The sequence below is a fragment of the Janthinobacterium sp. 35 genome (genome assembly GCF_002754575.1).
Taxonomy (GTDB): Bacteria; Pseudomonadota; Gammaproteobacteria; order Burkholderiales; family Burkholderiaceae_D; genus Janthinobacterium; species Janthinobacterium tructae.
Map to the genome: position 1 here is coordinate 3,953,513 of NZ_PEFN01000001.1, position 112,061 is coordinate 4,065,573.

A 112,061-nucleotide genomic window follows, 5' to 3' on the forward strand; every position below is an offset into this window, starting at 1 on the left:
TGATCAGCGCGCCGCCGGCAGCGCTGCCGGCGCAGGCGGCGCCGGGCGCAGGGGATTCGACGGCGCGGGCGGCGGTGGCCGGTCGCGCGTGGCGAAGCCGCGCGGCAGCAAACGCGCCGTTTCTATGCCGCGCAGGAACATATTCTGGAAGGGCGTGGCCAGGTAGGGCAGGACCATGCTGATCACCAGCAAGCCCACGCCCAGGGTCACGGGAAAACCGATACCGAAAATGTTCAGCTGCGGCGCGGCCCGCGTCAAAATGCCCAGCGCCACGTTGGTCAGCAGCAGGGCGGCGATGATGGGCAGCGAAATCTGCAGGCCGGAGCGGAAGATTTCCCCGCCCCAGGCCGCCAATTGCTGGAAACCGCCGCCGCTGATGGGACTCGATGAAATGGGCAGGCTGACAAAGCTTTCCGCCAGCGCCGCCAGCAAGACCAGGTGGCCGTTGACTGTCAAGAACATCAAGGTGGCCAGCATGACGAGGAACTGGCTGATGGCGGAAGACCTGCCCTTGGTTTGCGGGTCGAAGAACGAGGCGAAGCCCAGGCCCATGGTGAGACTGCTGAGCTCGCCGGCCATTTCGACGGCGGAAAACACGATGCGGATGGAGAAGCCCATGGCCAGGCCCACCAGCATCTCTTGCGTCAGGATCAGCAAACCGGGCAAGGACATCGGGTTGACGGCCGGCAAGGCCGGCACGGTGGGAGCGATGATCATGGCCAGCAGCGCGCCCAGGGTCACCTTGACGCTGGCCGGCACGGCCGCATTGCCGAACAGGGGCGCGGCCGCGATCAGGCCGAGGATGCGGCTAAGCGGCCACAGCAGTGCTGCGATCCACGTGTTCAGTTCGATGCTCGACAGGGTCAGCATGGCAATGGTGGCTGCACTAACCCACCAGGTTCGGAATGCCGGTAAATACCTGGCGCATGTAGTCGAGCATGACGGACAGCATCCACGGACCGGCCACGACGAGGGCGACAAAGATGCCGACCAGCTTGGGGATGAAAGACAGGGTCGATTCGTTGATCTGCGTGGCCGCCTGGAAAATACTCACGATCAAGCCGATGATGAGGGCGACGAGCAGCATGGGCGCGGCCACCATCAGGGTGATTTCCATCGCATGGCGGCCCAGGGTCATGACGCTTTCGGGTGTCATCGTACTTCCCCTAGTAAAAACTCTGAGACAAGGAGCCCAGCAGCAATTGCCAGCCATCGACCAGCACGAACAGCATCAGCTTGAACGGCAGCGAGATCGTCGCCGGCGACATCATCATCATCCCCATCGACATCAGCACGCTGGCGACCACCATGTCGATGATCAAAAACGGGATGAAGATGGCAAAGCCGATCTGGAATGCCGTTTTCAGTTCGCTGGTGACGAAGGCGGGCACGAGGATGCGCAGCGGCACGTCTTCCGGGCCTTGCAGGGCCGGCGAGCGCGACATCTTGGCAAACAGGGCCAGGTCGGCCTGGCGCGTCTGCTTGAGCATGAAGGTTTTCAGGGGATCGACGCCCTTGTCCATCGCCTGCTGCATGCTGATCTTGTTTTCCTGGTAAGGAAGATAGGCATCCGTATAAATCTTGTCGAACACGGGGCCCATGACGAACAGGGTCAGGAACAGGGCCAGTCCCACCAGCACCTGGTTCGGCGGCGCCGATTGCGTGCCAATGGCCTGGCGCAGCAGGGACAGAACGATGATGATGCGCGTAAAGCAGGTCATCATCAAGAGGGCCGCCGGCAGGAAGGTGAGCGACGTCATCAGGATGAGCGTCTGCACCGGCAGCGAGTAATTCTGTCCGCCGCCCGGCGCCGGCGTACTGTTGAAGGCCGGGATACCCGGCTGGGCCATGGCCCACAGCGGCAAGGCCAGGGCGGCGGCCGCCAGCAGCCAGATCAGGGGAGTCTTTACGTGGGACCACGCCATCTGCTGCTTATTTCCCATTGCGTTTTTCGATGGTCTGTTTCAGCCACTCGGAAAAATTGGCGGCCGCGGGGCCGTTTTGCGTCGTTGCCAGTTGCGGCAACTCGCCTTCCTGGCGCGGCATGGTGGCCAGCGCGTTGATACGGCCGGGCGAGGCGCCGACGACGATCCACTGGTCGGCCACTTCGACGAGGACGATGCGTTCGCGTCCGCCCAGATTGAGCGAGCTGACGACGCGCATCTTGTTGTTGCCGCCCATGACTTTGGGGCCATAGCGCTTCATGAACCAGGCCAGGCCGATCAGCAGGGCCAGCACGAACACCAGCGCCAGGATGGTTTGCAGCAAGCTGCCGGCCGAGCTCGTCGGCGCCATCGTCATGGGCGCGCCCGCCGGCATGGCGGGCAGGGCAGGTGCGGGTGCCGCTGCAGCGGCGGGTTTTTCAGATGCCACTTCGGCAGCTGCGCTGGGCGCCGCCGTTTCGGCCGGGACCGAAGCTAGTACGGGCGCCGAAGCGGGCGCCGCCAGCGCAATGCTGCATGCCGCCATGAGCGGCAGCACGGTGGAAATCAACAGGCCAGGCTTCATTTATTCAATTTTCGGATGCGTTCGGAAGGCGTGATGATGTCGGTCAGGCGGATACCAAACTTGTCATTCACCACCACCACTTCGCCCTGGGCGATCAGGCAGCCGTTCACCAGCACGTCCATCGGTTCGCCCGCCAGGCCGTCGAGTTCGACCACGGAACCCTGTGCCAGTTGCAGCAGGTTCTTGATGGCGATCTTGGTACGGCCCAGTTCGACCGTCAGTTGCACGGGGATATCGAGGATGAAATCGATATCGTTGTGCGTTTCCGACTTCGACGCCTGCTTGGAAAAGTCCTTGAACACGGCCGCGCTGGCCGCGCTGGCCGTATTGGCGGCCTGATTTTGCAGCGCTTCGGCTTCCGCCTTGGCCTGCTCGGCAATGGCCGCGCCCCAATCGTCTTCCGCGCTTTGGTCGTCTTGGTTGTCAGACATGTGTTTCTCCTGTTGTACAGATACGGACCGCAACGCGGCCCGGGTAGGTATTTAGTGATTATTCATGTTATCGGAATTTGCCAATAACTTTTCAACCTTCAGCGCATATTGTCCGTTCAACACGCCATATGTGCAATCCATCACGGGCACGCCGTCGACGGTGGCGGCGATCAGTTCGGGAATATTGAGCGGAATGATGTCGCCCACCTTCATGTTCAAAATCTCGTCGAACGAGACGCGCGCCGTGCCCAGCGACGCCACCAGTTCGACTTCGGCGATCTGGATCTGCTGTGTCATCAGGCGGATCCAGCGCTTGTCCACTTCCAGCGCTTCGCCTTGCAGGCTCGAGGTCAGCGAATCGCGGATCGGTTCGATCATCGAATACGGCATGCAGAAGTGGATTTGTCCGGAAACGGAGCCCAGTTCCACCGTAAACGTCGAGGCGACGACGACCTCGTTCGGCGTGGCGATGTTGGCGAACTGCGTGTTCATTTCCGAGCGGATATATTCGAACTCGACGGGGAAGACCGGTTCCCACGACTTGGTATAGGCTTCAAAGACGATGTCGAGGATGCGCAAGATGATGCGCTGCTCCGTCTGCGTAAAGTCGCGTCCTTCGACACGCGTATGAAAACGTCCGTCGCCGCCAAACAGATTGTCGACCAGCAGGAACACCAGGCCCGGATCGAAGACCATCAGGGCCGTGCCGCGCAGCGGCTTCATGTGCACCAGGTTCAGATTGGTCGGCACCACCAGGTTGCGGATGAACTCGCTGTACTTCGAGACGCGCACGGAACCCACCGACACTTCGGCACTGCGGCGCAGGAAGTTGAACAGGCCCACGCGCAGCAGGCGGGCGAAACGCTCGTTGATAATTTCCAACGTTGGCATCCGGCCGCGCACGATGCGCTCCTGGGTTGCCAGGTTGTAGGTACGAACTCCCGTGACATCTTCCGGCGCCTGCGCGTCGTCCTGGTCTCCGTTGACGCCCTTCAGAAGGGCATCGACTTCTTCCTGGGAGAGGAAATTATCGGCCATGGCTGCTTATTGAATGATGAATGCGGTAAATAATACGTCCGTCACGTCCTGCTCCGGCCCTTTGTCCTCGAACGGCTGGTTCACCTGATTGATGATTTCGGCCGCCAGTTGCTGCTTGCCTTCCACGGTATTGAGTTCGGATGCCTTCTTGCCGGACAGCAGCAGCAGCAAGCGGCTGCGCACTTTCGGCATGTTGACCTTGATCAAGTCCATTTCTTCCGCGCTGCTCGCCTGCAAGGTGAAGGCGATCTGCAGGTATTGCTCGCCATTTTCCGGCTGCAAGTTGACGGTGAAGGAGTCGATGGGCACGAAGACGGGAGGGCCTGCCTTGGAAGCGGCATGTTTTTTCTTGCTGGGCGCCGCTTCTTCTTTATCGGCCTTGCCATGCAGGAAGTACCAGGCTGCACCACCACCGATGCCGCCAGCCACCAGCACCGAGGCCAGTACGATGATCAGAAGCTTCTTTTTCGAGGCGCCGGGGGGGGCCAGGCCTGCATCTGCTTTCGGATCTGCTTTCATTTTTGGATTTGCTTTCAATGGTACTCGAGTGCATGGAAGTGGATCACGACGCCATTATGTCATTATCGGCAAATTCTGCGCAGAAGGATGCAGTGAAAAGAGGGCGGAAGCGCCCTCAACTCGCTGTTTTTAGACGAAAAGTTACTCTCTGGGAGGCGCCTGAGGCCTGCGGCCGACGAATTGGCCTCAGGCAAAGGTATCCACTGCACTCAGGCTGGGGCGGCTGCGTCCGCCTGCAGCCGGCGCGATGGCGATCTCGCCACCGGAGACGCCGCCGCCCTGGCCATTGCCGCGGCGTTCGCCCGAGGCGGCACGCTCGCCATTGTGTTGCTGTTCCGGCGTGCCGGCCGAGACGGTGGCGCTGCCGAAGGCGATGCCCGCTTCGCTCATCATCTCGCGTAGGCGCGGCATGGCCGCTTCCAGCGCCTGGCGTACTTCGGGCTGGGCCGACATGAAGGCGGCATCGGCCTGGTCATTGGTGACCGTCAGGACCACTTGCACAGGTCCCAGGTCGGGTGGATTCAGGGTCAGGGTGGCGCTCTGGTCGCCACCGGCCGCCATCCACACGACTTTCTGTCCCAGCTGCTGGTCCCAGGCCGGCGTGCCGACCCGGCCCGTCAGCTTGTCTGCCGGCACGGCCACAGCGGCGGCGGCCTGCTGCAGCGCGCCTGGCTGCAACTGGGCCGCCAGGCGGCTCAGGTCGGCAGGTGCTTCCTTGATGCTCGCGTCGCTCACGGCGCTGCCAGCCTTGGCCGTGGCCGCCAGCTGCGCATCGATGGCCAGCTTGCCCGGCTCGGCCTTGCCGCTCGGCACGCTGGTGCCTGGCGTGGCGCTTGTCTTGCCTTGGGCCAGGCCCAGGCTGTCGGCAAAGTCGCCGCTGTCGGCTTGCGCGATGACTGTGGCGGCGGCCTTGCCGCTGCCCTGGCCGGCTGCCAGCAAGGCCCCTGTTGCCAGGTTCTTGCCCTCGGTCTTGACGCTGGAGCGCACGGGCAGTTCCGGCGCGGCCTTGGCCGCTGGCGGCTGGATTGCCAGCTGGATGCTGCCCACCAGGGCCAGCATCTCGGCGGCCGGATCGGCAGGCGGCGGGACTGTCGCGGCGGGCACGCTGGCCTCGGCCTCGGCCGTGGCGCTGTCGCTGGTAGCGGGCGCGGATGGCTGTTCCTTGTTGGTGGCCGGTTCGGTGGTGTCCGCGTGCGCCGGCGTCGTGTCCTTGGCCGGCGCCTGCATGGCAGCATGGCTGGCGGGGCGGGCTGCCGCCGACGCTTGTACTTGCGCTTGCTCCATATTGCGGCTGGCCTGGCGTTGCTCGATCTGGCGGTTCAGGGTGCGCTGGAAGTCGCCCGCCGTGCTGCTGGTGGGCGCCTGGCTGCGGTTGGCGGTGCCCGGCGTGGCGTTTGGCGAGATAATCTGGGAAATCGGTGTTGGCTGGGTTTGCATGATGCTGCCTCAGTGTTGCTTAGCGTTTGTAATAGGCTTGTCGCGCCGCGTGCTCATCCATTGCTTTCTGGTCGCGCTTGTTTTCCAGCTTCAGCGCCTGTTCCTGCGCCCGATTGTTCAGGGTGGTGTACGACATGCGCTTGCGTTCGGCCAGTTGCCAGCGCATCTTTTCATTCTCGCTGCGTGCTTGCGCATGTTCGACCACCTGCTGCTGGCCCTGGATGGCGCTGTCGAGCTTGACCATGAAGGCCTGGAAATTGCGGTAAGCCATGGGCGTGATGCCGTTGCTCATGCTCGCCTCGAAGCGCTGGGCATAGTCGTCGCGGTAGCCGGACAGCATGTCGAGCTTCTGGCGGCAATCGTCGAGCGCTTTCAGGGCCGCGCCCAGGCGCTTGGCGCAATCGTCCGTTTCGCGCTGGGCAAGGTCGATCAGGGTTGCAAGTTGGGAAGGAGAAGCCATGCCTGATTATATTCCCGCCATGCAAGCCCTAATCAGTCGAATAGAGCGGTAAGTTGCCCCAAGCTCTCGTCCATGCTGACCCGCTCGGTGATTTGCTGTTGCAAAAACGCCTCGATCTTTTCATGCAGGGCGATGGCCTGGTCCAGTACGGGGTCGGTGCCGGCGCTGTAGGCGCCCACGCTGATCAGGTCGCGGCTGCGTTCATAGCGCGAATACAGCTGTTTCAGCTTGCGCGCCTGCTGCTGGTGTTCATGCGTGGTGATCGAGTGGGCGGCGCGCGAAATCGATTGCTCGATGTCAATGGCGGGATAATGGCCCGCCTCGGCCAGGCGCCGGTTCAGCACGATGTGGCCATCGAGAATCGCGCGCGCCGAGTCGGCGATCGGGTCTTGCTGGTCATCGCCCTCGGTCAGCACGGTGTAGAAGGCGGTGATCGAGCCGCCGCCTTCCTCGCCATTGCCGGCCCGCTCCACCAGCACGGGCAGCTTGGCGAAGACGGACGGCGGATACCCCTTGGTAGCGGGCGGTTCGCCGATGGCCAGGGCGATTTCGCGCTGCGCCATGGCGTAGCGGGTCAGCGAATCCATGATCAACAGCACGTTTTGCCCCTGGTCGCGGAAATACTCGGCAATGGCCGTCGCATACGCGGCGCCCTGCAGGCGCATCAGCGGCGGCGTGTCGGCCGGCGCCGCCACGACGACGGAGCGGGCCAGGCCTTCCGCACCGAGGATTTGCTCGATGAATTCCTTGACTTCGCGTCCCCGTTCGCCGATCAGGCCGACGACGATCACGTCCGCCTCCGTGTAGCGGGCCATCATGCCCAGCAGCACGCTCTTGCCCACGCCGGAACCGGCGAACAGGCCCATGCGCTGGCCCCGGCCCACGGTCAGCATGGCATTGATCGAGCGCACGCCCACGTCCAGCGTGGTCACGATGGGCGCGCGGCCCAGCGGATTGGCGGGGCGAACGTTGATGGGGGCGCTGTCCGTCGTGAGCAGGGGGCCGAGCTGGTCGAGCGGACGGCCCGCGCCGTCGAGCACGCGGCCCAGCAGTTGCGGTCCCACGGGCAGGTGGCGCGCGCGGTCGCTGGGGCGGCGGCGCGGATGCGCCACGCTGCCGGGACGGGGGATGGCCGGTTCGACGGAAAACACGCGCGTGCCGGGCACGATGCCTTCGACATCGCTTTGCGGCATCAAAAACAGGCGCTCGCCTTCAAAGCCCACGACTTCCGCCTCGACCCTGCCGCCATTGGGCAGCGGCACGGTGCAGGCGGCGCCGACGGCCAGGCGCAGGCCCACCGCTTCCATCACCAGGCCGGCCACGCGCGTGACCCGGCCCGATATTTGCATTGGTTCCACAAAGCCGACCACGGCCGAACAGTCGCTCAGGTAGGCGCGCCAGCGCGCCGCATGGGCAGTTGGGCCTTTGACGGGCTCGCTCACGGCGCCAGCCAGTCCAGGTCCTTGCCCAGCGCATGCGTCAGGCGCTGCCAGCGGGTGGAGCTTTGCGCATCGATCTGGTTGCTGGCCGTGTCGATCTTGCAGCCGCCGCGTTCCACGGACGGGTCTTCGATGACCCTCCAGCCACCCTTGTCGAGTTCATCGCCGATGCCGTCGCGCACCACTTGCGCATCTTCCGGATTGAGCATCAGCAAGGCCGGTTGTTGCAGCACAGGCAAATACTCGATGGCTTCGCGCACCAGCGGCAGCATCAGCTCGGGGCGCACGGGCAAGGCCGTCTTCAGCATGGCCTTGGCCAGTTGCAAGGCCAGTTCCATGACGTCGTTGGCGATCAGTTCATCGGCCTGGTGCACGGCCGTGCCGAAGTCGACGGCGATGCTTTGCAGATGCGCCAACTCGATGGCGGAAGCGGCCTTGCCTTGCGCATATGACTCGGCATGGCCATCGGCATGCCCGGCCGCGTGGCCTTCCGCATAGCCGGCGGCGCGGCCCTCATCGAAGGCGGTGGCGCGCGCTTCCTCGCGGATGGCGTCGAGTTCTTCCTGCGTCGGGTATTCCAGCGGCGCGGCCGGCTCTGCTTCCGACAGCTCGCCGTATGGATCCATTTCCGGGTCGAATTCGGGTTCAGGATCGGGTTCGAGCAGCTTGCGCGCCGCCACCACGCTGGGACGCTCGTCGCCAAACGAGGTCATTTCCCAGCGCTGGTAAGCGGTTTGCTGCTCTTTGGGTATTAAATTAGACAAACGAATCCTCGCCTTTTCCACCCAGGACTATCTGCCCTTCGTCCGCCAGGCGGCGCACGATTTGCAGGATCTGTTTCTGCTGCGACTCCACTTCCGACAGGCGCACGGGGCCTTTCGACTCCAGGTCTTCGCGCATCATCTCGCCGGCACGCTGCGACATGTTCTTGAAGATCTTGTCGCGCAGCTCTTGCGAGGCACCTTTCAGGGCGATGATCAGCATTTCCGACTGTACTTCGCGCAGCAGCAACTGGATGCCGCGGTCGTCGATGTCGATCACGTTGTCGAACACGAACATTTCGTCCATGATCTTTTGCGCCATGTCGTTGTCGTAGTTCTTGATATTGTCCATGACGGAGCCTTCTTGCTCGCCGCTCATGAAGTTAAGGATCTCGGCCGCCGCGCGCACACCGCCCAGCGACGATTTCTTGATGTTTTCGTTACCCGACAGCAGTTTCGTCAGCACATCGTTGAGTTCGCGCAAGGCGGCCGGCTGCACGCCGTCCAGGGTGGCGATGCGCAGCACCACGTCGTTGCGCAGGCGGTCCGTGAAATGGCCGAGGATTTCGCACGCCTGGTCGCGTTCCAGGTGGACCAGGATGGTGGCGATGATCTGCGGGTGTTCGTTGCGGATCAGTTCGGACACGGATTGCGAATCCATCCATTTCAGCGATTCGATGCCGGACGCATCCTTGCCGCCCAGGATGCGCGACAGCAGCACCGACGCCTTGTCGTCGCCCAGCGCCTTGGTCAGCACTTGCCGGATGTATTCGTCCGAATCGAGGCCGACGGTGGAATTGAGTTCCGTCTGCGCGCGGAAGTCGTCGAGCACCTCGACCACCTGTTCGTGCGCAATGCCCTTCATGGTGGCCATGGCGGCGCCCAGTTTCAGCACTTCGCGCGGGCCGAGGAATTTCATGACCTCGGCCGCTTCGCTCTCGCCCAGTGCCAGCATCAGGATCGATGCTTTTTGCAGTCCCGTTGTCTCACTCATTATTGCCTATCCATGCTTTGATTACGTTGGCCACCACGCGTGGGTCGTCCTGTGCCAGTTTCCTCGCCATCGCCAGGTTTTCGCGATAACCGCGGGCCGTATCTTCTTCCAGTTCTTCCAGCTCCGCTTCGCTGAGCAGGACTTCGTTTTCTGCGCCGTCCTTGGCCAGTTCCGGCTCGATGACGGGTGGTGGCGCGCCGAAATCGTCGATCTTGCGCATCACGGGGCGCAGCATCGGGCGCACGATCTTGATGAAGATATACAACAGGATCAGGGCCGTGATGAGGAATTTCGCCAGTTCCTTGGCCAGCGGCAGGTTGGCCGGGTCGCGCCACCACTCCAGCTTGCCTTCCGGCGCGCGGTCGATGCCGTCGAACGGCGAGTTGGCCACGCTGAAGCTGTCGCCCCGCTCCTTGTTGTAGCCCATCGCTTCCTTGACCAGGTTATTGATCTGCACCATTTCGGCAGGCGAAATCGGCTTGACCGTGACCTTGCCATCCTTGTCGAAGCTGCGGCGGTAGTTGACGACGACGGCCACCGACAGGCGGCGCAGGCCGCCCATGGATTTCTGCTCGTAGCGCACGGTCTTGTCAACTTCGTAATTTGTCGTCGATTCCTTCTGGCTCGGTGCCGTCGCTGCACCGGCCGGTGCGCCTGGCGCTTCCGCCGTCAACGGCGCCGTGGCCACGCCCGGCGGCTGGTTCGACAGCGCACCCGGCACGCCGGACGGGTTGGCATTGCCGGCGCCCGTCGATTCGCTCGTTTGCTGGCTGCGGATGGTGGATGCTTCCGGCGGCGAGTTCGGCTTGTAGGTTTCGGCCGCCTGCTCGCTTTGCGAGAAATCCACGTCGGCCGTCGCTTCGGCGCGCACATTGCCTTCGCCGACGATGGGCAGCAAGATCGATTCGACTTGCTTGATCACGCTTTGCTGCAATTGCTGCACGTACTTTAACTGGTTCGGGTCCAGGCTCTTGATGCCGTTGGCGCGGTCCTTGTCCTTTTCCTGGTTCGACAGCAAGCTGCCGGCCTGGTCGACCACGGTGACATTGACTGGAAGCAATTCCGGCACGCTGGACGCCACCAGGTGCACGATGGCGCTGACCTGTAACTGGTCCAGGCCGCGGCCCGGATGCAGGTTCAGCAGCACGGAAGCCGTCGGTTTTTGCTGTTCGCGCACGAAGACGGACGGTTTGGGCAGGGCCAGGTGGACTCTTGCCGTGTCGACGGCGGACACCGATTCGATCGATTTCGCCAGTTCGCCTTCGAGGGCGCGCTGGAAATTGACCTGTTCCAGGAATTGCGAGACGCCCAGCTTCTGGTTTTCCATCAGCTCGAAACCCACGTTGCCGCCCTTCGGCAAGCCTTGCGCCGCCAGTTTCAGGCGCGCATCGTGGACTTGCTCGGTGGGCACGAGAATGGCGCCGCCGCCTTCGGAAAACTTGTGCTTGATGCCCAGCTGGTCCAGCGATGCGGTGATGGCACCGCCGTCGCGGTCCGTATAGTTGGAGAACAGGACCTTGTATTCGGGGGGCTGGTTCCACATGTACAGGGCCACGCCGATGGCGATCAGTGCCGCCACACCCAGGCCGCGCAAGAAATTCTTGCCCATCGGCGTCTTGGCGAACGCTTGCACGGACTCCACGGGCGAGCGGGCAGGCGCCGGTTCCGGCGGTATGCGGTTCACATCGATTTCTTCGGCTACAGCCATGATTGCCTTCCAGGGCGTGTGGTTTGACGGGTGTTGGGTGGTGCGTGGGGGCCGCTTCCTCGGGAGGAGGGGCGATATGCAGAATTATCCGCCACTGTCACGCGCTTCAATCGTCCAAACAGAAGGCGCTTTTGCCGCCTGCTCGGCCGAGCGGCTGGCGTTGGCGCTGGTATTGTGGAACCCTGGCAACATGTGACGGAAGTTATTGTACCCGTCGTTGCCTTGCAAGCCAGGGTTTTGTTCTCTGGGTGCAACAGGCATGGAACAGATATGAAGCAGACCAGAATCGGGAGGCAAAGTGAAAACAGGCGGTATCGATAGCAGCAGGATCGAGGCGATGATCGCGCAACTGAAGTCGGCGGCCACGCGGCCGGAGGCGAAAATACCGGCGATCCAGACTGAAATGCCGGCAGCGAAGGTGAATTTTGCCGATGCCTTCAAGAGCGCGCTCGATTCCGTGAGCGGCGCGCAAAAGGCGTCGTCGGCGATGGGCCAGCGCTTTACCATGGGTGACGAAAAGGTCAGCCTGTCGGATGTGATGGTGTCGATGCAAAAATCGAGCATCGAATTCCAGGCGACGGTGCAGGTGAGAAACAAGCTCGTATCGGCGTATCACGAGATCATGAATATGCAGGTTTGATACAGGCAAGTGTATTGCTATGTCACGAACGCCTTACAAACCGTAGCGAGCGGAAGCCAGTTGTGGCCGAGAAGCGGAACTGTACTCTAGTACAGTGAGCATCGCAGGCCGCAAATGGCGACGCGCAGTAGGTTTGTAAGGTGTTAACCTAACCCCGCCATGCGCGCATTCCTCTCACGCTCCAGCCGCGTGATATAGCGCTGCACGTGCGCCAGCATGCTGCGCGGCAGGTCGACGAACTGGCAGCCCAGGCGGCGGTTCAGCTTGTTGTTCAGCAGGGTCATGTCCAGCGAATTGCGAATTTGCAAGGTGGCGGTGACGATGCCGACGTCAGGCAAGTCGATGCGGCAACCGGGATAGTCCCTGCCGATGGTCTCGCCCAGTATCAGTTTATTGTCCAGGATGGCGATGCCGCCGCAGCTGATGTCGGCCAGCGGAAACAGGGTGTCGGTGCCGCCCAGCGAGGGTGGCAGGGGAATCGAGACGCGCACGGGATTGCTCACGGGCGTGGTCATGCGGTAATACTCGCGCCGCTGCAGGCGGATCAATGTTTCTGGAATGGCAATTTTCAAGGCGGGTGTGCCGCCGTAATTGCACTCTTGCACCTGGGCACTGGCAAACAGGATGCGGATCTTGTCTAGCGACGTTTCAAACGAGATGCCCTTGGCGGCCAGCATGCGCCGGTTCTGGTCGTTGTTCACGGAACGGTCGAGGATGACGGTATTGTGGTCGGCATCGACTTCCAGGATGGAGGTGACGCACACATCGGATTCACCATGGATCAGCATGCGGATTAGCTGGTTCTTTTCGCTGATGCTGCGCAGCAAGGCGACGATTTCCCGCCGCGATTCCACTTCAAAGTCATGCCAGTTTTCGAGGCCGGAATCCATAATATGTGCTTGCATTGATGCCTGTCTATGTATCGGTGAGGTGGACGCTGGTGTCGGGCGGCGGCGGGATCGGTCCGCCATTCGCAGATTCAATATGATATAACCAGGCCAGCAGTTCCGCAATCGCCCGATACAGGCCGGGTGGAATCTGGCGGTCCAGGTCGACATCCATCAACAGCGCCACCAATTCCTTCGATTCATGCACGAAGACGCCGTGTTCGCGCGCCGTGCTGATGATCTGGTCCGCGATCAGGCCGCTGCCCTTGGCCACCACCTTGGGCGCCGGCGTGCCGCTCTGGTAGGCCAGGGCGACGGCCGTCTGCGGCACCTTGCGCTTGGTGTCGTCAAGCATCATCTGCTTCCGCTGGCCCGGCCGCCTCCGGCGTGCCGGCGATCGTCAATGACGACAGCGGCCAGCCGGCGGCGTCCAGCGACGCTTCCAGGCGCGCCGCATGCTGGCGCAAGGTATCGGCGCTGGCGTCGCTGCCGGCCTGCAGCTGGATGGCCACCCGGCCGCCCTGCAAGACCACGTGCGCGGCCAGGTCGCCCAGCAGGGGGAACTGGAAGCGCACATTGCTGCGCCAGGCCGTCGCTTCCTCGTCGTCCTGCGTGCCAGCGTGCTGCTGTCCTTCCGGCGTATCCTGGCTGATATCCCACTGCATCTTCTGGCCGGGCCAGGCTTCGCCCTGCCACTGCACGCGCGCCTGTTCGTGCGTATGCAGCTGTAAATTGATCAGTTGCGCCGAGGCCAGGTCGGTGCCCGTCCTGGGCGTCTCGCCCGGCGCGGCCTTTTGCATTTGCGGTTCCAGCAGCAGCGAGGCCAGCGGGCGCTTGCCTTCGGCCCATTCGGCCACGTGCGATTCATAGAACAGGCCGCTGCTGCCGACCGTGTCGCGCAGCTTTTGTGCCACCTGGGCGGGATCGGCTCCCGGCGCGGCCATCAACGGCGTCTTGCCGACCAGCGCCAGGGGCGCGCCGGGCACGCTTTCAGCCTGGCTGAGTACGCTGCTGATGGCGCGCGCGGTGGTGCTCAGTTCCGGCGCCGGCGTATCGCCTGCCAGGGCGGGCAGCAAGTTGGCCGGCGTCAGGGGCGCGCGGCTGAGCAGGGTGGCGGCCGTGCTGCTGGCGCGCGTGCCCGCCTGGGCGGCGCCGGTGTGGGGACCGCGCGCTTCAAGGGCGTCGGGTTCGGCCTCCGCGTCGGCATACGTCAGCAGGGCGCTGGCGGGCTGGTCGCGGTGAGTGCCGATTTGAAACGAGGGGCGGGGATTGATGCCGATCAGGGTCAGGGGAATTTCGGTGCCCGGCTGGGCGCCGGCGGGCAGCTGCATGCGGGCCGGCGTGCCGGCCACCCGCACCAGGTAGCTGCCATCGCCCATGCGCGCCAGCACCTGGCCCTGCATGGATTTGCCGATCAGTCCCTGCAGCGAGCGCTGGAACTCGGCCTGGCGCGGGTCGGCGACGGCGTCGGCCGGGCGCGCGCCCTTGACCGGTGTCAGGGGCGGCATGCCGATGGCATCCATCTTCGGCAACATGGCGCCCCCGCTTGCGTTTAGACGCCGTAGGCGTTGGCCAGGCGCCGTTCGGTGCCCGTGCTGTTGATCAGCTTGGACAAATGCGCCATCCACGGCATGGTCAGGTCGCGGATCTTGCGGTCGTCTTCCAGTATCTGCTTGATCAGGGCGACCTTGCGCTGGCGGCCGGCGCTTTCCAGCACGACTTTTGCTTCATTCGCTTTCAGCGCTTCTACATGCGCGCTCACTTGCTGCTCCAGCGCTTCGAACGCGTCCCAGTCGGCGTTGCTGGCGGCCGTCACCATCCGGCCCGTCAGGGTCTGCATGGTTTCATACGTGGTCAGGACTTCTTGATTGGTCATCATGGTTCAGGCGCTCGCATAGTTGGAGATGCTGGTAACAGATGCATCGCTAGCGGCAATATTCATGCCGGAAGGCGTGCCTATGGCGTTCCAGGTGTCGCGCAGGTCGGTCAGAAGGCGCTGTATCTCTTCGAGGATGCTCAGGTCATTTTTCAGGTTGGCCGTCAGCAATCGCGCGCCCATGTATTCATACAGCGCATCGAGGTTTTCGGCGATCTGGCCGCCCGCATTCTTGTCCAGGCTGGCGCGCAGTCCCTGGTCGATCAGTTGCATGGCGCGTGAAATGGACTTGCCCTTTTCCGGGATATTGCCAGCTTTCATGTGCATCTGCGCGCTCAGCACGGCTACCAGGGCGCCGTCGTACAGCATGGCGATCAGCTTGTGCGGGGAAGCGGCGCCTATGCCCGTTTCCAGGCCAACCTTGGCGTAGGATTGCGCGCCTTTGTTTGATGATCCAAACATTCGTTTTCCTCTAGTAGATATGCGTTAACTCTAAGACAGCTTCGCCAGTTGCTGAGTCAAATAATTGGTGGTGCTGTTCATCGAACTGAGCTTCACGTCGAGCGAACTGTATTGTTTGCGCAGCCTCGCCTCGGTCAGGGTCAGGCGGCTATTGAGCGCATCGCGCTGCTTGGTGATATCGGCAATGCTCTTGTTCAAGCCGTCATTCTTGTTTTGAATCAGGCCGGCCGTGCCCAGGTAGCTGTCGGTCGTGCTGGCAAACAGCGCGCTGACGCCTTTCGAAATATTTACCGTGCCCCGGCCGCCCAACTGGCCGCCGTTGATCAGCACCGCAATGCCGGCGCTGCCCGAGCCGGGCGCACCGGTCAGGGTCTGACCGCTGCCAACGGCCACGGCGCCGTCGATGGTGCCCGCTACGTCCACGCCGGTGGTCATGGTCGGGCTGCCAAACAGCCCATCGGCGCCGTTGCCGGTAATTTCCAGCTTCGACGCGGAACCATATTTGTTCGAGGTAATACTGATGATGCCGTTTTCCTGCTTGACCGTCACGCCGACAGTTTTGTCGGTGCTGCCGGAGGCGCCATTGATCAGCGACTGCAGATGGCTGACCAGGCTGTCCGCCGTGTAGTTGCCCGGCACCAGCGTGGCCTTGCTGCTGACGCCATTGATCGTCATCGAGAGGTTGTCGTTGACGCCAGCGATGATGTTCAGAGCCGCTGGCGCGCTGCCCGCCAGGGTGCCTTGCGTGGCCAGCTTGGAAATCGAGATGGCCTTGGTGCCGACCGTCGAGTTACTGGTCGAGCTGACGAAGCTGACCAGGCTGTCGCTGGTCGAACCGGAGGTGGCCAGCAGCTTGATCACGTCGTCCGGACTCTTGTCGATGGCCGTTTGCAGCTTGCCCGTATCGAGCTTGAGCGTGCCATCCTTTTGGAAGGCGACGCCCAGCTGGCTCAGGCTCGTCACGCTGCCTGACAAGCCAGGCACGTTGCTGGAAAACATCTTGCGCAAGCTCGCCTGCAGGCTCAGCGTGGTCGAGTCGCCCACCAGCGGGCCGCCCGTGCGCGCCGCACCCTTTTTCAGGTCGGGCGTGACGGCCGTCAGACCGTTGACGGTGGTATTGAGATCATTGTAGGCCTTGACGAAGTTGCTCAGGGCCGTCTTGATGCCGGAGGTATCCATGCTGACGCCGACATTGCTGGTGCCGATCTTCAGTACCGACATCGTCACGCCAGGCACGGCGTTGTCGACGTTATTGGTCGGGCTGGTGATGGCCACGCCATTGACGGTCAGTTTGGCATTTTGGCCAGCATTGCTTTGCTTCATGTTCTGCGTGCCGTTTGGCGCGTAGGACAATAAATCGCTCAAGTCCTGGTCGCCAGCGACGGAAACGCGCATGCTCGACGTTTCGCCGCTCTTGTCCGAGGTCAGCACCAGGCGGTTCGGCGTGCTGCTACCGTCGGAAATAATGCTGGCGGTCACGCCGACGCCAGCCTTGTTGATGGCGTCGCGGATGCCTTGCAGCGAGTTGTTGCTGCTGTCGATGGTGACGGTGCGGGCCGTGCGCGTCGCATCGAGATCGAAAGTGGCCCCCGTATACTTGCCGTCGGCCAGGGTGCCGCCCGTGACGCTGCCGAAGTCAAAAGTGAGCACGGTGCTGGCGCCAGAACCGATCAGCGCGCTGGTGCTGACCTGTCCGGCGGCGCTGATGGTTTGCGCCTGCGCCAGTTGGCCCACGTTGACACTGTAGTTACCCTTGACGGTGTCCTTGCCGGCGGTGGCAGTCAGGACCTTGTCGTCCGAGGTGGTGGCGTTGGCCACCTTGTATTTCGAGGCATCGGCCAGCGCGGTGACGGTGGTCTGGAATGCGCCGACGGCGCCGCTCAGGGTGCCATAGGCGGATAATTGGGTGGTGATGGCCTTCTCTTTGTTCTGCATGGCGACAAAGGGGCGGCTTTCCACGGTCATCAGTTGACTGACCAGGCTATTTACGTCGAGGACGCCACCAGTACTGAGGGATGAGACAGCCACAATGACCTCCTAGAGAATGCATGAATATAACTGGTTAACGGCATATTTCATCCATACTTTAGAGGGGTATTTGGTCGCCTGTTTATCCTATGCCCAAGGCGGTGACACGGGGGCGGCTTACGCCGTTTGCCGGATCAGCAAGCCTTGCACTTTTTCCAGTGCCTTGCCGATTTCCAGCGCTTCCTTGGTGGGCATCTGGCGGATGACTTCGCGCGTTTGCTGGTCGATCACCTTGACGACGGTGCGCTCGCTGTCGGTGTCGACCGAAAACTCCAGTTCGCGCGACATGAACTGCATGGCCTTGTTGATGTCGCTGACGGCCTGCTTGACCTCTCTCAGCTCGGACTGCGCGTCTTCCTTGCTGGCGGCCTTGTCGGTGGGCTTGCTGTCCGTGGCCGCCGGCGCCGCAGGCTTGGCGGTAGTGGTGGTGCCTGACGTGACCGCGGTACGCTGCTGCAGTGCGGCTGGGACGCCGCCTGTTGCCTGGATATCCATGATGTTGTCCTCTAAAGAAAAATCCCCGGCAGATCAAGATGCGTCATCTGACCGGCCGGGGAGGGCTAAGCTACGGTACTGCCTGGCGGTGATTAACCGCGCAGCAGCGACAGCACGCCGTTAGGCAGCGAGTTGGCCTGGGCCAGCATCGCGGTACCAGCTTGTTGCAGGATCTGGCCGCGCGTCAGCTTGGCTGTTTCCGATGCGAAGTCGGTATCCTGGATGCGGCTACGGGAAGCCGACAGGTTTTCCGAGGTCGATTCCAGGTTGCTGACAGCCGTTTCAAAACGCGACTGCAAGGCACCGAAGGAAGCGCGCTGGCTGTTGACCTTCGACAGGGCTGCGTCAAGAATCTTCAACGCATCGGTCGATCCCTTGACGGTCGATACGTCGATGTCAGCGACCGCTTTCAGACTGGCGGCGCCTGCTGAAATGCCGTTGTTGGCCGTTACCGTGCCACCGATCGAGAAGCCCTTGTCGGAGTTCATCGAAATATAGCCCATCGTGACGGCCGAACCACCACTGGCGGCGATCGATGCGGTCGTGCCAACGGTGCCAGCTTCATTGATCGATGCTGCAGTGATCAGCGAGGTAGCATCGGTGCTGTTGTTTGTCAGCGTAATGTTGTTGCCTGAAGCATTGGTCAAAACCAGACCGTCGTTGTTGGAGTTCAGCTTGGCAGTCACGCCGGTGGTCGATGATACATCGTTAAACGCGCTGACAGCCGAAGCCAGGCCAGATGCGTTCAGTGCTGCGCCCACGGTGAAGGTCACGTTGGCTGCCGTGGTGGCATTGTCGGATTTGACGGCCAGCGAGTAGACCTTGCCAGCAACAAACGCTGCTGACTCGTTGGTGGTGGCAGATGCCGTGACACCAGTTGCGTCAGTCGAACCATTGATGGTTGCGGCCAGCGATTGTGCCGTGTCCGTTACTTTGACGTTGACGGTCTTGGACTGCAAGCCTTGAATGTCGAACGTGCCTGCTGAGTACGCCGTACCAGTTGTTATCGTGGCGGGGGCCGTGGTTGATACCTGATTGTTGCCGTAGTTACTCGTGCGGAAGTTGGCGGTCGTGGCCTGGATGGTCTGCCCAGCATTGGCGCCCACCTGGAACGATGCCGTGCCGAACGAGCCGTCGAGCAGTTTCAGGCCGTTGAATTCCGACGTTTGCGAGATGCGGTCAGCTTCCGACAGCAGCTGGCCTACCTCGGCCTGGATGGCCTTGCGGTCGCCAGCCGAGTTGGTGGCGTTTGACGACTGTACCGACAATTCGCGTACGCGTTGCAGAATGTCGCCCGTCGAAGCCAGCGAGCCCTCGGCCGTTTGCAGCAGCGACACGCCATCGTTGGCGTTGCGCTTGGCTTGATCGAGACCGCGGATTTGCGAGGTGAAGCGCTCGGAAATCGCCAGGCCAGCAGCATCGTCTTTTGCGCTATTGATGCGCAAACCCGAAGACAGGCGTTGCAATGACGTGGACAGGGCCGACTGCGATGTGCTCAGGTTGCGTTGCGCATTCAGTGACGCGGTATTGGTATTGATGACTGAGGCCATTTTGAAGCTCCTTGCTATATGTTTTGGCTATGTGCCTTGTACCTTGGTCTGCCCCTGCCTTCCGGGACACTCACACCGCAGTTATATTCATTAACGGAGTGGGCCTTGGAAAGTTTAGGGAAATACAGCGAGTATATTTTTTGTTTTGCCCCTCAAGTTGCCATAGGCGAGGACGCATATACGGCACGCTTTGAAGAAACTTTAGGGTTGTAAATAATTAAATATGAGAAATAATATTCAGTATCTTCAGATTGCCACAGGGGGCGCATGTCGGCCGCTGCAGCGCCGCCGTACGCCCGTGCCGGGCGCAGGCCAAAAAAAACCCACCGTAAGGTGGGCATGATGTGCGACAGCCTGCAAGTTGCCGTTCAGTCGGCCACCACCACGCGATTCTTGCCTGTCTGCTTGGCCTGGTACATGGCACGGTCGGCGCGCTTGACCAGCTCGGCCTGGTCTTCGTTGGGCAGGCGCAGGGCCACGCCGGCGGAAAAGGTGATCAAGACTTTCTCGTTGTCGTGCAGGAAGAAATGCCGGGTCAGCTCGCGCTGCAAGCGCGTCATCGTCGACGAAGCGGCTTCGACCGTGGTTTCCGGCAGCAGGATGAGGAACTCCTCGCCGCCGAAGCGGGCGATGACGTCCATCGAGCGCAGGGTTTCCTTGACGATTTTCACCAGGTGTTTCAAGGCGGCATCGCCGGCCAGGTGGCCATAGGTGTCGTTCAGGCGCTTGAAATCGTCCAGGTCCAGCATGGCGATGCACAGCGGCGTGCCGCGGCGGTCGGAGCGGGCCGTCTCGCGCTCGAACACATCGTCCAGGCCACGGCGGTTCAGGCTGCCCGTCAGCTGGTCTTCCCGCACCAGTTCGCTCATATGCTGGAGCTTCGCTTCCAGGGTGTGGATGCGCTGTTCCGCATCCTGTACTTCCTGGCGCGCCAGCACCATCTTGTCGCGTGCGCGCAGGGCTTCGTTCTGCACCATGCGCGTTTCGCGCAAGACTTCGTCGAGAACACTGTTCAATTCGCTGATATTTTCTGCCTGGCTGATCTTTTCCGAATAGCCGCCGATCTTTTCATGGAAGTCGCCCGTGCTGGCCGCCACTTGCCCCAGGCGGTCGATGAAGGTCATCATCATGTTCTTCACCGTCAGTTTGACGTCGGACAGGCTGTGCTTGAGCTGGCTTTGCTTGTAGATGACTTCCTTCAGGCTGCGCGTGGCGTCTTCCAGCGCGCGCTGGTCGAGCGGGCCGGCGATCAGGTTTTGCACGGCATCGACCTGGCCGCGCAGCCAGCTGTCGTCGTCGAGCAATTGGCTGACGTTGTCCAGCAGCAACTTGAACAGGCGCAGCAGCAATTCCTGCTGCTCGGCCGTATCGCCGCTTTTGAGTTCGATCTGGTAGCACAGCTGCTTCAGGCGCAGCGCCGCTTCGTTCAGTGCCTCTTCCGTGTGCGCCAGCTTGATGGCCGCGCCCAGCGATTCGGCTTCTTCCACCAGCGCGGGCGTGCCCGTCAGCAAGGTGGCGACGGCAAAGCCCAGGGTGCGGCTGAGCAATTCACGCAGGGTGCGCGTCTGTTCGCCGTCCGGCAGGGGCGGCAATTCGATGCCGCCGCCCTTCTTGACTTGTTTTTCCGCCAGCTGCGCCAGGGTGCGCGCATAGCTGTCCCAGTCGCGCGCCTTCAGTGCCCGCTGGAAACGGCGGCCAAAGTCGCCCAGTTCGCCCGCCGATTCGCTCATCTTGGCGGCAAACTGTGTCAGGACGTTTTCCGCGCCGCTCTCCGTGGGAGCGCTGGCGGCCAGCACGGCTGCCGGGGCGGCAGGCGTATCGGCCGGTTCGCTGATGCCGGCGATTTCATTGTAGATATCGCGGTAGGCGCTGGGCGTGGGGGCGATGCGGCGCGTGGCCAGGCGGCGAAACGCTTCGCGGGCGATATCGGCCGGATTCATCGCCGCGGCGGCGGCGGTGTGCGTGGCGCCAGCGGGAGCGCTTGCTGGTGAAGATGGCAATTTACTGGACATGTAGACACAGCCTTTTCAGATATTTCTCATTATCCCCATGATAGGCGAGTTGGCAAAGAACTTATTGTGCGAGAAGCAAGGAGAAGTCCTGTCAATTCGCCCGATGCCAGCGGGCATGCCGCTTTGGCGTCAATCCACCAACTGGTTGCGGATGGCGTAATGCGTCAGTTCGGCGCTGTTCTTGAGTTTCATCTTGACCAGCAAGCGCGCGCGGTATTCGCTGACGGTTTTCACGGACAATTTGAGTTCTTCGGCAATGGCACCCACCGCCTTGCCTGAGGCGATCATGACCAGGGTCTGGTATTCGCGGTCCGACAGGGTGTCGTGCAAGGCTGTCTCGTGGTCTTCGCCCACCGTGTTGGCGAGTTCCTGCGCCAGCGAGGCACTGATGTATTTCAAGCCTTGCGCCACCTGGCGGATGGCCGTGACCAGTTCGCGCGGCGCACTCTGTTTCGTCAGGTAGCCGGCCGCGCCCGCCTTGAGCGAACGGATGGCGTACTGGTCCTCGCGGTGCATGGAGAGCATCAGCACGGCCAGTTCCGGCTTTTCCTTCTTGATTTGCTTGAGCACTTCTATGCCGCTGCGGTCGGGCAGGGAGATGTCGAGCAGCAACACCTGGCATTTCGAGCCGCGGAACAGTTTGATGGCGTCGTGGCCATTTTCAGCCTCGCCGGCCACGATGATGTCCTTCGTGTCGGCGAGGATTTGCTTCAAGCCCTCGCGCACGATCGCATGATCGTCGGCGATGAATACCCGGATGGTGGCTTTTTCTTTCATGACTGCGTTGTTTCCTATCTAATTCACCCACTAGGCCGCTTCTGGCGGCGGCCCGCTGTGCGCGGGCGCACTGGCTGCAGCCGCTATTATCGCCTCTCGCGGCGTGGTCAGCCGGATTTTTATGCTCAGGAGAGTGCCGCCATCGGGCCCATCGACCAGGCTCAGGGTGCCGCCCAGCGCGCTGGCGCGTTCGGCCATGCCGCGGATGCCGAACGACTGCGGCTTGGCGCGGTCGGACAGGCGCATGCCGACGCCATTGTCGGCGATCGACAGGCTCAGATGCTGGCGCTGCCGGGCTAGGCGCACGCTGACCTTGCTGGCCTGCGCATGCTTGGCGATATTCGTCAGCGCTTCCTGGGCGATGCGGAACAGGCTGGTCGCCTGGTCCAGTTCCAGTTCAATATGCTGGCGGTTGGAAATGAATTCGCATTCGATGCCGGCCTGGCGCGCGAATTCCTTCACCTGCCAGTCCAGCGCGGCAACCAGGCCCAGGTCCAGCATGGAGGGGCGCAAGTCCAGCGAAATGCGGTGCACGGCGTCGATGCTGCGGTCGACCAGGGCATCGACATAGTCGGCCTTTTCCTGCAGCAGCGGGTCGTCCGGCGGCAGGCGGCGCGCCAGCATGGCCAGCGCCATCTTGATCGCCGTCAAATTGCCGCCCAGGTCATCGTGCAGTTCGCGCGCCAGGCGCGTGCGTTCGTGTTCCTTGACCTTGTCGATATGCGCAGTCAGCTCGGCCAGGCGGGCGCGCGATTGGCGCACTTCGATCTGTTCCAGCCGGCTTTCCGTGATATTCGTCATGATGCCTTCCCACTGCACCGTGCCGTCGGCCAGCGCGCGCGGCGTGGAGCGCAAGTTGATCCATTTGACATCCTTCCAGGCATCGATCCAGATGCGGCCTTCCCAGTTCCAGCTCCACAAGGCGTTTTTTGAGGCCTGCATCGACTCCAGATACGAGGCGCGGTCGTCGGCCAGGATCAGCTGGTAGAACAGTTCCGGGCGCGCGTGCAGCTGTGCCGGCTCCAGGCCCAGCAAGGCCTGGCAGCCATCGCTCAGGTAAGGGAAGGCGGCGCGCCCATCGGCGTGCAGGCAGAACTGGTACACCAGGCCCGGCGTATTCGAGACGATGGCGTTGAAGCGCGACTGGACCTGCGCCAGGGCGGCGGCCGTCGCCTGCGGCGTGCGCAAGTCTTCGCCCTCGGCCAGCAGCAAGGCGCGGCCCTGGCGGCTGGCGCGCGACAGGTGCAGGCTGAGCGAATACAGGCTGCCATCGCGGCGGCGCTGCTGCACATGCAGCAAGGCTTGCGCGCCGATGCTGTCGTCCAGCGCGGCCAGCACGGCGGCCAGTTGCTGCGCGTCGAGCTGCGGCGCCAGGGTGAAGGGCGTCATCGCCAGTAACTCCTTGCGTACATACTGCAAGTTGTCGCAGGCGGCATCGTTAGCGTCCAGCAATTGCAAGCTGGCCGCGTCGTACAGGTAGATTTCCCGCGCCGCCGCGCGCAGGGCGGGGGCGAGCCGGGCAGTATCGTGCATGGGGTGGCCTTTCTTCATCAGCGGCGGGCGCGCCACAAGGCGGCGAAGCGGCGCAGCACTCTGGCCGGGCGGGAATGATGACGGCCTGGCGTGCCCTTGCGCAAGCGCTGCCACCAGGCGCGGCGGGCACGGCCCAGCGCGGCCGACAGGCGGCTGACCCGGCGCCATGGACGCGTGGCGCGCAGGCGGGCGATCCAGCGGTCCTTGGTTTCCATGAAGCGGCCATGCCAATGGGCAAACCACGGCAAACTGAGCAGGGTAGGGCGCGTCAGCTTGTACAGGCGCGCCACGGCGGCCGCGCCGCCCAGCTTGGCGATGACGATCACGCCGATGCCGGAAAACGCATGGCCGCGCGCGATCGCCAGCAGGGCCAGCAGCTTGACGGGAAACAGCAGCACGGCCGGCAGCACGAAGATGGCCAGCGCCCAGTACGGCGGCAGGCGCTTGATCCACGCTTCGAGCGCATGCAGGGGCGGAAATTGCGCCACCACCTGCATGATGCGCGCGCCCGTCGCCCACAGCCATTCCTCGATCAGCAGGCAGATGGCGGCCAGGTAGACCAGCGGCGCGAACAGCCAGCGCCTGACTCTGTAGAATTTTTTCATCCGTCTCCGTGTGCGGCGCGGGTTTGCCGCGATTGCCACGATGATACGTCAAAAAAGCCCGGCTGCCCCCGCATCCGGTGTGCCCGTGGCTCCCTGGCGGGGCTACAATAGGCGGATGAATAAAGCCTTTGTAAAAGAATCCGACAACGACGACGATGAAGAAGCGGCCGCGCTGGCGCTGGCCATTCCCGCCGGCGCCAAGAACTACATCACGCCGGCCGGCTACCAGCGCATCAAGGAAGAGCTGCTGCAGCTGATCGACGTCGACCGTCCGGAAGTGGTGCGCATCGTGCATTGGGCGGCGTCGAATGGCGACCGTTCGGAAAATGGCGACTATATCTATGGTAAACGCCGGCTGCGCGAAATCGACCGCCGCATCCGCTTCCTGACCAAGCGCATGGACCTGGCCGCCATCGTCGACCCCAGCGTGCACCATGGCAACGACCAGGTATTTTTCGGCGCCACGGTAACGTATCGCACCAGCGACGGCGAAACGCATACCATCACCATCGTCGGCATCGATGAATTCGACCCCCTGAACGGCAAGATCAGCTGGGTCTCGCCGATGGCGCGCACCATCACCAAGGCGCGCGAAGGCGACCTCATCACCCTCAACACGCCGCAGGGCGAGCAAGAGCTGGAGTTGCTGGAAGTGACGTATCCGGCGCCGGGGGAGGGGTAGTTTGCGGTGACGCAGGGTTAGTCTTGATAAGTCTGTCACGCTGGGACTATTCTTTACTGGAGAGCGACCATGGCACGCTTCCAGCGTTTGTTTATGCCTGGCATGCCCTTGCATGTGGTGCAGCGTGGGGCGGACAGGCAAATCTGTTTTTTTGAACCGGCTGATTTTCTTTGGTATTTGCAGCAACTGCAGCGGCACTCCAGTGCCCGGGGTTGCTTGCTGCATGCCTATGTATTGATGACCAATCATGTGCATTTGCTGCTGTTTGCGGCGAAAGTCGAGGCCGTTTCTCAGTTGATGAAGTCGTTGGGACAGGAATATGCGCATTACATCAACTGGCGCCGCCATCGTTCCGGCCCCTTGTGGGATGGGCGCTACAAATCCTGTGTGGTACAGGATGCGACTTATCTGCTGGTTTGCCAGCGTTATATAGAGCTCAATCCGGTTCGCGCCGGCATGGTGCAGTATCCGGGCAATTACAAGTGGTCCAGCTACCGTTGCAATGCTGAAGGGCGAATCGATCCGTTGATTGAGCCGCATCCGCTTTATCTTGATCTTGGCAACAGTCCGGGTGACAGACAGCAGGCGTATGCTGCTTTGTTCCAGGTAGAAGATTCGCTTGCGTTCCAAGCATTGCGTGACGCTAGTCGTGGCAATGCTGTTGTCGGAAGTAGCGCCTTCGTGCAAGAAAATCAAACCCGCAAAGCGTAAAGGCCGGGGTCGGACCCTGAGGGTCCGACCCCAGTCTCTGCTCTTGGGTTAGCTCTTAATTCCGCTCGCGCAGGATGCGATTCACGCCGGCGACGCGACGCACATTGCGCAGCAGGGCGGCCAGGTGGACGCGGTCCTTGACTTGTACGGTGAAGCGCAGCTGGTCGAGGACGTTGTCCTTGTCTTCGTCCATGCCCACATAGATGATGTTGGCGTCGGACTCGCCGATTTCGGCGGCGACTCTGGCCAGGATGCCCCGTTCGCTGTTGATCAGCACCTTGATGCGGCAGTCGAAGCGGCGGTTCAGTTCGGTTCCCCAGCGCACCGCGATCCAGCGGTCCGGTTCCTTGGCGCGCTGGCGCTTCGCTTGCGAGCAGTCGCTCGTGTGCACGAGCAGCCCCTGGTCGCGCCGCAGCTGGCCGATGATCTGGTCGCCCGGGATCGGCAAACAGCACGGCGCCAGCTGCACCGAGACGCCTTCGCTGCCGCAGATGGTGACCGGGTCGAGTTCGCTGCCGCTATTGTGTTCCACCGGCATGCTGGCCGCTTCGCCGCCGATCAAGCCAAAGATGTGGCGCGCCACCAGGGTGGCCATGCGCTTGCCGATGCCGATGTCCGCGTACAGCTCGTCCATGGAATTGGCGCTCGATTCGTTGAGCAGGCGTTCGACCAGCGGCGCCGGCAGGTCGGCGTCGATGTTCAGGGCGTGCAGCGCCTGCGACAGCAGTTGCTGGCCCAGGGCGATCGATTCGGGCAGGTTGATCGTGCGCAAATGGTGGCGGATGGCCGAACGGGCCTTGCCGGTGCGCACGAACGACAGCCAGGTGGGGCTGGGGCGCGACGAGGAATCGGTGATGATTTCGACGATGTCGCCATTGTGCAGTTCGGTGCGCAGCGGCGAGGTTTCGTTGTTGATCTTGACGGCCACGGTCTGGTCGCCGATACCCGTATGGATCGAATAGGCAAAGTCGATGGCCGTGGCGCCGCGCGGCAGGGCGATGATCTTCGACTTCGGCGTAAACACGTAGACGGAATCGGGGAACAGGTCGACCTTGACGTGTTCGAGGAATTCGGCCGAGTCGCCCGTCTGCTGCTGGATGTCGAGCAGCGATTGCAGCCACGCATGGGTGCGCTGCTGCAGGTCGGACGGGTTCGATTCGCCGCTCTTGTAGAGCCAGTGCGCCGCCACGCCAGACTCGGCCGTGCGGTGCATTTCCTGCGTGCGGATCTGGAATTCGACGGGTGTGCCGTACGGGCCGATGACGGTCGTGTGCAGCGACTGATAGCCGTTCAGCTTGCGAATCGCGATGTAATCCTTGAACTTGCCCGGCATGGGCTTGTACAGGCTGTGCAGGGTGCCCAGGGTCACGTAGCAGTCGGCAAAGCTGCCCACCACCACGCGGAAGCCGTACACGTCGAGCACTTGCGAGAACGACAAATGCTTGCTGCGCATCTTTTTATAGATGTCGTACAGGGTCTTTTCGCGGCCCGTGACGTCGGCTTCGAGTTCGGCCATGGACAAGGTGCTTTTCACCGCTTCCATGATCTTGTTGACCACTTCGCGCCGGTTGCCGCGCGCTGCCTTGACGGCTTTCGCCAGGGTGCGGTAGCGCATCGGATACAGGTGCGAGAACGACAGATCCTGCAGCTCGTGGTAAATATTGTTCAGGCCGAGGCGGTGCGCGATCGGCACATACACTTCCATGGTCTCGCTGGCGATGCGGCGTTTTTTTGCCGCCGTCATGAAGTCCAGGGTGCGCATATTGTGCAGACGGTCGGCCAGTTTGATCAGGATCACGCGCACGTCGGACGCCATGGCCAGCAGCATCTTGCGGAAGTTTTCCGCCTGCGCTTCGATCTGGCTCTGGAATTCGATCTTTTCCAGCTTCGACAGGCCGTCGACCAGGTGCGCCACGGGCGCGCCGAAGCGTTCGATCAATTCTTCCTTCTTGACGTCCTGGTCTTCCATGACGTCATGCAGCAGGGCGGCCATGATGGCTTGCGCGTCGAGTTTCCAGTCGGCGCAGATTTCGGCGACGGCGATCGGATGCGAGATATACGGCTCGCCCGAGCGGCGCATCTGACCCAGGTGCATTTCGTCGGAGAAGCGGTAGGCTTCCTTGACTTTTTTCAGGTCGGCGGGGGACAGGTATTCGGCCAGCTTGTCGGCCAGGTGGCTGACGGAGGCCACGCCTAGGGCGGGCGCTGGCGGTGTCGTGGAGGCGGTCCCGGCGGACGTGCCAGCACCGGACGCGGAAGCGCCCTGTGATTTTGCCGCCTGGCGCGGGGCCAGGGGCGGCAGTGCTGCAGAAGTCGTGTCGGCTGGAGTCAGACTCATAAAACGTCGCGTTGCTTTACAGTGTGAATAAACGATACGGTAGAACCAGGGGTCAGCACTGTTCCGGCACGCGGCTTCCCAATTACATCGGGACTTTTTTCAGCATTTCGATGCCAACTTTACCGGCAGCGATTTCACGCAGTGCGACAACGGTAGGTTTGTCCTTGGCTTCCACCTTTGGGGTGTGACCTTGCAACAACTGACGTGCGCGGTACGTTGCAGCCAGGGTCAGCTGGAAACGGTTAGGGATCTGCTTCAGGCAATCTTCGATTGTGATACGGGCCATAGTAACTCCTAAATTTTATGCGTGGTGCGTGGCGCTGTGTGAACTGGCGTGCAGACGAATTACTCTGCGTGCAGGCCCAGTTGGGCGAATAGCGATGCGTTGCGGGCCGCTTGTTGCGCAAACCGGCAACGGGCCGCTCTCACGATCGCGCTCAGTTCGGACAAAGCGACCGTAAACTCTTCATTGATAATAACATACTCGAACTCGGGAGCGTGTGCGATTTCGCCGCCGGCCGCCAGCAGGCGGCGCGTGATCACGTGCTGCTCGTCCTGGCCGCGCTTGTTCAGGCGCTCTTCGAGCGCATCGATCGATGGCGGCAGGATGAAAATACCGGCCGCGCGGGGGAATTGCTTGCGCACCTGGCGCGCGCCCTGCCAGTCGATTTCCAGCAGGATGTCGGTGCCGGCCAGCATTTGCTGTTCCACCATGATGCGCGAGGTGCCATAGTAATTGCCATGCACTTCCGCCCATTCCAGGAACTCGCCCTGGTCGGCGCGCGCGACAAAGTCTTCCGCTGTCGTGAAGTAGTATTCGCGGCCGTGCTGCTCGCCCGGACGGGGCGCGCGCGTGGTGGTCGAAATCGACAGTTTGATGCCGGGCTCTTGCGCCAGCAATGCATTGACCAGTGTCGATTTGCCGGCGCCCGAAGGTGCGGCGACCACGAACAGGCTGCCGGAGAAGGCGGTAGGGTGGCTCATGCGGATCTTTCCATATGCGTGTGATGGCGGCGTGTGCGCTTGCGTGCGCACCGCCCAATTCAGTATTTTACCAAGAGGCAAGGCGACCAGCCAGTCCCCCGATGCGCCTTGCCGCCGCGTTTACACATATTTTGCTTGTTATCTTGAGGGAATAGTTATTTAATTTGGAATGGTTTTTTCTTGATAACTATTCCAGCGACAGGATGCAAGCATGAAAAATTTCCCGTTTCTCAGTGTTGCCCAGGCCATGTTGCTGCTGCGCGTGGCCATCGCCGTGATGTTCATGGCCCACGCCATCGTGCGCATCGCCAATGGCACCATTCCACGCTTTGCCGGTTTCCTGGAAGACAAGGGATTCATCTACGGCCTGGCCGTGGTGTGGGCGATTACCGTGGTCGAGATCGTTTGCGGCAGTTTGCTCATCGTCGGCAAATACACGCGCTGGGCGGCGGCCGGGCTGATGGTGATCTGCGTCGGCGGCATCGCCATCGTGCATGCGGCCAAGGGCTGGTTCGTGGGCGAACATGGCGCCGGCGGCGTGGAATACAGCATCGTGCTGTTTGTCGCCTGCGTCGTCATCGCCGCCAGCGACAGGGGGCGCGCCGCAACGCGCCTGGCCTGAAGGTCTATTCCAGGTTCTGCACCTGTTCGCGCATCTGCTCGATCAGCAGCTTCAAGTCCATCGAGGCGTCGGCCAGTTCCTTGACGGACGCCTTGGCGCCCAGCGTGTTGGCTTCGCGATTGAGTTCCTGCATCATGAAGTCGAGGCGCTTGCCCACTTGCCCGCCCTTGGTGAGGATGTGGCGCGTTTCGCCCAGGTGGGCCGACAGGCGCGCCAGTTCTTCCGACACATCGATGCGTATGCCGTACAAAATGACTTCCTGGCGGATGCGCTCCATGGCGTCCTGGCGCGACAGGGCTGAATTCGAGCCCTGGCTGGCCAGGCCCAGCGCATCCTGCATGCGCTCGATGGCTTTTTGCTGGAAGGCCGCCACTACCTGCGGAATCAAGGGCGTGATGCGCTTGACGATGGCTTCCATCGCTTCGATGCGCGACACCAGCACCGCTTCGAGCGCCGCGCCTTCGCGCTTGCGGCTGTCGACGAAGGCCGCCACGGTGCGTTTGGTCAGCGCGCCCACGTCCGCCTGCAAGGACTCTTGCCCCACTTGCGCTTCTTCGATGATGCCCGGCCAGCGCAGCAGTTCGGCCACCGTCATGACGGGGGCGGAGACAAAATGCTGGCCCACTTCGTTTTGCAGACGCGCCAGTTCGGCCAGCAGGGGCAGGTTCAGCGCCTGCGTGCCGGCGGTCGCGGCCTTGCGGCCAAAGCTCAGGCGTACCTCGACTTTGCCGCGCGTGATGGCGGACATGACGGCGGCGCGCAGGTCAGGCTCCAGCGCCCGCAGATCGTCGTTGATGCGAAATTGCAGGTCGAGAAAGCGCGAGTTGACGCTCTTGATTTCAATTGTCAGTGTGCCTGCAGCACCTTCGCTGGTGGCAACCGCGTAGCCTGTCATGCTTGAAATGCTCAAAGGATTCCCCGATTTGGTCTTGTATACAGTCACTTATACACTTAATCAGCCAGCGCAGGCAATACCGCCCGCGCCGCAAAACAGGACTGACGTGCGCGATGGCCTGAAAATTGCTGAATAGTGTGCGTTTTACGGCATTGTAAAGAAAATTGTGTTTGGCGGGGCAGGATTGTAGGGATCTTGTGCGCGGGCCGCCCTGCGCCGTGGCATGGCGCCGCGGTGGTAAAATCGCCGCCGCAACCCCAATCACACAGGACACCCCATGACATTTGAATCCCGCCCGAGCGGCCGCGCCGTCGACGCGCTGCGCGCCATCCGCATCACCCGCCAGTACACCAAGCATGCCGAAGGCTCGGTGCTGATCGAGTGCGGCGACACCAAGGTCATCTGCACCGCCAGCATCGAAGACAAGGTGCCGGGTTTCCTGAAGGGCAAGGGTCAGGGCTGGTTGACGGCCGAGTACGGCATGCTGCCGCGCTCGACGCACACGCGCATGGACCGCGAAGCGGCGCGCGGCAAGCAGTCCGGCCGCACGCAGGAAATCCAGCGCCTGATCGGCCGCTCGCTGCGCGCCGCCTTCGATCTGCAGGCGTTCGGCGAACGCACCTTGCATCTCGATTGCGACGTCATCCAGGCCGATGGCGGCACGCGCACGGCCTCGATCACGGGTGCCATGGTGGCTGCGTATGACGCGTTTTCCCAGCTGCAGGCACGCGGCGCGATCACCTCCATCCCCGTGAAAAGCTTTGTCGCCGCCATCTCGGTGGGCGTCTACCAGGGCATGCCGGTGCTGGACCTGGACTATGTGGAAGACTCGGGCTGCGACACGGACATGAACGTCGTGATGACGGAAGCGGGCCACTTCATCGAAGTGCAGGGCACGGCCGAAGGCGCCGCCTTCGACCGCGCCGGCATGAACCGCTTGCTGGACCTGGCGCAGGGCGGCATCGCCGACCTGATCGCCATGCAGAAGCAAGCCCTCGGCATGTAATCTTTACATAGATTTACATCCGCTGGCCCGCCGCGCCGGGTAAAAAGCCCACACTCGCCGCCGTTGAGCGCGGCGGCCGGGCGAGGTGAGGGGAGCGCAAAAGGTTTACAATGTCGGCACTTCAACCGGACTACTGACATGACCCAACGCCTCATTCTCGCCTCCAACAACGCCGGCAAGCTCAAGGAATTCAACGAGCTGCTCTCGAGCATCGGTTTTTCCGTTCACGCCCAGGGCGAGTACGCCGTGCCGGAAAGCGACGAACCATTCCACACCTTCGTTGAAAACGCGCTGCAAAAGGCGCGCCACGCGTCCCGCCTGACGGGCTTGCCCGCGCTGGCCGACGATTCGGGCGTGTGCGTCAATGCGCTCGGCGGCGCACCGGGCGTGTATTCGGCCCGCTATGCGGGCGAGCCGAAATCGGATGCCGCCAACAGCGCCAAACTGATCGCCGACCTGGAGGCGCATGCCGACAAGTCCGCGTATTACTACTGCGTGCTGGTGTACGTGCGCCATGCGGACGACCCGCAGCCGGTGATCGCCGACGGCCGCTGGCATGGCGAAATGATCGCCACGCCGCGCGGTGCGGGCGGCTTCGGCTATGACCCGCATTTCTACCTTCCCGCGCTGGGCAAGTGCGCGGCCGAACTGACGGCCGATGAAAAGAACGCGCTGTCGCACCGTGGCCAGGCCCTGCGCGCGCTGGTGGAAAAGCTGCGATGATCCCGATCAAACTGGTGGGCGCTGTCGCCAAGCCCGCGTCCCGGCCTGGCGCGGCTCCGGCGCCGCAGGAAGGCATTTCCGGCGCGGCCGGGGCGGCCCTGAAATACCTGCAGCCGGGCGCGCTGAACCTGACGGCCTTGCCGCCGCTGTCGCTGTACATCCATTTCCCGTGGTGCGTGAAAAAATGCCCGTATTGCGATTTCAATTCGCACGAGGTGCGCGGTGACTTGCCGGAAGCGGAATACCTGGCAGCCCTGCGGCTGGACCTGGAAATGGCGCTGCCGCTGATCTGGGGCCGCAAGATCCACACCATTTTCATCGGTGGCGGCACGCCCAGCCTGATGTCGGCGGCGGGGCTGGACCGGCTGATGTCGGACGTGCGCACCCTGCTGCCACTGGAGCCCGATTGCGAAATCACCATGGAAGCCAATCCGGGTACCTTTGAAGCGGAAAAATTCAAATCCTACCGGGCCAGCGGCATCAACCGCCTGTCGATCGGCATCCAGAGCTTCAATGGCCGTCACCTGCAGGCGCTGGGGCGCATCCACGACGACAACGAAGCGCGCCGCGCGGTGGACATCGCGCACGCCAATTTCGACAATTTCAATCTCGACCTGATGTACGCGCTGCCCACGCAAACCCTGGCCGAGGCGCAGCAGGACCTGGAAACGGCGCTGTCGTTCGCGCCGCCGCATTTGTCGCTGTATCACCTGACGCTGGAACCGAACACCCTGTTCGCCAAGTATCCGCCCGCGCTGCCGGACGACGACGCAAGTGCCGACATCGCCGACATGGTGGCTGAGCGCGCGGCGCAGGCCGGTTACGGCCGCTACGAAGTGTCGGCCTATGCGCAGCCGGGCCGCCAGGCCAGGCACAACCGCAATTACTGGGAATTCGGCGACTACCTGGGCATCGGCGCGGGCGCGCACAGTAAAATCTCGTTCCCGCACCGCGTCTTGCGTCAGGCCCGCTACAAGCAGCCGCGCGCCTACATGGACGCGGTACTGGCCGGCGTGCCGGTGCAGGAAGAGCGCGAGCTGGCGCGCGAGGAGATGGGGTTTGAATTCATGCTCAATACCCTGCGCCTGACGCAGGGTTTCTCGCCGAACCTGTTCGCCGAGCGCACGGGTCTGGCCATCAACGCCATCGAGCAGCCGCTGAATGCGGCCGAAGCGAAAGGCTTGCTGTACCGCGACCACCAGCTCATCCGCCCGACGGAACGGGGATTGTGCTTCCTGAATGACCTGCAGCAGATGTTCCTGGAAGACTGACGCGACCTAATGGGCGGTGGCGGCGCGCAGCCGTTGCAGCTTGGCCGCGTACAGCCCATGTTCGCCGCGCGTGGTGCTGTTGTCCATCGCCAGTTCCAGCTGCCGGTCCGCCAGCGAGAGTTGTCCCATGCGCGCATACGCCTGCGCCAGCCAGAAGTGGAATTCATGGTAATACGGGTCGCGCGCGATCTCGCGCTTGAACAGGCGTGCCGCTTCCTGGTAGTCGGCCGTTTCCATGGCGCGCTGGCCCAGGTTGAAAAAGTGGAAGGGCGGCTCCGGCTGCAGGGCCAGCAATTTGCGCCGCAGCAGTTGCGCTTCGTCCGTACGTCCCAGTCCGTCGAGTGCCTGCGCCATATTGGACAGCAGCACGGTGTTCGATGGCGAGCGTTCCAGTGCGTAAGCGAGCGTGCGCCGCGCCGGCTCGATGTCGCCGTGGCGCAGCTGGATGATGCCCAGGGTATTGAAGGCGCCTGAAAACGTGGGGTCTTGCAGGATGGCGGCGCGGGCATACCAGTAGGCTTGATCGAGCTCGCCGCTGGCCATGGTTTCGGCGGCGCGATTGTTGAGGTACATTGCCAGGATGGTCGCCTCGCCGATTTGCAGCGTGCGCTGGCCGGCGAGGTCTTCGCCAGGCAGGAAGTCGATGAGCAGGATGGCGTCGGAATCGTAGCCGACCCCATTGCTGAGGGGGCGGCGTTCCAGCGCGAGATTGACGTGGCCGGCGACGAAATACATGCCACCACTGCGGCTCCAGCTTTCCTCTCCCAAGACCAGCTGGTAGTGCACATCGAGTCCCATGTCCTTGGCCAGCGCGGCCGTCATCAGCACCAGCGACAGGCAATTGCCACTGCGCGCATCGAATGTCTGTGCCGCCGTGCGCGTCATGGCGGCATCATATTCCAGTTGCAGCCCAGCCCGGTTGCGCAGGGCATCGGCCAGCGCGCGGCGGGGATTCTTGCCGCGTGCCTCGCGCGCGATATCGACACGTACGTAAAGCCGCATGGCCTCGCTCATGGCAAACGCCTGCTGCGGGTCGACCGGTACGGCCGGCGCGGCAAAGCTGGCATCGTTGAACAGCTCAGGTGGAGGTGGTGTGGCGGGCGCCGTTGCGCAGCCGGCAAGGGCTGCGCACAGCAGCAAGGAGGACAGGAAGCCCAGGCGCAGCTGTTCGCTGATGCCGCGGATACATTTCATGTTCGTGCTCCCGCAGAACGATGTCAGGCGCAACACGTATTGCTGCCGGTGGTGCGCCCTGCCACCTGAAACAAGTATCCTCGCGCGTCAGGGCGCTGTCAAACCCTTTTGACGGCCCCTGTTGCCCTCCTTAAAACTCTTCCCAATCTTGCTCGCCAGCCACCTGCGCCTGGGGCTTGCGCGCAGCAGACGCGCTCCTTGCCGCGATGCCTGGCTGCCTGGCGGTGGTGCTTTTTGCCGCCGGCTTGGCCAGCCGGGTGGCAGCCGGCCGCGCGGGGCGTACCGGCGCCACTGCTGGCGTCACGTGTTCGAGCTGGAAGCCGGCTGCCACTTGCGCCAGGCGGGCCGCCTGGTCCTGCATGCTTTCGGCCGCCGCCGCTGCTTCCTCCACCAGGGCAGCATTTTGCTGCGTTACCTGGTCCATTTGCGCGATGGCCTGGTTGACCTGGTCGATGCCCATGCTTTGCTCGGCGCTGGCGGCGGTGATCTCGGCCATGATGTCGGTGACGTGGCGCACGCTGTCGACCACTTCGCTCATGGTGCTGCCGGCCTGTTGCACCAGCCGTGTGCCGTTGTTGACCTGTTCCACCGAGTCGCCAATCAGGGTCTTGATTTCGCGCGCCGCTGCCGCCGAGCGCTGCGCCAGGCTGCGCACTTCCGTGGCCACGACGGCAAAGCCGCGCCCCTGTTCGCCGGCGCGCGCCGCTTCGACGGCCGCGTTCAAGGCCAGGATATTCGTCTGGAAGGCGATGCCGTCGATGACGCCGATGATGTCGACGATTTTCGTCGACGCCGTGTCGATGGCACCCATGGTGTTCACCACCTGGCTGACGATGTCGCCGCCCCGTTCGGCCACGCTGGACGCGGCGACCGCCATCTGGTTGGCCTGGCGCGCATTGTCCGCATTCTGCTTCACGGTACTGGTCAATTCTTCCATCGACGACGCCGTCTCTTCCAGCGAACTGGCCTGCTGCTCCGTGCGCGCCGACAGATCCTGGTTGCCGGCGGCGATTTCGCCCGATGCCGTGGCTATCGCGTTGGTACCCGTCTGCACTTCCGACACCACCTTGCGCAGTGCTTCGTTCATGCCGTGCAGCGCGCGCATCAGGTCGCCGATTTCATCGCTGGCCGGCGTGCCGAAATGCGTGCGCAAGTCGCCCGCAGCGACCGTCTCGGCCACCTTCACGGCCGCCTGCAGGGGCGCGGTGATCGAGCGCGTGATCAGCCAGGCGCAGATGCTGCCCAGGGCCACCACCAGCGCGCACAGCAGCAGCAACAGGGTGAAGCTGCGCCCGTTGGCAGCCTCGATCGCGCGCGCCGTGGCGTCGATGGCCTGGCGCTGCTGCGCCAGCAGGGCCTTGACGTTGTTCTGGTATTTGGTGGCGGCGGGCGCGAAGCTGTCGCGGTAAGTACTTTCCGCCAGGGCCGCGTTGCCGTCCTTGCGCGCGTTCATCACCAGGTTTTTGGCATCCTGGTATTTGACGCGTTCCGCGATGGAGGCCTTGAAGATGGCCTTTTCTTCCTCGCTGACGAGCAGCGTTTCGATTTTCTTCAGCAGCTCGCTGCCTTGTTTGGTGCTGTCGGCGATGGTCTCGGCAAACACGCCCGACAGGGTTTCATCCGTGCTTTTGGCGATCATCGAGGTGCGCGCGATGGCCGAGTAAATCAGCACATACCAGTCCGATACCAGACGTTCCTTGGCCAGCGGTTTTTCCATCATTTGCCGCGTCGCTTCGGCATTCACGTGGGCGCTGTACAGCGCGTATGAGGTGGAGATCACGGACAGCAGCAGTACCAGCGCGAAGCCTGTGGCCAGGCGGGTGCCGATACGAAGGTGGGAGAGGGCATGCATGGTTAGACTCCTGTCGCAGAGGGATTAAAGTTGCCTGTGCGACATAGTATGCACTGATAAGTGACCAAGAGGTAAACGAAAAAATGGTCTGTTTTTGCTCACTGTTGCAGCCACGCCCGTGCTGCAGATCGCCCGCCTGGCGTTCGCTTTCACGAAGGCGGGTGAGGGCGAGACGAAAAAAAAGCGGCGCCGTGCAGTGCACGCACGCCGCTTTTTGCGGAGGCATAGGCGATTAACGCAGCGCCGCAATCATCTGTTTCAGCTTGCCGGAATCGACGCAGAAGGCGCGGATGCCTTCGGCCAGCTTCTCCGTCGCCATCGCGTCTTCATTCATCATGAAACGGAAGGCTTCTTCGTTGAGCGACATGTGCACGATGTTGGTCGATGGCGCCGCTTCGGCGCTCAGCTTGCGCTCCACGGGGGCATCGCTGTCGGCCAGCTTTTGCAGCAGGTCGGGGCTGATGGTGAGCAGGTCGCAGCCGGCCAGTTCGAGGATTTGCGAGGTGTTGCGGAAGCTCGCGCCCATCACCTCGGTCTTGTAGCCGAACTTGCGGTAGTAGTTGTAGATGCGCCGGACCGACTGCACGCCCGGGTCTTCCGCGCCCATGTAATCGATGCCCGTCGATTTCTTGTACCAGTCGTAGATGCGGCCGACGAAGGGCGAAATGAGCTGCGCGCCCGCTTCGGCGCAGGCGATGGCCTGCGCCAGCGAGAACAGCAGGGTCATGTTGCAGCGGATGCCTTCCTTTTCCAGGATGGCGGCGGCGCGGATGCCTTCCCAGGTGGAGGCGATCTTGATCAGCACGCGCTCGCGGGCAATGCCGGCGTTCGAATACAGGGCGATCAGGTCGCGGCCCTTGGCCACCGTGCCATCCGTGTCGAACGACAGGCGCGCATCGACTTCGGTCGAGACGCGGCCGGGGATGATTTGCAGGATTTCCTCGCCAAACGCGATCAGCAGGCGGTCGATGATTTCGGCGTTGGAGGCATTCGGATGATCGCGCACGGCCTTTTCCAGCAGCGGCTTGTACTCATCCTTCTGCACGGCCTTCAGGATCAGCGACGGATTCGTCGTCGCGTCGCGCGGCGTGTAGGCCTGGATCGATTGGAAGTCGCCGGTGTCGGCCACCACGGTAGTAAATTGCTTCAGTTGTTCGAGTTGGTTCATGGCTGCACGGGAAAGAGTGAATGGGCTTGCCGGACTATTGTACCGAATGCGGGACGGTGGCGGCGCTTTTAACCCAAGGGCTAAAGTGCCGGGGTCGGACCCTCAGGGTCCGACCCCAGTTGTGGCTTTTGGGGTAAAGCAGGCGGTATCCGTGGCGGGAGGGAATGCTTGTCTTGAACCCCAAAATTGAGAGCCGGGGAATGACCCCGGATTTCTGCTGCCTAGCCAATAAAAGAATCGAACTGCATGTCGAATTCCTGCAAGGCTTTCTGTGCATTCTGCATCTTCTTGCGGAATTCAGGCCCGCGCTGCAGGGCCAGGCCCACGGCCAGCACGTCGATCACCACCAGGTAGGCCAGGCGCGCTGAAATCGGGGTGTAGGGGTCGGTGTTGAAGACCAGGTCGATCGGGATCAGCACGGTGGCCAGGTCGGCCAGCGGCGTGCCCGATGGGGCCAGCACGACGACGTCGGCGCCGCCGCGACGCGCCAGTTTCACGGAGCGCACCAGGGCGGGACTGTTGCCGCGCTGCGAGATGGCCACCAGGCAGTCGCCGCCGCGCAGCAGGGCCGCCGCGATGCTGTGGATGTTCGGATCGCTGTAGGCGACCGTCGGCACGCCCGAGCGGAAGAACTTGTGCTGCGCATCGGCCGCCACGATACCGGAGGTGCCCTGGCCATAGAATTCGATCTTGCTGGCGCGCGACAGGATGTCGAGCGCGCGCTGGATCGCTTCCGGGTTCAGGTTGTTGCGCAGGTCGAGCAGGGTGTTGATCGAGCGGCTGCAAATCTTGTTGACCAGGTCGGCCGCCAGGTCGTCCTGCGCCGGCTGCTCGTTCGCGCCCGGCATGGCCAGGGCCAGGCCCTGCGCCAGTTTCAGCTTGAATTCATGCCAGCCGTCATAGCCCAGCGTGCGGCAAAAGCGCACCACGGTCGGTTCCGACACCTGCGCGCTTTTCGCCAGCGCCGTGATGTTCTGGCTGACCGTCTGGTTCGGCTGGTCAAGCACGGCCAGCGCGACCTTCTTCTCCGACTTGGAGAGCGAATCGAGCTGGGTGCGGATGGAATCGAGTAGCATTGATTAATCTTCTGGCAGTAATGCCGTAAGTTAGCGTCCTTGTCACCCCAAAAGCAAAGTCCCGGGGTCGGACCCTCAGGGTCCGACCCCAGTACTTCGCCGTTCAGGGTTAAGCCAAATCTTAACGGCTTCAGCCGTCGGGCAAAGGTGAAGCAGGGAATTCGCGGAGCAAAGCTCTGCGCCTGCGTAACGGCCTGCCCATGCATGGGCAGGCTCCTTGCGTTGCCAAACTAGTCTTCTGGCAGGGGTGGAGCAGGGGTTTCGTGGAGCACCGCTCCACGCCTGCGTAACGGTCTGGCCTTGCAAGGCCAGACTCCTTGCGCTTCCAAACTAGTCTTCAGGAAGCGCTTCTTCACGCCACTGCAAGCCATCGCGGCCGATCAGGGCGCTGGCCGCGGCCGGGCCCCAGGTGCCGGCCGTATACGGAATCGGCGCGCTGTCGTTCTGTTCCCAGTTGTCGAGAATCGGCTCGACCCATTCCCAGGCCGCTTCCAGTTCGTCGCCGCGCATGAACAGGGTCAGCTGGCCGCGCAAGACGTCAAGCAGCAGGCGCTCGTAGGCGTCCATGCGCGGCGTCTTGAACGATTCGCGGAAATCGAGTTCCAGTTCCGCCGGTTTCAAGCGCATGCCGTCGCCGGGGGTTTTCGCCATCAGGTTCATGCGCAAGCCTTCGTCCGGCTGCAAACGGATCACCAGGCAATTCGGCTGGAAGCTCGACGTGGGCTGGTTGAAGATCGAGTGCGGGATCTGCTTGAAGCGCACGACGATTTCGGCCAGGCTGTCGGCCATGCGCTTGCCTGTGCGCAGGTAGAATGGCACGCCGGCCCAGCGCCAGGTGTCGATTTCCGCTTTCAGCGCAACGAAGGTTTCGGTGCGCGAATGTTCCGGGGCGTCCGGCTCGTCGCGGTAGCTCGGCACGGTGGCGCCATCGACGTGGCCGGCGCGATACTGGCCGCGCACGATGTTTTGCGCCAGGGTGGTGGGCGTGAATTTTTTCAGCGAGCGCAGCACTTGCAGCTTTTCATCGCGCACGGCGTCCGGCGCGATCGAGGTCGGCGGTTCCATGGCGACGATGCACAGCAGTTGCAGCAAGTGGTTCTGCAGCATGTCGCGCAGCGCGCCCGAGGTGTCGTAGTAACCCATGCGGTTGCCCACGCCCAGCTTTTCCGCGATGGTGATCTGCACGTCAGAAATCCATTCGCGGCGCCACAGCGGTTCGAACAGGATATTGCCGAAGCGCAGGGCCAGCAAGTTCTGCACGGTTTCCTTGCCCAGGTAATGGTCGATACGGTAGATCTGCGATTCCTGGAAGACCTTGCCCACTTCGGCATTGATCTGCTTGGCGCTGGCCAGGTCGCGGCCCAGCGGCTTTTCCAGCACCACGCGCGAATTCGGCGTGACCAGGCCATTGTCTTCCAGGTTGTCGCAGATCAAGGCAAACAAGTGCGGCGGCGTGGCCAGGTAGTACACGCGGGTCAGCTCGGCATCGCCGCGCAGCGCTTCGACCAGCGGCCCGTACGTGGCCGCATCGCTGGCGTTGAGCGACACATACACGATGCGCGCGCAGAATTTGCTCCAGGTGGCGGCATTCAGGGTGCTGGCCTTGATGTGGGGACGCGAGTTGGTCTCTACCATCTTCAGGAAGGCATCCTGGCCGCTGTCCTGGCGGCCCACACAGATGATGCGCGCCGTCGGCGGCAAATCGTTCGCGACGTCGCGCGCATACATTGCAGGCAGCAACTTGCGCATTGCTAAATCGCCGCTGCCGCCAAACAGGACCAGGTCAAAATCGGTAAGTGCCATAAGTGAGTGTCGTCGCAAAAGTAAAAGAGCCGGAGCGGGGAGGAGGCCGACCGGAAGTGCCAGTCTGTCGTTACTATATTCCGTGGTGTAAATTTACTACGTAGAACAGGCAATTGCAAGAAATTTTACTACATTCCATGCATTGGCGTCGCCATTTTGCCCGGTATGCTGGCAGGCGGCGCTGGCAGGGCCATTATATGCCGTTCGCTGGCGCAGGTGCGCCGTCACGCCTGGCGCAGGGCTTTTCAAAGCAACCATGGTTGCCAGGGAAATTTTCGGTTCTCTCCGTCATCATTTGCGCTGTAGCAACAAGCTAATCAAGAAATGCTGTCAGGATCGCCGATAGCAGCGTAAAGTAGCTTTAAGGAAAGTAAAAAAACGTATAATTCCAGCTGAAATCGATAGCAACTATTGGTTGTACTGCACTGCACCGTTAGCGCCGGCCATGCCCCGAACCCGCCATCCGACGTCTGTGCGACGTGCAGTCCGCACTGTTCGCAGCATCACGGGTAGGCAGACTTAACTTTACAAGACGGCTTAAGGGGACACAATGAATTCAATGCAGCAAGATGTCGATGAACGCACCAGCCTGACAGGCAATAACAAATTCGAACTGTTCCTGTTCAAGCTGGGCACCAGCGATCACTCGACCAGCCGCGAACTGTTCGGCATCAATGTGTTCAAGGTACGTGAAATCATGGAAATGCCGGTCATTACGGCGGTGGCCGGGTCGCACCCGCACATGCTGGGCGTGGTCAATATCCGTGGCCAGATCGTGCCCGTGATCGACTTGCCGATGGCCGTCGGTTGCAAGAGCAGCGGCTTGAAGATCCTGATGGTGACCGAATTTGCCCGCTCGACACAGGCGTTTGCCGTGGAAGAGGTCGATGAGATCGTGCGCCTGGAATGGAATCAGGTGCTGTCGGCCGAATCGAGCGTCGGTGGCGGCCTCGTCACCAGCATCGCGCGCCTCGATGGCGACACGGACAAGACGCGCCTGGCGCAAGTGCTCGACGTGGAGCAAATCCTGCGCGACGTGCTGCCGTCGGGCGACCCGGACGTGGACAAGAACAGTATCGGCCCGCAAGTGCGCTTGCCTGCCGGCGCCGTGATCCTCGCGGCCGACGATTCCTCGCTGGCCCGTTCGCTGATCGAGAAGGGCCTCGAAGCGATGGGCGTGCCCTTCATCATGACCAAGACGGGCAAGGAAGCGTGGGAACGCCTGCAGGCGATCTCCACCCAGGCGGCGACCGAAGGCAAGACGGCGAAAGACAAGGTCGCGCTGGTGCTGACCGACCTGGAAATGCCGGAAATGGATGGCTTTACCTTGACGCGCAACATCAAGAACGATGGCCGCTTCGCCAACATCCCCGTGGTGATCCACTCGTCGCTGACGGGCTCGACCAACGAAGACCACGTCAAGGGCGTGGGCGCCGATGGTTATGTGGCCAAGTTTGTGGCAGCGGAACTGGCTGACACCATTCGCAAAGTGCTGGCCCGTTAAAGCGCGCTGACACCGCCGCACGCCGCCTGGCGTGCGGCTCCTGGTGAATTTTAAGTATTCCCTCGCGGCAATGTATTGCCACAATTCACGTATAATGCGCTCCCTGGATCCGTGGGGCCGCACGCTCGTACTTTGCTGTGCCACCCTTCGTCCTCCTGCGCAGGCCGTCTTTCACGTCGCCTGGCGCACCACTGGCTTGCGGGCCGCCCCTGTCGTTGCGGCCCAGCACCTGCCGCTTGTCCTGATAAATCCTGTTCGTACCGGAATGGCGCCTGCCTGGCGCTTTTTACGCGTGGACAGATATTAATGAAGAGTTAATTATGTATCTATCTCCCTTGCGGGCCGTCGCCGTGCGCGCGGACCGCGCCATGCTGGTCGTCCTATGGCTGCTGGCCCTGGTGTCGGCTGGCATGGCGAACTGGTACGGCACCTGGCATCTCGTTGCCAAGGTGGCTTTGCCGGTCGCCTTGCTGCCGACCCTGCTTTTTCTCGCCCGGCCCGGCAGCCTGGCCACGCGCTGCGTCAATGCCGTCGCCATCATGCTGATGGCCGCCTTGCATATCGAACAAGGTGCAGGCTTGACAGAGTTGCATTTCGGCATTTTCGTCTATCTGGCGCTGCTGGTGCTGTATCGCGACTGGCGCCCCGTGATCGTGGCCGCAGCGACGATCGCCGCGCACCACTTGCTGTTTTTTTATTTGCAGCAAGCAAGTTATGGCGTGATGTGTTTTAGTACGCCTGGCCTGGCCATCGTTTTCCTGCACGCCATGTTCGTCGTGGTCGAGTCGGCGGCGTTGTGTTATGTGGCCGTGACCTTGCGCGCCAGCACACGCCAGGGGCAGGAACTGGAACAAATGGTGTTGGCCCTGGGCGCACATGTGGGGCAGATGGATTTGCGGCCACCGCAGCGGGCACCCCGTAATGCGCTGGGGCAATCGCTGGCGGCCATGCTGGCGACCATGCGCGGCACGCTTGCCGGCGTGCGCGATGGCACCGATAGCATCGCGGCAGCGAGCGCCGGGATCGCCATGCATAACGCTGCGCTGGCGCGCCGTACGGAGCGCCAGGCCAGCGATGTCGAGCGTACGGTGCGCGCGATGCAGGCGCTGACGGACGCGGTGCGGCGCGGTGCAGGCCATGTGGGACAGGCCGATGCGCTGGCGTCACGCATGTCGGCCGAGGCGGGGCAGGGCGGTGGTGCCATGCGCGAGGTGCAGGCCAGCATGGGCCGCATCGAGGCGTCGTCGAAGAAAATAGTCGATATCATCGGCGTGATCGATGCGATTGCCTTCCAGACGAATATCCTGGCCTTGAACGCGGCAGTGGAAGCTGCGCGTGCAGGCGAACAGGGGCGAGGCTTCGCCGTCGTCGCAGCCGAGGTGCGCGGGCTGGCGCAGCGCTCGGCCGGCGCTGCGCGTGAAATCAAGGCATTGATCGGCAATACGGTGGAGACGGTGGAGCTGGGCAGCGGCCTGGTGGAGCGTGCTGGCGCCACCATTTTGCAAGTGGTCGATAGCGTACAACATGTGACGGCCATCATGGGCCAGCTGCGCACGGCATCGGATGAACAAGCGCGTGACATTCACGCCATCAATGAAGTGGTGGCCGCGTTTGATGCCAGCACGCAAGAAAATGCCCAGTTGGTGCAGGAAAACGCGGCCGCGTCGGCCGCCATGCAGCGTCAGGCGCAGCAGCTTGCCGCGCTGGTGCTGGCCTTCCGATTGTAAATGCTCAAGCCTGGTACGGCGTTTCCGGCTGGCCCGCCACGTCCACGCGCACGGACAGCACGTGGCCACTCAACGGGTGGTCGGCGAGTTCGGCGGCGGAACGGTTGTGGCTGGCGCTGGTGATGTACAGGGTGCGCAGGTCGGGGCCGCCAAACGTCAGCATGGTGGGGCAGCGCACGGGCACGGTAATTTCACCGAGCAGATGGCCATCGGGGGCGAAGCGTAAAATCTTGCCGCCTTCAAACATGGCCGACCAGTAATTGCCTTCGCTGTCGACGGCCGCGCCATCCGGGCGTCCGCCGTAATCAAACGCTTTCTTGTCCGTGGAAAAACGCTGGAATGGTTGCGGCGCGGAAATGGTTCCCGTGGCCGCGTCGAAGTCGAAGCGGTCGATGCGGTGCGTGGTGGTATCTGCGTGGTACATGGTGCGCTTGTCGGGGGAAAAGCCCAGGCCGTTCGACACCGTCATGCCACCCGACCAGACCTTGCGGACATTGCCCTTTTCCAGCACGAACATTTCCGCCGCATCGGCGTTGCGCGGCTCGAAAATCGTGCCGACCCAGAAGCGGCCTGCCGGGTCGACCTTGCCATCGTTGAAGCGCGTGGTGGCCATGTCGAACGGTGCTGGGGCGATTTCCGCCAGGCTGCCCGTCTTCGTGTCGAGGTGGGCAAAGCCGCTGCGCAAGGCCACGATCAGGCCGCCGCCCGCATTGATGGCCAGCGCCGACGGTTCCGTCGGCATGCTCCATTGGTCATGCTTGCCGCTGGCCGGGTGCAAACGGTGCACGGCGCGGCCATCGATGTCGACCCAGTACAGGGCCGCTTCCTTGCCATGCCATAGCGGGCATTCGCCCACTTGCATGGGCTTGTCGCTGACTACTTTGATTTCGTAAATATTCATCTATCTCTTTTTTAATATGCGGCTTTTGCTGCTTTCGCCATGGCAATCAAGCCATTGGTCGAGCTGTCGTGGTGGTCGGGACGGGCTTCGCCCGTCAGTTCAGCCTGGATTTTCTTCGCCAGCACCTTGCCCAGTTCCACGCCCCACTGATCAAAACTGTTGACGTTCCACAAGACGCCCTGCACGAAGGTCTTGTGTTCGTACAGCGCGATCAGGGCGCCCAGGGTGGTCGGGGTCAGCTGGTCCATCAAAATGGTGTTGCTGGGGCGGTTGCCGGGGAAGGTCTTGTGCGGTACCAGCGCTTCGATCTCGCTTTCCGGCAAGCCTTGCGCCTGCAAATCAAGGCGCACTTCCTCGCCCGTCTTGCCCGTCATGAAGGCTTCCGACTGGGCAAAGCAGTTCGCCAGCAGGGCGTCGTGGTGGCCCGGCAAATCGTGCGTGGCGCGCAGGGCGGCGATGAAGTCGATGGGAGTAATATCGCTACCCTGGTGCAGCAGCTGGAAATACGCATGCTGCGCATTCGTGCCGCAATCGCCCCAGATGACGGGGCCGGTCGGCACGTCGACGGGCGCGCCGTCCTTGGTGACGCGCTTGCCGTTGCTTTCCATGTCCAGCTGTTGCAAGTAGGCGGCAAAGCGGCTCAAGTCCTGGTGGTATGGCGCGATGGAAACGGAGCCGCAGTCGAGGAACTGGCGGTTCCAGAAGCCGACCATGGCCAGCACCACGGGCATGTTCTGTTCCAGCGGGGCCTGGCGGAAATGCTGGTCCATCGCATGCGCGCCGGCGAGGAAATCGCTGAAGTATTCAAAACCCACGGACAGGGCCACGGCCAGGCCGATCGACGACCAGACGGAATAGCGGCCGCCGACCCAGTCCCAGAATGGGAACATATTGTCCGGCGAAATGCCGAAGTCGACGATGGCTTGCGTGTTGGTCGAGACGGCCACGAAGTGCTGCGCCAGGTCCTTTTCTTCGCCTTCCAGTAAAAACCAGGCGCGCGCCGTATTGGCGTTGAGCATGGTTTCGGCCGTAACAAAAGTTTTCGAGGCTACGATGAACAGGGTCGTTTCCGGATCGACCCTGGACAGGGTCGCTTCCATGTCGTGCCCGTCGACGTTGGACACAAAATGCATTTCCAGGCCCGGGTTGGCATACGAGCGCAGCGCCAGGCACGCCATCTTCGGGCCCAGGTCCGAGCCGCCGATGCCGATGTTGACGATGTCGCAGATCGGCTTGCCCGTGTGGCCGAGCCAGTTGCCATTGCGTACCTTGTCCGTAAACGCCTTGACGCGTTGTAGCACATCTTGCACGTCGGCATCGATATCCTGGCCATCGACCACCAGCTTCGTGCCGCGAGGCGCGCGCAAGGCGGTATGCAGAACGGCCCGATGTTCGGTAAGATTGATTTTCTCGCCAGTGAACATGGCTTCGCGCTGCGCTTCCACGCCGCGTTCGCGTGCCAGGTCCATCAGCAGCGTCATGGCGGTGGCGTCGACACGGTTCTTCGAGTAATCGAGCAGCAAGCCGGCCGCATCGACCGTCATCGTCGAGAAACGTGCGGGGTCAAGAGCGAACAGCTGGCGCAGATGCACTTCGCGCAGGCTGGCGCTGTGCGCTTGCAGGGACTGGAAACTGGCGGTGGCGGTGATGGCAGGAGTAGGTGCTGGCTGGCGCATGGCGGTCGGCTTGGGTGCTTGTCTCGGTTGAAGGGAGCGCGGTGCGTTCGGCGTGGCGAACAGCGGATCCGGCGTTGGTATGAGAATAATACATCACAAAAACGTAATTTCACTACAGTTTGTGACGTGAAGCCGATTTTGTTGTGTTTTTTTTAGCGATTGCAGCAGCCACATATAAGGGATCTGTTGGCAGCTGCGGATACGCGATATTGGCTGGCTTGGCTTTGACATGCCGCAATTTGTCGCTTATTTCTGTTGTTGGCCCATGCAAGAGTGCTTCTTCTTCACCATTTTGTAGTAAAATTTCACGAAATACTCATTTTTAAGGAAATCCATATGGCGCTGCATCCAGTAGTCGAATCCGTAACAGCGCGCATCATCGCGCGCAGCCGGCCATCGCGCGGCGCCTACCTGGCGCATCTGGATGCGGCCCGCATCCAGGGCGTGCAGCGCGGCGCCCTGTCGTGCACCAACCTGGCGCACGGCTTTGCCGCCTTTCCCGTCAACGACAAGCTGTCGCTGAAAGAATACAAGAAGCCGTCCGTGGCCATCGTTTCCTCGTACAACGACATGCTGTCGGCGCACCAGCCGTTTGAAGGCTTCCCGCAGATCATCAAGCAAGCCGTGCGCGAAGTGGGTGCCGTCGCCCAGTTCGCCGGCGGCGTGCCTGCCATGTGTGATGGCGTGACGCAAGGCCAGCCAGGTATGGAATTGTCGCTGTTCTCGCGCGACACCATCGCCATGTCGACGGCCGTGGCGCTGTCGCACAATATGTTCGATGCGGCCCTGTATCTGGGCGTGTGCGACAAGATCGTGCCGGGCCTGTTGATCGGCGCGCTGCACTTCGGCCACTTGCCCGCCGTCTTCGTGCCGGCCGGTCCGATGACGTCGGGCCTGTCGAACCAGGACAAAGCCAAGGTGCGCCAGCTGTATGCACAAGGCAAGGCCACGCGCGAAGACTTGCTCGAAGGCGAGTCGAAAGCCTACCATGGTGCCGGCACCTGTACCTTCTACGGTACCGCGAACAGCAACCAGATGCTGATGGAAGTGATGGGCCTGCACTTGCCGGGCGCCGCCTTCATCACGCCGAACACCCCGCTGCGCGATGCACTGACAAAAGCTGCCGCCCAGCGCGCTGCCGGCATCACGGCGCAAAGCGCCAATTACTTGCCAGTCGGCCATATCGTCGACGAGAAATGTATCGTCAACGCCGTCGTGGGCTTGCTGGCCACGGGCGGTTCGACCAACCACACCTTGCACCTGGTGGCGATCGCCAAGGCGGCCGGCATCGTCATCGACTGGAACGATTTCAATGAACTGTCGGCCATCGTGCCGATGCTCACGCGCATCTACCCGAACGGCGACGCCGACGTGAACCATTTTCACGCGGCCGGCGGCACCGGTTACCTGATCCGCGAACTGCTCGATGCGGGCTTGCTGCACGAGGACGTCAACACCATCCTGGGCCACGGCTTGCGCGCGCACTGCATGGAACCGTTCCTCGGCGAAGACGGCAAGGTCTTCTGGAAAGATGCACCGGCCGCCAGCGCTGACGAAAACGTGCTGCGCCCGGCGTCGAACCCGTTCGCGCCGGACGGCGGCATGGTCCTCGTCGCAGGCAACCTGGGCCGCGCCGTGATGAAGGTCTCGGCCGTCAAGCCGCAGCACCGCACGGTCGAAGCACCGGCCCTGGTGTTCAATTCGCAGGAAGCGTTCATGGCCGCCTACAAGGCTGGCACCCTGGACCGCGACTTCGTCGCCGTGCTGCGCTTCCAGGGCCCGCGCGCCAACGGCATGCCGGAACTGCATGCGCTGACGCCCGCGCTGGCCAACTTGCAGGATGCGGGCCGCCACGTGGCGCTGGTCACCGATGGCCGCATGTCGGGCGCGTCGGGCAAGGTGCCGGCTGCCATCCACGTCTCGCCTGAAATCCTCGCCGGCGGCCCGCTGGGCCTGGTGCGCGACGGCGACATCATCCGTCTCGACGCGTTTACCGGCGTCCTGGAGGCGCTGGTGCCGGCCGACGTCTGGCATGCGCGTGCGCTGGTCACGGCCGACCTGTCGCCGAACCACGTCGGCATGGGCCGCGAGCTGTTTTCCATGTTCCGTTCCACCGTCAGCGCGGCGGAAGAGGGTGCCACCACCTTCGGCCTGCCGTCGCCGATTCCCACCACCGTCGCCTTGCACGACGCCGACAATGTCGGTGATACCGTACCGGGTTCCGATGAAGACTTTTTGGCTAGGAAATAAGAGATGACCATGACACTACTGGAAATTATGCGTACTTCGAGCGTGATCCCCGTGATTGCGATCGACGATCCTGAACATGCCGTACCGCTGGCGCGCGCGCTGGTGGCGGGCGGCATCCGCGTGCTGGAAGTAACCCTGCGCACCAAACACGGCCTCGAAGCGATTCGCGCCATGTCGGAAGTGCCGGGCGCCATCGTCGGCGTCGGCACGCTCACCCGTCCCGAGGAATTCGCCCAGGCGCGCGATGCGGGCGCCGTGTTTGGCGTCTCGCCAGGCTTGACGTCGGCCCTGGTGGCGGCGGCGAAAAGCAGCGGCTTGCCCTTGCTGCCGGGCGTGATGACGCCAGGCGAAGTGATGGCGGCGCGTGAAAACGGCTTCCAGCAGCTGAAACTGTTCCCGGCCGTACCGGCCGGCGGCATCGGCATGCTCAACGCGATTTACGGCCCGCTGCCGGACATCACCTTCTGCCCGACGGGCGGCATCTCGCAAGAGACGGCGTCGCAGTTCCTGGCGCTGAAAAACGTCGCCTGCGTGGGCGGCTCGTGGCTGACGCCGAAAGACGCGATCGCGGCCGGCAACTGGGACCGCATCACGGAAATCGCGAAAGCAGCCAGCGGCCTGCGTTCGGCGTAAGCAGCACCGGCGCGGCAGGCTTTTATGCCTGCCGCGCTTTCTTCTCTTCTTCTTATGCGAGTCTTGCGCCGCCCCCTCACCATCGGCGAAACCGCCATGGCCCGCAGCGTCTTCCAGGGCGCCATCGACTACGCGCGCGTGCGCGTCGTGCGCGGCTCCTTTCTACCGTTCGGCTTGCAGGACCAGAACACGGCGATGACGCCGCGCGGTAGCCTGTACTTCATGCCGGCCCAGTACCGCGACGATTTTTCCCGCGAAGGCAATGGCGGCAAGCTGTTCTTCATCCATGAAATGGTGCACGTGTGGCAGTACCAGCTCGGCTACAGCGTGCTGCTGCATGGCGTGCTGCTGGCACTGTGCGGCGGCTACATCGGGCAGCGCGCCTACCGCTACGATGCGCAGGCCGGCGGTATCCTGTCCGACTTCAACATGGAGCAGCAGGGCGACCTCATCGCCCACTACTTCGGCGCGCGCCAGCTGGGCATTCCCGCCTACGTGGCGCAACTGCCGCAACTGCAGGAGATCCTGCAAGGCTTCCTGCTCGACCCTGCCGACCGCCGCCTGCTGCCGCGCTAATTTTATTTCCCCTGCTCATTTCGAGCGCACCTGATTTACCCGCATTCAGACCTTGACTTTCGTCTTGGTATTACCTAAATTAAATTATACAAAGAACAATTTATTTGACTTTATTGCAACTTCGGCGCGAGACCGAGAGCAACCTGTCCAAGCGAGTAAATCATGCAGACTAAAAACAGCTGTAGGGGAAAGTTGTGCCTGAAAAAAATGCCGCGCGGCGCGGCCTTGGTGGAGTTTGCCATGATCGCCCCTGTCCTCTTTTTTCTCATCGCCATGATCATGGAACTGGGGGTCATGTTCTGGGTCAACCTGACAATGCAATACGCGGTGCGCGAAGGGGCGCGCTATTCCATCACGGGACAAAACAACCTCGACCCCGCCACGGCGAACAAGCAGCGTTACGAAGCGGTATTGCAAAGAATCAAGGATAGTTCGCTGGGACTGTATGGCATGGTCAGTCCCGTCATCGTCGTCAATGGCGTGTCGCAAACGCCATCGGCGTACAACAACAATATGTTTGGCGCCGCCGGCGACATCGTCGTCTTGCAGGTGAACTGCACCTGGCCTGTCGTCACGCCCGCCTGGCGCTTGATGGCGCTGCTCAACCCCAGCCACCAGACCAGTGCCGGCTCGCGCAGCCAATACACATTCAGCGTGGCTGCCACCATGCGTAACGAGGCCTTCTGATGAACGCGCGCAAACTGCCAATCCGGCGCCAGAAGGGTGTGGCGGCCGTGGAATTCGCTCTCGTACTGCCACTCTTGCTGATGCTGGCCGTTCCCGTGTTCGACCTGGCGCGCATCGTGCAAGGCGACATGATCCTGACCAATCTGAGCCGCGAAGGCGCCAACCTGGCGTCGCGCTCCTCGCAAGACCCCCAGACCATCATGACGGCCCTGGCCATGACGACGCCGCCGCTGGACATGGCCACCAATGGCAGCATGTACATCAGCAAGATCATGGGCAATGGCCCTGGCAAGTCGAACGTCATACTGGAACACTACCGCTGGACGAAGGGGGCGCAGCAGCCGAGCCGGGTATGGACTTGCAACAGCTGGGCCACGGATGGCAGCGGCAAGTGCAGCAACATCCCCAGCGCCGGCTCGGCCATCAATGACGCCATGAGCAACCAGCTCGCTGATGGCGAAGTGATTTATGTCGTGGAAGGGCTGTACCGCTCGACCATTCTGTTTGCAGGCATGAACCTGGGCTTCGGCGCCAAAACGCCGCAGCTCAGCGGCAACCTGTACGCCAAAACCATCTTCTGACATCCGGACGCCATCATCCGCTACCTGGAGGGCATCATGAAAAGACGTAATACGCCTGGAAAACAGGCCAAGGGACAGGTTCTGATTGTCGTGGCATTGTCGCTTGTCGTGCTGATAGGCACCGTGGGCCTGGCCATCGATTCGGGCCTGGGTTTCATTGTCCGCTCCAAGCTCAACTCTGCCGTCGATGCGGCCAGCATCGCCGCTGCCCGTTCCGTCACACAGGGCGTGGGCGAGGCTGCGCAACGGGCCAGCGCGCAGGCTGCCGCGCGCAAATTCTTTGCCGCAAATTTCCCCGCCGGCTATCTGGGTGCCACGCCCAGCTTTCCCGATCCGACCATCACGTTTGACGCGGGCAAGGTCACAGTCGACGCGTCGGCCACGGCATCGGTCCCGGTGACCCTGATGCGGGTGTTGGGCTTCAATTTTCTCAATGTCAGCGCAGCGGCGCAAACCATCCGCAAGGACCTGGACCTGGCGTTTGTGATGGATACCTCGGGTTCGATGGCGTCCGTGGGTCCGACCGTGATCAGCAGTGCGAAATTGTTCCTGACCAAATTTAACAAGGACCTCGATCGAATGGCCCTGATTCATTTTTCGTATGGCGCGGTAGTCGACAATACAATACGTACCAGCTCACGCGGCTTCGCCCTGAACGATACGGATGCGCCGACCGGCTCGGCGGACGGCAAGGGCATGAATACCCACATCGGCAAATACGTTTTTGACGGCTTGACCAATTCCGCCGAAGGCATGTGGAATGGGCGCAACCAGCTCAACAGCATTCCCCTGGCCCAGCGTTCCAGCCTGCGCGTCATCGTGTTTTTTTCCGACGGCACGCCGAATACCTTTTCTTCCGTTTTTACCTTCAAAAAACCTGCTGATTGCACCACGCCCGGCTCGCTGATCACGAATGATGCTGCCACCGGCACGCCGGCTGGCTTGTGGCTGATCAACATGCAGAGTTCGACGGCGGCGGGGAAGTGCTACCAGGGAAGCAATATCGTCAAAAACCTCGATGCTGCCGCCTTGCCAAAATGGTACAACGCACACAATCTGGCCGACCAGGAGTTCGCCATTTATCCTGGCACCACGCTGCGGCCCGTGACCAACGATACCAGTACCAATGCCAAGACCTGGGTCAATGTCAACAATGCTTCGCGCAACCTGCTCGAAGCGATGGCCGCCAAGGCACGCTCGGAAGGCATGTATGTATTTACGCTGGGCCTGGGAACGCAGTTGACCACCGTCAATGGCCCCGTCGCTGGCGACACGGGCGAGAGTATCCTCAAGTGCATGGCCAACACGACCGATGCGCCATCGCGTTGCGCCACGCCGACGCAGCCGGTGGGCATCTATTGCCACGCGGCCAATGCCACCGAGCTCAAACCGTGCTTCGAGAAGCTCGCTTCGGCCATCTTGCGCATCAGCATGTAGGTGCTCGCCAGGCAGGTAACAGGGCCGGACACGCAGTCCGGCCTTTTTTTGGTTCATCGCACTTTGCCGGGGCCGGCAGGCGCCTTCACCGCATCAAGCACGCGCCTGCGAAGCAAGTGCGCGTAGTTGGCGCCATACGGCCAAGCCGGACATGCTGTTTGGGCTCGCCAGCGCAGCACTGGCCAGGCATGCGGTGCTGCGGCAGGGCAGGCTGCGAGAACGGGTAGGGAGGGACGCGATGCTGGCGGGGAAGGTATTGCTCCCGGCGGTGTCTGCTGCCGGGAGTCGCAGGGAATGCTCGTCTTAATTGCCGCCAGCCATGCCTGGCAGCAGGATGCGGTAGATTTGCAGGAACGCTGGCCCCATTAGTACCACCAGCAGCGAGGGGAAAATGAAGAAGATCAGGGGAAACAGCAGTTTCAGGGCGATTTTCGCGGCTTGCTCTTCGGCCAGCTGGCGCCGTTTGGTGCGCAGCTGATCGGACTGCACGCGCAGCGAGGCGGCGATGCTGGTGCCGAAGCGTTCGGCCTGGATCAGCATGGACACCAGGGCTTCGACATCCTCGACGCCCGTGCGCAGGCCCAGGTTGCGCAAGGCGCGCTCCTTGGAATTGCCAGCGCGCAGTTCGAGTGTCAGCAAATGCAGTTCCTCGGCCAGCACCACGCATTTCAGGCTGATCTCGGCCGCTACCCGCGCCAGTGCCGCATCCATGGCCAGGCCCGCCTCCACGCAGACGGTCATCAGGTCGAGTGCGTCGGGAAAGGTTTCAAAGATCTCGCGCTGGCGCAGGCGGATGCGCCGGTTCAGCCAGAGATTGGGCAGGTAGTAGCCGAGGCCGGCCGCCAACAGCAGCCACAGCAGCAAATTGATGCCGTCGTCATGTACCCCGGCCAGGCTCAGCCCGAGGAACAGCAGCACGGGCAGGGCGATGGCCAGGCCCGTTTTGGCGCCGAAGTACAGCAGGGGCGCCGACGGATGGCGCAGGCCCGCATGCATGAAGCGCAGGCGTATCCTGGACGTTTCCCAGCCGTCTTCCGGCAAGGACAGGCGGGCCAGCGGTCCGCTGAACTTGACGAAGTGCGCCAGCCATTGGCGCGCACTGCCTGGTTCGCTGGTACCCACACTGTCGAGGCGCTGGCGTAGCGGGTCGGGTATGGCCAATAGCAGCACGAACATGGCGCCGGCGAAGACGGCGATGAAGAGCAAGCCCAGAAATCCTATTTGCACGGTAGTCATGATGTTTTCTCCCTCGACACTACACCCGGATGTGGATGATCTTGCGCATGATGAGGATGCCGACCAGCATCAGCATCGCAGCACAGGCCAGCATTTTTTGTCCACCGGGATCGTCGTACAGCACGGCCAGGAAAGTCGGATTGCTCAGGTGGATCACGGCCGCCGCAGCGAATGGCAGCAGCGACAGTATCCAGGCCGACAGGCGCGCCTCGGCCGACAGCACGCGCACCTGGCCCAGCAGTTTCATGCGGTCGCGGATAATGTGGCTGATGCTCTCAAGCAGCTCTGCCAGGTTGCCGCCCGTCTCGCGCTGTATCAGTACGGCAATGACAAAATAACGCATGTCGGTGCTGGGCACTCGGGTGGCCAGGTTCATCAGGGCATCCGGCATGGCGATGCCGAAATTGACTTCGTCGAAGGCGATGCGAAATTCCTCGGCCAGCGGCGCGGTCATTTCATCGCCGACCATTTTCAGTGCCGTGGGAAAGGCATGGCCGGCGCGCAGTGCGCGGCTCATCAGGTCGAGCGCGTCGGGCAGCTGCATGCCGATGCGCAGCAAACGGCGCGCCTTGGCCCGCTCGATGTAGTACAGGGGCAGCAGGGCGCAGGCGGCCGCCACCAGCAGGCGCAGCAGCCAGTGCAGGTTGATGAAGCTGATGGCCACCAGGGCGACGAGGAAGGTCAGCAGCACCAGCATGGCCCACTGGGCCACGCTCCATTTCAGGCCCGACTGCTCCAGCAGGCGGTCCAGGGCATGCACGCGCGGCACCTCCAGCAGCAATTTCTGCAGCGCCGGCGTTTCACTGAGGAGGCGCTGCTTGATCATGGTGGTGTTTTGCTCGCCCGCGTGGGCGCCGGCCGACAGCACCCGCAGCCGATGCGCCACCCGCTCCGATTCGGGGCCGCGCGCATTGTTCCAGCTGTGATACAGGCCCGTAATGAACAGCACCACGGCGAGGAAGATCAGCGCGCCGAAGACGTAATAGCTATAGTCCATGGCCCTTCTCCTTAGTGGTATTGGCGGCTGGGATCGAACAGGCTTTCCGGCACGACGACACCGAAGGCGCGCAGGCGGTCGAGGAACTGCGGCCGTACGCCGCTGGCCTGGAAGTGTCCGCTGACGGTGCCGTCCTGGGCAATGCCGGTCTGGCGAAAGGTGAAAATTTCCTGCATGGTGATGATTTCGCCTTCCATGCCGGTGATCTCCTGGATCGACACCACCTTGCGCTTGCCATCGGTCAGGCGCGCCACCTGCACCACCACGCCGATGGCGGCGCTGATCTGCTGGCGCATGGCCTTGCCCGGCAACATCGAGGCAGCCATGCTGATCATGTTTTCCAGCCGCGTCAGCGCGTCGCGCGGGGTATTGGCGTGAATGGTGGCCATCGAGCCTTCGTGGCCCGTGTTCATCGCCTGCAGCATGTCGAGCGCTTCGGCGCCGCGCACCTCGCCCAGGATGATGCGGTCGGGCCGCATGCGCAGCGCATTGCGCACCAGCGCGCGCTGCGTCACCTCGCCCTTGCCCTCGATATTGGCCGGCCGCGTTTCCAGGCGCACCACGTGCGGTTGCTGCATCTGCAGTTCGGCCGCATCTTCGATGGTGACGATGCGCTCGCTCGTGCTGATGAAGCCGGAAATCGCGTTGAGCATGGTGGTCTTGCCGCTGCCAGTACCGCCCGAGATCAGAATATTGACCTTGGCCTTGCCCAGGCCTTGCAGTATCTGCGCCATTTCCGTCGTCAGGCTGTGCCGTTCCACCAGGTCGGCCATGCGCAGCGGCTGGGCCGAGAAGCGCCGTATCGACATCACCGGGCCATCGATGGCCAGCGGCGGGATGATGGCGTTGACGCGCGAGCCATCGGGCAGGCGCGCATCGACCATGGGGCTCGATTCGTCGATGCGCCGGCCCACGCGCGAGACGATCTTGTCGATGATTTTCAGCAGGTGGGCATCGTCGGTGAAGCGAATATGGCTCAGTTCCAACTGGCCATGCCGCTCGACATACACCTGGCGGTAGGTATTGACGAGTATGTCGGAAATTTCCGGATCGGCCAGCAGCGGTTCGAGCGGGCCGAAGCCCAGCACTTCATCCTGGATGTCGCGCACCAGCGTGCGCCGCTCGATGTCGTTGACGACGACATTGTCTTCATCGAGCAGGCGTCCGACGAGGGTTTTCAGGTCCTCGCGTATCTGCTCCTGCGACAGGCGCTGCATGCCCTCCAGGTCGATCCTGTCGAGCAGGGCCTGGTGCACATGCTGCTTGAGTTCGTGGTAGGCGGGATTGTCGGCGCTGCCAGCGCGGGTGGCGCCGAACGGCGCGTAGCCATTCGGCGCGGCGGCGCTGCCGAGGCGTTCACGCAGGCTGGGATGGCCGCCATGGATATCGGTACTCATGCTGTTTCCCCTCGAAGGTGAATGGGCCGGCTACGCTGGAACAGGCGCGAAAACAGGCCCGCCGGGGCGGGCGCGCGCCTGCCCGACAGCTTGCTGGCACACTCCTGCAGCGACTTCGACAGCGGGCTGCCCGGCGCCAGCTTCAACACCGGCACGCCCTGGTTGACCGAAGCGGCCGCTGCCGCGTAGTGATTCGCGATGGTATGGAAGATGCGCTGGCCATACGCCGCCTCCAGGTCGCGCAGGCGGATTTCATCGTCGCCTGCGTAGCGGTTCAGGATCAGGTGAATCTTGCTTGCCGGATACTCCAGTGACTGGAACGCCTGCAGCAGGCGCTTGCCATCGCGGATGTAGGGCAGCGTTGCCTGCATGACGGGACAGATCATGTCGGCATGGTCCAGCGCGCGCACGCTGATGGCATCGAGGCCGCGGCCCAGATCGAGCACGATGAAATCGTACTCGCTGCGCGCCAGGTGCAGCAGTTGGTCGATGTGTTCCGGCTTCACGTCGCTGGAATGGGCCGGATCTTCGGGCGCGGCCAGGATGCTGAAATTGGGCGTCACCTGCACCATGCTGGCTGCCAGGAAGGACGCGTCGAGGCGGTGGATTTGCTGCGCCACGTGCGACAGGGTCGCCGTCGGCTTCTGGTCAGAGACAAACAGCGCCGCATCGCCGAACTGCAGGTTCAGGTCGAACAGTGCCACGCGCTGATTGTCCAGCGAGAGGGCATAGGCCAGGTTGGCGGCGATGAAAGTGGCGCCGCTGCCGCCCTTGCACGAGGCAAAGGCGATCACCTTGCCATTGCGCTGCACGTGCCGCGCGCTCTTGTCCTCGAGACGCTGCAGCGCCGCATTCAGGGCCGCGCCGCTGTCGGCTTGTGGCAGCACTTCGCGCACGCCGGCGCGCATGGCCTTCAGCAGGAAGTCGCTGCCCTGGTGCTGGCATTGCAGGATGATGGCCATGCCTTGCTGGCGGCTGGCCAGGCGCTCGATGCGCGCCAGGTCGGCATCGTCGATGACGGGTTGCGCCAGCAGCAGCACGTCGGGCGCCGCCATTTCGGCCGTGCCGGCAAGCCGCTCCAGGCTGCCGACGGCGCTGTCGATATCGTCGCCGGCATGGCGCTCGCGCAGCAGCGCCGCCATCCCGGCCAGTTGTTGTTCGTTACTGGAGATAATGAAGATTTTCACGGCGGGCTCCGGCTGTGGATGGGATCAAAGGGCGGGGCGGCAGTGTCAGCGTTTGCTGACGCCGATCGTCAGTACGTCGGGCAGCGGTTCGGGCGCGCTGAACGACTTCTGATACAGCTTGTAGCCGCTGATGGCGCTCCTGCCATCGAGACCGAGCACGGGATTGGTATTGCTGGCCGCATCGGGATACAGGATCTGCTGTTGCTTGAGCAGGGTCACCGCCTCGCCGAAATGGCTGTCGAGTACGGGAGTGGTCGTGGCGGCACAGCCAGCCAGCGAGCCTATTGCGGCTGCGCACAACAGGCAGCGGGGCAGGGTGCGTGTGAAGGGAAAGGTTTTCATGGGGCGCTCCTATTTGAGATCATCGATGATGTTTGCCGATGGCGTGGCCGCATCGGCCTTGGGCACGGCGCGGTATTGCGGCAGGTCGTCGTTGCTCAGCGCCGGCGTGGCAACCGGCATGGCCACGGGCATGTCGGGCGGCACGGGGGCCGGCATGGCTGCCTGCGGTGGCATGGAAGCAGGCGCTGGCAGCGGCGCTGGCACGGGCATCGGCTGCGGCTGCGGTGCTGGCGCCCGGCCTTCCATTTTTCCCTGCAGGAAGACGTCGCCGCGCGTCGGCTGTATGTACTCGTCGGTGGGCAGTTTGTAGTCGGCCGGCAATGGCTTGACCAGATGCGGCGTGATGATGAAGACCAGTTCCGAGCGGTCGGTCTGGAAATCCGTGCTGCGGAACAGTGCGCCCAGTACGGGCACTTCACCCAGGCCTGGCAAGGCCTTGATATTGCTGGTGACATTGTTCTTGATCAAGCCGCCGATGGCGAAGCTCTGGCCGTCGAACAGTTGTACCGTGGTGGTGGCGCGCCGCGTGGTAAACGAGGGCAGAATGGCTGTCGTCGAGATGCCCGTAGCGGTGATGCCGATGCCTTCCTTGTTCAGGTCGGACACTTCCGGCGACACTTTCAGGTTGATGCGCCCCCCTTCGAGCACGGTGGGGGTAAATTTGACGGCCACGCCAAACTCTTTTTCTTCCAGCGTGATCGTGGGCGTGCCGCCGTTATTGGTCTGGCTGACGGGAATGAAAATCTTGCCGCCAGCCAGGAAACTGGCTTCCTGGCCGCTGATGGCCATGATGTTCGGCTCGGCCAGCACCTTGATCAGGCCATCGCGTTTTTGCGCGTCAAGATTGAAAAAGTTGTTCTTGCTGGCGCCGCTCAAGCCGCTGGGATTATTGCTCAACAGGCTGGACAGCAGCGAATACGACCAGCTGCCGATGGTCTTGTTGATGCCCAGGCTGGCGCCCAGCTGGTCGACCAGGGTTTTCGATACCTCCGCCACTTTGACTTCCAGCATCACTTGCTGCGGCGCGGCGATGGACATCAGGTTGATCACGCGCGGCGAGGGAGCTGGTCCGCCCGAGGGGTCGGCGGCGCCTCCAGCGGCGGGCGCTGGCGCTGCGCCGGCGCCCGCCGCTGCGGCCGTGCCGGTGGCAGGACGCGAACCGCGCTGGGCATAGGCGTTCGCCAGCGACATCGCCTGGTCAGCCTTGACGGTATCGCTGACCATGCCCGACAGGATCAGCGTGTCGCCAGCGACCGTCACATGCAAGTCTTTCTCGTTCGGCAGCAATGCGCTCAGGCGCGCCTGCAGCAGGCTGCTGTCGATGCTGACGGACAGGTCGATGATGCTGGCCTCGTTGCTGCGGTTCCAGATGATCAGGTTGGTGGTGCCGACGGATTTGCCCAGCAGATAGACATCGGTGGTATTGAGCAGGATCACATCGGCGATGCGCGGATCTCCCACCGAGACGCGGGCGACGGGAAACGGCAGGTGCATCAGGGTCGATTTGCCTTCGGCCAGGGCCATGTTCCGGCTGACGTCGCTGTGGCTGCCGGCCGAGTCCGGCTTGGCTTGCGGCGCGATGGCCCTGGCGCGTGGTGCGCGGTGCAGCACTTTTGGCGGCGGCGAGATGGCCGCCGCAGTGGCTGTGGCAGAGGGGCCAGCCATCTGCGGCTTGGCGCCCGGCGGCGTCGGCGACAGGCCGGGCGAAGCCGCTGGTGGCGCCGGGGCGGCCACTTCGCCATAGGCGGCCGGAATCAGGGCGCCGATGGCGGCGATGGCGAGGGCCATGCGCAGGATGCGGCTCCCGTTTGCTGTGCTCAGTTTGCTCATGGTGCTCATGGCATGCTCCTCGTGGTGCGGATCGGGCAGGAATCCGCGTTGTTCAGAATTGTTGGGAACTGCGTTCCAGCCCCTTGATGACATCGACTTGTGGCCCGACCGGTCCTTGCACCACGCGGTGGCGTACGACAGGGCGTGGTGCTGGCGCCGGTACCTGGGCGGCGACCTTGGTGTCGAGCAGGCTGGTCTTGGTGGCGCCTTCAGTGTTGACGGGCTTGTCTTCGATCTGGTTGCGCAGCACCAGCGAGAGCGTGCCTACGCTGCGTGCCAGGTCGAGCTTTTCTGCCTGGTCCGGCGTCAATTCCAGGGTCACGGCATTGACCACCTTGGGCTTGGTGTCGTCGCGGCTCGATTCCTGTGCGATCGCCAGCACGAGGATGCGCTCGAGGACGATCTTCGAAATGCTGGGATCGCGTCCGCTGGCATTCTTGGCCAGCTCGTCCTGGGTGTTGACGAGAATGTCGACATAGTTGCCGGGCAGGGCAAAGCCGGCCACGCCTACCACGTCATTGACGCGCACGGTCATGGCGCGCTTGCCTTCGCCGACCACGGCCGACAGGCCGCCCTGGGTGCCGGGGGGCGCCAGCTTGCTCTCCATGATCGGTTCGCCGTGCTGGATGCTGGTGCGCGTGACGCGCGCGTCGAGCAGTTTCGGATCGTTGAAGGCGCCCGGCGGCAGCGCGTTGGCGGGCCAGTCGACCATGCGCACCATTTCAGGCGCGATGCGCGCGCCCAGGCTGATGTCGAGTAGCGCAACGGCTACCTTGTTGGTATTGCCCGAAGCCTGGGCATTGATCCAGCGCGCGGCCACGATGACCGCCACGAACGCCAGGATGACCGCAAAGGCCATCATCGTCAGAGCGCGTGCGTTTCTCATTTTGATACTCCTTTATGCAGGACCGAAGCCGATCCGTTCTGTATGCCGGCGGAGCCGTCGGCGGCGCCGAAATAGTTGTTCCAGGCCCAGTGCAGCGCATCGGCTTCCAGGCGTGCCGGACGGCCCTCGTAGCACGCCACGTCGCACAGCTGGGACAGGATGTCGCGTGGATAGCAGGCCAGCAGCGGCCGCGCATGCTGGCCATGCAGTTGCAGCAGGTAGTGGTAGCTGGCGTGGTTGAAGAGCATGCCGAATTGTTCGCAGGTGTGGCGGAATACGGTTTCGTAGTGGTAGCCGCTCAGTTCGCCGATATGGATCTTGTAGCCGATGCGGCGCAGGAAGGAGTCGTCGGCCAGCTGCTGCGGCGCCAGGTTCGAGGAAAACACCACGATGACGTCGAAGGGCACGGGAAACTTGTAGCCCGTGTGCAGCGACAGGTAATCGACGCGGCGCGACATCGGCACGATCCAGCGGTTCATCAGTTCCACGGGCGAGCAGCGCTGGCGGCCCAGGTCGTCGATGATGAAGATGCCGTTGTTGGCTTTCAGGTGCAGCGGCGCCTGGTACAGGCGGGCGCCCTGGTCGAATTGCAGGTCCAGCATGTCGAGCGTCAGTTCGCCGCCGGTCAGCACGGTGGGGCGCAGGGCACGCACCCAGCGCGGGTCGGCTGGCGGCGCGGCGTCGCTGGCCAGCGTGTGCAGCATGGGGTCAAGGAAGGGCAGCACTTCGCCATCGACCATGACCGCATGCGGCAGGGCGATGGTGCCGCTGAGCAAGCCATGCAGGCGCTCGGCCAGGTAGGTCTTGCCGCTGCCGGCGGGACCGTGCAGCAGCAGCGCCCGGCCCGAGTTCATGGCCGCGCCCAGCTGGTCGAGTACGGCAGCGCTGGCCACCACGGTGTGAAACTGCTGCAGCACGGTTTCGCGCGTGACTTGCATGCGGGCCACGCTTTGCGCCAGCACCTGCGCGCTGTAGTCGGCCAGCGTGACCGGTGCGGGGCCGCTGTAGGCATTGCGCCGCAAATAGTCGGCGGCGCGCTGGCGTCCCTGGTCGCCCAGGTGATACTGCTGGTCGGCGTCGGTGCCGCTGTAGCCGGTGCGCTGTACCTCGCACAGTTTTTCGGCGCGCATGAAAGTCAGCAGCGGTTCGAGCACGCCGGCGCCCAGCTTCACGTGCGCCGACAGGGCCGGCAAGCTGATCTGGCCGCGCAGGAACATGACTTTCACCAGCAGTTCCACCAGGAATAAAAAGGGCAGGCCGGTCTCGGCCACATTGCGCGGCGCGCGCATCGCTGCCGGCGTGATGCTGCCGTTGGCGGGTTCTTCTGGATAGGTATCGGGCATGACGGCTCCTTGTTGCGGGTCGATCTGGGCTGGCGATCAGAAAATGAAAGGCAGCAAGCGGTATTTCACCTGGCGCATGTAGGCGCGGTAGCGCACGTCGGCAGCCAGGAAGCGCTCTTCGCGCAGCAGGCGCGCCAGCAGCAGCGACAGCGTCGCGACGTAGACGAGAAGATTCGCTGTCGAGGTATTGGCCAGCACGTAGCCGCTCATGGAAATCAGGTAGCTGGCGTACAGCGGGTGGCGTATCACGCGGTAGACGCCGCGGGTCTTGATGGTGCGCTGGGCAGCCACCAGGCCGAAGCTGCGGTTCAGTGACAGCAGGCCCGTGAGCAGCAAGGCGCTGCCCGGCAGCAGCAGGTAGCGTGCGTCGGCCCAGAGCGCCATGTCGGAAGGACTGAAGAAGAAAGGCGCAAAGGTGGCGCTGATGGCCAGCAGCCAGTCGCGCATGTCGGTCGAGACGCTGTCCGGTGCCGTGCGGATCAGGAAAAACAGGGCCGAGACGGTTTCCGTCATGCAGAACAGCAAATAGCTCCAGTCACGGGTGTGAAGGTAAGCGAGCACGTGGGCATAGGCAAATACGGCCCAGATGCCCGCCATGAAGGCGTTGCCGAGCAGGCTGGCGTGCCGCGAGTGGCGCAGGGTGCTGATGGCGTTCATGATGGCGTCCCGTTCTGGTTGCGGTCATGGATATGCGCTGTTCAGCGCAAGTTCCACAGGTGGTTGTACGTCAGGAAAATTTGCAGGCCCGTGCCGCTGGCGATGGCAAAGGCGTAGGCCAGCTTGCCGGTGGCGGCGGGCGGCTCGGCCACGGTAGCTGGACCGCCTGCGAGGCTTTGCAGCAGCGTGCCGAGCAGCATGTAGTAGGCGTTTTTCAGCACCTGGCGCAAACGGCGTCCCAGCAGGGCGGCAGTGATGGCCAGCACGCCGCCAGCGAGCAAGGTCAGCAGCACCGCTTCGAGCACGGCAAGCGGCCCCAGGAAGGCGCCGCACATGGCCATCAGCTTGACGTCGCCGGCACCCAGGGCGCGCAGCAGATACATGGGCAGCAGCAGGGCCAGCCCGGCAGCGGCGCCGGCCAGCGACTGCAGCAGGCCCAGGCCGCCAAACGGTGGCTGGAACAGGCCGGCGCCGGCCGGCAGCATGCTGTTCAGGAGCACGCCGCCCACCGTGCCCCACAGCACCAGGCGATTCGGGATGCGCCGCGTGCGCAGGTCATGCCACAGGGCAGCACCCAACAGGCCGGCCAGCAAGGCCAGGCTCAGCAGCGAGGTCAGGGCGGAACTCATGACAGCAGCCCTCCCTTGCTCATGCATGGCGCCGCAGCGCCCGCTGTGCTGAGGGAGACGCTGCCGGTGCGCAGCATGCGGCCCACCGCATGCCAGACCAGTCCCGCGCCGGCCGCGCCGGCATAGCCGTCGAGCGCGTAGTGCCAGCCCAGGTGCACGGAACCGAGCATGATCAGCATGGCGAAAACGCTGAAGGCGAGGCCGGCGGTGCGGCTGACGCGCCAGCCCAGCAGGGCCATCAGCACGGCGGTGGCGACATGCATGCTGGGCATGGCCGAGATGCCCAGTTCGCTCGAAGCACCCCTGCTCTGGTAGTCTTGCCACAGCATGTCTTGCACCGACAAGGCCCAGATGGGGAAGTGATGGTTGGCTTCGTGCAGATAGGCCATCAGTGGGGCGTACGGGTCGCTGTCGTGCAAGTGGCCGTAGTAGCAGGGGCCGACGGAGGAAAACAGCATGGCCGCGATGCTGCCCAGGATGATCCAGGAGAGGACAAAACTGAGCAGGAACTGCATGCGCAGCAGCGGGTGGCGCGTGTCTTGCGCCAGCCAGTAGAGCGTGGCATAGAACAGGAAGAACCACAGGTGGTAGCTGACGTTCAGCAGGCCCGTCATCCATGGATTGCCCAGCAGCGGTTGCAGCCATGCCCATGGCGCGGTGCCGCCATGCAGGGCGATATCCCAGGCGGACAGGCGGCTGTCCCAGGTGTAGGGATGCAAGCGGGGAATGGCCGCCTTGAAGGCGGTGAAGCTGGCGGCAAAGATGGGAATGAGCAGCAACACGGGCAGCGCCTGCAGCAGGCGTTCCCTGCTCAGGTAGCGGCGCAGCACGTGATACAGGTAATGGCACAGGCGATCTGGGCGCAGCGCGAGCATCACATACAGGCTGTAGCCACATAGCGCAAACACGGCGCACAGCAGCGAAATGAGGAGAAAGCCCGAAAGTATCGGCACGCTGTCGCGCAGCATGGAGAGGCTGCCAAGGAGCAATGTGACCGCGGCGGCATAGCCAAGCACGATCAGGCATAGGAGGCGATGGCTGTGCAGGGCGTTCATGATAGCGCCAGGATGATCTGGTCCCTGATATGGCCGTACATGAGCAGCACCTGGTCGCCGACCAGGCTGATGCTGGCCACCACGGCCACTGCCAGCAGGCTGGCCAGCAGCGCGTATTCGATCGCGGTGACGGCTGAATCTTCATGCAGGCAGGAGAACAGGCGGTTCATGGCATACCTCGGAAACGGGACAATGACCAATCGCCGGGCCGCACAGGGCCAGCCCGGCTTGTGGTCTGTTACGCGGCGGGAACCAGGGCAGTAGCGACCTTGTTGAAGATGATGTTCAGGTTCGTGCCGATGAGCTTGACGGCAACAATGATCACGACAGCGATCAAGGCGGCGATCAGGCCATATTCAATGGCGGTCACGCCATCTTCTTCGCGGATAAAGTTTTTGATGAGGTTCATGACAACTCCTGGTGGTTGAGGAACTACGGTGAGTGAAACGGCATTGCTGTCTTGCAGGGGTATTTCCGCGAAACGCTGCCTTACGGGCTTACTCCCAGTGCCAGCAGCCCGATGATGCAGATCACGGCCAGCAGTGCGGCGACCAGGGCATAGCGGTAGAAGGCGGCCTTTTCCTTGCCCTGCAAATAGGCGGATAGTGATGCAGGAAGAAACTTGGCTAGGCGCATGCCGTGCTCCGTATCGTGGTGGACCGTGGCGTGTGATATGCACTCCGGTAACACCAATATAGAAGTGGGCAGCTTGATCTACATCAGAAGAACCTCCCTTTCCGGCAGGGAGGATATGCTCGATTTTTTCGGGACAATTGTCATGGCTGGGCTTGGCACGCGCAGGCCGAACGCATGCCTGGCGCTACGCTGGCAAAGCGGGCGCCCTGTGAGGGGATGCGGCTGCGGGAACGGGAATCAGCTGGCGGGCGGCAATTCGCCCAGTTGATGCTTGGTGGCGTAGGCGTACAGTTCCAGGCGGTTGTACACGCCCAGCTTGCGGTAGATCGACGTCAGGTGGTTGCGCAAGGTGTGTTCCGAGATGAACAGCTGGTCCGCCAGCAGCTTGGCTGGCGTGCCGCTGCCGTGCACCAGCGCGGCGATGATCTTTCTTTCCTTCAATGTCAGGCTGGCCACGGCGATGGCGTGCGCCGATGCGCCGCCCGGCTGCGTCAGCTGGGTCATCATGCGCCCCAGCATGGCTTGCTCCAGCCACAGTTCGCCGTGGTAGACCTTTTCGATGGCCTTGAGCACCATCTCGGCCGGCGCATCCTTGCTGATGATCCCGCGCGCGCCTTTGAGGATGGCCTGGTCCAGCGTGGCCTGGTCGTGGCTGGCCGTCAGCACCAGCACGCGCGTGCTGCCGCACTGCGCCAGCGCGGGCAGGATGGCCAGCGAACTGACGCCGCCCAGGTCCAGGTCCAGCACGATGACATCGGGTTCCAGCGCCAGCGCCTGTGCCAGCGCTGCTGCGCTGTCGGACGCCGTGGCGACCACGCGCATGCCCGAGTGTTCGCCGCCGATAAGCCGTTCCAGGCCCCACAGCATGGTCTTGTGGTCGTCGACCAGCATGACGCGGATGCTGCTGTGGGGGTGGACGTCGGGCAGGTGCAGGCGTTCATTCATGTCGGTCATATCGGGATCTCGATCTGCACGGAAGTGTGGCCCAGGCGGCTGTGGGTGACGCGGGCGCTGCCACCGAGGGCAGCGGCGCGCTCGGCCAGCGAGTCGGGCAGGAAATCGGGCACGTGCGCGGCCGCGCATTCATTGTCGATGCTGATGTGCAGCGCGCCCTGTACACAGGTCAGCTTGACGGCGCCGTGGCGTGCCGAGGTATGCTTGCGGATATTGCTCATGCCCTCGTTGACGATCTGGAACACCTCGGCCGCCAGGCGGTCGTTGATATGCAGGTCGCCCTCGATATGCAGGGTGATGTCGATGCCATAGAATTCGTGAATCTGTGCCGCCTGACGCCGTAGCGCGACCAGCAGTTCCGGCTCGCTTTGCACCTGGCCGTTCTTGAAGGTGCGCGCATAGCTGCGCAGGTCGGCGATCACCTGGCCCGACATGAGGATCAGTTTTTCCAGTTCGGGCAGCAGCGGATTGCCCGGCATGGCTTCATTGCGCAGGGCGGCCAGGCCGTGGCGCAAGCCGATATACGGCTGCACGGCCGTGTCATGCAGGTCGCGCGCGATCTTTTCGCGCTCGCGCGAGGCTGCCTGCGATGCCAGGCGGTCGAGCAGATCGATGTTTTCAATGACGGGAAACGCCTGCGCGCCGATATGGCTGAGGAAAAGGGCGTCGGTCTTGCTCATGCTGGTGGCGCAGACGATAAAGATGCGCCCCTTGCCATTGCGCAAGGGCAGCGGCGCGCTGATGAAGGCGTGCGCTTCGAGCAGTTCGGCCAGGCGGGCGGCTGCCGCGTCGTCATGCCGCAGCCAGCGCCCGCTGTGGGGATCGAGCATGCGCGCGCCGCCTGTCCACGGCAGCCAGGCGCTGACGGGCTGGTTGTACAGCGCGATCTTATCGTGCGCGAAAGCGAGCAGGGGACTGGCCGCATCGTCGCTGAGGAGCGAGCTGGTGTGCACGATGCCCGTTGCCGTATGCAGTACGCTGCGCAGCGACCAGACGCGTGTGCCCTTGTCCTGCATGACCAGCAGGCAACTGCGGCCGTTGAAATAACTGCGGGTTTTTTCCAGCACCGAGCCAATGGTCTGGTCGACGCCGAAGCGCGGATTGGACAGCTGGCTGACATCGCGCAGCAGCGCCAGGTGGCTGCGCTGCGTGATGGCCGAGCCGCCCCAGTAGGCGATCATGTAGCCGAGCGCCAGCAGGAAAGTGGCGCGCAGCAGCAGGCGCGACAGTTCCGCATCCGTTTCGCCAAACAGGGCGGTGGCGGCGAACAGGCCGGCCGAAGCGAGGGTGATGCGCGCGCCTTCTTCGAAGCCGCGCTGGAATGACGAGGTCAGGATGGCAAAGAAGAAAAACAGGAAAAACAGGTTGTTGTGGTTGCTGCTGGAGAATACGATCAGTGCATACCAGGCCACGTCCAGCCAGTAGAGCAGAATATCTTCCGGCAAACTCAGGCCCAGGACGGCCAGCACATATAGCAGCAGGCTGTGCAGGGTATACGCGGAAAAGATCAGCCAGGTGATCTTGCTCAGCCTGCCGGCGCTTTCGGGGTCGATGAACAGGGTCAGCAAGGTAGCGCTCGACAGCAGCAGGCGCATGCCATTCACCATGGTCGTATCCATGCCAGCACCCGGCAAGCCGGATTTGAAGGGAGGATCGAGATTCACAAGCGCTCCTGGCCGTGTCCCGCATGGGCTGGCCATGCGCATGGATAGATACCAAAGATAAATTTTTGTTGTTGTTGCTGCAATCAATTACGAGTCTACGCACACGCCGTAAAGATGTCTACTGGAATCCTTTGCCGGGTGTTGTATTTCCTACAATGGCTGTACCATCACACGGTTGCGCCCGGCGCCCTTGGCCAGGTACAGGGCCCGGTCGGCGGCGCCGATCAGAGCGGAGATGGCCACTTGCTGCTGCGGGTGCTGCGTGGCGATGCCGATGCTGACCGTGATGTGCTTGACCGCATTGTCCGTCTTGGCATGCGCAATGCGCAGTTCGGCCACCCGTTCGCGGATCGCCTCGGCCATGCGCAGCGCCTGCGCGGCGTCCGTGTCGGGCAAGATGGCGGCAAATTCCTCGCCGCCATAGCGTGCCAGCAGGTCGGTAGGGCGCTGCAGCATGGCGGCCAGTTCGGCTGCCACGCGGATCAGGCAATCGTCGCCCTGCTGGTGCCCGTAATGGTCGTTGTAATCCTTGAAATGGTCAATATCGATCATCAGCAGCGACAGGGGGCTGCCCGTGCGCATGGCGCGCCGCATTTCCTTCTCGATCGCCACGTCAAAGTGGCGGCGGTTGGCAATGCCCGTCAAGCCGTCGGAAAACGTTTGCGAGCGCAAGACCATGGTCTGTTCGCGCAGCAGCTTTTCGCGGCCCACGGCGATGCTGACATCATTGATCTGGATCAGGCAGTGGCGCGGCGAAGCGGGTAAATTGATCGGCGTGACGGCGATCGCTTGCTGCATGCGTTCCTGGCCTTCCGTCGTGCCAGCGGCCACGCCATGCGTGTACAGGGCAAATGGCGCCTTGTGCAGCGTTTGCGACAATAGCGACTGGAAATTGTCGCGCAGGGCCTGGGTGATGGCTGAATCGATGCGCTTGTGCCGCAGTTCCGGATAGACGGCGAAGAAGTCCTGCCCCAGCACGGCGTCGGCCCGGCACGCCGAGTGGCGCGCCATCCAGTGGTTCCACAGCACGATGCGGTGCTGCTCGTCGAGCACGATGGCGCCCAGGTTGACGGCGCCGAGTATGCTTTCGAGCAGGGCGAGTCGGTGTAAGGCATCCGGCATGATCGTCACGCCTGTCCCAGAACCTTGGCCAGATAGTGGCTGACCTGCTGTTTCAGGTCGTGCAAGGCGGACAGGTCGAGCACGAAGGCGACATAGCCGTGGATCTGGTGCTTGGACAGCACGAAGTCGATATGCAGCATCAGCACGACGGCTTCGTCATCGCGGCCGCCGAACGAGGACAGGATTTCCGCGCTGGTGCCCACGTGGTACAGGGGCAGCGAGCCATGCAGTTCGCTGTCGAACAGGTTGGCCAGCGTGCCCACGCAGGAGTTCAGGATGATGTTGCCGATTTCGCTCATCGCCTCCTGTTCCATCTCCGTCAGTTCCTGCAGCGGCATGGCATCGCCCACCATCAGGCGCACGATTTCCAGGCTCTTGTCTTCCGGGAACATCAGGATGGCTTCGGTGGCGAAGGCGCCATCGTAATGCTGGCTGACGCCGCAGATGCGTTCGCCATCCTTCTTGCTGCCCAGCAGGGCGGCCGCGTCGGCACGGTTCAGGAACGTGATCGACGGCACCGACATGGTCACTTCTTCATTGACGATCTCGCTCATCGAGGCGGCCGCATGGCCCACCCCGATGTTGAATATCTCTACCAGGGCGTCGTTTTCGAGTTCGGAGAGATTGATCATGCTCACAGTCCCAGTGATTCGATCAGCTGATGGATGCGCGTTTCCGTGATCGGTTTTTCCATGAAGCCGACGCCGAGCTCGCTGGCGCGGTTGCGGATGGCGTTTTGCACATTCGCCGTGACGAGAATGATGTGTGTTTGCGGACACAGTGTGCGCAATTGTTCCGCCGCCGCCACGCCGCCCATGCCGGGCATGTTGACATCCAGTAATATCAGCACAGGGCTGATTGTCTTGACTTTTTCCAGGGCTTCTTCACCCGTCGCCGCCTCAATCACTTGCCAGTCGGCATGTTTGCTGAGGATGAACTGATGTGACATCAAACGTGAAACCCGGCTGTCATCGACAACAAGTACCTGTTTACTGTGATTCATGTGCTATTCCTGAAACGTCATATCGGTCGATCATTCCATTTTCGCATATTTTAAAGGCCATAGAGAGTAATTGAGTGGGGAATTGCTCTATGGCAAGGTTTTCCCGTTTAGCTGTTGTATCGCGTCGCAGCGTCAGTCATCACGGCCGGCAAGCCGGGCTGGCAATCCGTTAAAATAGCGCTATTCCCCACTTTAGCCTGAATGTCATGACCCAAGACGAATTGAAGCAAGCCGTAGCCCGCGCCGCCATTGATTATGTGGTTGACGGTGAAATTATCGGTGTCGGCACCGGTTCTACCGCCAATTTTTTCATCGATGAACTGGCCAAGATCAAGCACCGCATCAAAGGCACGGTCGCGTCGTCCGAAGCGACGGCCGCGCGCCTGGCAGGCCATGGCATTGCCGTCTTCGACCTCAACGACGTCGAGTCGATCGCCGTCTACATCGACGGCGCCGATGAAATCACGGCCAGCGGCGCCATGATCAAGGGCGGCGGCGCGGCATTGACGCGTGAAAAGATCGTCGCCTCGGTCTCGAAGCAGTTTGTCTGTATCGCCGATGGCTCCAAGCTGGTCGATACCCTGGGCGCCTTCCCGCTGCCGGTGGAAGTGGTGCCGATGGCGCGCGCCGCCGTTTCGCGCCAACTGGCCGCGCTGGGCGGCACGCCCCGCTTGCGCCTGAAAGCGGGCAGCACGGAAGCCTTCATTACCGACAACGGTGGCGAAATCATCGACGTGCTGGGCTTGCAGATCGCCGATCCGGTGGCGCTGGAACAGCAGATTAACCAGATCGTCGGCGTCATCGCCGTCGGCCTGTTCGCCGTGCGCGGCGCGAATGTTTGCCTGCTGGGCATGCCGGAAGGCGTGCGGACGCTGGCCTACTAAGGTGATAGCCGGCGTTGCCGGCGTTGTACCTGTCTTATACGGCGGCCCCTTGCGGGCCGCTTGTCATGTGCGCCTGGCGGTACACGCTCACGGTGCGCAGCAAGCCACCCAAAAAGATGCCGCTGAAGCCACCGTAGGCGAGGCAGACGGGCACGCTGAAACCGCTCGCATGAACGTAGGCGGGCGCGATGGACAGGGTCACGGCGACCGCATATTTCATGCAAAAAATACTCATCATCAGGATCAACGGCAGCCAGCTGCCGGGGCGCTGCACGCTGCCCCGCTGGGGAATGGCCACTATCTTGCGCGTATCGGCCAGCGTCCAGGCCAGCGCCGCACCGGCCAGGGCGCCGGCGGCCCAGGCGAACGGCGCGCTGCCGGCCAAGCCGAAGCTGCCGTACACGCCGCTCAGCGACAGGGCCAGCATGACCAGGGGAATGATGCACAGCTTGCGCAAAGTCACTTCGCGTGCGCGGCTGGCCAGCACGCCCCGGTACACGAGAAAGCCCAGGATGGCCCAGACGTAGAGGGGGGTGTGGCTGAAGATGTGCTGCAACATGGTGTCCGCCTAGGTGTGAGGTTGTCGATGGACGTACTGTGCCTGCAAGCGGCGCGAGCGGCGAGCAGTGTGCGACGAAACGGGGAAGAGGTGCCGTGAAACGGCGGGGCAGGGCGTGAAACGCAGGTGAAACTGCCCGTGACGCGGCGGCCACGGGCGGGAATGCTTGAAACTTACTCGGTAGGGGGCACGTAACCCATGGCGGCATCGGCGCCATCGCCGAAGAAATGCTTTTCCATCTGCGTGGCCAGGTATTTGCGGGCGCGCGCGTCGGCCAGGTTCAAACGGTTTTCATTGACCAGCATGGTCTGGTGCTTGAGCCAGGCGGCCCATGCTTCTTTCGACACCGATTCGTAAATCTTCTTGCCCAGTTCGCCCGGGTACGGTGGGAAATCGAGTCCTTCGGCTTCCTTGTTGAGTTTGATGCAGTGGATCGTGCGGGCCATCTGTGCTCCTGAATCAGTGTAGAGATAAAGCGTGATTATAAGGCACTTTGCGCCTGCCCTCGCGGGGCCGTCGCGGCCCGGCCACGCGCCGTTTGCCACGCCCTTGCGCTGGATCAAATTTGATCTGCGCCGTCCTAGCTAGTAAGATGCCTTATCGCGCCAGCCGCTGGCTGCGCCTCGTCCAAGCAAGTAGTAGCAATTAACCAATATGGAATCCGTATGACCTCAGTGAAAGTCCATGGCATCGACGTCAGCAATACCGGCAGCTTCGTGCTGTTTGGCGGCATCAACGTGCTCGAATCGCGCGATCTCGCCATGCGCGCCTGCGAAGAATATGTGCGCGTGACGCAAAAACTGGGCATTCCCTATGTGTTCAAGGCCAGCTTCGACAAGGCCAACCGTTCATCGATCCATTCCTATCGCGGCCCGGGCCTGGAAGAAGGCATGCGCATCTTCCAGGATGTGAAGGCGGCGTTCGGCGTGCCCGTGATTACCGACGTGCATGAGCCATGGCAGGCGCAGCAGGTGGCCGAAGTGGTCGACGTGCTGCAGCTGCCCGCCTTCCTGGCGCGCCAGACGGACCTCGTCGTGGCCCTGGCAAAAACCGGTAAAGTCATCAACATCAAGAAGCCGCAATTTTTGAGCCCTGGCCAGATGGCCAATATCGTCGAAAAATTCAAGGAAGCGGGCAACGATCAATTGATCCTGTGCGACCGTGGCACGTGCCTCGGCTACGACAACCTGGTGGTCGACATGCTGGGTTTTGGCGTGATGAAGAAAACCTGCGACGACTTGCCGATCATCTTCGACGTCACGCACGCGCTGCAGCAGCGCGACCCCGGTGGCGCCGCGTCGGGCGGCCGCCGCCAGCAAGTGGCGGACCTGGCCCGCGCCGGCCTGGCCGTCGGCATCGCCGGCCTGTTCCTGGAAGCCCATCCTGACCCGGACAACGCCCGTTGCGACGGCCCCAGCGCCTTGCCGCTGGACCAGCTGGAGCCATTCCTGGCGCAATTGAAGGCGCTCGATGACCTGGTCAAATCGTTTGCGCCGCTGAATATCAAGTAATGATGTGTAGTAAAGAAAAAGCCCGGCATGCCGGGCTTTTTCAGTTTTAGAGTGTCTTGATGAGCACTTGGGATTTGCGCTGCCAGTTATACATATGCTGGCGGTCTTTCGGCAAATCGTCGACGGTGGCCGGCACGAAGCCGCGTTTCTTGAACCAGTGCGAGGTGCGCGTGGTCAGCACGAACAGTTTGTTCAGGCCGGCGGCACGGGCGCGGTTTTCCATGTGTTTCAGGATGCGCTCGCCATCGCCCTGGGCTTGTACTTCCGGGTTGACTGTCAGGCATGCCATTTCCGCCATCTTTTGCGCGGGGAACGGGTACAGGGCGGCGCAGCCGAAGATCACGCCATCATGCTCGATGACGGAGAAATAATCGATCTCGCGTTCGATCAGTTCGCGGCCCCGCTTCACCAAAGTGCCGTCCGCTTCCAGCGGTTCGATCAGTTTGATGATGCCGCCCACGTCTTCGATGGTGGCCTGGCGCAGGCTTTCCAGGTTTTCATGGCTGATCATGGTGCCCACGCCATCATGGGTGAACAATTCCAGCAGGGCCGAGCCATCCATCGAGAACGGCACGATGTGCGAGCGCTCGACGCCGTTGTGGCAAGCCTTGACGCAATGTTTCAGATAAAACGCCGTGGCGTCGGGCAAGAATCCAGCCATCAGCACGGCTTCGGCCTGGTGCGACGACAGTTCGCGGATTTCCACGCCCGTGGCGTCTTCCATCATCGGTGTTTCCGTGATGAAAATCAGTTTGTCCGCATGCAGGGCGATGGCGGCGCTGCAAGCCACGTCTTCCATGGTCAGATTGAACGCTTCGCCCGTGGGCGAGAAGCCCAGCGGCGACAGCAGCACCAGGCCGTCCGAACCGAGGATGGAATGGATGGTTTCGGCGTCGACCTTGCGCGTGATGCCCGTCAGTTCCAGGTCCACGCCATCGATCACGCCCAGCGGGCGCGCCGTGATGAAGTTGCCGGAAATGATGCGGATGGCCGCATGCGACATGGGCGTGTTCGGCAAGCCCTGGCTGAACGCGGCCTCGATATCGAGGCGCAGCTCGCCGGCAGCTTCCTTCGCGCATTCCAGCGCGGCGATATCCGTGATGCGTACGCCGTTGTGGAAGCGGCCTTCGACGTTGCGCAAGGCCAGTTGTTCCGCCACCTGCGGCCGCGAGCCGTAGACGACGGTGACATTGATGTCCAGCGCATGCAGCAGGGACAAATCATGGGCCAGCACCTGCAGCGCCCCGGCGCTGACGAGTTCACCGGGGAAGGCGACCACGAAGGTCTTGCCGCGAAAGGCGTGGATGTAGGGCGCGACGGAGCGCAGCCATTGGACGAATTGGGTAGGGTTTTCCATTAAGCGCATTATAATTCGCTGCGCGATGTGCGCGCTTAAAATACCTGTAAAAAAACAATGTCTTCAGCCAGCAATAAGTCTTCCCCTTCTTCCAACGTTGCAAATGTGCCCGCCAGTGCGGATATTGCCACGCCTGCCGCCACGCCTGCGCAGGGCCGCCAGCGCCCGCCCGTGAGCCAGCAAAGGCCGCAGCCGCCGCGCACGGAACAACAGAAACAGCAACAGCAGCAGCGCGCGCCGCGTCCGCCGCGCGAGGGGCAGGAAAGCCGCGAAAGCCGTGATGCAGCGCGCGCCGCGCGCGAGGCGGAAAAGGCTTTCCGCAATCCGCTGCCACCGATTACGTATCCGGAAGACTTGCCCGTCTCGGGCCGGCGCGCCGAAATCGCCAAGGCCCTGATGGAAAACCAGGTGATCATCGTCTCGGGCGAGACGGGTTCCGGCAAGACGACGCAGTTGCCGAAGATTTGCCTGGAACTGGGACGTGGCCAGAAGGGCATGATCGGCCACACGCAGCCGCGGCGTATCGCCGCTTCCTCGACGGCCAAGCGCATCGCGCAGGAACTCGGTACGCCGCTGGGCGAAACGGTGGGCTTCAAGGTGCGCTTTACCGACACCCTGAGCCGTGGCGCCTCCGTCAAGCTGATGACGGACGGTATCCTGCTGGCCGAGACGCAGACCGACCCGCTGTTGAAAAATTACGACACCATCATCATCGATGAAGCGCACGAACGCAGCCTGAACATCGATTTCCTGCTCGGTTATCTGAAACAGCTGCTGCCGCGCCGGCCCGATTTGAAAATCATCATCACCTCGGCCACCATCGATGCGGAACGCTTCTCGCGCCATTTCGGCACACCGGGAAAACCCGCGCCCGTGATTGAAGTGTCGGGCCGTCTGTACCAGGTGGAAGTGCGCTACCGTCCCGTGGAGCGCGAACAGGTGGCCATGCCGGGTGCCGCCAACCCTGACAAACCTGGCCAGCGGACGGCCGCCGCGCGCGAAAAGCGCGACCTGATGGATGCCGTCGTCGATGGCGTGGAAGAGCTGTGCCGCATCGGCTCGGGCGACGTGCTGGTGTTCTTGCCGGGCGAGCGCGAAATCCGCGACTGCGCCGAAGCGCTGCGCAAGCACCATCCGCCGCACGTGGAAATCTTGCCGCTGTTCGCCCGTTTGTCGGCCGAGGAGCAGGAGCGGGTCTTCAAGACCAGCAATGCGCGCCGCATCGTGCTGGCCACCAACGTGGCGGAAACCTCGCTGACCGTGCCCGGCATCCGCTACGTGGTCGACGCTGGCCTGGCGCGCGTGAAACGCTACAGTTATCGCAACAAGGTGGAGCAGCTGCAGGTCGAGCCGATCGCCCAGTCGGCCGCCAACCAGCGCGCCGGGCGTTGCGGCCGCGTGGCCGATGGCGTCTGCATCCGCCTGTACGAAGAGCAGGATTATTTGCTGCGGCCCAAATTCACGGAGCCGGAAATCCTGCGCTCCTCGCTGGCGGCCGTCATCCTGCGCATGAAATCCCTGCACCTGACGGACGTGGAAACCTTCCCCTTCATCGAGCCGCCGCTGGCGCGCGCGGTGGCCGACGGTTATCAATTGCTGCAGGAACTGGGCGCCGTCGATGAAGTCAATCAACTCACGCCGCTGGGCAACAAGCTGGCCAAGCTGCCGCTCGACCCGCGCGTGGGCCGCATGATTTTGGCCGCGCTCGATAACGCGTGTCTGACGGAAGTGCTGATCGTCGCCGCGGCCCTGTCCGTGCAAGACCCGCGCGACCGGCCGATGGAGCACCAGCAGGCGGCCGACGAGGCGCACAAGAAGTTTGCCGATGAGAAGTCGGAATTTTTGAGCTACCTGAAAATCTGGCGCTGGTTCGAGTCCGCCATCGAGCACAAGAAAACCAACCGCCAGCTGCAGGACAATTGCCGCACGAATTTCCTGTCGCAGATGCGCTTGCGCGAATGGCGCGACGTGCATTCGCAGTTGCTGACCATCGTCAAGGAGCAGGGCTGGCGCCTGAACGAAGCACCGGCCACCTATGACAACCTGCACATGGCCTTGCTGACCGGCTTGCTGGGCAATATCGGTTTCAAGGGCGAAGACGAGCCGGGTGCCGGGTATCTGGGCGCGCGCGGCATCAAGTTCCATATCTGGCCCGGTTCCTCGCTGCTGAAAAAGCCGGGCAAGTGGATCATGGCGGCCGAACTGGTCGACACCACGCGATTGTACGCGCGCTGCGTGGCACAGATCCAGCCCGAATGGCTGGAAAAAGTCGGCGAACATTTGCTGAAAAAATCGTGGGGCGAGCCGCGCTGGGAAAAACGTTCGGCGCAAGTGACGGCTTCGGAACGCGCGACTTTATATGGCCTGGTGGTGTACAGCCAGCGCCGCATCAATTACGGCAATTTCAACTTGCCGGAAGCGCGTGAAATTTTTATTCGCGACGCCCTCGTCGGCGGCGACTTCGACACGCGCGCGCCGTTTTTTGCGCACAATCACAAGCTGATCAAGGACATTGAAAACCTCGAACACAAATCGCGCCGCCTGGACGTGCTGGTCGACGATGAATTGATCGCCGCTTTCTATGACCAGCTGCTGCCGGCGGACGTGTGCAATGGCGCCGGTTTTGAAAAATGGCACAAGGAAGCCACGCGCGAGAACCCGAAGCTGCTGTATCTGAACCGCGAAGAGCTGATGCGCCACGAGGCGGCCGGCGTGACCACCGACTTGTTCCCGAAAACCATGTCCGTGACGGGCCTGGAAATGGGCCTGACGTACCACTTCGAGCCGGGCAGCGTGCGCGATGGTGTGACCTTATCCGTGCCGCTGTATGCGCTGAACCAGTTGCCGCGCGAGCGCTGCGAATGGCTGGTGCCGGGCATGCTGAAGGAAAAAGTGCATCTGCTATTGAAATCCTTGCCGCAAAAGCTGCGCCGCCACTGCGTGCCGCTGCCTGACTATGCGGCGAAATTCTGCGAGCGCGTGCATGCAGCGGGCGTGTTTGGCCGCGGTGACCTGATCGACGCCATCATCCTCGATATCCGCACGCAAATTACCATCAACGTGCTGACGACGGACTTCAAGCCGGAAACCTTGCCTGCCCATCACTTCATGAATTTCAAGGTGATCGACGAGCATGGCCGCCAGCTGGACATGGGCCGCAACCTGGCCACCCTGCAGGCGGAATTCGGCGGCCAGGCGCGCCAGAGTTTCCAGAAACTGGCCGAAGTGTCGGGCGTGTCGGGCACGGGCACGCCCGGTGCCAAGGTGGCGGGCGCGCAAGTGGCGTCGCGGCTGCAGGCACAGAGCGCTACAGTGGCAGCAGGCAAGGGCGCCGCTACTGCCACTGCGGCCGCGCCGGCGTCAAGCAATGCCACCGTCTCGCAGCACATGGGCTTGACGGCCTGGACCTTTGGCGAATTGCCGGAGTTGCTCGAAATCGTGCAGGGCAAGTTGACCCTGATCGGCTTCCCCGCGCTGGTCGACAAGGGCACGCATTGCGACCTGGAAGTGTTTGACGACCCGACCGTGGCCGCGCGCACGCACAAGGTCGGTTTGCGCCGCCTGTTCGCGTTGCAAATGAAGGAGCAGATCAAATACGTCGAGAAAAGCATCCCTGGCCTGCAACAGATGGGCATGCAGTTCATGGCCCTCGGGTCGCAGGAAGAGTTGCGCGAGCAAATCATCAACAAGGCGCTCGACATCGCTTGCCTGCAAGATCCACTGCCGCTGGACGCCGCCTCGTTTGCCAAGCGCCAGGCGGAAGGCAAGTCGCGCCTGGTTCTGCTGGTCAATGAAATCGCCCGCTTGCTGTCGCAAGTACTGACGGAATTCCACGGTTTGCCCAAGCGCCTGCAGAATATACCCGCAGCGGCGGCCACCGATATCCAGGCGCAGCTGCAAGGACTCGTGCATAAACGCTTCCTGACGGAAAACGAGTACACGCAGCTGGCGCACTTCCCCCGTTATCTGAAAGCGATCAATGTGCGCCTGGAAAAACTGCGCGCCGACCCCGCGCGCGACACCAAGCTGATGGCCGAATGGCAATCGGCGGCCGCGCCGTATTTGCGTCAGGCCAAGGATCGCCAGGCCGGCAAGAATACGGACCCGAAACTGGTCGAGTTCCGCTGGATGCTGGAAGAGCTGCGCGTATCGCTGTTTGCGCAGGAGTTGAGGACGCCGATGCCTGTTTCTGCTAAAAGGTTACAGAAAGTATGGGAGTCCATGCAGCGGTAGGTTCACCCCCAAGCAAAGACTGGGGTCGTACTGAGCTAGCCCGGATTTGATGGAGGGTCACTAATTTGAGAAAATAGTGACATCCAAAGGAATCCATCATGACCAAGAAGCCATCGCTTGCCGTATCAGACGCTGTTCCCGCTACGCAAGTGCGGCGGGAACGCACCGTTTTCTCCAGGCAGTTCAAACTCACTGCTGTAGAGCGCATGCAGGAACCTGGCTGCAGCCCGGCCGCCTTGGCGCTGGAACTGGGCATCCGCCGCAATCAGCTGTACAAGTGGGCTGCCGCGCTCAAGCAAGCTGGCGAACTGCCGGCGCCGAAAGTGGTAACGCCTGTCTCGACCACGGATCTGGCCAAAGAGAATGTCCGTTTAAAGCGTGCACTGCAGGCTTCGCTGGAGGAGAACGCCATCTTAAAAAAGCTCGATGCGTACTTAACGCGGCGTTAAAGCACAAGTACGCTTTCATTACCGCGCACCAAGCCGAGTTTCGGCTCGCCGCGATGTGCCGGGTACTGCAGGTCAGTCCCAGCAGTTATTATGCGGCCGCGAAACGGTTGCCCAGCTTGCATGACACTGTCGATCTGGCGCTGCGCGAGGACATCAAGCGCCTCCATGCAGAACATCGCTGTGCGCCGGGCGCGGTCAAGACCTGGCGGCTGTTGCATGCGCAGGGAATCATCTGCGGCAAGCACCGCGTGGCACGCCTGCGCAAGCTCGATGGCATTACGTCGATGCGCCGGCAGCGCTTTCGTGTCATGCAGACACATCAACACACCGAGCCTCCAGCGCCTGATTTGTTGCAACGGAAGTTCAATGTTGCCGCGCCCAATACGGCCTGGGTGGGCGATATCACGTCGATACGTACGCGTGAAGGATGGCTGCATCTGGCCATCGTGCTCGACCTGTTTGCACGCCGGGTGGTGGGATGGTCGATGGATACGTCGCAGCCTGCCATGCTACCCATCGCGGCCTTGAGGATGGCCATTGCGCAGCGCAAGCCGCCTGCCAATCTGATCTGTCATACCGATCAGGGCAGTGTGTACGGATCGGCGGCCTATCGCAGCGTGCTGCAGGAACATCAGTTGCGGCCCAGCATGAGCCGGCGTGGTAACTGCCACGATAACGCCGTGGCCGAGAGCTTCTTCTCGCAGCTGAAAAACGAAATCACGCACAATACGACGTATGCCACACGCGAAGAGGCCAAGGCTGCTATCGTCGATTACATCGAGGTGTATTACAATCGGATGCGCTTGCATCAAAGCTTGAAATACCGCACCCCAATCGAGGTTGAGGTGCATTACGCATCGATTAAAAATCCCCCGCACCGCGAGGGAGTGACTCTCCATTAAAACCGGGACACCTCATACCCTCAGGGTACGACCCCAGCCCTTGCCTGTCGGGTTTGTCTGCCTGGTCCCTTAACTACGCTCGTCGCGCCCATCATCGCTGAGCGATGAGCGCGAGCCCAGGTCGCCCTGGCTGCTGCCCGTGCCGGCGCGGCTGCCGCTCATGGAGGTGCCGGACATGCTGCCGTCGCTGCCCGATTGCAAGCTGGCGCCACCGCGCAGGTCGCTGCTGGACTGCATGCGGCCCGCTGCCATGACACCGCTGCCGTAGCGCGTGCCGCTGCCATAGAACGCTTCCATCTGCTGGTTCCACGCATCGCTGCCCATGTCGGGCCAGTTGTTCTTGTCGAAACCGGGTGCGTCTTTCAGCTGGTTTTTTTCCACGTTGAGCAAGAAGCGCTTGTTGACGGGGTCCAGGGTCAGGCGTTCCCAGGGCACGGCAAACAGCTTGTCGCCCATGCCCAGAATGCCGCCGAACGACAGCACGGCATAGGCGATCTGGCCCGTGCGCATGTCGAGCATGATTTCCTTGATGTCGCCCAGTTCCTCGTCGCTGTGATTGTAGACATCGTCGCCGAGCAGGGTGTCGGCCCCCATCAGGGCCGGCCCCGGGCCGTCGTCGTTGCGGTACATGCCCAGGATATCGCGGTCCAGATAGCTCATGGTGTTTTCTCCTCGTGTGAAGTGCTGATCGAACATCCAGAGTAAGCATACGCACCAGGTAGCGCTTGATCTGCCTCAATGGTGCCCAGGGCACTTCTTAAGAGCGCAAGCGCACAGAGCGCGTGGCCAATTGCGGTACTCTATGCTCTCAACCGGGGAGGCCGTACATGCTGATGACGCAACGACGCAATGGGATGGGCAAGCGCCAGGCGCCACGGCAACGCGCAGGCAGGGGTCCATGGTGAAGCCCGCCACCAAATGGCTGCGCGGGCTATTGCGCGCCGGCAAGGCGCAGCAGCGTACGGCGACCAAACTGGCCAAGGTGCTGTTCGGGCCCGTGCCGGCCAAGCCCACGCCTAAACCTAAACCCAAACCCCGCAGCAAGAGCGTGGCCAAGCCCAGGCCGACGCCGCGCGCCAGGCCCGCCAGCGACGCCGTGCCCGCGCTGGCGCCGTTTGCCACGCCCCTGTCGCCGCCGCGCGTGCGCAAGCGAACGGCGCCTCCGCCGGGCAAGTGGCTGGCCGCCCACTATGCGCCGTTGCCGGAGCTGGGGAAGTTGCCGGGCCGGCGCCTGGCGTATTTCCTGTACCTGCCCGAGAAGGCGCCCAGCGTCGCCATGCGCAGCCGGGGCCGGCCGCTGCTGGTGATGCTGCATGGCTGCGAGCAGAGCGCCACGCAGTTTGCCGAAGGCACGCGCATGAACCGCCTGGCCGAACGCAAGGGCTATGCCGTGCTGTATCCGCAGCAATCGCTGCGTTCGCATGCGCGCCGCTGCTGGAAGTGGTACGACAAGCTGACGCAGGAGGGTGGCGGCGACGTGCGCCTGATCGTCGGCGCCATCGAGCAAGTGGCGGCCCGCTACGCGATCGACCGCGCGCGCATCTATATCTGCGGCATTTCCGCCGGCGCCGGCATGGCGCATATCGTGGCCCTGAACCATCCCCATCTGTTTGCCGCGCTGGGCCTGCATTCGGGACCCGTGTTTGGCGCCGGGCATAACCTGATCGGCGCGCTGGGCGTGATGCAGCATGGCGCTGCCGCCCGTGCCGACGTGGCCATCGATGAAGTGCTGGCGCGCCAGCCCGCGTTTCCCCGCCTGCCGACCATCCTGCTGCAAGGGCTGGCCGACAAGGTGGTGCGGCCCATTAACCAGACGCAGCTGGTACGCCAGAGCGTGCGCGTGAACCGCCTGCCAGCCGATACCTTGGTGACGGCGCAGCGCCTGCCGGGCGGCGCGGCGGGCGGGCGCAATCCGGCCCATGCGTACGCGCTGCACGATTATCAGGTGGGCCAGGAGGTGCTGCTGCGCGTGGCGCAGGTCGAGCACCTTGAACATGCGTGGAGCGGCGGCGACGCCAGCCTGCCGTTCAATGACAAGGCCAAGCCCGACGCCAGCAAGATGCTGCTCGATTTCTTCGCCAGCCACCGCCGCCGCTAAGCCAGCCTGCCGCGCGTCGCAACGGCGCGGCAGGCACTGGTACGCATCGCTACTGCCTTCCCCCATCGCCGGCCGTGCCCTCCTGGGCCCCGGCAGCGTCTGCCGCGCTGCCCTCGATTTTTTAAGTGGTATCGCTGCGGTATTTAAAAATCGCAAAAACAGGCGATAAAAATCCTAACTGGTATACAATTGGTACACGTTTTCAGTGTAATCCGTGTTCGCCGTCCCATGCCCCGACGGCAGATACGCACTGACGGCAGCCACCCACGTTACGGAACGCACCATGTCCATCCAGTCCAGGCAGTTGCTGTGGTTTTTTGCGTTTTTCCTCGTTTTTGAGTTGAATATCTATCTGTCGAACGACATGATCATGCCGGCCATGCTGGGCATCGTCGGCGAGTTCCAGGCGGAGGCAAAATTCGTCCCCCTGTCCCTGAGCCTGTATCTGCTGGGCGGCAGTTCGCTGCAGATTTTCCTCGGTCCCCTGGCCGACACGATCGGCAAGCGCAAGCTGGTGCTGACTGGCAATACCTTGTTCCTGCTGGCCACCTTGGCCGTGCCGTTTGCCAATTCCATCGAGCAATTTCTCGCCCTGCGCTTCATCCAGGGCATGGGTTGCTGCTTCATCTTCATCGGCTATGCCATGATCCATGAACTGTTCGATGACATGGCGGCCGTCAAGCTCAGCAGCATTCTGTCGAGCACCACCATCCTCGCGCCCCTGGCCGGCCCCATCCTCGGCAGCGCCATCATCAGCCAGCTGGACTGGCGCTACGTGTTTTTCCTCTCCGGCCTGCTGGCGTTGCTGTCTCTACTGGGCCTGTTCAAGAGCATGCCGCGCACGGCGCCGACCGTCACGCGCCTGGACCTGGCCGCCATCGTGCGCAGCTATGTCTCCATTTTTAGCAACGGGCGCTTCATGTTCGGCATGTTCACGGCCGGGCTGGCCACCGTGCCTCTGACGGCCTGGATCGGCTTTTCGCCCCTCTTCGTGCTGCAGGAGATGGGCGCCTCCTACGCCACGTATATCGCGCTGCAATGCGTGATTCTGTCCGGCTTTGTCCTCAGCAGCATCGCCATCCAGCGCCTGCGCCAGGATTTCCCCCTCGTCCATCTGCTGCGCCTGGGCGGGCTGATCGCGGCCGCCGGCATGCTGGGCGCGGGTCTGGGGCGCCATCACGTGGATGTATTTGCCGCTTGCATGTTTGTCTATTCCATCGGCTTCGGCCTGTTCAACGGCGCCCTGATCCGCAGCGCGCTCACGGCCAGCAAGGAATCGATGACATTGACGACGGCCGCCATGAGCTTGCTGTATTGCATTTATCTGTCCGCCTGGCTGCAGCTGTACAACGTGCTGTGCCAGCGCTTCGGCTATGCGCTGGAAACGTATGCGCTACTGAATATCCCCGTCATCGTGGTCATCGCCGCCTGCCTGCTGCTGTTTACGCGGGGCATGGCGGGGCGCGGGGAAGGCGCGGTGCGGCTGGCCCGGCACTGATGGCGCCACGCTGCGCATGTTCCCGCCCTTGTTTTACCTCCTGCGACGTTGATTGACACTCTCCTGTGGAAAATGGTGCGCCCATGAAAATAGATGACCTGGCTTCAAAACACGATCAAGTAAAGATTTTCAGCCTGGAATACGAGTTCCGTATCCACCGGCTGAAACTCGATTACATCACCCTGGCCGATGTCCGGCCGGCCGGCAGCGACCTGGAACAACTGGCCGCGGAGCACCAGGCGGGCATCGCCGCCCTGCGCAGCTTTGTCGCCGGAAATTTTACGTATTTCAATGCGGCAAGCTGTTCCTCGCTCAGCTGCATTCCCACGCGCGCGCTGGGCGACGACGAGCGCTACCTGCACCGCATCTGGATGGGCGGGCCCTTGCCGGCCATCGCCTGTGAAGCGATTGGGCAGTGGGGCGCGGCGCTCGACGAGGTGCGGCACAACGGCGGCGCGCCGTATGTCTCCATCCTGTGGGTCTGGGATGCGCAGCAGCTGCGCCATGACGCGCGCTTCAGCCCCACGGGCGGTGCCGGGCGCTACACGATAGGCCGCTACGCCATCGGCGGCACGACCTTGCACATCAACTCGCTGCGCGCGCTGGCGCTGGACTTTGCGCCGGCCCGCTTCGATATCCTCGATACCCTGCATGCGCAGCGCTACTTCGCCACCTTGTCCGATTATTTCCGCATCCTCATCATGTGCGAATACGGCGGCATGTACATGGATGTCGATACGATTCCGCACAATCCGGCGACGATTTTCCTGATGAAGCCGGAAGTGCCCGACTACTTCCAGCGCAACGCTGATGACAGTGAAGAGCGCCGGCATGTCAGCTGGATGAATCTGTTTCTCGATGAAACGGGCATGTTGATTGCCAAGAAGAACGACGCCGCGCTGCGTGTGATCCAGCGCAATGTGAACCTCGCGTATGCGCGCATCGATGGGGAAATTCCCCATTCCTGCCCGCAATTCGAAGCGCAGCTGTTCAGCCAGTTCTATGCCGAATGGAAGAAAAACCTGGGCGTGACCGTGCTCAGCCATGCCGAGTTCTACCAGCGCTATTGCGTGCTGTATGACTGCGTGCGCGAAGCGGTGGCGGGCGGCATCCGCGGCATGCGCTTGCTGGACGATATCATTACCGAGATGCACATCCCGCTCAGCGACGAGGAGCGGCGCGCGTATGCGTGCTGCGTGGCGCGGCTCGATGAACTCGACTGGCAACTCGACGATCCTTTGCGCCTGCCTGACATCGTCGATGTATTCGACATCGAGGAAGTGCCGCGCATGGCCTATGCAGCCCAGCTGCGGGCCGACATCGATCACTTCCATTATTACTCGGTGCTGTCGGACGATCCGCAGCTCGACCGCGTGAATGCCGTCTTTTGCCGCTACCTGCTGGCCCACCGTTCGCAGCATATTGCCGTTGGTAACTTCTGGCGCCCCACTGTGGGCCGCCACGGCAGCCGTATGCCGGCCATCGGCGATGTGGCCCCGCCAGGTGACGAGGTGCAGGCGGACCTGCTGTCGCATGCGCCGCTCAAGCTGGTGGCGGGTGAACTGCTGGGCGACGAGGTGAAGAACCGCATGGCCAAATTGCTGTTTGCCACCAGCTACCTCGAATACTGTTCTTTTGGAAATAAACTCAATCTGCAGTTCGTCGAGCTGCAGCGGCGGCAAAACATCGACCCGTATCTGGCGCACATCCACGGCTTGCATGACGAGGATGGGCGCTTCATCGGCTTTTTCACGGCCGCGACGATGGATGAGTTCCAGGCCTGCGGCGCCGTTTCATATTACCGCGACGACATGAAGGCGCTCGACGATGCGTATGACGCCTTCGTGCTCGCGCATGCGCGCGCCGACGACTGTTTCGTCAGCAGCCTGGCCATCGACGAGAAATACCGGGGCCAGGGCTTGTTCAGGCAAATGTTCCATGAAATACGCGACCTGGCCAGCCGCAAGGGCTGTGCGCGCATCACGCTGACGGTGTGGGAAAAGAGCGAAGCGCTGCACGTGTATCTGCACAAGGGGTTTCGCAGCGTGGGCACGTTCGACTATGCCTACAGCCTGTTCTATGACCGGCTGCATTTTCTCGTGTACGAAGGCGATTAAAGCGGCGGCCAGGGTGGCCGCCGCACTGCGGTGACTACAACGCCAGGAAGGCCAGGGCTGCCACGGCCGTCGGCAGCAGGGCGCCGGCCAGCAGGCCGACGGCGCCGATCGATTCATCCTTGAAGCCGCGGCGCAGCAGGGATACGCCGGCCGGATTCGGCGCATTGGCGATGACGGTCAGGCCGCCACCGGCCACGGCGCCAGCCACCAGCATGTACTTTGCTTCGTCCGTCATGCCGACGATCAGCGAACCGAGGTAAGTCAGGGCCGCATTGTCGGTAATGGCCGTCAAGCCCAGGGCGCCGAAGAACAGGGCTAGCGGTTCCAGGCTGGAGACGATGGGTTGCAGCCACCATTGCTGCATGCCGCCCAGTACCACCAGGCCGCCCAGGAAGAAGCCGACCAGCAAGCCTTCCTTGAGGATCAGCGGGCTTTGATAACGCTCATACGCTTGTACGAAGCCGAGGAAGAACAGGAACAGGCCGAAGAACAGCACGGGATGGTGCGCCAGGGCCACCACGCCGGCCAGTACGATCATGTGCACGAGGCTGACGGCCAGCGGCACTTTCGGCGCTTCTACTTCGCCGGCTTTCGGCTTGATATCGGAGGTGTTGCTGTGCAGGTATTTGCGCAGCAAGATGCTCACGCCCGTGGCGTTGACCAGCACGGCGATGGCGGCTTTCCAGCCGAAATGGCTGGCCATGTAGGCGCTGTCCCAGTTCCACGTGGTGGCCACCATCAGCACGGGCGGGGCCGCGTACGAAGTCAGGGTGCCGCCGATGGAAACGTTGACGAACAGCACGCCCAGCGCGCCATATTTCAGCCATTCGGGGATGCCCGGACGGAAGATTTGCGGCGCCAGCATCAGCGCGGCCAGGGTCATGGCGGCCGGTTCCGTGATCATCGAGCCCGTCAGGGGCACGAGCGCCAGTCCCAGCCAGACGAGGGCCAGTTCCGTGCGCAGCGGCATCACGCGCGCCACGCCCTTGAGCAGGCGCTGCACGGCGTCGAGCACGGGGCGCGAGGCGGCCACCACCATGACGACAAAGACGAACAGCGGTTCCGTGTACTGGCGCGATTCGGCATACTCGATGGCCGCCTCGCCGCCCGAGACAAAGGCCATGATGATGATCAGTATGAAGGCCCAGAAGCCGAACACGACTTCCACTTCGCCCAGCAAATGCAGCAAGCCCGCATGGCGGGGGTGGCGCTGCGACAATGTTTCAAACGACTTGGCGGCGAAGGTGTGGATGAGCGCAAGGCCGAAGACGATGGCGCTGATGAGTTGGATGGTAGTCAAATGCATTTCCTTATGGACGGAGGAAGCCGACTGGTACTTTGCCAGACGGTAAGGAGAGTGCTTATGGTACAGCAATCGATGCCAGAAACGGGGTTTTTCGGACGTGGCGGAGCGGCCCCGGGCACGCTATCCGACAGATAATCCTTGCCAAAAGCGGGACTGGATAGTACTGTATATGCATACAGTATTTATCTCTCTATCTAATGATGCAACATTCACAATTGATGGCCTCGCCGGAAGCCTTGCACCCGTCTTTATGGCGCGCATCGCAGCTGGGGCAGGGCGCCACGCGCTGCCTGGACACGGGCTTTGCCGCCCTGTCGGCGCAGCTGCCCGGCGGCGGCTGGCCCAGCGGCAGCCTCATCGATCTGCTGGTGCAGCAGCCGGGCAGCGGCGAATTGCGGCTGCTGGCGCCCGCGCTGGCGCAGCTGCCGGGCTTGCCCATCGTGCTGCTGCAGCCACCGCATCCGCCGCAGGCGCTGGCCCTGGCCGCGCAGGGTCTGGCGCCGTCGCAACTGCTGTGGCTCAAAAGCGCCGGCAGCAAGGATGCCTTGTGGGCAGCGGAAAACATCTTGCGCAGCGGCAGTTGCGGCGCCTTGCTGTTCTGGCAGTCGCACGTGCGCGCCGACAGCCTGCGCCGGCTGCACCTGGCCGCGCAAGGCGGCAACACCCTGTTCTGCATGCTGCGCCCCTTGCACGGCGCGCAGGATGCGTCGCCGGCGCCGCTGCGCCTGTCCGTGCGCCCGGCCGCCGGCGGCATCGAGATCGGCTTCATCAAGCGCAGGGGGCCGCAGCGCGACGCGCCCCTGTTCCTGCCCCTGCAACCTCCTTCATTATTGCGACGCCATGCGACTCTGGATCGGCCTGTGCCTGCCCCGGCTTCCGCTCGAAGTGTTTTGCCCGCGCTGGTCGGCTGACCAGCTGGGCGTGGTGCTGGAGCAGGAGCAAGTGATGGCCCTGTCGCCGCTGGCGCGGGCGGCCGGCGTCAAGCCGGGCATGCGCCGTGGCGGCGTGCTGATGCTGGCGCCGCAGGCGCGCCTGCACGAACGCTCGCCCGAACTGGAAGCGCAGGCCCTGCAAGCGGTGGCGCTGGCGCTGCTGCAATACTCGCCGCTGGTGGCGCAGGGCGAGGAAGCGACCCTGCTGGTCGACGCGGGCGCCAGCCTGCGCCTGTTCGGCGGCGTGCGCGCCCTGTGCCGGCAGATTGCGGCCAGCTTGCGCGCGCTGGGCTATACGGCCCAGCTGTCGTGTGCGCCCACGGCGCGCGGCGCCTGGCTGCTGGCGCGCGCCGGCACGCGCCGGGGCCGGACCTTGAGCATGGCCAGTCTGGTGCGCCGCCTCGACGGCCTGCCGTGCGCCTTGCTGCCGCCCGCACGCCCCTGGCTCGATTGGTTCGAGGGCATCGGCTGCCGCACCCTGGGGCAGCTGCGCCACTTGCCCCGGCCCGGCTTGCAGCGCCGTTGCGGCGCCGCCGTGCTGGAGATGCTCGACGACGCGCATGGCCACAGCACGGAACTGTTCGTCTGGCTCGAAGCGCCGCCCACGTTTCGCGCCAGCCTGGAATTGTTCGACCGCGTCGAGCACGCGGACGCGCTGCTGTTCGGCGCGCGCCGCCTGCTGCAGCAAATGACGGGCTGGCTGTGCGCGCGGCAATTTGCCGTCGAGCGCATACAGCTGCTGCTGGCGCACGAGCGGGGCAGGGTGGCGCGCGCGCCCACCGTCATCGACCTGGCGCTGGGCGAGGCCGTCTGGCGCGACGAGCACCTGGTACGTTTGCTCAAGGAGCGCCTGGCGCAGCTGGTGCTGGACGCCCCCGTGATCGGCCTGACCCTGGAAGCGCTGCAGGTGCAGCCGATGGCGCCGCCCAGCGAGAGCCTGTTTCCCGAGCCGGGCGGCACGCCGCAGGAGCGCCAGCGCTTGCTGGAATTGCTGGTGGCGCGCCTGGGCACCGAGAATGTCTTGCAGGCAGTGCCGCGCGCCGATTACCGGCCCGAAGCGGCCAACCAGTGGCTGCCGCTGCCGGCCAAGCCCGTTTCAAGAAGCGCGCTACCCGACTTGCCGCCCGGCTTGCCCGGCATGCCCCGTCCCGGCTGGCTGCTGGCCCAGCCCATCGCCCTGTTGATGCGCGAACACAGGCCCTTCTATGGCTCGCCTTTGAAAATGGTGTCCGTTGCCGAGCGCATCGAGGCGGGCTGGTGGGGCCAGTCGCAGGCGCGCGATTATTTTATTGCGGAAGGACGCGACCATGCCCATTACTGGGTCTACCGCGAACGCATCGCCGGCAGCGCAGAAGACGCCGCGCCGCGCTGGTTTTTGCATGGCTTGTTTGGCTGAATGTGCTGTCCTGCTGAAACGGCCATGCTTGGCTATACTTGCTTTCTTGCTTTCTTGCTTGCGCTGCGTCAACCACTTGAATAAGGATTTCCATGTCCCAACTTTCCGACTTCCCCATCACCGAAAAATGGCCTGCACTGCATCCCGAGCGCCTGCAGCTGTATTCGCTGCCCACGCCGAACGGCATCAAGGTCTCGATCCTGCTGGAAGAGCTGGGCCTGGCGTACGAGCCGCACCTGGTCAGCTTCGAGCAGAACGAGCAGCTGTCGCCCGCCTTCCTGTCGCTCAATCCGAACAACAAGATTCCCGCCATCCTCGACCCGGACGGTCCCGGCGGCCAGCCGCTGGCGCTGTTCGAGTCGGGCGCCATCCTGCTGTACTTGGCGGAAAAGACGGGCAAGTTCCTGCCGCAGGACGCGGGCCTGCGCTATGAAACAATACAATGGCTGATGTTCCAGATGGGCGGTATCGGCCCCATGTTTGGCCAGGTGGGCTTCTTCCATAAATTCGCCGGCAAGGACTACGCAGACAAGCGTCCGCTCGAGCGCTATCTCGGCGAGGCCAGGCGCCTGCTGGGCGTGCTCGAGCAGCGCCTGCAGGGCCGCGACTGGATCATGGGTAGCCAGTACACGATTGCCGACATCGCCATCTTCCCGTGGGTGCGCTGCCTGGTGGGTTTCTATGGTGCCGGCGACCTAGTCGGTTTTAGTAACTTCCCCAACGTGCAGCGTGCGCTGGACGCTTTCCTGGCCAGGCCTGCCGTCATCAAGGGCGTCGACATCCCATCGCGTGGCTAAAACAGCTGTGGCCTGACGGCGCTACAATGCGCCATCGGCCGCGCTGCGCGGCAGCTTTGATCTGAGACAATGAAATCCACCCGGCAAGATTTTCCCGGCGCGCACGGCCATGTGCTGGCGGCGCGCCTCGACGCGCCCGACGGCGCCATCCGCGCCTACGCGCTGTTCGCCCACTGTTTTACCTGCGGCAAGGACGTGCTGGCCGCGCGGCGCATCGCGCAAGGCTTGACGCAACACGGCATCGCCGTGCTGCGCTTCGACTTCACGGGACTCGGTGCCAGCGAGGGCGAGTTTGCCGCCACGAATTTCTCGTCGAACGTGGACGACCTGCTGGCTGCCGCCGATTTTCTGCGGGCAAAACATGCTGCGCCGCAATTGCTGATCGGCCACAGCCTGGGCGGCGCCGCCGTGCTGGCCGCTGCCGCGCAAGTGCCGGAAGCGACCGCCGTGGTGACCCTGGCCGCGCCCAGCACGCCCGCGTATGTCACGCGCATGTTCAGCGCGCACCTGGAGCAGATCGCCGCCGAGGGCGAGGCGCTGGTGCAGCTGGAAGGGCGGCCATTTCGCATCCGCCAGCAATTCGTCGACGACGCGGGCAGCCACAGCCTGAAGGCTCACATCGCCGGCCTGCGCCGCGCCCTGCTGGTGATGCACGCGCCGAACGACACGACGGTGAGCCTGTCGAACGCGATGGATATCTTTACGGCCGCGAAGCACCCGAAAAGTTTCGTTTCGCTCGACGATGCCGACCATTTATTGACGGGGCGCGATGACGCGGCGTATGTGGCCAACGTCATCGCTGCGTGGAGCGCGCGCTACCTGGCATAAATCGCCGCCCATGAAAAACGCCGTACCGGCAAGATGCGGGTACGGCGCAGATGGAGAAGAGCGGATCAGTCCTCGTCGAACTCTGCGGAAAGATCCTTCCAGCCTTTACTGATGGCAAAGGCGGAAAATTCCTCGGGCGCTTCCAGGACGATCAGTTTCTTGTCTTGCAAGCCCAGGTCGCCATGGCCGAAGTCGGGGCCCACGTAGCCGAGGCTGCGCAGGCGGGCCAGGATGTGGCCGACCAGGGTCTTGTCCTTGTAAGCACCGGCTTCGAGCGGCGCGGCGAAATCGACGTAGACGTCGATGATGCCGTAGCCTTCGTCGAAGATGCGGATGGCCTTGATGTCGTGGGCACGGCCGGAGCCGTCGGTGGCCTTGAAGGGGCCGCTGAGCTGGATGTCGGTGTCATTGTTCATGCCGCCAGCATACACCAAAAACGGCCTTCCGTCGTGCGGCGCTCAGGAGCCGAGCAGGATGAAACCGGCCCAGTAGAAGGGATGGCCGCGCGTCTCGCCGCTGCCGCCGGCGGCGTCGAGCGGCGTCAGGCCCCGCGTCGCCGTGACGGCGTGCCGGGCGGCGCGGATCTGCCGCAACTGCGCCTGGCGCAAGGCTTGCGGCTTGCCCTTGCCTTGCGCCAGCGCCGCATAAAAATCGCCCATCAAGGTGGCCGTCGACTGGTCCGACACGCGCCACAGGCTGGCCAGCACATTGCGCGCGCCGCGCTGGCGGGCCAGCCAGGCCAGGCCTTCCAGTTCGCGTCCCGTGGCATCGGTGCCGGCCGGCACGGCCGTTTCGCAGGCCGACAGGGTGAGCAGGTCCAGGCCGGCGAAGCGGTAGCCGTCCTGCGCCAGTTCCGCCAGGCTGAGTTTGCCGCCATCGCCCAGCAGCAGGTAGGAGTCCGCGCCCACGCCCGAGCGCAGCACGAAATGGCTGGCTATATGCACGCTGCTGTTGGCGGGCAGTGCGCGCTGCAGCGCCGCGCCGGTGAAGTCGCCATCGAGGTAGATCTGGCTGGGGATGCGCGCCGCGTGTCCGATCGCCTGCACGGCGCGCAGTTCGCGCTGCACGAAGGGCAGGGCCGGCAGTTCGCCACTGGCGCGCGTCTGGCCGAACAGGGCAAGCGATGGCGCGCGGCGCGGCGCTGCTTGTGCGCCGGCCTGTTCGCCATGCAGCGAGACGGGCAGCCGTTCGACCAGCCAGCGGCGCCCGTCATGCAGCATGGCGAACGGCAGGTAGCGCAAGACGCCGCCCAGCGACAGCGACAGCGAGGTGGCGCCGTCCAGTTCCCGGCTGGCCGGCGCCAGCAGCAGCGCATACAGCGCCTGCGCGTCGGCGCGCGCGTCCTGTGCCGGATCTTGCGCGCTGCGGCGCAGGCGGGCGATGCGCTGCGCCAGCGCGCGCTCGTCGATGGCCACATCGTGGATGGTGCTGCCGCGCCGTCCGCCGCGCTGCGCGACGATGCGCAGGCGCGTGTCGGTAACCAGGTAAGTCAGGTGCAGCACGCCCCGCTTGAGCGGCTCGGCCTGCGCCATGCCAGCCTTGCCGGCCGGCGCGGGCGTGGCTACGCGACCGGCTGGCAGCGCTGCCAGCGCCTCGGTGGCGCCATCGAGCAGCAGCGCCATGGCGTCGTTTGCCTGCCGCCATGCGTCGTCGGCTTGCGCCAGGCCCTGCGCCTGGCGTTCGCGCGCTGCGGCCAGTGCCTGGGCGCCTGCGCGCAGGGCGGCGGCGCGCGCTTCGAACTGGCGCTGCCATTCGCCCTCCGCGCCCGTGTAGCCGAGGCGCGTGGCGCGCGGATCGGGGGCGCTGCGCACCAGGCTGTGGAATTCGTCCTCGCGGATCATGGCCAGCACGGTTTCCGCTTCGTGGATGCGGCGCTGGTCGAGCAGGCGGTCCGCCAGCTGGCCGTAGGCGGCGCGTTTTTGCCGCACAAAGCTCTGCCGCAGCGGCACGGGCAGGCTGGCCGTGCCGGCGCGCGTGGCTTGCAGCGCATTGACCGCCTGCTTGCCGAGGAAAATGCCGGCCGCGTCCGGTTCCAGCGCGCCCAGCTGCGCCGCCGCCCGCGCTTCGAGCATGCTCTGTTCATTCGCCATGCCGATGGCCAGTGCGCGTGCCGACTGGGAGCGCGCCGTGGCGGCATCGCCCGTGCGCGCATTGAGTCCGGCCGCGTCCAGCAAGGCCTGTGCATGGGCGGGATGGGCCACGCCGCGCGAGGCGGCCAGTTGCTGCGCCATGGCGCCCGCCTCGCGCGCCAGCGCCTGCAGTTCGGCCGCGCCGATGCCGGCGTGCTCCGCGCGCGCCAGCAGGCGCGCCTGGCGCACCGTGTCGAGCATGCCGGCCGTGGCGGGAGGCGTTTGCAGCAGCCGCGCCTCCAGGCCGGCCAGTGCCGTTTCCGCCTCGTCCTGGAGTCCCAGCGCGGCCTGTGCCTGCGCCGCCAGCAGCAGCGCATCGGCTTCGTCGGCCGGCAGCGCCTGGCCGCCGGACATGGCCAGCCGCGCCGCCGCCTGCGCCGCTTCCAGCGCCTGCTGGTACTGCCCCAATGCCATGCGCGCGCTGCCATGCGCGAGCTGGTGCGCGGCGCAGGTGGCGGCGGCCGCGCCATACACGGCGCGGCAATGCTCGAGCGCGGCGGCGGCGGCCACTTCCGCGCGGCCCAGCTGATTGTCCGCCAGTGCCGTCAGCGCCACGTCCTGCCAGGCGCTGACGGTGTTGGCATGGCGGTCGCCGAACAGGGTGCGGCGGATGCGCAGGCCGTCCTCCGCCTCCTGCCATGCCTTGCCGCTTTCGCCCAGGCGCAGGTGGATGCCGCTCAGGCGGTTCAGGGCCACGCTGGCCTGCATCGAGTCGGCCCCCGAACGCTGCACCGCCATGGCCAGCGCGCGCTGGGCGAACGCCAGCGCCTGGCGGTCGTTGCCGCTCAGGGTGTACCAGTTGGCCATGTCGGTCACGCTGGTTTGCGTCTCGGTGCGGTTGTCGCCGAAGGCCGCCAGGCGTATCCGGTAGGCGCGCTCCAGGTAGCCGTAGGCTTCTTCCATGCGGCCCATGCGTAGCAGCAGCACGCCCACGTCGCGCATGCCCCACGCATGGTCGGTGCTGTCCTCGCCCGAGGTGCGGGCCCACGTTTCCATGGCTTGCCGCGCATACGGCAGGCCGCGCGCATATTCCTTGGTCTGCAGCGCCACGCCGGACAGGTTGGACAGGCTGGTGCCATACGATACCGTGTCCTTGCCGATCAGGCGGGCTTTCGCCGCCAGCGCGATGTCGCCCCATTGCCAGGCCAGGTCGAAGCGGCTCCACTGGCGGTACAGGTACATCAGTTCACTCGGGTAGTACATGCTTTCGCGTCCGGGATCGCCGTCGTCCAGCGCCTGGCGGATGGCCCAGCCTTCCAGCAAGGCCTGTTCGCTCTCGGCGTAGCGGTTGAGCATGTGCAGGCTCTGGCCCACGCCCAGCAGGCCGGTGGCGATGCCGGCCCGGTCGTCCGCCGCGCGGCAAGCGGCCACGCTGCGCTGGAACAGGGGCAGCGAGACGGCCGGCTGTTCCTTCTCGTTGGCATCGTTCGCCTGCGCCAGCCATGGCGCGATGACGGCCTGGCAGGTACCGGCCGATGCCGTTTGCGGCAAGGCCGATACGGCCAGCAGCAGGCCCAGGACGAGGCGCCTCATTGGACGGAGCGCCAGGACAGCCGGGCCACCTGTGCCTGGTCGGGGTTGCCCGCTTCCGCCACGGGGACGGCAGCGTCGGCCGCGCCGCGCGTGGCTGGCAGGGCCGGCAACGCTTCGATGATGGCGAAGCGGCGCGGCAGGGTGCCATTTGCCGCCGGTGCCGCCACCAGCGCCAGCCATTCCACGCCATAGTGGGGGCCGCTGACGACGAAGCTGCGCTCGAAGCGGCTGATGCCGGCGCCGATGGCGGGCGGCATGCGGTTGCTGTCGCCGTCGAGGGCCGGATAGATGCGCGTGGCGGGGCCGTCCAGCGGCAAGTGCGCCAGGCCCAGGTCGACGGAAGCGGCGCTGCGGTTTTCCACGCTGAGGCGGATGCGCGTGCCGGCCGGCAGCACGCCGAGGTCGCCATCGGCGAAGGCCAGCTGGCGCGGCGCCTTGCCCGGCAGGGTCAGTTCGATGCGCGCGTCGAGCAGGGGCGGGCCAGGCGTGGCGGGCAGCGCCAGCAGGGCGGCGAGACGGCCCGGGCGTATCGATCCCGCAGGCAGCGGCGCGGGCGTGCGGCTGGCCCAGCCCGCTGCGGCGCCTGCACTGTCCGGTAACAGCGTCAGCCGCGTTTCTCCCCAGCCGACCGTGGCGGCGCGCCAGTGCGCGCCAGCCTGCCGGAACAGGTCGCCCTCGCGTATGCCGTCGAGCAGACCATACGGCACATGCCAGCCCTGCGCATTGCGCTGCACGGGCCACAGCGGCGCAGGGCCGCTACCGCCGCCCTGCCATAGCGGTGCATCGAGCGCCCCCGCATACACGGGCGAAGGCCAGGCGGAGCGGGGCAGCTGGTAAGCCTGCAATGCGCTCTTGTATTGCTGCGTGGTGGCGCCGGCCCACATGGCATAGGTTTGTGGCTGGCGTTGCAAGGCGGCGATGATGGCCCGGGTAAACAAGCCCGCTGCCAGACCCGGCGTGGCGGGCGTGGCGGCTTCCGGCGTGCGCTGCTGGGCTTCGGCGGCGAAAAAGGCGACATGACGGGGCCGCGCCTGCGGTTCGTCTGGTGGCGTGCCCTTGCCAGGGGCCGGGCGCCAGCCGATGTCGCTCGCCGCCAGCCCCCGCCACGCCAGGCCGTCGCCGCTGCGCGTGCCGGCCGCCGCATGGCAGGTATCGAATATGGCCACGACCTGTGTCTGCCGCACGGCAAACGCATCGATGGCGCGCCCCAGTTCGCTGCTGCCGACGCCGCCATCGAGCTGCTGCCCCTGGTGGCTGACCTGGCTGTCGCGCGTCAACAAGCGCGTGCGCCGTCCTTGCGGCGCGGCTGCCTGGCCCGGATAGACGGGCAGCAGCACGCTGTGGCCCGACCAGTACAGCAGCAGGACATCGTCCTTGCCCAGCGTCTTTTCCAGCTGCGCCAGGCGCGCCAGGATGGCCGCGCGCGTGGGCGCCTGGCTGGCGCCCACATCATCGGCCAGGCGGTAGATATGTTCATCGGCGAAACCCTGTTGCCGCAACGCCGCGCGCATGGCGTTCACGTCGGCCGTGGGACCGGCCAGCCAGCTGCTGCGCGGCATGGCGGGCAAGGTACCCACGCCGATCAGCAGCGCGTGGCGTTCGCCGGCCAGCGCCGCGCCGCTCAGCAGGTAACTCAGCAGGTAACTCAGCAGGTAGCTCAGCAGTAGTGAGCGCCCCCAGCGCCGCCTGTTTTTCATGGCGTCCCTGGCCCGCTGGCGAGCGATGCCGCCGCCACCACGCCACTGGCCCGCAGGCTTTGCAGGGCTGCGGGCGGATCGGCCGCATCGAGCAGATAGCTGTGGTCAGGCAGGGGGCCGGCGACGATGCCTGCCTGTGCCTGCTCCAGCGCTGCAGCGACCTGGGCCATGCTGGCGGTTGGCAGGAATTGCACGCGCAGGCTGGCCGGCGGCGCCACTGCACCTGGCACGCTGCGCCAGCGCAGTTGATCCGCCGGGGCAGCTTGCTGCCACAGCAGCCACGCCTGTCCTATGCACAGGCTGGCCAGTGCCGTGATGGCCACTGGCGCCAGTGCAGGCAGCGCCAGGCGCTGGTAGCAGCGGCGCCAGAAGCCGGGGCGTTCGAGGCGGCGATGCAGTTGCGCCAGGCCGGCGGCGGGATCCATGCTGGCCGCTTCGGCCTCGATGGCGGTGCGGATCTCGCCCAGCCAGCCGGCATCGGCGGCCCAGTCCGGATCGTGTTCCAGCCTGGCGGCGATGCGGCTGGCCACGTCTGCGGGGGCATGGCCATTCAGATAGTCGGGCAGCATCTCGCGCAGCGCCTGTTCCTGAGGATCGATGGACTCAGCCATGGCGGCCGCCTTCCTGGGCAAACCAGCGCTGTATGCACTGGCGTAAGTTGATGCGGCCATGAAACAAGCGCGTCTTGACGGTGCCTTCCGGTGCTTGTTGAATATGGGCAATATCGGCCACCGACAGGTCGTCGATGGCCCACAGGGTCAGGCTTTCGCGCTGCATCGGGTTGCGCAGACGCAGCAGGCATTTCAGCACGGCATGGCGCCGTTGCAGACTTTCCCGCGCCACCTGTGGCCCCGGATCGTGTTCCGCCAGTTCCTGCTGCGCCTGCTCCTCGCTATCGCTGTCGAGCGGCACTTCGCGTGCCAGGCGCTTGCCATGGCGGCGGATCTGGTCGATGGCCTTGTTGCGGGCCAGGGTCAGCAGCCAGGTGCCGAACGCCACCCGGCCGTCGTAGCGCATGGGCGCACGCCAGATAGCGTGGAACACGTCCACCGTGACTTCGTCGGCGACCGCGTGCACATCGAGCCCCGAGCCCGATAGCTGCAGGCGCGCAAACACGCGCACGCGCGGCGACCAGGCGCGGTACAGGGCGTCCAGCGCGCGCTGGTCGCCCGACGCCATGGCAGCGAGCAGTTCGGCGGGATAGACAGGCAATGCGCTCATGGTGGCGGGGCAGGGGCAGGTTGAATGGGGGCGGCAGGCAATTGCGTCGTGGCAATTATAGCATCGGGGAAATAGTGCAGTATTGGTAAGGGCGAGGCCTGCAAAGGCGTGGGCGCAGCGGCGGGCGCAATGTCATTGCAAAAAGATTGAACCGGATGGCGGCGCGCTGCGAACAAGAGTATGAAGGGCCGCATTGCAGCTGGTCCGCCAAACCGAAAAGGACAGTCCCATCATGAGAAAACGCGGCAAGACCTTGCGCGATGCCAGCAGGGGTGGGGAGCCAGCCCATGCATGAAAATATGCTCTCCGGCAACGTCGCCATGCAGCGCCTGACGCCAGCCGAGCGGCTGGTGGCGGCCATGGCCATGCGCGGCACGCCCTACAAATCCATCGCCCGCGCGCTCGACAAGTCGCCCGCCACCGTGCGCAACCAGCTGCATATGATTTACCGCAAGCTCGGCGTGAGCAACCGGACGGCGCTGTCCTGCGCCTTGCGCACTGACGACTAGCCTCAAGAATATTTTCGGCACTGGGGCAAAAATCGTCTTTTTCAAGGCCTTGAAGGCCGCTTGATCGTCCTTAGATTGGTAGCAAGCGGATGCTCATGGTGAGGTCCGCCCCTCTTATCGCTTCATTTGAAAAGGATATTTATCATGCGTACTTTTGACCTTGCTCCCCTGTACCGTTCCGCCATTGGCTTTGACCGCCTGGCACAGCTGCTCAATGAACAGCGCGCCGATGCACAGCCCAGCTATCCGCCCTACAACATCGAACTGGTATCGGAAGATAAATACCGCATCGTGATGGCATTGGCCGGCTTCTCGCGCGAAGAGATCGACATCATCACCGAACGCGACTCGCTGCATGTCACGGGCCGCAAGCAGAAAGATGGCGTCGAGCGCACGTTCTTGCACCGCGGTATCGCTGCCCGCGATTTCGAACAGCGTTTCCAGCTGGCCAACCATGTGAAGGTCACGGGCGCCACGTTTGAAAACGGCATGCTGACCATCGACCTGGTGCGTGAAGTGCCGGAAGCGCTGAAACCGCGCAAGATCGAGATCGGCACCGGCAGCGACACTGTCAGCGTGCTGGAACAGCGTCAGGCAGCCTGATCTGAGCTGAGCTGATCTGAGCTGATCGCAGCGCCCCTCGGGTGCCCGGGCAGCCAGGAGGGTACCCTCCGATGCAGTAAAATACTGGCCGGTTGATCCGGCCAGTGTCACGTCCAGGCCCTGTACGCCACTCCATGGCCCACCATGCGGCGCGCCAGATTAAGCGATGCTTAAAGGCGCCAACGCTTGTTTCCAAATGGAAAAATGTTAAGCACCGCCTAAGACTCGTGGCCCACTATTGCATACATCAAAATCTCATTGAATGAGGAGCAATTCATGGAACAGCAAACGAATACCGCATCGCTGAAAATCAAACGCACCGTAGCCGCGCTGGCCGCGATCGGTGTGCTGGGCGCCGGTGGCGCCATGGTCATGCATCAGAACAATGCCGGCGCGAATACTGCCGCCGCCGCCGCCCCCGTGGCTGCCGCCGTCGCGCCTGCCGCCAGCGCGCCGCTGGTGGCCTTGCCCGACTTTAGCCAGATCGCCGCGCGCAACAGCCCGGCCGTCGTCAACATCAGCGTCACGGGCAGCACCAAGGTGGCCTACGACCCATCGGCCCAGGCCGGCAACGACGATTTCGGCAACGATCCGTTCTTCGAATTCTTCCGCCGCTTCCAGGGGCCGCAAGGCGGGCAGCGCGGTGGCCGCGACGTACCCACGCACGGCCTCGGCTCCGGCTTCATCGTCAGCCCGGACGGCATCATCATGACGAATGCCCACGTGGTGCGCGATGCGCGCGAAGTGACCGTCAAGCTGAACGACCGCCGCGAATTCCGCGCCAAGGTGCTGGGCACCGATCCGAAGACCGATATCGCCGTGCTGAAGATCGACGCCAACAACCTGCCCATCGTGCCGCTCGGCCATTCGAGCGACCTGAAAGTGGGCGAGTGGGTACTGGCCATCGGTTCGCCGTACGGTTTCGACAGCACCGTGACGGCGGGCGTGGTCAGCGCCAAGGGCCGCTCGCTGCCCGACGACAGTAACGTGCCGTTCATCCAGACGGACGTGGCGGTGAACCCCGGCAACTCGGGCGGTCCGCTGTTCAATACACGCGGCGAAGTGGTGGGCATCAATTCGCAGATCTACAGCCAGACGGGCGGCTTCCAGGGCTTGTCGTTCGCCATCCCGATCGACCTGGCCGGCCGCATCAAGGACCAGATCGTCGCCACGGGCAAGGCCAGCCACGCCAAGTTGGGCGTGACGGTGCAGGAAGTCAACCAGGGCTTTGCCGACTCGTTCAAGCTGGCCACGCCGGAAGGCGCGCTGGTGGCCAACGTGGAGCGGGGCAGCCCGGCCGACAAGGCGGGCCTGAAGTCGGGCGACGTGGTGCGCAAGGTGAATGGCCAGCGCATCATCGCCTCGGCCGACTTGCCGGCCCTGGTGGGTACGTCCTTGCCAGGCGACAAGATCAGCCTCGATGTCTGGCGTGACGGCAAGATCGTCAGCCTGACGGCAACCCTGGGCAATGCGGCCGACAAGGTGGCCGAAGTGGCGAAGAGCGACGGCGCGTCCGGCAAGGTACAGCTGGGCCTGGCCCTGCGTCCGTTACAATCGGATGAAAAGCGCGAAGCGGGCATCAGCGCCGGCCTGCTGGTGGAAGACGCCGGCGGTGCGGCGGCGAATGCCGGTGTGCTGCCGGGCGACGTGCTATTGTCGGTGAATGGCCGTCCCGTCAACACGGTCGAGCAGGTGCGCGACGTGGTGGAAAAATCCGCCAAGTCGGTGGCCTTGCTGATACAGCGCGGACCCGACAAGATTTTTATTCCCGTGCGTTTGGGTTAATGAAAGAAACAAACCCAAGGGCAAATACTGGGGTCGAACCCTCAGGGTTCGACCCCGGCCTTTCGCCTTTGGGGTGAAAAATTGAACAAGGAGCAACCATGCGCTTATTGCTGGTAGAAGACGACACGATGATCGGCGAGGTGGTGCTCGATTTGCTGCGCGCCGAGCACTATGCGGTGGACTGGGTCAAGGACGGCGACATGGCCGATACGGCCCTGCAGACGCAAACCTATGACCTGGTGCTGCTGGACCTGGGCTTGCCGCGCAAGGATGGCCTCGACGTGCTGCGCTCGATGCGTTTGCGCAAGCTCGATACCCCGGTGCTGGTGGCCACGGCGCGCGACGCCGTCGAGCAGCGCATCGCCGGCCTCGATGCGGGCGCCGACGATTACGTCTTGAAGCCGTATGACCTCGACGAATTGCTGGCGCGCATACGTGCCCTGCTGCGGCGCGCCTCGGGCCGTCCGGAACCGATCTTCGAGCACCAGGGCGTCTCCATCAATCCGCTGACGCGCGAAGTGATCGCCGAGGGCCATCCCGTCAACCTGTCGGCGCGCGAATGGGCCGTGCTGGAAGCCTTGATCGCGCGTCCCGGCATCGTGCTGTCGCGCGCGCAGCTGGAAGAAAAACTGTACAGCTGGAAGGATGAAGTCAACAGCAATGCCGTGGAAGTGTATATCCACGGCTTGCGCAAGAAGCTGGGCAGCGACTTGATCCAGAATGTGCGCGGCCTCGGCTACATGGTGCCCAAGGCATGAGGATGAAGGTCACGGTGACGCACTCGCTGCGCGGCCGCCTGCTGTGGTTTTTGCTGGCGGCCATCATCATGGCGGCCCTGGCGCAGGCATCGATCGCCTACCGCAGCGCCCTGTATGACGCCGACCAGATCTTCGACTATCACATGCAGCAGATGGCCCTGTCGCTGCGCTCCGGCGCGCCGCTGGCCAACCATGCGCAAGCCTTGCCGGCCGACCCCGTCAACAACGACATGGTGGTGCAGGTGTGGACGCCGGACGGCGTGCAGGTGTTCCGCTCGATCACGCGCGCGGAACTGCCGCAGCGCGCCGTGCTGGGCTTTTCCAACGTGAAGGCGAACGGCACCACTTACCGCATCTTCTCCGTGCAAACCAGTTCCCAGACCGTGCAGATCGCGCAGGACATGGCCGTGCGCAAGCGCATGGCCGGCAGCCTGGCGCTGCGCACGGTCGGACCCATCGCGTTGATGGCGCCGATATTGATGCTGGTCGTGTGGTGGGTGGTCAGCGGTTCGCTGGCGCCAGTCTCACGCGTGCGCAAGCAGGTGGCGGCGCGCCAGGCCGATGATTTATCTCCCGTCTCGGAAGCGGGCTTGCCCGACGAAGTGCGGCCCCTGGTGCATGAATTGAATTTGCTGTTCGGCCGCGTGAAAACGGCGTTCGACGCGCAGCAGCACTTTGTTGCCGACGCCGCGCATGAATTGCGCACGCCGCTGGCGGCCCTGAAACTGCAGGTCTTGAGCCTGGAGCGGGCCGAATCGGAAGAAAAACGCAGCCTGGCGATCTCGCGCGTGAGCGCCGGCATCGAGCGGGCCACGCGCCTGGTCGAGCAGCTGCTGGTGCTGGCGCGCCAGGAAGCGAGCGCCGCCAGCGGCGATCAGCTGCAGGCGGTGGACTTGAACGACGTCGTCAAGCGCGCGCTGGGCGACATGGCCGGCATCGCGCAGGCGCGCAAGATCGACCTGGGCCTGCACCACATGGACCCGGCCAAGGTGGCGGGGCAGGCCGACGCCCTCAACATCATGCTGCGCAACCTGGTCGACAACGCCATCAAGTACACGCCGCAGGGCGGCACGGTCGATATCGACCTGCGCGCCAGCCCCGTCGGCGTGACCTTGTCCGTGGAAGACAACGGCCCCGGCATTCCGCCCGAGGAGCGCGAACGCGTCTTCAGCCGCTTCTACCGCGTGCCCGGCACGGACGCCAACGGCAGCGGCCTGGGACTGGCCATCATCAAGGCCATCGCCGAGCGCCATGGCGCGCGCCTGGTGCTGGACAAGTCCGAGCGCCTGGGCGGCCTGTGCGTGCGCGTGGAATTCCCGCAAGCGGAGAAAAGAGCGTTTTGATCATGATCTTTGGCCTGTTGCATTGACGCGCGCGCCGTGGCCCTATATTGTCTGCGAAACAAGCAGAACCAGACCACGGAGCGCACATGCAGAGAATCGGATTTTCAGGAACCCTCGACCCCATCACCAACGGCCATATGTGGGTGATCGGCGAAGCGCGTTCGCTTGCCGACGAGGTGATCGTCTTCCTGTCGCAAAACCCCGCCAAGAAGCCGCAATTCCCGGCCGAAGACCGCAAGCGCATCATCGAGCAGAGCGCGTGCGAGTGCGGCTGGGACAATGTGCAAGTGGTCATCGTCAAGGGCGACTACACGGCGCGTGCGGCGAAAAAGCATGGCTGCGACTACCTGATCCGCGGCATCCGCACGACGGCCGATTTCGACTATGAAAACCTGATCCAGCAAACCAATGTGGACGTGCTGCAGGGCGCCAAGACGATTTTCGTCATGCCGCCGCGCGACCTCGGTTCCGTCAGCTCCAGCTTCGTCAAGGCGCTGGAAGGACCGGTGGGCTGGAACTGGACCATGAAAAAATTCGTCCCCGGCCCGGCCTACCACGCGTGGATACTCGACTGCCTGCGCAAGGAGTGGGAAGCGCTGTGGCATTACGCCACCGCTTCGGCAGCCGACGTCGCGCTGGCGGATCACTGGTTCGCGCACCTGACGGGACCGCAGGCGTATGGCGGCACGGAGCGCCACTATCACAACCTCGACCACCTGGTGCACGGCTTGTCCGAAATCCGCGTGTGGGCCGACAATACCTATGCGCCCAAACGCGACAGCGCGCTGGTCAAGAAGGCCTTCTGGTTCCATGACGCCGTCTACAGCCATGACGACGAGGCCCTGTATTCCAGCGAAGAGGCGAGCGCCCAGCTGTGGCTGGCCAGTGGCCTCGATGCGGGCGACAACCTCGATGTGGCGCAGTTGATACGCGCCACCGACCATTTCCAGGGACCGGGCATCAGCCACGCGCTGAAGGACGCCATGCTCAGCGCCGACCTGGCCATCCTGGGACAGGATGAAGAGGTATATCACGCCTACACGCAAGCCATCGGCCTGGAATATGCGCATGTGGACCCCGTGCGCTTCAAGCAGCAGCGGGGCCTGGCGCTGCAGCACCTGTGCGCCAAGGCGCAGGCTGGCCAGCTGTTTGGCGATGCGTATTTCGCCGACCAGTACAACGCGCGGGCGATTGAAAACATGCAGAAGGAGATCGCGGCGCTGACAAGCGGCTGACTCTCGTCAGCCGCTTGTCAGCAGCCCGGGCTTGCCGCCCTAGCGGGCTTGCCGCCCTAGCGGGCTTGCCGCCCTAGTGGGCGGCAACCTTGGCGCGCGCCGCGTGCAGCTTCTTGAAGCTGTCGATCAGGCGCTGGTGCCGGTCCAGGCCTTCCAGTCGCATGCTGGTCGGGGTCAGGCCGAAGAAGCGCACGCTGCCGTCCACCGAGCCCAGCACCGCGTCCATGCGGGCGTCGCCAAACATGCGGCGGAAATTGACGACGTAATCGTCGAGTTCCAGCGCGTCATCGAGTTCCACTTCCAGCACCACGTTCAAGGCTTGATAGAACAGTTTGCGCTCGAGCGTGTTGTCGTTGTACTGCAAGAAGGTTTCCACCAGCTCTTTCGCTTCCTCGAACTGCTGCAGAACCAGCTGAATCAGCAGCTTCAATTCCAGGGTCGTCAGCTGGCCCCACACCGTGTTTTCGTCAAACTCGATGCCGATCAGGGTGGCGATGTCGCCGTACTCGTCAAGCTCGCTGTTTTCCAGGCGCTCGAGCAAGTCTTCCAGGCTGGCATCGTCCAGCGTATGCAGGTTCAGGATGTCGGCGCGGAACAGCAGCGCCTTGTTGGTGTTGTCCCAGATTAAATCTTCGACCGGATACACTTCCGAATAACCGGGCACGAGGATGCGGCAGGCGGTGGCGCCCAGCTGGTCGTACTCGGCCGTGTAGACTTCTTTGCCCATCCCGGCGAGGATGCCGAACAGGGTCGCCGCCTCCTCGGCATTCGAGTTCTCGCCGTGGCCGGAAAAATCCCACTCGACAAAATCGTAATCGGCTTTCGCGCTGAAGAAGCGCCACGAGACGATGCCGCTCGAATCGATGAAGTGTTCGACGAAGTTGTTCGGCTCGGTGACGGCTTCGCTGGCAAACGTCGGCTGCGGCAAGTCGTTCAAGCCTTCGAAGCTGCGGCCCTGCAGCAATTCCGTCAGGCTGCGCTCGAGCGCCACTTCCAGGCTCGGGTGCGCGCCGAACGAGGCAAACACGCCGCCCGTGCGCGGGTTCATCAGGGTGACGCACATCACCGGGTACACGCCGCCCAGCGACGCATCTTTGACCAGTACGGGAAAGCCTTGCTCTTCCAGGCCCCGGATGCCTGCCAGAATACCCGGGTATTTCGCCAGCACGTCCTGCGGCACGTCGGGCAGGGCGATTTCGCCTTCGAGGATTTCGCGCTTCACGGCCCGCTCAAAAATTTCCGACAGACATTGCACCTGCGCTTCGACCAGGGTATTGCCGGCGCTCATGCCATTGCTGACGTACAGATTTTCGATCAGGTTCGATGGGAAATACACGACCTCGCCATCGGACTGGCGCACATACGGCAGCGAGCAGATGCCGCGCTCGGCATTGCCGGAGTTGGTGTCGACCAGGTGCGAGCCGCGCAGCTCGCCATCGGGGTTGTAGATATCGAGGCAATACTCGTCGAGAATCTCCTTCGGCAGCGCATCCTTGCGGCCCGGCTTGAACCAGCGCTCGTTCGGGTAATGCACAAAATCCGCGTTGGCGATGTCTTCGCCCCAGAACGATCCGGCGTAGAAATGGTTGTTGCTGAGGCGCTCGATATACTCGCCCAGGGCCGACGCCAGCGCGCTTTCCTTGGTCGCACCCTTGCCGTTGGTAAAGCACATGGGCGAATGCGCGTCGCGGATATGCAGCGACCACACGTTCGGGATGATGTTGCGCCACGAGGCGATTTCAATCTTGATGCCCAGGCCCGCCAGCAGGCCCGACATATTCGCGATGGTCTGTTCCAGCGGCAAATCCTTGCCTACGATATAGGTGCTGGCTTCGCCGGTCGGATTGAGCATCAGCAAGGATTGCGCATCGGCGTCCAGGTTCGCGACTTCTTCAATGACGAATTCTGGCCCCGCTTGCACCACTTTTTTCACCGTGCAACGGTCGATCGAGCGCAGGATGCCCTGGCGGTCCTTGGCCGAGATATCGGCCGGCAACTCGACCTGGATCTTGAAAATCTGCTGGTAACGGTTTTCCGGATCGACGATATTGTTTTGCGACAGGCGGATATTTTCAGTGGAAATATTGCGCGTATCGCAATACAATTTCACGAAGTATGCCGCGCAGAGTGCCGATGATGCCAAAAAGTAATCGAACGGGCCAGGCGCCGAACCGTCGCCCTTGTAGCGGATGGGCTGGTCGGCGATGACGGTAAAATCGTCGAACTTGGCTTCGAGACGCAGCTTGTCGAGAAAGTTGACTTTAATTTCCATGAGGTAATCCAATACTGTGCTTATGAGTTAGGCGCTATTATCCGTGCTTTCTGCCGCAGGGCAAACATTGTTCACTGCGGCTGTGCTGGCTGAGCAATCCCATTGCGAAGGTAAGCGTTATCAACCAGAGAAGGAAAGAAGGTCGTCCCCATGCAAATTTCCATGAATGATGTGATCGCTGAGCAAGAAGTGATTGATCTCTACAAGGCCAATCACTGGTCGTCCGCAGAAAAACCAAAAGAATTGATGGCCGCGCTGCGCAATTCCCACAGCCTGGTGACGGCCCGCGCAGATGGCAAATTGATTGGCATCGGCAATGCCATTTCCGATGGCTATCTGGTTGTCTATTTTCCACATATGCTCGTCGATCCACTGGCGCAAGGGCAAGGCGTGGGAAGGAGGATGATGGCGGCCATGCTGGAAAAATACGCGGGGTTTCACCAGCAAATGCTGACAGCGGACGGCAAGGCCATCGCGTTCTACGAATCCGTGGGCTTCGTGCGCGCAGGGAAAACAGAACCCATGTGGATCTATGCAGGCGATGAGCACTGAATGGTGATGCCGACATAAAAAACAGCGGCTGCCCATGCTGGCGCAGCCGCTGTTTTTATGCCAAGAGTCCGTTCAGATCAGAACTTCACCCACAAGCGGCCAAAGTAGGATGCGCCGTTCAGGCCGAATTGCACGCTGTCGTACTTGAAGCCGTTGTCCGTCTCCTCCGCGTTCTGTGTGGTGGGCTTGACGTTGAAGATGTTGTTGCCGCCAAAGGTTAGCTTGGTGTTCTTGTTGATGCTGTAGGTGAAGCTCAGGTCGGCCGAGGTCTTGGCCGCATAGCGGGCGTTGGGCACGCCCTTGGCCGTACCGCTGAAGGTGCCCAGGGTTTGCGGGCCAAAATAAATGATGCGCAAGTCCGATTCCAGCTTGCCCGTGATGTAGTCGAAGCCCAGGGTGGCTTTCGCGCGCGGGCCGCCCTGTTCGATGAACAGGCGTTCGCGCTCGGACAGCAAGACATCTTCGAAGCCCGTCAGCGAGGCCGGCGTCTTGACCTTTGTCACTTCCGTTTTGCTCAGGTTCAGGGCCAGGAAGGTGTTCAGGCGGTTGCCGGCCAGTTCACCCTTGTGCGAGGCCGTCAGGTCCAGTCCGCGCGTGCGCGTGTCGACGGAATTGACGAAAAATTGCGCTTCCGTCACGCCCAGCTGGGCCAGGCGCGCCCCCAGATCCGGGTAATTGCCGGCATTGAAGCGGCCCGACAGCACGATGCGGTCCTTGATCTTGATGTTGTACAGGTCGGCTGTGACGGAAATGGCTTGCGTCGGCGTCCAGGTGGTGCCGAACGTAAAGCTGGTGGATTTTTCCTCTTTCAACTTGGGAATGCCGGCCGCATTGGCGACGGCGCCGCCATTTGGCGCCAGCACCACGTCGGTGGCCACGCCGCCGACGAAGTCGGTGAAGGTGGACGAGAAATACACTTGCTGCAACGACGGCGCGCGGAAACCCGTGCTGGCCGAGCCGCGCAGCAGCACGTTCGGCGCCACTTTATAGCTGGCGGCCAGCTTGCCCGTCACGGTGGCACCGAAGTCGCTGAATTTTTCATAGCGCAAAGCCGCCTGGGTTTTCAGGCGCTCCGTCCAGTCCAGTTCCACGTCGCCATACGCGGCGATGCTGTGGCGTTTAGCTTTCGTCACATCGCTGGGCTGGAAGCCGGGAAAGCCCTGGCTGCGGCCATTGCCGCCTACGCCCACGCCGTCGACGTCGCTGTAGGAGCCCGGTTCGCCGGCCATGATCTTGTATTCCTCGCTGCGGTATTCGGCGCCGAAGGCCACGTTCATGCCGCGCATCACCGTGTCGTAATAGCGGCTGAAATCGGCGTTGCTGGTCAGTTGCTGGAACGAGAAGCCACCCGCGTCAAAGCTGCTGGCGCTGACGCCCTTGCCGCCGTTCATCAGGTCGAGATTGGCGATCGAGGCGTTCAGGGTATGGCTGACGTCGTAGCGCATCTTGTTGTAGCCATAGGTTTGTGAAAAGTCCGCGTGCCATTCGCCGATCTGGCTGCGGTGGCCGACGGTGGCGTACTGGTCGTCGATCTTGCCGTTAATGAAAGGCACGAAACCGTCGGGGTACATGGCGGCCGAATTGCGCGCAGGGATGTCTTTGCTGCCGATGCCGTCGCGGCCAAACGCGGCGCTCGAGGCGTCGCGCGTCTGCGCGCCGGCCGTGAAGTACAGCTTGCCCGTGCCGCTGGTGGCGTAGTCGCCATTGACGTACAGGGTTTTGTTTTCGGATTTGGTGTCGCCGATGATGCGCATGCTGTCCGCATCGGCCCGGTTCGAGCGGCCCCGGTCCAGGTATTCGCCGGTAATCGCAAGGGTGCCCTTGTCGCCCAGCGCGATGCCGCAATAGGCCGAGGTCATGTAATTCTTGCCGTCGCCTGCCGAATACTGGCTGTAGCCGGCCACGGCTTCGCAACCGAGGCTTTTCTTGAGTTCGATGTCGATCACGCCGGCGATGGCGTCCGAGCCGTACTGGGCGGCGGCGCCATCGCGCAGCACTTGCACGTTCTTGATCGCCAGCAAGGGAATCGCATTCATGTCCGTGCCCGTATTGCCGCGGTTGCGCGCGCCGAACAGGTTGACCAGGGCCGTCGTATGGCGCCGCTTGCCGTTCACCAGCACCAGCGTCTGGTCGGAGCCGAGGCCGCGCAGGGCGGCCGAATCGACCAGGTCGGCTCCGTCGGCGCCCGACTGGCGCGTGGAATTGAACGAGGGAGAAATGTATTGCAGCGACTGCGCCAGGTCAAATTGGCCGCCTTGCTCGGCGACCCTGGAAATCGGGATGATATCGACCGGCACCATGGTGTCGGTGGCGGAGCTGGCGACCCGGCGCGAGCCGACCACGCTGACCGTTTGCACGGGACCGTCCGTGGCTCCCGCTTCCGTGCTCTGGGCCATGGCGGCGGGACTGAATGCGGCCAGGGCGGCGCTGCCGTACAGGCTGATGAGGATGGCTTTACGCAAGGTGGTGAGGGTCGGCACGCAGTATCTCCAAGTGGCTGATGAGCAAAATTCGTGACTTGATTCTAGTGCCATCATTTCAGCATTCACCAGCGATACTTTGTTTTGTTATTACAAATTGCTTGTAACTGTTGTTTCCTGGTTGATTATCTTTTGGCCACCGCCCGGCTTGCCTTATGCTGGTGCGGCATGCCCCATTCAGGTGCTGCGTTGCACCATGCCGCCCACCCAGATTGCCTGCGCGCTGTATTGCACCTCGATCAGACACGGTTGCTGCGTCACGTGGCCCTGATGCAGGCGCAGCGACTGTTGTCGGTGCGCTGCCAGCGCGCCTGCCGCCACGCCTGTGGCGCTGTCTTCCAGCGCCGGGTCGAGGTGGTTGAAGTTGCGCCCTTCAAACTCGTTTTCGCCCGTGCGGCAATACGCATAGCAGCCATTGACCTGATGCAAGGTACTCCAGTCGGCGATCAGTTCCAGGTTCGGCCGCAACGCGCGCAGGGTGGTACGGTCGGCCACTTCCAGCAGCAGCTTCGGGCTGCCGACCGAGGCGATGACGGGCGGCGACAGCAAGTGCATGTGCTGGCCCATGAGTTCCGACGGGATATATTTTTCCAGCATGACGGCCGGCGCCGGCTGCGGCGCCAGGCCGATGAATAGATCGGCTGCGCGGCGCACCAACTGCAAGGATTGTCCGCGCATGGCCGTCGTCACCGTCAAGGTTGCCGGGTCGCCGGGCACCGTCAGCAGCACATGCGCGGCCGCCAAAGTGGCATGCAGGCACAGGGGGCTGCGCGTGTGCGGATAAAAATAGTCGAGCACGATGGCGCCGTCCGCTTGCCGGTCGATGAAGACGCAGGCGCTCACTTGCCGTTCGCGGGCGAATTGCTGGCGCGCCGTTTCGCTGCCGTGGTCGTTTTCCACGACCAGCGCCGCATTGCCGCCACCGGGTGCGGCGCCGAAACATTGTAATAAGTGGACGATCATGGCGGTCGAGACAAAAGGTAAAACACCAGCATAAACGATAAGCCCGATTCCAGATAAGTATAATAGACTGTGTTTATATACAGTATTGAGGTAGATCATGTGGGGCGCAGTCTTACCCGAGTATGCTGAGTTGTACTGCCTGAGTAACTTCAGCTTCCTGCATGGGGCTTCGCATGCGGAAGAGCTGGTGGCGCGCTCTGTCCAGCTCGGTTACAAGGCGCTGGCCATCACCGACGAGTGTTCGCTGGCCGGCGTCGTGCGCGCCCATGCGGTAGCCAAGCGGGCCGGTTTTCCGTTGATCATAGGCGCGCATTTTCACTTGACGCGGGCCGACGGCGGCGCGGCTTTGTCCCTGCTGGCGCTGGTGCGCGATATCGATGGTTACGGCAACTTGTCGGAACTGATCACCATGGCGCGCACGCGGGCGGCCAAGGGGCGCTATCTGCTGACGCCCGATGATTTCACCGCGCCATCGGCGCAGTTTGCCCATTTGCGGGGGCTGCCCGGCTGTTTGATGATCTTGCTGCCCAGCTATCCGGCCCAGCCGGAAACCGTGCGCGCGCAGGGTGCGTGGATGGCGTCCACCTTTGGCAGCGAGCGCAGCTGGATCGGCCTGAATTTGCTGCAGCGGGCGCAGGACGACGCGCACCGCAGCGCCGTGCAAGAGGCGGGGCAGGCGCTGGGCTTGCCCGTGGTGGCCGTCGGCCATGTGTGCATGCATGTGCGTTCGCGTAAACCGTTGCTCGACACCCTGTGCGCGATACGCGTGGGTAAACCCGTGGACGAGTGCGGCTATGCACTGGCGCAAAATGCGGAGCAGCATCTGCGTGCGCGCTTGCGCCTGGCCAATGTGTATCCGCCGCAAGCGCTGGCGGAAACCGTGCGCATCGCCAAGCTGTGCGAATTTTCCCTCGACAGCCTGCGCTATGACTATCCCGACGAACTGGTGCCGCACGGCCACACGCCGGCGACCTATTTGCGCGAGGAAACCTATGCGGGCGCGCGCATGCGCTTTCCATTGGGTATTCCCGCCAACGTGCAGCAGCAGATCGAGCAGGAGCTGGAACTGATCGCCGAGCTGTCGTATGAAGCGTACTTTTTGACCGTGTATGACATTGTGCGCTTTGCGCGCGCGCAAAACATCCTGTGCCAGGGGCGGGGCTCGGCCGCCAATTCGGCCGTCTGCTATTGCCTGCACATCACGGAAGTGGACCCTGCGCGCGGCAATTGTCTGGTCGGGCGTTTCATGTCGCGCGAGCGCAACGAGCCGCCCGACATCGACGTCGATTTCGAGCACCAGCGGCGCGAAGAGGTCATTCAATATATCTATAGCAAATATGGCCGCGAGCGGGCCGCGCTGGCGGCCGTGGTGATCAGCTACCGGCCCAAGAGCGCCTTGCGCGACAGCGGCCGGGCGCTGGGAATCGACCTGGCCATCGTGGAAAAAGTGGCCAAGGCGCATCGCTGGTTCGACGGCAAGCACGATCTGCTGGAGCGCCTGGCCGAATGTGGGCTCGACCCGGAAGCGGCATTGTCGCAGCAGTGGGCCGGCCTGGCGCAGCAGTTGCTGGGTTTCCCCCGCCACCTGTCGCAGCATCCGGGCGGCTTTGTCATCGCTCAGGGGAAATTGTCGCGCCTGGTGCCGATCGAAAACGCCAGCATGGCCGAGCGCAGCGTCATCGAGTGGGACAAGAATGATCTTGAAGAGCTGGGCTTGATGAAGGTCGACGTGCTGGCGCTGGGCATGTTGTCGGCCCTGCGCCGCGCGCTGGAACTGGTCAGTGTGCGGCGCGGCGAGGAATTTCGTTTGCAGGATATTCCCGCTGAAGACCCCGCCACCTACGACATGATGTGCCAGGCGGACACCATCGGCGTGTTCCAGATCGAGTCGCGCGCGCAGATGAGTATGCTGCCCCGGCTGCGTCCGCGTGAATTCTATGACCTCGTCATCGAAGTGGCGCTGGTGCGCCCCGGCCCCATCCAGGGCGGCATGGTGCATCCCTACTTGCAGCGGCGCCAGAAAAAGGAGCCGGTCGACTATCCGAAGGGCCTGGAAAAGGCGCTGGGGCGCACCCTGGGCATCCCGATCTTCCAGGAGCAAGTGATGCAGGTGGCCATCATCGCGGCCGATTTCACTCCCGGCGAAGCGGATCAGTTGCGGCGCGCCATGGCTGCCTGGAAACGCAAGGGCGGCATGAACAATTACCATGACCGCATCGTCGATGCCATGGTCGACAATGGCTATGAGAAAAGTTTTGCCGAGGCCATCTTCAGCCAGATCGAAGGCTTTGGCGAATATGGTTTTCCCGAGTCGCACGCGGCCAGTTTCGCCCTGCTGACGTATGCCAGTTCCTGGCTGAAATGCCACGAACCGGCCGCTTTTCTGTGCGCCTTGCTCAATAGCCAGCCCATGGGCTTTTACAGTCCCTCGCAACTGGTGCAGGATGGTCGCCGCCATGGCGTGCAGGTGCTGCCCGTCGACGTGGCCGTCAGCGGCTGGGAGGCGGTACTGGAGGGGGATGCACCGGCCGTGCGCCTGGGCTTGAACAGCCTGTTCGGCATGCGCGCCGAGGCCGCCCTGCGCATCGAGGATGCGCGCGCCATCGCCGCCTTTGTCGACGTGGCCGACCTGGCGCGGCGTGGCGGCCTGGATCGCCATGACTTGCAGGTGCTCGCTGCCGGCAATGCGCTGCACGCGCTGGCTGGCCACCGGCGCGAG

General features: G+C 63.2%; 104 protein-coding genes (1 of these 104 cut by a window edge). 35 read left to right on the top strand and 69 right to left on the bottom strand.

The genetic code is table 11. The features are described from left to right. Positions 1–3: 3 nt before the first annotated feature. From fliR to CLU93_RS28610, 14 genes are all read right to left on the bottom strand, one after another. Positions 4–870, bottom strand: coding sequence for a flagellar biosynthetic protein FliR (gene fliR / locus CLU93_RS17605; RefSeq protein ID WP_099762560.1), 867 nt, complete (start codon positions 868–870; stop codon positions 4–6). 16 nt (positions 871–886) lie between these two features. After that, positions 887–1,156: a flagellar biosynthesis protein FliQ gene (gene fliQ, locus CLU93_RS17610; protein ID WP_099762562.1), complete on the bottom strand. Its 270-nt coding sequence runs from the start codon at positions 1,154–1,156 to the stop codon at positions 887–889. 10 nt (positions 1,157–1,166) lie between these two features. Beyond that, positions 1,167–1,925, bottom strand: a complete 759-nt coding sequence (fliP, locus tag CLU93_RS17615) for a flagellar type III secretion system pore protein FliP (RefSeq protein WP_099764445.1) — start codon at positions 1,923–1,925, stop codon at positions 1,167–1,169. A gap of 7 nt (positions 1,926–1,932) precedes the next feature. Next, positions 1,933–2,508 (bottom strand): flagellar biosynthetic protein FliO, encoded by a 576-nt coding sequence (gene fliO, locus CLU93_RS17620; protein WP_099762564.1) that lies wholly within the window; start codon positions 2,506–2,508, stop codon positions 1,933–1,935. Beyond that, positions 2,505–2,939 (bottom strand): flagellar motor switch protein FliN, encoded by a 435-nt coding sequence (gene fliN, locus CLU93_RS17625; RefSeq protein WP_034754038.1) that lies wholly within the window; start codon positions 2,937–2,939, stop codon positions 2,505–2,507. The genes fliO and fliN overlap by 4 nt, the downstream gene beginning before the upstream one ends. Positions 2,940–2,990: 51 nt before the next feature. Continuing rightward, a complete protein-coding gene (gene fliM / locus CLU93_RS17630) occupies positions 2,991–3,977 on the bottom strand; it encodes a flagellar motor switch protein FliM (protein WP_071075860.1) in 987 nt (328 codons plus the stop codon). A 6-nt stretch (positions 3,978–3,983) separates the two neighbouring features. Continuing rightward, positions 3,984–4,496 (bottom strand): flagellar basal body-associated protein FliL, encoded by a 513-nt coding sequence (fliL, locus tag CLU93_RS17635; protein WP_071075861.1) that lies wholly within the window; start codon positions 4,494–4,496, stop codon positions 3,984–3,986. Between the two features lie 186 nt (positions 4,497–4,682). Then, entirely contained in the window at positions 4,683–5,933 is a 1,251-nt protein-coding gene (locus tag CLU93_RS17640) for a flagellar hook-length control protein FliK (protein WP_099762565.1), read from the bottom strand. Between the two features lie 19 nt (positions 5,934–5,952). Beyond that, positions 5,953–6,393, bottom strand: a complete 441-nt coding sequence (fliJ, locus tag CLU93_RS17645; protein WP_071075863.1) for a flagellar export protein FliJ — start codon at positions 6,391–6,393, stop codon at positions 5,953–5,955. A 32-nt stretch (positions 6,394–6,425) separates the two neighbouring features. Then, positions 6,426–7,742 (bottom strand): flagellar protein export ATPase FliI, encoded by a 1,317-nt coding sequence (fliI, locus tag CLU93_RS17650; protein ID WP_243136568.1) that lies wholly within the window; start codon positions 7,740–7,742, stop codon positions 6,426–6,428. Between the two features lie 89 nt (positions 7,743–7,831). Continuing rightward, a complete protein-coding gene (locus tag CLU93_RS17655; RefSeq protein ID WP_099762569.1) occupies positions 7,832–8,545 on the bottom strand; it encodes a flagellar assembly protein FliH in 714 nt (237 codons plus the stop codon). 43 nt (positions 8,546–8,588) lie between these two features. Next, positions 8,589–9,587, bottom strand: coding sequence for a flagellar motor switch protein FliG (gene fliG / locus CLU93_RS17660; RefSeq protein ID WP_071075865.1), 999 nt, complete (start codon positions 9,585–9,587; stop codon positions 8,589–8,591). Next, positions 9,580–11,295 carry a flagellar basal-body MS-ring/collar protein FliF gene (fliF, locus tag CLU93_RS17665; protein WP_099762571.1) on the bottom strand — a complete coding sequence of 572 codons (1,716 nt, stop codon included), beginning with the start codon at positions 11,293–11,295 and terminating at the stop codon, positions 9,580–9,582. The genes fliG and fliF overlap by 8 nt, the downstream gene beginning before the upstream one ends. 84 nt (positions 11,296–11,379) lie before the next feature. Beyond that, positions 11,380–11,736, bottom strand: a complete 357-nt coding sequence (locus CLU93_RS28610; protein ID WP_243136610.1) for a hypothetical protein — start codon at positions 11,734–11,736, stop codon at positions 11,380–11,382. Here CLU93_RS28610 and fliE point away from each other — a divergent pair. After that, entirely contained in the window at positions 11,633–11,935 is a 303-nt protein-coding gene (gene fliE / locus CLU93_RS17675; RefSeq protein ID WP_243420430.1) for a flagellar hook-basal body complex protein FliE, read from the top strand. The genes CLU93_RS28610 and fliE overlap by 104 nt on opposite strands. Positions 11,936–12,078: 143 nt before the next feature. On the opposite strand, the gene CLU93_RS17680 is transcribed toward fliE, so the two are convergent. From CLU93_RS17680 to CLU93_RS17735, 12 genes are all read right to left on the bottom strand, one after another. Continuing rightward, the gene (locus CLU93_RS17680) at positions 12,079–12,825 is read right to left on the bottom strand and encodes a flagellar brake protein (RefSeq protein ID WP_099762578.1); all 747 of its coding nucleotides are present in this window, start codon (positions 12,823–12,825) and stop codon (positions 12,079–12,081) included. A gap of 25 nt (positions 12,826–12,850) precedes the next feature. Next, positions 12,851–13,177, bottom strand: a complete 327-nt coding sequence (locus CLU93_RS17685; RefSeq protein ID WP_099764446.1) for an EscU/YscU/HrcU family type III secretion system export apparatus switch protein — start codon at positions 13,175–13,177, stop codon at positions 12,851–12,853. Further along, entirely contained in the window at positions 13,170–14,357 is a 1,188-nt protein-coding gene (gene fliK, locus CLU93_RS17690; protein ID WP_099762580.1) for a flagellar hook-length control protein FliK, read from the bottom strand. Before fliK ends, CLU93_RS17685 begins: the two co-directional genes overlap by 8 nt. A gap of 17 nt (positions 14,358–14,374) precedes the next feature. Continuing rightward, on the bottom strand, positions 14,375–14,701 hold the full coding sequence (locus tag CLU93_RS17695; protein ID WP_099762582.1) for a flagellar protein FliT: 327 nt from the start codon (positions 14,699–14,701) through the stop codon (positions 14,375–14,377). A 3-nt stretch (positions 14,702–14,704) separates the two neighbouring features. After that, positions 14,705–15,160: a flagellar export chaperone FliS gene (gene fliS, locus CLU93_RS17700; protein WP_099762585.1), complete on the bottom strand. Its 456-nt coding sequence runs from the start codon at positions 15,158–15,160 to the stop codon at positions 14,705–14,707. 30 nt (positions 15,161–15,190) lie between these two features. After that, a complete protein-coding gene (fliD, locus tag CLU93_RS17705; protein ID WP_143451757.1) occupies positions 15,191–17,188 on the bottom strand; it encodes a flagellar filament capping protein FliD in 1,998 nt (665 codons plus the stop codon). Between the two features lie 117 nt (positions 17,189–17,305). Beyond that, positions 17,306–17,683 (bottom strand): flagellar protein FlaG, encoded by a 378-nt coding sequence (locus CLU93_RS17710; protein WP_099762591.1) that lies wholly within the window; start codon positions 17,681–17,683, stop codon positions 17,306–17,308. Between the two features lie 92 nt (positions 17,684–17,775). Beyond that, positions 17,776–19,233 (bottom strand): flagellin N-terminal helical domain-containing protein, encoded by a 1,458-nt coding sequence (locus CLU93_RS17715; protein WP_099762593.1) that lies wholly within the window; start codon positions 19,231–19,233, stop codon positions 17,776–17,778. A 368-nt stretch (positions 19,234–19,601) separates the two neighbouring features. Beyond that, positions 19,602–21,173: a GGDEF domain-containing protein gene (locus CLU93_RS17720; RefSeq protein WP_099762596.1), complete on the bottom strand. Its 1,572-nt coding sequence runs from the start codon at positions 21,171–21,173 to the stop codon at positions 19,602–19,604. Between the two features lie 201 nt (positions 21,174–21,374). Then, on the bottom strand, positions 21,375–22,022 hold the full coding sequence (locus CLU93_RS17725; RefSeq protein ID WP_034753998.1) for a response regulator: 648 nt from the start codon (positions 22,020–22,022) through the stop codon (positions 21,375–21,377). Positions 22,023–22,052: 30 nt separating this feature from the next. After that, positions 22,053–23,555, bottom strand: a complete 1,503-nt coding sequence (locus CLU93_RS17730; RefSeq protein WP_257224999.1) for a sensor histidine kinase — start codon at positions 23,553–23,555, stop codon at positions 22,053–22,055. A gap of 17 nt (positions 23,556–23,572) precedes the next feature. Then, entirely contained in the window at positions 23,573–24,160 is a 588-nt protein-coding gene (locus CLU93_RS17735) for a hypothetical protein (RefSeq protein ID WP_099762598.1), read from the bottom strand. 115 nt (positions 24,161–24,275) lie between these two features. Here CLU93_RS17735 and greB point away from each other — a divergent pair, with 115 nt between their 5' ends. Together greB and CLU93_RS17745 are read left to right on the top strand one after the other, a co-directional pair. After that, positions 24,276–24,842 (top strand): transcription elongation factor GreB, encoded by a 567-nt coding sequence (gene greB, locus CLU93_RS17740; RefSeq protein WP_099762601.1) that lies wholly within the window; start codon positions 24,276–24,278, stop codon positions 24,840–24,842. Between the two features lie 69 nt (positions 24,843–24,911). After that, on the top strand, positions 24,912–25,553 hold the full coding sequence (locus CLU93_RS17745) for a transposase (protein WP_099762604.1): 642 nt from the start codon (positions 24,912–24,914) through the stop codon (positions 25,551–25,553). A gap of 55 nt (positions 25,554–25,608) precedes the next feature. Here the strand turns inward: CLU93_RS17745 and CLU93_RS17750 are convergent, their stop codons facing one another. The 3 genes from CLU93_RS17750 to gmk form a co-directional block, all read right to left on the bottom strand. Next, positions 25,609–27,891: a RelA/SpoT family protein gene (locus CLU93_RS17750; protein WP_099762607.1), complete on the bottom strand. Its 2,283-nt coding sequence runs from the start codon at positions 27,889–27,891 to the stop codon at positions 25,609–25,611. Between the two features lie 82 nt (positions 27,892–27,973). Then, positions 27,974–28,177, bottom strand: a complete 204-nt coding sequence (rpoZ, locus tag CLU93_RS17755; protein ID WP_010400723.1) for a DNA-directed RNA polymerase subunit omega — start codon at positions 28,175–28,177, stop codon at positions 27,974–27,976. A 59-nt stretch (positions 28,178–28,236) separates the two neighbouring features. Then, the gene (gene gmk, locus CLU93_RS17760) at positions 28,237–28,875 is read right to left on the bottom strand and encodes a guanylate kinase (protein ID WP_099762610.1); all 639 of its coding nucleotides are present in this window, start codon (positions 28,873–28,875) and stop codon (positions 28,237–28,239) included. Between the two features lie 211 nt (positions 28,876–29,086). Between gmk and CLU93_RS17765 the strand changes: the two genes are divergently transcribed. Beyond that, entirely contained in the window at positions 29,087–29,497 is a 411-nt protein-coding gene (locus tag CLU93_RS17765; RefSeq protein ID WP_099762612.1) for a DoxX family protein, read from the top strand. A gap of 4 nt (positions 29,498–29,501) precedes the next feature. Here CLU93_RS17765 and CLU93_RS17770 read toward each other — a convergent pair whose 3' ends face one another. Continuing rightward, complete coding sequence (locus CLU93_RS17770; protein ID WP_034787070.1) at positions 29,502–30,392, bottom strand: YicC/YloC family endoribonuclease; 891 nt, start codon at positions 30,390–30,392, stop codon at positions 29,502–29,504. Positions 30,393–30,669: 277 nt separating this feature from the next. On the opposite strand from CLU93_RS17770, the gene rph reads away from it, so the two are divergent. The 3 genes from rph to hemW all read left to right on the top strand — a co-directional run bounded on the left by rph (position 30,670) and on the right by hemW (position 33,392). Then, positions 30,670–31,398 carry a ribonuclease PH gene (gene rph, locus CLU93_RS17775; protein WP_099762615.1) on the top strand — a complete coding sequence of 243 codons (729 nt, stop codon included), beginning with the start codon at positions 30,670–30,672 and terminating at the stop codon, positions 31,396–31,398. A 138-nt stretch (positions 31,399–31,536) separates the two neighbouring features. Next, positions 31,537–32,121, top strand: coding sequence for an RdgB/HAM1 family non-canonical purine NTP pyrophosphatase (gene rdgB / locus CLU93_RS17780; RefSeq protein WP_099762618.1), 585 nt, complete (start codon positions 31,537–31,539; stop codon positions 32,119–32,121). Further along, positions 32,118–33,392 carry a radical SAM family heme chaperone HemW gene (hemW, locus tag CLU93_RS17785; protein WP_099762620.1) on the top strand — a complete coding sequence of 425 codons (1,275 nt, stop codon included), beginning with the start codon at positions 32,118–32,120 and terminating at the stop codon, positions 33,390–33,392. Before rdgB ends, hemW begins: the two co-directional genes overlap by 4 nt. A 6-nt stretch (positions 33,393–33,398) precedes the next feature. Here hemW and CLU93_RS17790 read toward each other — a convergent pair whose 3' ends face one another. The 5 genes from CLU93_RS17790 to zwf form a co-directional block, all read right to left on the bottom strand. Further along, positions 33,399–34,586, bottom strand: coding sequence for a tetratricopeptide repeat protein (locus CLU93_RS17790; RefSeq protein ID WP_099762622.1), 1,188 nt, complete (start codon positions 34,584–34,586; stop codon positions 33,399–33,401). Between the two features lie 130 nt (positions 34,587–34,716). After that, the gene (locus tag CLU93_RS17795) at positions 34,717–36,438 is read right to left on the bottom strand and encodes a methyl-accepting chemotaxis protein (protein WP_099762625.1); all 1,722 of its coding nucleotides are present in this window, start codon (positions 36,436–36,438) and stop codon (positions 34,717–34,719) included. A gap of 232 nt (positions 36,439–36,670) precedes the next feature. After that, positions 36,671–37,606, bottom strand: a complete 936-nt coding sequence (tal, locus tag CLU93_RS17800; protein ID WP_099762627.1) for a transaldolase — start codon at positions 37,604–37,606, stop codon at positions 36,671–36,673. Positions 37,607–37,827: 221 nt separating this feature from the next. Next, the gene (locus CLU93_RS17805) at positions 37,828–38,682 is read right to left on the bottom strand and encodes an SIS domain-containing protein (protein WP_034750862.1); all 855 of its coding nucleotides are present in this window, start codon (positions 38,680–38,682) and stop codon (positions 37,828–37,830) included. A 330-nt stretch (positions 38,683–39,012) separates the two neighbouring features. After that, a complete protein-coding gene (gene zwf, locus CLU93_RS17810; protein ID WP_099762630.1) occupies positions 39,013–40,485 on the bottom strand; it encodes a glucose-6-phosphate dehydrogenase in 1,473 nt (490 codons plus the stop codon). Between the two features lie 550 nt (positions 40,486–41,035). Here zwf and CLU93_RS17815 point away from each other — a divergent pair. Further along, on the top strand, positions 41,036–41,989 hold the full coding sequence (locus tag CLU93_RS17815) for a chemotaxis protein (RefSeq protein WP_099762633.1): 954 nt from the start codon (positions 41,036–41,038) through the stop codon (positions 41,987–41,989). Positions 41,990–42,309: 320 nt separating this feature from the next. Then, on the top strand, positions 42,310–43,716 hold the full coding sequence (locus CLU93_RS17820) for a methyl-accepting chemotaxis protein (protein ID WP_099762636.1): 1,407 nt from the start codon (positions 42,310–42,312) through the stop codon (positions 43,714–43,716). Positions 43,717–43,720: 4 nt separating this feature from the next. Here CLU93_RS17820 and CLU93_RS17825 read toward each other — a convergent pair whose 3' ends face one another. Together CLU93_RS17825 and pgi are read right to left on the bottom strand one after the other, a co-directional pair. After that, positions 43,721–44,617, bottom strand: a complete 897-nt coding sequence (locus tag CLU93_RS17825; protein WP_099762639.1) for an SMP-30/gluconolactonase/LRE family protein — start codon at positions 44,615–44,617, stop codon at positions 43,721–43,723. Positions 44,618–44,628: 11 nt separating this feature from the next. Continuing rightward, the gene (pgi, locus tag CLU93_RS17830; RefSeq protein ID WP_099762642.1) at positions 44,629–46,293 is read right to left on the bottom strand and encodes a glucose-6-phosphate isomerase; all 1,665 of its coding nucleotides are present in this window, start codon (positions 46,291–46,293) and stop codon (positions 44,629–44,631) included. A 336-nt stretch (positions 46,294–46,629) separates the two neighbouring features. On the opposite strand from pgi, the gene edd reads away from it, so the two are divergent. From edd to CLU93_RS17860, 6 genes are all read left to right on the top strand, one after another. Then, on the top strand, positions 46,630–48,543 hold the full coding sequence (gene edd, locus CLU93_RS17835; protein WP_099762643.1) for a phosphogluconate dehydratase: 1,914 nt from the start codon (positions 46,630–46,632) through the stop codon (positions 48,541–48,543). A 3-nt stretch (positions 48,544–48,546) separates the two neighbouring features. After that, entirely contained in the window at positions 48,547–49,176 is a 630-nt protein-coding gene (locus tag CLU93_RS17840) for a bifunctional 4-hydroxy-2-oxoglutarate aldolase/2-dehydro-3-deoxy-phosphogluconate aldolase (RefSeq protein ID WP_099762645.1), read from the top strand. Positions 49,177–49,239: 63 nt separating this feature from the next. Beyond that, positions 49,240–49,752 (top strand): hypothetical protein, encoded by a 513-nt coding sequence (locus tag CLU93_RS17845; RefSeq protein ID WP_099762648.1) that lies wholly within the window; start codon positions 49,240–49,242, stop codon positions 49,750–49,752. Between the two features lie 207 nt (positions 49,753–49,959). Beyond that, on the top strand, positions 49,960–50,439 hold the full coding sequence (locus tag CLU93_RS17850; RefSeq protein ID WP_257225135.1) for a TadE/TadG family type IV pilus assembly protein: 480 nt from the start codon (positions 49,960–49,962) through the stop codon (positions 50,437–50,439). Continuing rightward, positions 50,439–51,020 (top strand): TadE/TadG family type IV pilus assembly protein, encoded by a 582-nt coding sequence (locus tag CLU93_RS17855; RefSeq protein ID WP_099762654.1) that lies wholly within the window; start codon positions 50,439–50,441, stop codon positions 51,018–51,020. The genes CLU93_RS17850 and CLU93_RS17855 overlap by 1 nt, the downstream gene beginning before the upstream one ends. Positions 51,021–51,056: 36 nt before the next feature. Then, positions 51,057–52,457: a vWA domain-containing protein gene (locus CLU93_RS17860; protein ID WP_099762658.1), complete on the top strand. Its 1,401-nt coding sequence runs from the start codon at positions 51,057–51,059 to the stop codon at positions 52,455–52,457. Between the two features lie 303 nt (positions 52,458–52,760). Here CLU93_RS17860 and CLU93_RS17865 read toward each other — a convergent pair whose 3' ends face one another. From CLU93_RS17865 to CLU93_RS17950, 19 genes are all read right to left on the bottom strand, one after another. Beyond that, the gene (locus CLU93_RS17865; RefSeq protein ID WP_099762661.1) at positions 52,761–53,693 is read right to left on the bottom strand and encodes a type II secretion system F family protein; all 933 of its coding nucleotides are present in this window, start codon (positions 53,691–53,693) and stop codon (positions 52,761–52,763) included. 19 nt (positions 53,694–53,712) lie between these two features. Then, positions 53,713–54,690 (bottom strand): type II secretion system F family protein, encoded by a 978-nt coding sequence (locus CLU93_RS17870; RefSeq protein ID WP_099762664.1) that lies wholly within the window; start codon positions 54,688–54,690, stop codon positions 53,713–53,715. Between the two features lie 11 nt (positions 54,691–54,701). After that, entirely contained in the window at positions 54,702–56,087 is a 1,386-nt protein-coding gene (locus CLU93_RS17875) for a CpaF family protein (protein WP_099762665.1), read from the bottom strand. Continuing rightward, positions 56,084–57,274, bottom strand: a complete 1,191-nt coding sequence (locus CLU93_RS17880) for an AAA family ATPase (RefSeq protein ID WP_099762668.1) — start codon at positions 57,272–57,274, stop codon at positions 56,084–56,086. The genes CLU93_RS17875 and CLU93_RS17880 overlap by 4 nt, the downstream gene beginning before the upstream one ends. A gap of 45 nt (positions 57,275–57,319) precedes the next feature. Then, positions 57,320–57,616 (bottom strand): hypothetical protein, encoded by a 297-nt coding sequence (locus CLU93_RS17885; protein ID WP_099762670.1) that lies wholly within the window; start codon positions 57,614–57,616, stop codon positions 57,320–57,322. A gap of 9 nt (positions 57,617–57,625) precedes the next feature. Next, positions 57,626–59,455, bottom strand: a complete 1,830-nt coding sequence (locus CLU93_RS17890) for a type II and III secretion system protein family protein (protein ID WP_257225000.1) — start codon at positions 59,453–59,455, stop codon at positions 57,626–57,628. Between the two features lie 43 nt (positions 59,456–59,498). Beyond that, positions 59,499–60,332 carry a Flp pilus assembly protein CpaB gene (cpaB, locus tag CLU93_RS17895; protein ID WP_099762672.1) on the bottom strand — a complete coding sequence of 278 codons (834 nt, stop codon included), beginning with the start codon at positions 60,330–60,332 and terminating at the stop codon, positions 59,499–59,501. Further along, positions 60,329–61,675, bottom strand: coding sequence for an ATP-binding protein (locus tag CLU93_RS17900; protein WP_099762674.1), 1,347 nt, complete (start codon positions 61,673–61,675; stop codon positions 60,329–60,331). The genes cpaB and CLU93_RS17900 overlap by 4 nt, the downstream gene beginning before the upstream one ends. A 36-nt stretch (positions 61,676–61,711) precedes the next feature. Continuing rightward, positions 61,712–62,332 (bottom strand): methyltransferase, encoded by a 621-nt coding sequence (locus CLU93_RS17905; protein ID WP_099762676.1) that lies wholly within the window; start codon positions 62,330–62,332, stop codon positions 61,712–61,714. A 41-nt stretch (positions 62,333–62,373) separates the two neighbouring features. Beyond that, positions 62,374–62,961: an A24 family peptidase gene (locus CLU93_RS17910; protein WP_099762679.1), complete on the bottom strand. Its 588-nt coding sequence runs from the start codon at positions 62,959–62,961 to the stop codon at positions 62,374–62,376. Beyond that, a complete protein-coding gene (locus CLU93_RS17915; RefSeq protein ID WP_099762682.1) occupies positions 62,958–64,016 on the bottom strand; it encodes a phosphatase PAP2 family protein in 1,059 nt (352 codons plus the stop codon). Before CLU93_RS17915 ends, CLU93_RS17910 begins: the two co-directional genes overlap by 4 nt. Then, positions 64,013–64,186 (bottom strand): Flp family type IVb pilin, encoded by a 174-nt coding sequence (locus CLU93_RS17920; protein ID WP_099762685.1) that lies wholly within the window; start codon positions 64,184–64,186, stop codon positions 64,013–64,015. Before CLU93_RS17920 ends, CLU93_RS17915 begins: the two co-directional genes overlap by 4 nt. Positions 64,187–64,254: 68 nt before the next feature. Further along, positions 64,255–64,425: a Flp family type IVb pilin gene (locus CLU93_RS17925; RefSeq protein WP_096237373.1), complete on the bottom strand. Its 171-nt coding sequence runs from the start codon at positions 64,423–64,425 to the stop codon at positions 64,255–64,257. An 80-nt stretch (positions 64,426–64,505) separates the two neighbouring features. Next, entirely contained in the window at positions 64,506–64,652 is a 147-nt protein-coding gene (locus tag CLU93_RS28240; protein ID WP_157751248.1) for a hypothetical protein, read from the bottom strand. Between the two features lie 237 nt (positions 64,653–64,889). Continuing rightward, positions 64,890–65,606 (bottom strand): response regulator, encoded by a 717-nt coding sequence (locus tag CLU93_RS17930; protein ID WP_306594830.1) that lies wholly within the window; start codon positions 65,604–65,606, stop codon positions 64,890–64,892. After that, on the bottom strand, positions 65,603–67,270 hold the full coding sequence (locus CLU93_RS17935; protein WP_180287875.1) for a sensor histidine kinase: 1,668 nt from the start codon (positions 67,268–67,270) through the stop codon (positions 65,603–65,605). Before CLU93_RS17935 ends, CLU93_RS17930 begins: the two co-directional genes overlap by 4 nt. Before the next feature lie 150 nt (positions 67,271–67,420). After that, positions 67,421–68,392: a sensor domain-containing diguanylate cyclase gene (locus CLU93_RS17940; RefSeq protein ID WP_099764450.1), complete on the bottom strand. Its 972-nt coding sequence runs from the start codon at positions 68,390–68,392 to the stop codon at positions 67,421–67,423. A 5-nt stretch (positions 68,393–68,397) separates the two neighbouring features. Next, on the bottom strand, positions 68,398–69,024 hold the full coding sequence (locus tag CLU93_RS17945; protein WP_099762691.1) for a chemotaxis protein CheC: 627 nt from the start codon (positions 69,022–69,024) through the stop codon (positions 68,398–68,400). Between the two features lie 2 nt (positions 69,025–69,026). After that, entirely contained in the window at positions 69,027–69,395 is a 369-nt protein-coding gene (locus CLU93_RS17950; protein ID WP_099762694.1) for a response regulator, read from the bottom strand. A gap of 206 nt (positions 69,396–69,601) precedes the next feature. Between CLU93_RS17950 and rpiA the strand changes: the two genes are divergently transcribed. Beyond that, positions 69,602–70,279, top strand: coding sequence for a ribose-5-phosphate isomerase RpiA (gene rpiA / locus CLU93_RS17955; RefSeq protein ID WP_099762697.1), 678 nt, complete (start codon positions 69,602–69,604; stop codon positions 70,277–70,279). 34 nt (positions 70,280–70,313) lie between these two features. Here the strand turns inward: rpiA and CLU93_RS17960 are convergent, their stop codons facing one another. Beyond that, complete coding sequence (locus CLU93_RS17960) at positions 70,314–70,838, bottom strand: DUF6622 family protein (protein WP_099762700.1); 525 nt, start codon at positions 70,836–70,838, stop codon at positions 70,314–70,316. 173 nt (positions 70,839–71,011) lie between these two features. After that, entirely contained in the window at positions 71,012–71,284 is a 273-nt protein-coding gene (locus CLU93_RS17965) for an oxidative damage protection protein (RefSeq protein WP_034750797.1), read from the bottom strand. A 219-nt stretch (positions 71,285–71,503) separates the two neighbouring features. Between CLU93_RS17965 and kdsA the strand changes: the two genes are divergently transcribed. Beyond that, complete coding sequence (gene kdsA / locus CLU93_RS17970) at positions 71,504–72,349, top strand: 3-deoxy-8-phosphooctulonate synthase (protein WP_071075913.1); 846 nt, start codon at positions 71,504–71,506, stop codon at positions 72,347–72,349. 46 nt (positions 72,350–72,395) lie between these two features. Here kdsA and argA read toward each other — a convergent pair whose 3' ends face one another. Next, complete coding sequence (gene argA, locus CLU93_RS17975; protein WP_046685875.1) at positions 72,396–73,706, bottom strand: amino-acid N-acetyltransferase; 1,311 nt, start codon at positions 73,704–73,706, stop codon at positions 72,396–72,398. A 57-nt stretch (positions 73,707–73,763) separates the two neighbouring features. On the opposite strand from argA, the gene hrpA reads away from it, so the two are divergent. The 3 genes from hrpA (at position 73,764) to CLU93_RS17990 (ending at position 79,290) form a co-directional block, all read left to right on the top strand. After that, positions 73,764–77,939 (top strand): ATP-dependent RNA helicase HrpA, encoded by a 4,176-nt coding sequence (hrpA, locus tag CLU93_RS17980; protein WP_099762703.1) that lies wholly within the window; start codon positions 73,764–73,766, stop codon positions 77,937–77,939. 98 nt (positions 77,940–78,037) lie between these two features. Further along, a complete protein-coding gene (locus CLU93_RS17985) occupies positions 78,038–78,388 on the top strand; it encodes a transposase (protein ID WP_099759988.1) in 351 nt (116 codons plus the stop codon). Between the two features lie 17 nt (positions 78,389–78,405). Beyond that, positions 78,406–79,290, top strand: a complete 885-nt coding sequence (locus CLU93_RS17990) for an IS3 family transposase (protein ID WP_243420400.1) — start codon at positions 78,406–78,408, stop codon at positions 79,288–79,290. A 69-nt stretch (positions 79,291–79,359) separates the two neighbouring features. On the opposite strand, the gene CLU93_RS17995 is transcribed toward CLU93_RS17990, so the two are convergent. Continuing rightward, positions 79,360–79,950, bottom strand: coding sequence for a PRC-barrel domain-containing protein (locus tag CLU93_RS17995; RefSeq protein WP_099762706.1), 591 nt, complete (start codon positions 79,948–79,950; stop codon positions 79,360–79,362). Positions 79,951–80,188: 238 nt separating this feature from the next. On the opposite strand from CLU93_RS17995, the gene CLU93_RS18000 reads away from it, so the two are divergent. From CLU93_RS18000 to CLU93_RS18010, 3 genes are all read left to right on the top strand, one after another. Next, positions 80,189–81,388: an extracellular catalytic domain type 1 short-chain-length polyhydroxyalkanoate depolymerase gene (locus CLU93_RS18000; protein ID WP_099762708.1), complete on the top strand. Its 1,200-nt coding sequence runs from the start codon at positions 80,189–80,191 to the stop codon at positions 81,386–81,388. 283 nt (positions 81,389–81,671) lie between these two features. Then, positions 81,672–82,886: an MFS transporter gene (locus tag CLU93_RS18005; RefSeq protein WP_099762711.1), complete on the top strand. Its 1,215-nt coding sequence runs from the start codon at positions 81,672–81,674 to the stop codon at positions 82,884–82,886. Positions 82,887–82,969: 83 nt separating this feature from the next. Then, entirely contained in the window at positions 82,970–85,003 is a 2,034-nt protein-coding gene (locus tag CLU93_RS18010) for a GNAT family N-acetyltransferase (RefSeq protein WP_099762715.1), read from the top strand. Positions 85,004–85,037: 34 nt separating this feature from the next. Here CLU93_RS18010 and CLU93_RS18015 read toward each other — a convergent pair whose 3' ends face one another. Then, complete coding sequence (locus tag CLU93_RS18015; protein WP_099764451.1) at positions 85,038–86,303, bottom strand: putative Na+/H+ antiporter; 1,266 nt, start codon at positions 86,301–86,303, stop codon at positions 85,038–85,040. A 206-nt stretch (positions 86,304–86,509) separates the two neighbouring features. Here CLU93_RS18015 and imuA point away from each other — a divergent pair, with 206 nt between their 5' ends. The 4 genes from imuA to CLU93_RS18035 all read left to right on the top strand — a co-directional run bounded on the left by imuA (position 86,510) and on the right by CLU93_RS18035 (position 90,262). Beyond that, entirely contained in the window at positions 86,510–87,220 is a 711-nt protein-coding gene (imuA, locus tag CLU93_RS18020) for a translesion DNA synthesis-associated protein ImuA (protein ID WP_099764452.1), read from the top strand. After that, entirely contained in the window at positions 87,150–88,637 is a 1,488-nt protein-coding gene (locus CLU93_RS18025) for a Y-family DNA polymerase (protein ID WP_099762718.1), read from the top strand. Before imuA ends, CLU93_RS18025 begins: the two co-directional genes overlap by 71 nt. A gap of 92 nt (positions 88,638–88,729) precedes the next feature. Then, complete coding sequence (locus CLU93_RS18030; RefSeq protein ID WP_099762721.1) at positions 88,730–89,434, top strand: glutathione S-transferase N-terminal domain-containing protein; 705 nt, start codon at positions 88,730–88,732, stop codon at positions 89,432–89,434. Positions 89,435–89,503: 69 nt separating this feature from the next. Next, positions 89,504–90,262: an alpha/beta hydrolase family protein gene (locus CLU93_RS18035; RefSeq protein ID WP_099762723.1), complete on the top strand. Its 759-nt coding sequence runs from the start codon at positions 89,504–89,506 to the stop codon at positions 90,260–90,262. 65 nt (positions 90,263–90,327) lie between these two features. Here CLU93_RS18035 and CLU93_RS18040 read toward each other — a convergent pair whose 3' ends face one another. From CLU93_RS18040 to CLU93_RS18060, 5 genes are read right to left on the bottom strand one after another with little or no spacing between them, the layout of a single operon-like run. Further along, complete coding sequence (locus CLU93_RS18040; RefSeq protein ID WP_035827997.1) at positions 90,328–90,678, bottom strand: hypothetical protein; 351 nt, start codon at positions 90,676–90,678, stop codon at positions 90,328–90,330. Positions 90,679–90,720: 42 nt separating this feature from the next. Continuing rightward, the gene (locus CLU93_RS28770; protein ID WP_180287876.1) at positions 90,721–93,924 is read right to left on the bottom strand and encodes a CHAT domain-containing tetratricopeptide repeat protein; all 3,204 of its coding nucleotides are present in this window, start codon (positions 93,922–93,924) and stop codon (positions 90,721–90,723) included. After that, on the bottom strand, positions 93,921–95,621 hold the full coding sequence (locus CLU93_RS18050; RefSeq protein ID WP_099762729.1) for a caspase family protein: 1,701 nt from the start codon (positions 95,619–95,621) through the stop codon (positions 93,921–93,923). Before CLU93_RS18050 ends, CLU93_RS28770 begins: the two co-directional genes overlap by 4 nt. Beyond that, complete coding sequence (locus CLU93_RS18055; RefSeq protein WP_099762732.1) at positions 95,618–96,232, bottom strand: hypothetical protein; 615 nt, start codon at positions 96,230–96,232, stop codon at positions 95,618–95,620. Before CLU93_RS18055 ends, CLU93_RS18050 begins: the two co-directional genes overlap by 4 nt. Continuing rightward, positions 96,225–96,842, bottom strand: coding sequence for an RNA polymerase sigma factor (locus tag CLU93_RS18060; RefSeq protein WP_099762734.1), 618 nt, complete (start codon positions 96,840–96,842; stop codon positions 96,225–96,227). The genes CLU93_RS18055 and CLU93_RS18060 overlap by 8 nt, the downstream gene beginning before the upstream one ends. A gap of 287 nt (positions 96,843–97,129) precedes the next feature. On the opposite strand from CLU93_RS18060, the gene CLU93_RS18065 reads away from it, so the two are divergent. The 6 genes from CLU93_RS18065 to coaD all read left to right on the top strand — a co-directional run bounded on the left by CLU93_RS18065 (position 97,130) and on the right by coaD (position 103,075). Then, positions 97,130–97,351, top strand: a complete 222-nt coding sequence (locus tag CLU93_RS18065) for a helix-turn-helix domain-containing protein (protein ID WP_165829521.1) — start codon at positions 97,130–97,132, stop codon at positions 97,349–97,351. 144 nt (positions 97,352–97,495) lie between these two features. Beyond that, a complete protein-coding gene (locus tag CLU93_RS18070) occupies positions 97,496–97,954 on the top strand; it encodes an Hsp20 family protein (RefSeq protein ID WP_099762738.1) in 459 nt (152 codons plus the stop codon). Positions 97,955–98,230: 276 nt separating this feature from the next. Continuing rightward, entirely contained in the window at positions 98,231–99,739 is a 1,509-nt protein-coding gene (locus CLU93_RS18075; RefSeq protein ID WP_099764453.1) for a Do family serine endopeptidase, read from the top strand. Positions 99,740–99,837: 98 nt separating this feature from the next. Continuing rightward, complete coding sequence (locus CLU93_RS18080; RefSeq protein ID WP_010400558.1) at positions 99,838–100,497, top strand: response regulator; 660 nt, start codon at positions 99,838–99,840, stop codon at positions 100,495–100,497. 2 nt (positions 100,498–100,499) lie between these two features. Continuing rightward, positions 100,500–101,840 carry an ATP-binding protein gene (locus tag CLU93_RS18085; RefSeq protein WP_071075926.1) on the top strand — a complete coding sequence of 447 codons (1,341 nt, stop codon included), beginning with the start codon at positions 100,500–100,502 and terminating at the stop codon, positions 101,838–101,840. Positions 101,841–101,926: 86 nt separating this feature from the next. Beyond that, positions 101,927–103,075 carry a pantetheine-phosphate adenylyltransferase gene (gene coaD, locus CLU93_RS18090; protein WP_099762740.1) on the top strand — a complete coding sequence of 383 codons (1,149 nt, stop codon included), beginning with the start codon at positions 101,927–101,929 and terminating at the stop codon, positions 103,073–103,075. 73 nt (positions 103,076–103,148) lie between these two features. Here coaD and CLU93_RS18095 read toward each other — a convergent pair whose 3' ends face one another. Then, the gene (locus tag CLU93_RS18095) at positions 103,149–105,347 is read right to left on the bottom strand and encodes an OsmC domain/YcaO domain-containing protein (protein ID WP_099762743.1); all 2,199 of its coding nucleotides are present in this window, start codon (positions 105,345–105,347) and stop codon (positions 103,149–103,151) included. A 162-nt stretch (positions 105,348–105,509) separates the two neighbouring features. Here CLU93_RS18095 and CLU93_RS18100 point away from each other — a divergent pair, with 162 nt between their 5' ends. After that, complete coding sequence (locus CLU93_RS18100; RefSeq protein WP_207781034.1) at positions 105,510–105,899, top strand: GNAT family N-acetyltransferase; 390 nt, start codon at positions 105,510–105,512, stop codon at positions 105,897–105,899. A gap of 77 nt (positions 105,900–105,976) precedes the next feature. On the opposite strand, the gene CLU93_RS18105 is transcribed toward CLU93_RS18100, so the two are convergent. Further along, positions 105,977–108,379, bottom strand: coding sequence for a TonB-dependent receptor plug domain-containing protein (locus tag CLU93_RS18105; RefSeq protein ID WP_099762747.1), 2,403 nt, complete (start codon positions 108,377–108,379; stop codon positions 105,977–105,979). Positions 108,380–108,556: 177 nt separating this feature from the next. Then, positions 108,557–109,342, bottom strand: coding sequence for a PhzF family phenazine biosynthesis protein (locus CLU93_RS18110; RefSeq protein WP_099762749.1), 786 nt, complete (start codon positions 109,340–109,342; stop codon positions 108,557–108,559). A 97-nt stretch (positions 109,343–109,439) separates the two neighbouring features. On the opposite strand from CLU93_RS18110, the gene CLU93_RS18115 reads away from it, so the two are divergent. Continuing rightward, positions 109,440–112,061: the 5' portion of an error-prone DNA polymerase gene (locus CLU93_RS18115; RefSeq protein WP_099762750.1), read on the top strand. The gene runs 510 nt beyond the window's last position; the window shows 2,622 of its 3,132 coding nt (coding positions 1–2,622); its start codon is at positions 109,440–109,442; its stop codon lies beyond the right edge, outside the window.

What these genes read in the sequence shown, in the direction of transcription:
- fliR (WP_099762560.1), bottom strand. Translation starts at nt 870, where the DNA reads ATGCTGACCCTGTCGAGCATCGAACTGAACACGTGGATCGCAGCACTG.
- fliQ (WP_099762562.1), bottom strand. Translation starts at nt 1,156, where the DNA reads ATGACACCCGAAAGCGTCATGACCCTGGGCCGCCATGCGATGGAAATC.
- fliP (WP_099764445.1), bottom strand. Translation starts at nt 1,925, where the DNA reads ATGGCGTGGTCCCACGTAAAGACTCCCCTGATCTGGCTGCTGGCGGCC.
- fliO (WP_099762564.1), bottom strand. Translation starts at nt 2,508, where the DNA reads ATGAAGCCTGGCCTGTTGATTTCCACCGTGCTGCCGCTCATGGCGGCA.
- fliN (WP_034754038.1), bottom strand. Translation starts at nt 2,939, where the DNA reads ATGTCTGACAACCAAGACGACCAAAGCGCGGAAGACGATTGGGGCGCG.
- fliM (WP_071075860.1), bottom strand. Translation starts at nt 3,977, where the DNA reads ATGGCCGATAATTTCCTCTCCCAGGAAGAAGTCGATGCCCTTCTGAAG.
- fliL (WP_071075861.1), bottom strand. Translation starts at nt 4,496, where the DNA reads ATGAAAGCAGATCCGAAAGCAGATGCAGGCCTGGCCCCCCCCGGCGCC.
- CLU93_RS17640 (WP_099762565.1), bottom strand. Translation starts at nt 5,933, where the DNA reads ATGCAAACCCAGCCAACACCGATTTCCCAGATTATCTCGCCAAACGCC.
- fliJ (WP_071075863.1), bottom strand. Translation starts at nt 6,393, where the DNA reads ATGGCTTCTCCTTCCCAACTTGCAACCCTGATCGACCTTGCCCAGCGC.
- fliI (WP_243136568.1), bottom strand. Translation starts at nt 7,742, where the DNA reads ATGCAAATATCGGGCCGGGTCACGCGCGTGGCCGGCCTGGTGATGGAA.
- CLU93_RS17655 (WP_099762569.1), bottom strand. Translation starts at nt 8,545, where the DNA reads ATGACCTCGTTTGGCGACGAGCGTCCCAGCGTGGTGGCGGCGCGCAAG.
- fliG (WP_071075865.1), bottom strand. Translation starts at nt 9,587, where the DNA reads ATGAGTGAGACAACGGGACTGCAAAAAGCATCGATCCTGATGCTGGCA.
- fliF (WP_099762571.1), bottom strand. Translation starts at nt 11,295, where the DNA reads ATGGCTGTAGCCGAAGAAATCGATGTGAACCGCATACCGCCGGAACCG.
- fliE (WP_243420430.1), top strand. Translation starts at nt 11,633, where the DNA reads ATGATCGCGCAACTGAAGTCGGCGGCCACGCGGCCGGAGGCGAAAATA.
- CLU93_RS17680 (WP_099762578.1), bottom strand. Translation starts at nt 12,825, where the DNA reads ATGGATTCCGGCCTCGAAAACTGGCATGACTTTGAAGTGGAATCGCGG.
- CLU93_RS17685 (WP_099764446.1), bottom strand. Translation starts at nt 13,177, where the DNA reads ATGCTTGACGACACCAAGCGCAAGGTGCCGCAGACGGCCGTCGCCCTG.
- fliK (WP_099762580.1), bottom strand. Translation starts at nt 14,357, where the DNA reads ATGTTGCCGAAGATGGATGCCATCGGCATGCCGCCCCTGACACCGGTC.
- CLU93_RS17695 (WP_099762582.1), bottom strand. Translation starts at nt 14,701, where the DNA reads ATGATGACCAATCAAGAAGTCCTGACCACGTATGAAACCATGCAGACC.
- fliS (WP_099762585.1), bottom strand. Translation starts at nt 15,160, where the DNA reads ATGTTTGGATCATCAAACAAAGGCGCGCAATCCTACGCCAAGGTTGGC.
- CLU93_RS17710 (WP_099762591.1), bottom strand. Translation starts at nt 17,683, where the DNA reads ATGGATATCCAGGCAACAGGCGGCGTCCCAGCCGCACTGCAGCAGCGT.
- CLU93_RS17715 (WP_099762593.1), bottom strand. Translation starts at nt 19,233, where the DNA reads ATGGCCTCAGTCATCAATACCAATACCGCGTCACTGAATGCGCAACGC.
- CLU93_RS17720 (WP_099762596.1), bottom strand. Translation starts at nt 21,173, where the DNA reads ATGAATCCGGCCGATATCGCCCGCGAAGCGTTTCGCCGCCTGGCCACG.
- CLU93_RS17725 (WP_034753998.1), bottom strand. Translation starts at nt 22,022, where the DNA reads ATGAAAGAAAAAGCCACCATCCGGGTATTCATCGCCGACGATCATGCG.
- CLU93_RS17730 (WP_257224999.1), bottom strand. Translation starts at nt 23,555, where the DNA reads ATGCACGATACTGCCCGGCTCGCCCCCGCCCTGCGCGCGGCGGCGCGG.
- CLU93_RS17735 (WP_099762598.1), bottom strand. Translation starts at nt 24,160, where the DNA reads ATGAAAAAATTCTACAGAGTCAGGCGCTGGCTGTTCGCGCCGCTGGTC.
- greB (WP_099762601.1), top strand. Translation starts at nt 24,276, where the DNA reads ATGAATAAAGCCTTTGTAAAAGAATCCGACAACGACGACGATGAAGAA.
- CLU93_RS17745 (WP_099762604.1), top strand. Translation starts at nt 24,912, where the DNA reads ATGGCACGCTTCCAGCGTTTGTTTATGCCTGGCATGCCCTTGCATGTG.
- CLU93_RS17750 (WP_099762607.1), bottom strand. Translation starts at nt 27,891, where the DNA reads ATGAGTCTGACTCCAGCCGACACGACTTCTGCAGCACTGCCGCCCCTG.
- rpoZ (WP_010400723.1), bottom strand. Translation starts at nt 28,177, where the DNA reads ATGGCCCGTATCACAATCGAAGATTGCCTGAAGCAGATCCCTAACCGT.
- gmk (WP_099762610.1), bottom strand. Translation starts at nt 28,875, where the DNA reads ATGAGCCACCCTACCGCCTTCTCCGGCAGCCTGTTCGTGGTCGCCGCA.
- CLU93_RS17765 (WP_099762612.1), top strand. Translation starts at nt 29,087, where the DNA reads ATGAAAAATTTCCCGTTTCTCAGTGTTGCCCAGGCCATGTTGCTGCTG.
- CLU93_RS17770 (WP_034787070.1), bottom strand. Translation starts at nt 30,392, where the DNA reads ATGACAGGCTACGCGGTTGCCACCAGCGAAGGTGCTGCAGGCACACTG.
- rph (WP_099762615.1), top strand. Translation starts at nt 30,670, where the DNA reads ATGACATTTGAATCCCGCCCGAGCGGCCGCGCCGTCGACGCGCTGCGC.
- rdgB (WP_099762618.1), top strand. Translation starts at nt 31,537, where the DNA reads ATGACCCAACGCCTCATTCTCGCCTCCAACAACGCCGGCAAGCTCAAG.
- hemW (WP_099762620.1), top strand. Translation starts at nt 32,118, where the DNA reads ATGATCCCGATCAAACTGGTGGGCGCTGTCGCCAAGCCCGCGTCCCGG.
- CLU93_RS17790 (WP_099762622.1), bottom strand. Translation starts at nt 34,586, where the DNA reads ATGAAATGTATCCGCGGCATCAGCGAACAGCTGCGCCTGGGCTTCCTG.
- CLU93_RS17795 (WP_099762625.1), bottom strand. Translation starts at nt 36,438, where the DNA reads ATGCATGCCCTCTCCCACCTTCGTATCGGCACCCGCCTGGCCACAGGC.
- tal (WP_099762627.1), bottom strand. Translation starts at nt 37,606, where the DNA reads ATGAACCAACTCGAACAACTGAAGCAATTTACTACCGTGGTGGCCGAC.
- CLU93_RS17805 (WP_034750862.1), bottom strand. Translation starts at nt 38,682, where the DNA reads ATGCTACTCGATTCCATCCGCACCCAGCTCGATTCGCTCTCCAAGTCG.
- zwf (WP_099762630.1), bottom strand. Translation starts at nt 40,485, where the DNA reads ATGGCACTTACCGATTTTGACCTGGTCCTGTTTGGCGGCAGCGGCGAT.
- CLU93_RS17815 (WP_099762633.1), top strand. Translation starts at nt 41,036, where the DNA reads ATGAATTCAATGCAGCAAGATGTCGATGAACGCACCAGCCTGACAGGC.
- CLU93_RS17820 (WP_099762636.1), top strand. Translation starts at nt 42,310, where the DNA reads ATGTATCTATCTCCCTTGCGGGCCGTCGCCGTGCGCGCGGACCGCGCC.
- CLU93_RS17825 (WP_099762639.1), bottom strand. Translation starts at nt 44,617, where the DNA reads ATGAATATTTACGAAATCAAAGTAGTCAGCGACAAGCCCATGCAAGTG.
- pgi (WP_099762642.1), bottom strand. Translation starts at nt 46,293, where the DNA reads ATGCGCCAGCCAGCACCTACTCCTGCCATCACCGCCACCGCCAGTTTC.
- edd (WP_099762643.1), top strand. Translation starts at nt 46,630, where the DNA reads ATGGCGCTGCATCCAGTAGTCGAATCCGTAACAGCGCGCATCATCGCG.
- CLU93_RS17840 (WP_099762645.1), top strand. Translation starts at nt 48,547, where the DNA reads ATGACCATGACACTACTGGAAATTATGCGTACTTCGAGCGTGATCCCC.
- CLU93_RS17850 (WP_257225135.1), top strand. Translation starts at nt 49,960, where the DNA reads ATGCCGCGCGGCGCGGCCTTGGTGGAGTTTGCCATGATCGCCCCTGTC.
- CLU93_RS17855 (WP_099762654.1), top strand. Translation starts at nt 50,439, where the DNA reads ATGAACGCGCGCAAACTGCCAATCCGGCGCCAGAAGGGTGTGGCGGCC.
- CLU93_RS17860 (WP_099762658.1), top strand. Translation starts at nt 51,057, where the DNA reads ATGAAAAGACGTAATACGCCTGGAAAACAGGCCAAGGGACAGGTTCTG.
- CLU93_RS17865 (WP_099762661.1), bottom strand. Translation starts at nt 53,693, where the DNA reads ATGACTACCGTGCAAATAGGATTTCTGGGCTTGCTCTTCATCGCCGTC.
- CLU93_RS17870 (WP_099762664.1), bottom strand. Translation starts at nt 54,690, where the DNA reads ATGGACTATAGCTATTACGTCTTCGGCGCGCTGATCTTCCTCGCCGTG.
- CLU93_RS17875 (WP_099762665.1), bottom strand. Translation starts at nt 56,087, where the DNA reads ATGAGTACCGATATCCATGGCGGCCATCCCAGCCTGCGTGAACGCCTC.
- CLU93_RS17885 (WP_099762670.1), bottom strand. Translation starts at nt 57,616, where the DNA reads ATGAAAACCTTTCCCTTCACACGCACCCTGCCCCGCTGCCTGTTGTGC.
- CLU93_RS17890 (WP_257225000.1), bottom strand. Translation starts at nt 59,455, where the DNA reads ATGAGCACCATGAGCAAACTGAGCACAGCAAACGGGAGCCGCATCCTG.
- cpaB (WP_099762672.1), bottom strand. Translation starts at nt 60,332, where the DNA reads ATGAGAAACGCACGCGCTCTGACGATGATGGCCTTTGCGGTCATCCTG.
- CLU93_RS17900 (WP_099762674.1), bottom strand. Translation starts at nt 61,675, where the DNA reads ATGCCCGATACCTATCCAGAAGAACCCGCCAACGGCAGCATCACGCCG.
- CLU93_RS17905 (WP_099762676.1), bottom strand. Translation starts at nt 62,332, where the DNA reads ATGAACGCCATCAGCACCCTGCGCCACTCGCGGCACGCCAGCCTGCTC.
- CLU93_RS17910 (WP_099762679.1), bottom strand. Translation starts at nt 62,961, where the DNA reads ATGAGTTCCGCCCTGACCTCGCTGCTGAGCCTGGCCTTGCTGGCCGGC.
- CLU93_RS17915 (WP_099762682.1), bottom strand. Translation starts at nt 64,016, where the DNA reads ATGAACGCCCTGCACAGCCATCGCCTCCTATGCCTGATCGTGCTTGGC.
- CLU93_RS17920 (WP_099762685.1), bottom strand. Translation starts at nt 64,186, where the DNA reads ATGAACCGCCTGTTCTCCTGCCTGCATGAAGATTCAGCCGTCACCGCG.
- CLU93_RS17925 (WP_096237373.1), bottom strand. Translation starts at nt 64,425, where the DNA reads ATGAACCTCATCAAAAACTTTATCCGCGAAGAAGATGGCGTGACCGCC.
- CLU93_RS28240 (WP_157751248.1), bottom strand. Translation starts at nt 64,652, where the DNA reads ATGCGCCTAGCCAAGTTTCTTCCTGCATCACTATCCGCCTATTTGCAG.
- CLU93_RS17930 (WP_306594830.1), bottom strand. Translation starts at nt 65,606, where the DNA reads ATGACCGACATGAATGAACGCCTGCACCTGCCCGACGTCCACCCCCAC.
- CLU93_RS17940 (WP_099764450.1), bottom strand. Translation starts at nt 68,392, where the DNA reads ATGCCGGATGCCTTACACCGACTCGCCCTGCTCGAAAGCATACTCGGC.
- CLU93_RS17945 (WP_099762691.1), bottom strand. Translation starts at nt 69,024, where the DNA reads ATGATCAATCTCTCCGAACTCGAAAACGACGCCCTGGTAGAGATATTC.
- CLU93_RS17950 (WP_099762694.1), bottom strand. Translation starts at nt 69,395, where the DNA reads ATGAATCACAGTAAACAGGTACTTGTTGTCGATGACAGCCGGGTTTCA.
- rpiA (WP_099762697.1), top strand. Translation starts at nt 69,602, where the DNA reads ATGACCCAAGACGAATTGAAGCAAGCCGTAGCCCGCGCCGCCATTGAT.
- CLU93_RS17960 (WP_099762700.1), bottom strand. Translation starts at nt 70,838, where the DNA reads ATGTTGCAGCACATCTTCAGCCACACCCCCCTCTACGTCTGGGCCATC.
- CLU93_RS17965 (WP_034750797.1), bottom strand. Translation starts at nt 71,284, where the DNA reads ATGGCCCGCACGATCCACTGCATCAAACTCAACAAGGAAGCCGAAGGA.
- kdsA (WP_071075913.1), top strand. Translation starts at nt 71,504, where the DNA reads ATGACCTCAGTGAAAGTCCATGGCATCGACGTCAGCAATACCGGCAGC.
- argA (WP_046685875.1), bottom strand. Translation starts at nt 73,706, where the DNA reads ATGGAAAACCCTACCCAATTCGTCCAATGGCTGCGCTCCGTCGCGCCC.
- hrpA (WP_099762703.1), top strand. Translation starts at nt 73,764, where the DNA reads ATGTCTTCAGCCAGCAATAAGTCTTCCCCTTCTTCCAACGTTGCAAAT.
- CLU93_RS17985 (WP_099759988.1), top strand. Translation starts at nt 78,038, where the DNA reads ATGACCAAGAAGCCATCGCTTGCCGTATCAGACGCTGTTCCCGCTACG.
- CLU93_RS17995 (WP_099762706.1), bottom strand. Translation starts at nt 79,950, where the DNA reads ATGAGCTATCTGGACCGCGATATCCTGGGCATGTACCGCAACGACGAC.
- CLU93_RS18000 (WP_099762708.1), top strand. Translation starts at nt 80,189, where the DNA reads ATGGTGAAGCCCGCCACCAAATGGCTGCGCGGGCTATTGCGCGCCGGC.
- CLU93_RS18005 (WP_099762711.1), top strand. Translation starts at nt 81,672, where the DNA reads ATGTCCATCCAGTCCAGGCAGTTGCTGTGGTTTTTTGCGTTTTTCCTC.
- CLU93_RS18010 (WP_099762715.1), top strand. Translation starts at nt 82,970, where the DNA reads ATGAAAATAGATGACCTGGCTTCAAAACACGATCAAGTAAAGATTTTC.
- imuA (WP_099764452.1), top strand. Translation starts at nt 86,510, where the DNA reads ATGCAACATTCACAATTGATGGCCTCGCCGGAAGCCTTGCACCCGTCT.
- CLU93_RS18025 (WP_099762718.1), top strand. Translation starts at nt 87,150, where the DNA reads ATGCGACTCTGGATCGGCCTGTGCCTGCCCCGGCTTCCGCTCGAAGTG.
- CLU93_RS18030 (WP_099762721.1), top strand. Translation starts at nt 88,730, where the DNA reads ATGTCCCAACTTTCCGACTTCCCCATCACCGAAAAATGGCCTGCACTG.
- CLU93_RS18035 (WP_099762723.1), top strand. Translation starts at nt 89,504, where the DNA reads ATGAAATCCACCCGGCAAGATTTTCCCGGCGCGCACGGCCATGTGCTG.
- CLU93_RS18040 (WP_035827997.1), bottom strand. Translation starts at nt 90,678, where the DNA reads ATGAACAATGACACCGACATCCAGCTCAGCGGCCCCTTCAAGGCCACC.
- CLU93_RS28770 (WP_180287876.1), bottom strand. Translation starts at nt 93,924, where the DNA reads ATGAGGCGCCTCGTCCTGGGCCTGCTGCTGGCCGTATCGGCCTTGCCG.
- CLU93_RS18050 (WP_099762729.1), bottom strand. Translation starts at nt 95,621, where the DNA reads ATGAAAAACAGGCGGCGCTGGGGGCGCTCACTACTGCTGAGCTACCTG.
- CLU93_RS18055 (WP_099762732.1), bottom strand. Translation starts at nt 96,232, where the DNA reads ATGGCTGAGTCCATCGATCCTCAGGAACAGGCGCTGCGCGAGATGCTG.
- CLU93_RS18060 (WP_099762734.1), bottom strand. Translation starts at nt 96,842, where the DNA reads ATGAGCGCATTGCCTGTCTATCCCGCCGAACTGCTCGCTGCCATGGCG.
- CLU93_RS18065 (WP_165829521.1), top strand. Translation starts at nt 97,130, where the DNA reads ATGCATGAAAATATGCTCTCCGGCAACGTCGCCATGCAGCGCCTGACG.
- CLU93_RS18070 (WP_099762738.1), top strand. Translation starts at nt 97,496, where the DNA reads ATGCGTACTTTTGACCTTGCTCCCCTGTACCGTTCCGCCATTGGCTTT.
- CLU93_RS18075 (WP_099764453.1), top strand. Translation starts at nt 98,231, where the DNA reads ATGGAACAGCAAACGAATACCGCATCGCTGAAAATCAAACGCACCGTA.
- CLU93_RS18080 (WP_010400558.1), top strand. Translation starts at nt 99,838, where the DNA reads ATGCGCTTATTGCTGGTAGAAGACGACACGATGATCGGCGAGGTGGTG.
- CLU93_RS18085 (WP_071075926.1), top strand. Translation starts at nt 100,500, where the DNA reads ATGAAGGTCACGGTGACGCACTCGCTGCGCGGCCGCCTGCTGTGGTTT.
- coaD (WP_099762740.1), top strand. Translation starts at nt 101,927, where the DNA reads ATGCAGAGAATCGGATTTTCAGGAACCCTCGACCCCATCACCAACGGC.
- CLU93_RS18095 (WP_099762743.1), bottom strand. Translation starts at nt 105,347, where the DNA reads ATGGAAATTAAAGTCAACTTTCTCGACAAGCTGCGTCTCGAAGCCAAG.
- CLU93_RS18100 (WP_207781034.1), top strand. Translation starts at nt 105,510, where the DNA reads ATGAATGATGTGATCGCTGAGCAAGAAGTGATTGATCTCTACAAGGCC.
- CLU93_RS18110 (WP_099762749.1), bottom strand. Translation starts at nt 109,342, where the DNA reads ATGATCGTCCACTTATTACAATGTTTCGGCGCCGCACCCGGTGGCGGC.